The following is a 115,343-nucleotide window of genomic DNA, read 5'->3' on the forward strand; positions in this document are numbered from 1 at the left end:
GTCAATTGGATTTGATTCCTCAGAGGACTCAGTGTATCCTCCAACGTGACCTGCTTCGCTATCCACAGCAGTATGGTAATCGATATCAATAGCTGATGAATCCGTTTCTTCTATTGTTTCAATGTATCCATCAACATATCCACCTCCACCATCTATAGCTGTGTGGTAATCAATGTCAAGAGTTGATGAATCATATTCCTCTTCAACAGTAGTTACTAAATTCTTATCATATTGACCTGTAAGAGTTTCTTTAATTGTATCTTCTTTATATTCAAATTTATTATTTTGAATAATCGGACCATTTTTCTCATTTCCGTTCGCTTTATTACTGTATAAAACTAAACCATTATCCCAAGTTAAGGTATATCCTCTATCATAATAATACTTATAAAGTTGCTCTGGATGTCCTACCATTTGTGTTCTAAAATCAACTTCATCAGTACCATTTAAATACTCTCCATCATAGTGAACAACATAAGTTTTATCTAGATTTTCTATATTCAATGAATAGCTTCCATTATTTTGTAAATTCAAATTCCCACTCATATTACTTGTGACTTCTTTAAATTTAGAAGTATCTGTCGTATTTGCATATACACTCTTCGCTATGTCTTCATTATTACCCAAGTATTCAAATATCCTAACTTTTGGTTGATTTCCATTCTGATTACTACCTTTCATTAAAGTTCCAGTAACAGTCACACTTGTCGTTTTACCATTATTAGGTTTAATAAATGCAACATGCGAAAATCTATTATTCGCTTTATTAAATGTCTCAATCGATCCATTTAAATTGGCATAATAATTCCCAATACCATCTTTATATTTAACATCTAATTCCTTTGAAGTTTGTTCTTCATTTAGTGTTGAAGTTATAGTTTGATTTCCATTAGTTTGTACAGTTTTAGGATCAATAAATAAATTAATTTCTAGTTCAGCCGTTACATCAACCTTATCTTCAATATCATTTGTAAATGTATATCTAATCTTTCCACCTTCTAAAACTTCACCTGTCGCCATTACGACTGAACCATTTTTAATTTCTGGTACTTTTCTAGCAGTTGATACGCCATGCGTATTTACATTATTTGATAAAGTAAAGTCAAAGTAGTCACCTTGATGTAAACCATTCTCAAATTTCAACTTATATTTTAGTACCGCTCGTTGTCCTGCATGAGGTTCTACTTTATTTGTATTGTTATGCCCCTCAATAGAACCAATTTCTACTGTAACTTTACTTGTTACATCTGTACCCGTTTCCACTTTCGCGTTACTAGCTTCCTTAGCTTCCGCTACATCTGCTGATCTTGTCACACGTGGCTTACTTTCTGATGCCGTTCTTGGCTGTGCCACTTCAACTTGTGTTTCTGCGACTTGATTTTGTGTAGCCTTTTTAGGTGTTAAATCTACTTGTCTTTGATCTCCGCTATTGTCTTGAGATTGTGTTGTTTCCTTAACTTGAGGTTTCGCTTCTTCCTTAACTACCTCTTCTTTAACTGTTTCTATATTTGCTGGTTGTGCAGTTTGTGGTGCTTGTACTGCTTTTGGTGCTTCTTCAGTTGTTACTTGTGTTGCGTTTGACGGTTGTTCTGTTACTGTTGCGTTATATGATTGAGTTTCTTCTATATGATTAACGTTAGTTGCAGTTGTTTGTGTTTCACTTGTTTTATTATCAGTAGCTGAATTCCCATTTTCTTCTACTGTAGTTGTCTTTTGTTCTGATGCTGCAGCTTCTTTGTCTTGTCCCATCCCAACAACGATCATTGTTCCTAAGAATACTGATGCTGCTCCCAATTTATGTTTTCTAATGCCGTACCTAAGATTGTTTTTCACTATAATATCTCCCTTTAAATGCAAAATTCATTAATTTTTTAAACTTAATAAATGCAAGTCTATATTGTTCGGTTTTTAAAAGCAATACAAAAAAGCGAGTTAATGAAAAGTTAAGATTGTCATTAATTTTATGTTAATTGATAATTTTATTATTTGAAATATACCTATAAATTGTATTCAAGTCATCAGAAACCCTTGTCACACAAGGCTTGTATTTTTTATACTTATTTTTTAAATTAAATTCATCATTATCTAATTTAAAACAATATACTAAACGTTTCATAATTATCGCCTGTACAATACGCACAAAAACATGTCTTGAAACGCCTTTCATTACTCTAAAATACCCAATATACTTTTTATATCGTTCGGATTCTGAGTATTTCAGACGATTTTCTGCATAAAAATAAACGTGTTTCAAGGCAATATATTGCAATTACCTAAAAACACGTTTACTTAATATTTAGTTAAACAAATAAGCTAATGAATAAAATGAAGATGATACCTGAAACGGAAATAATCGTTTCTAATAATGACCATGTTAAGAATGTTTCTTTTACAGTTAAACCAAAATATTCTTTAAACATCCAAAATCCTGCGTCATTTACATGAGACAAAATCACACTACCTGCACCTATCGCAAGTACAACTAATGCAACATTTACATCTGATGATTGTAATAATGGTAAGACAATACCTGTAGTTGAAATCGCAGCTACTGTAGCCGAACCTAATGCGATACGTAGCACAGCTGCAACAATCCATGCTAGTAAAATCGGAGACATCTCTGTACCTTCAAACATTTTAGCAATTGTATTTCCGACACCGCCGTCAATTAATACTTGTTTAAATGTACCGCCACCGCCAATAATCAATAACATCATTCCGATTGGATAAATCGCATTCGTCACTGATTCCATAATATGATTCATCTTACGCTTTCTCATTAATCCCATCGTAACGATTGCAAATAATACTGCTATTAGCATGGCTGTCCCTGCTGTTCCTATCATATAAATGATAGATTCAAATAGATTTGTAGGTTTGTCATGCCCAGTTACAAGTTGCGTTATCGTAGACACTAACATTAATATGACTGGTAATGTTGCTGTTAATAAACTCATACCAAATCCTGGCATCTCTTGATCCGTAAATTCTTTTTGTGCACCTAACGCTGAAATATCGCCTTCTCGTGTATACGCAGACGGAATCATTTTTTGTGCAACTTTGTTAAATATAGGCCCTGCAATGAGTGTAACTGGAATGGCAATAATCATACCATACAGTAATACATCTCCAACATTTGCCTTTAATTCTTTTGCGATGACTACCGGTCCTGGATGTGGTGGTAAAAAGCCATGTGTCACTGATAAAGCTGTTACCATAGGTAGTCCTAGTTTTAACACTGAAACATTTGCGCGTTTTGCTACTGTAAATACTAATGGAATCAGTAAGACTAAACCTACTTCAAAGAACAATGCAATACCGACGATAAATGCTGCAACAAGCATTGCCCATTGTACATGTTTTTGACCAAATTTTTGAATCAACGTGTCTGCGATTCGAGTTGCACCACCACCATCAGCAAGCAATTTCCCAAGTATGGCACCTAAACCGAATATCAGTGCAATGTGGCCGAGCGTACTGCCCATTCCTTTCTCAATCGTCTCCATAATTTTAGTCAATGGTATACCTAGCATTAACGCTGTAATCATCGATGTGATAATTAATGAAATAAATGTATTTAATTTAAACCCAATAATTAATACTAATAAAATAACGATACCTAAAACAACACTGATTAACGGCCATATTTCGTTAAACATGACATTCCCCTCTTTCTCTTTTCAATAGAATGTAACACCGTCGTCGCGCACGTATTCCACATAATATATAGTAGTCATGGCACAACAACTTTATCTAAGATGCTTGAGTGACGTATTTATTGTGTTTTATTTTCAGCGATATGTTGGCGTTGAAAATCTGCAATTTGTTCATAATTCTCTGTTAAAGAACGACTTAAATTGATAAAAATGGATACGATCTCTTGGTAAACAGTGACATTTTCTTCAATCGGCGTATGATTGTTTGTGGCACCGACCATCGATGAAACGATTGAAAAATCTTCAATGTCACCTACAGCTTTAAGTCCGAGCACGCAGGCACCTAAGCATGAACTTTCATAACTTTCAGGAACCACTAACTCTGTGTCAAATATATCTGACATCATTTGACGCCATACTTCACTTTTCGCAAAACCACCTGTTGCTTTTATCATCTTAGGTGTTTCATTCATTACTTCAATAAGCGCAAGATAGACGGTATACAAATTGTAAAGAACACCTTCTAATGCAGCGCGAATCATATGTTCTTTTTTATGAGATAAAGTTAAACCGAAGAATGAACCTCTTGCATTTGCGTTCCAAAGCGGCGCACGTTCTCCTGCTAAATAGGGATGGAATATTAAACCATCTGCACCTGGTTTAACACGCTTTGCAATTTGAGTTAAGACATCATAAGGATCAACACCGAGACGTTTCGCAGTTTCGACTTCACTCGCTAGCAACTCGTCGCGCAACCATCTCAATACGACACCACCATTATTTACAGGACCTCCGATGACGTAGTGGTCCTCTGTTAAGACATAACAAAATATTCTACCTTTGTAATCAGTACGCGGTTTATCTATCACAGTACGAATCGCCCCAGATGTACCGATTGTGACAGCAACTTCTCCTTTACCAACACTATTGACACCTAAATTAGAAAGGACCCCATCACTCGCACCAATAACAAACGGTGTATCTTTATTAAGCCCCATTAATGTTGCATAACGTTCTTTCATACCTTTCATCACATACGTTGTTGGAACTAATTCCGGCAACATTTCCTTGGAAATACCCAGCAGTTCTAATGCCTCAACATCCCAATCTAATGTTTCTAAATTAAACATCCCTGTTGCGGAAGCCATTGAATAATCAATGATATATGTATCAAATAAATGATAGAAAATGTATGTTTTAATATCTGCAAACTTAGCAGTACGTTGAAATACATCTTGCCATTCATGTTTCATCCAAAAAATCTTCGCTAATGGCGACATAGGATGAATCGGTGTGCCTGTTCGCTGGTAAATCGCATTGCCATCATGCACTTCATTTATTACTGTTGCATATTTTGCAGCGCGGTTATCTGCCCAAGTAATATTATTTGTTAATCTTTGATGTTGCTGATCCATCGCAATCAAGCTATGCATTTGCGCACTAAATGACACAAACTTAATGTCGTCTTTATTAACTTTGGATTCTCTCATAACATATTTAATAGTCATTAGTACTGCATCAAATAATTCATCTGGGTTTTCTTCTGAGACATCAACGTTTGGTGTGTGTAAATCATAGCCTATTTGATGTTTCATGATAAAAGTTCCATTTTCATCATATAAGACTGACTTGGTACTCGTCGTTCCAATGTCGACACCAATCATATATTTCATGATAAATCCTTCTTTCTTTCATTTTAATTCAACCAAAATCCTTCAATATCTTTACCAACATCGTCGAAATTTAAATGAAACGCTTCTTTCAAAATTTGACTGTCGTATTGTTCCACTGCATCAATAAACACTTGATGATTATGATGTATGCGTTCAAAATCTTGCGGGTTCTGTTGCATACGTTGTCGCATGGATGTTAAAACGAGTGCCATCATTACTGGTTTTAAATGACTCCAAAATGAGTTTAAATATTGATGATTAGATGCTTTGATTAATGTTTCATGAAATTCAAAGTCATGCTTCGTAAATGATTCTGCATCCTCAAATTTTACTGCCACTTTCATCATTTCAAGTTGTTTCTTCATTTCTTTTACGATAGGTAGTCGCTCTTGATTTTTAACTCTTGAAAATGCAAATGACTCTAACATCAGTCGCAAATCATACATTTCTTTCTTTTCTTGTTCCCCAAACGGCAACACATGTGCACCCATTCTTTCTAATTGGATGAGTTGATTTTGTTGCAATAATTTAAATGCATCTCGAATTGGCGAACGACTCACATTAAATTGCTTTGCCATTTGATTTTCAGTGAGTAACGTACCTTCAGCTATGTGACCATTCACAATGCCTAAGCGTAATTCTGCCGCGATACCTTCTCCAGTTGTCATACCTTCCAACCATTTCTCTGGATATCCATACATCATCAAAGTCACTCCTTCATTACACGACATACTTGTATACAAGTATGTTAATATAGTTATTATGAGTTTGCAAGCGCTTTCTTTACGAGCACTAAAATAGTGACCACCCCTTTTCGATTTAAATTTAAAGGAAATGGTCACTATCACACGAATGATTTAATTGTTATGTTGTATGTGGGATATTTCTAATTGTTCTGTACTCATATGCGCTTTAGGTACTTCAATGCAATAATGCGTTTCATGACAGTTTGGACATTCGAATCGACGTGTTGTCGCTGTATGTTTCGCTTTGATAACTGCCCACAAAGATGGTGAGAATATATGCTGGCAGTTAGGACATAAATAGGCAACCTTTTGTTGGTAATAAAAAGTAACACCAATGCCATAACCAATCATAAATGGTAAAGCAATTAAAAACGGCCATTTATTTTTCATCAAAATTGCACTTATAATGCTAGAATATTGAATTATTCCTATAATACCAGCACTAATCCAAATGTTACGACGAATACTTTTCATTTCAGCTGATTTACTCATGACATGCTCTATGTCTTTTAAGTGTGTGATTGGAGACGTCGACGCTTCATTTACGTAATATTGAACATTTTTAATTTTGTTTAATACCGCTTGTTGCTGTTTAACTTGTTGGTTAATTTCTTGTTGTTTCATAGTTAGTAAAGTATTGAGCGTCTTCAAAGTACCTTCACCTTTTAGCAACATATCTATATCGCTTAACGCACAACCTAAATCTTTAAGCAATAAGATTAACTCTAATGTTTGTCGCTGTTGTTCTGTATACACACGACGCTTTCCTTCTGTAAATCCTTGTGGTTTCAAAATACCTTTGCGATCATAATATTGAATCGTTCGTGTTGTCACATTGCATAATTTTGCGAGTTCTCCAGTCGAATAGTTAGACATAGATTCCACCTCCTATAATTACCATAGTTGATGACCCGACGTCACGAGCAAGTACAATTTCCACATTTTAAAGAAATTTATTATACTAGGCGTCTTATTTTTATGATTTCGTACCATGTTGATTTACAAACTCACTCAAACTAAGTAACACACCTACTAAACATCTACTCTGTTATTTCAGAATGAATTTGTTGTAATTTATCTTCAACTTCAGTAATCTCTGTCGCACATTCTTTCAGTAAATCTCGATACTTTTCCGTCTCTGCATTGTTTTTATAACGTATTTTATGTTCTAAACTTGCCCACATATCCATACCTATCGTTCTAATTTGAATTTCAACAGGCAATACCTCAACGCGTTCTGCTAAAAAGACTGGAATAGATACAACGATATGTAAACTGCGGTAACCATTTTCTTTAGGGTGCTGAATATAATCTTTACGTTTTATCAATTGTACGTCTTCTTGTTTAAGCAACATCTCTTCAATCAAATAAATATCATCTAAGTAATTACATACTACGCGAATTCCGGCAATATCCAGTATATGTTCTTTGGCAGTTTCTGCGCTAATCTGTAATCCTTTACGATTAAGCTTTTCTATTAAACTACGCATTTCTTTCACACGTCGCTCCATATGATGTATAGGATTGTGTTTATAAATGTGATTGAAATTGTCATCTAAAATACTCAGTTTAGTGCTTATTTCCTTTAGTGCTGACGAATAAATATGATCTAACTCTACGAAACCTAATAACGTATCAAATGCTTCATCACCATTTTCAAATTTACTTAAACTATTTTTAAAATCATGTCGCAAATCCTCTAAATATAGTGATGGTTTTCGATCTACATACATTTTTATACTAACCTCCGATATATAATCATCTTTATTGTACCTAACATTTTATTAAGATAATACTAATACACTATCGAACTTTGGGCTGATACTGAAACAGCACAAAGAAACTCAAACAATTCGAATTATGTATCAAAACCTTCAATTACAGGAAGTGATTTTAAAATGATTTAACGCAAAAAAACACCTGTTACCGTTATATAGGTACAAGTGCTTAATTGATAGAGATGTTATACGTCTTTAAATGATTCCACAACTTTTGGATGTGGACCATCCATAAGCGGTTCTCTTTGTCGAACGCCACCACTTTGGTTGCCAATTGATTCGCTATCAAAGTACGATTTATCTTGATTTGATTGTTCTTGAATATGTTCTTCATTATCAGTTGTTGCATATTCACTATCCACCTCTGTTTTTTCCATTGTTGCTGTATGGAATTGTACGAAGTTCTCTTCTTCTAATGCTTTGATTTCTTCTTTCGATAACGCTCGATACCAATCTTTCGCTTTTTTCGCCGCAATAGGAACAACATCTTTTTCAAGATATCCTTCTTTTAACATTGCATTCGCAATTTCTATCGCTTTTTGCCGTTTAATTACTTCAAATTCTTTCCATTTTTCGGGGTAACCTTTCATTGTAAAGGGCATTCCCTTAACCTCCAATATGTTATAATTCATGTTATATACCACCATAATTATAAAATGAAACATATTAAACACAATTTTTTAGACTCCCGTCATAATAACTTCAGACAAACGTTAGTCTGACCTGATAAATATTTAATTTTAAACGTTCTTGTCTCTCTCACGAAAACCATTGTGTTGAATATTCATCATTGCTGATTGAATATAATTATACTGTGGTAAATCTGGTAATATCTTTATTTCTAATTCTGTATTTAATTCGAAATGCTTAGCGATGTTTTCAAATATTGCTAAATACTCGCCCATTAATTGTTCATTTATTGTAAGTCTATCTTCATTAGCCATGGCTCTATTTAACATAAAGCTAATTTCTTCTAATGCGAATAAGCTAGGATAATAATTTTGAATCAATGTCTTATCACTAAATAATTCACCATTAGCTGCATTATAAACTTGCGTCATGTTATTTAATTTCACAGATAGGTTCATAGCCGTGTTTTTCTGATACACATCATCTTTATATTGATTTTCAGAAAATAAATAATGAAAGAGCGTTGCTTCTTTACGAACAACTTCAGCCATTACATTAGGAAGCAATGCGGATGCGGTACGTTGTCCAAGGACAAATAAACCTATGATTGCAATCACAATACCCATTGCAACGTCAATAACTCTTGGAAACGCAATGTTAATTGTTAAATTCTGTGATGCTAATCCGTTCATTAAAATAACTTGTATTGTAATAAAAACTACTGCAATCGCATAATTTGCTCCCACCAATGCTTCAGTAAACAATGCTGCAATGCCCATTAAAATTACTGCAACAGGTGTTGGTATTGAAAACAACAATATGACTGAAAGTACTAACACACCTAAAATAGTACCTAAACCTCGTGCCATACCTCTCTCGATTGCATGTATAGTTGATGTTCCTAGTAATATTGTATGTGCAGATAACGGTATCCAGTATGCTTTTTCAAAATCAAACATTAACGCAATAAATATCGCTATCATCATAATCGCTGTATATCTCAATGTATTTCTAAAAACAATAGAGTCTAATGTTAAATTTTGATAAATGCGTTTACTATATAAAGGTTTTCGCATGTCTGCTTCATACGCAATACGCGCTTCATTTGCATGCACCATTTCATCAATTTTCAATATATGGTTGAATAAATTTTGAAATTCCTCTGTTACTGTCACTTCTTTTCGCCAATATCTTACATTTTCCTCACTATTATCTAGTTGTGCAATGATATGATCCATCATTTCAATTAACTCATCTGGCAATGGTCGAATTTGTTTAGCGTTCAACTCTAACAGTTCAGAATAAATCCCTTGGGCAGATGTGTGTAATAATAATAATTTTTGGAAACGTCTACTTAATTTATCGTTACTTGAAGTAGAAGTGATTAATAATTTATCAGATGCTTTAAAACTATCCACCGCTGTTTTTGCTACTTGTAAAAAAGCAGATTTATCATTATAAGTGTGTAACAACTTAGATATGAGTTTAAAATCATTTTGAATTGCTTGTTCTTCAGCTTTGTTTTTAGAAAATACGATCGTGATTAACACCATCATAGTGGCAAGTATACCGCCTACTAAAATCGCAAAGCCTCTATATAATGCTTCTTCGGGAGCTATAGGTAAGTTAATGGGTAGACTGAATGTCACAATGAAGAATGTCGATGACGGTCCAGCTATTTTTAAGGCAGTAAATATATAAAATGGTATAACCGTAACAATTAATAATGTCATTCCAAAAACGAGTGGCGTTTTGGCTGTTAGCGTACCAAGCATCATACATATTGCAAACGCTAAATTACAAATTATTACAGTTCGCAGCTTAGATCGCGACGGACCTTTAAAAACATAAATATGGGCTAGTGTTCCGGTTGCAACTAATAATCCAAATTGGAAATTACCACATAAGTAACCGATTATTGCAGGAATAATCATTAACAGTCCCTGTCTTACACCTTTATAAAAGTCTAAGTTAAGTCGATTGATTTTTATGAGTGATGTCAAAAAGATGTCATTTCGACTTCTCCTTTCCTTGTCAAAATATTTCCATAATCTTTTTATTAGCATAGTTAAAATGAATTTGTTGCTATAAATTTTAATTACGCAACATATGTCATTATAACACCTTATGCTCAATTATCTAAATTTAAAAACTTTTAAAGTCCAATTAAAATTAATTTCTAATGTTATTTAACATCGTTGAACCTTTGGTCGCCCACCTTTGCGCTAGTTAAAATTTATATGTACTTTTACAAGCGTTACCTGACTAATGTTTTAAAACCTTATTTCTTTACATATATCATTTCAATAACTTCATTTTCATCTTAAACCATATCTGTTTTAAAAAGTTTCAATTTCAACGCAAAAAAAGCAATAAGCCCCAACTATGTGAAAGCTTACTGCTTGTTTAAATTATTTTTCTATTGCTTTATCATCACTAACAATTAAAGGTTGATCTGGTTTCACATAGAACCACATAATCACAGCGATTACTGCTGGAACGATTAACAATTGGAATGTCATTGTCCAACCCAAATGTTCTACGAATAGACCTGCTAATAGCGGACTGATTAATGCACCTATATTACCCCATAAGTTCATCCACCCTGATACTGTACCAGAGAAGTTACGTCCTAAGTCAGTTGCTGCAGCCCAACTCATACCCATTGAAATACCGATACCACCAAGACCTAGTGATAACCAGAAAATACTTACATATAAATTTCCTGTGCGTACAGCAAAGATAATTGAAACTGCAAACACAATAAATCCTGCAATTGCAATTACACCTCTAGCTACGAATTTTGAACGACCTAATCCTAATACACGGTCAGAAATTGCACCTGCTGATAAGATTAAGAAGAACATTAATAACCAAGGTAATGAACTAATGCTCATTTCTTTAAAGTTAACGTGGAATACTTCTGTTAAATACGTCGGTAACCAAATTAAGAATAATGTAATGATAAATTGTACAACAAAGTATTGAATTGCAATTGCATAGAAGCTAAAACGTTTAAAGAAATCATTCCATGGTGGTGATGACTTTTCAGTAGCTACGATATCACGATTTTCCATAATGAAACGTTTCTCCGCTTCATTAACCATTCTATGTTGCTCAGGTAAGTCTTTGGCAATAATCGCCCATAATACAGCCATTAAAATACCTACTGCACCAAAAATGTAAAATACTGCTTGCCAGTTAAATGCGTTAACAATAGCAATTGTAACTATTGGTGCTAATACAGGTCCGAAATATGATCCTGCTAATAATGCACTTGATGCTCTACCTTTTTCATTTTTAGAGAACCAAAATGAATTAAACACAGCATTAGAAGGGTACATTGGCGCCTCACCTACACCAAATAAGAATCTCACTAAATAAATTAAACCGTGGTTCTTAATCATACCCGTTAAGATTGTAAATGCACTCCACCAAACTAATGCAATTGTAATCATCTTACGTGGACCGAATTTTTCAGCCAACATCCCCGATGGTACTTGCATTAATGCATAACCTAGAGAGAAGAATGATGCCAATAAACCAAATTGTGGTTTTGTCATCCCTAAATCATCCATCATTTGCTTAGCGATATATGAAATGTTTGCTCTATCCATATACGCAATAACCCCAATAAAGAAGAACGCAAGCGCGAACATCCACCTTACGTTAGTTCGTTTTTCCTTCATAACTATTCCTACTTCCCTAATTAATTTTTTAAAACTTACCCTGAAACGTTAAAATTTTCGGACATCTGGCATGTCCACCCCTACTTTGTCACAAAATTGTACCAAAGTTATTTTTTATAATATTATCAGACATGGAAAGCGTTTACAATAGAATCTATAAAAATTTTATTAAATTCCGCTTAACTTTTGCTATTAAAACGATATAAAGGAACTTTTAGTTACATAGTAGCCTATCGTTTGTTAATTAAAAATACTGCAATCCTAGTGTTTTAAAACGTATATTGCAGGCTTTCTTACATATTCGACATTCATTTTAAATTGCATATAACTACATTAACCATTCATTGTGCAGCGCCTGTTGTTTAGATGATCATTTATTGACTTTTTGCTCTTATAGCAAGCAATTTTTTGATTTATTGCTTATAATACATTTTAAGACAAATGTTTGTTTCAACATCGCATGCGACATCATTAATTATTCATTTAAATTTATCCAGTTTCTATTTGTCTGCAATTGCTGAAAATTAAAGGAGCTTATTTTTAATAATGGAACAAATTATCACTGAATTTATTAGCCGTTTTGGGTATGCAGCCATTTTTATATTAATTTTATTAGAAAATGTACTACCTATCGTACCATCGGAAATTATTCTGACATTTGCTGGTCTTATGTCTGTTAAATCACATTTATCAATTTTAACTTTATTTATTATTGCAACTATCGCATCGTTTATAGGGCTGTTAATTTTATATTATATCTGCCGTTTGATTTCAGAAGAACGTCTATATCGTTTTATTGATCGACACGGTAAGTGGATTAAATTGAAAAGTAAGGATTTAAAGCGAGCAAATGATTGGTTTAAAAAGTATGGCGTATGGGCTGTATTTATCTGTCGTTTCATACCTGTATTACGTGTATTGATTACCATTCCAGCTGGTGTAAACCGCATGAATGTTGTGACATTTACCGTTATTTCATTAATAGGTACTACAATCTGGAATTTCGGTTTAATTTTACTAGGACGCACTTTGAGCGATAGCTTTGGTATGTTGATGACTGGTCTTCATACATATTCACGTATTATGTATGTTGTCATCATTATCGCAGTCATTTACTTTGCTATACGTTACATTGGCAAACGTAAGAGAGTAAAATAATATTGTTGTTAGCATAAAGGCATGAATTTTAAATTTCTATAAACAAAAAGCAGTGAATCATTCCATCTATTGAAATGATTCACTGCTTTTTTAAGTTTATTTGGCATACTTTAGCTGAAAGTCAACTATCTTTATATAAAGAAATATTACTATTAACATGATAGTTATAGTTGTGAAGTAAAAGGCTACCAACGGCTGAGAAATGATACCAATTAATAATGCACCGACAGTCATTCCAATATATCTCACAAAATTAAATACACCTAGCACTTTCCCTTTTATATGTTCAAACCTTTTAGAAATTATAGTAGACAGCAAAGCTGGCACAATACCAACACAAGTACCTAATATAAATATAATTACTGATAATATAATTACATTTGATTCGTTTAACCATCCAAACAATAACGTAAATATAGCAAATCCAGTTATAGTAACACGAAGTATCATTATTTCATTATATTTTTTTGAAAATCGCTTATAAAATAAACTTCCTAATATAACACTAACAGTAATAGGTAAAAACAAAACTCCTGATATTCCAACGCCTATATCATAGGTATTATTTAATAATGTTGGTAAATAAACTAATATTGAAAAGTACGTAAAAAATATTAAAAATCCCAATGTCACTAAAGTAATAAACACTTTATCGGTCAAATATTTTTCTTCAATTTTTTCAGTTAATTTTACAATCCCTTTTTCAACATTTGGAATATCAATAAAAAAGATAATCAAAAATAATACGATAGATATAACGAGCAAAAAACTAAAAATACCAATATAATCCCATCTTGCACCTAAAGTACTCCCTAAGATTGGTGCCAAAGCTGGTGCACATGATAAAAATATTTGATAGTTCGCCATAGCTTGAGCTCTACCATTATCTGTACTTAGTTTGGCTAATAAAGTTAAAGTCACGAGAGGAATAATTCCGCAACCAATTGCTTGAAATAACCTTGATATAGCAAATAATATAAAGTTATGTGTCACTGCACAAATAAAGCTAGATATGATTACTATTCCCAATCCCGTTAAAAGTACTTTTTTCGAATCACGAGAATCTATACTTCTACCAAGTACAATTTGCATAACTGCAACGATAAATATAAAACCGCCAACTGTCGCATTTATCCAAAATAGTGGTACTTGAAAATCGTCATATAGTCTCGGAATAATAGGCGTGTATATGTTTTGAATCAATGATGCGAAAAATGCTAAAAATCCTAGAATATATAATCTGATATTACTATTAATCATTTAAACCATCTTCTTTTTTTAATTCTTCTATACTACGGTTTAAAAACTCTATAATAACTGCCATTTCATCATCATCAAAGACTTTAAGTACCTCTTCATATTTTTTTACCGATTTTTCATGTAATTCATCATGTATATAAGATAATTTTTTTCCTTTTTGTGTTAATGAATAATTAACTTCTCTTTTGTTAAATTCATTGTGCGATTCAACTACTAAGTCTTTCGCTAAAAGTTTTTTTATCGATTTAGTAATTGCTGGTTTTGATACATTTAACATTTCAGACAAAAATTTATTATTCACTTTATCATTATTATCAATCAACTCTATGATATGAAATTGTGTTAGAGATAAATCTAGTTCCTCATTTTCCTTTTTATACTGTCTTCTTTTATCGGCATTTTCTCTTTCTATAATAAATTGTTGTAATTTTAAAATAACTTCTCTCTTCATATCCACTATTATTCCTCCTCTTCATTAGTTAACCGGTTAACTATATTATTGTTGTCACTCCCATTTTTGTCAAATATTGTTGTAATTAACATATATTTACTTAGTTATGCACCATTTATTCCGCATTTCACAAATCCACCTATAATACAAACTATCATTTTAAATAAGCAGAATTTACCCTGTCTTCCACACAAATTGTTTTCGACACTTTAATGTGCCTACTATCCAAAAAAGTTACTCATAACAAATTGCGCATTTTAATAAATGTAGCAATGCCATTTGCATGCTGCAAAAATACTCGTATTCATATTTATGTTTTATATTATTAAAGTTTTTTAAATCCATATTTTTATAACACTTGCTATGTGATAAAATTAATTTTATATATAAAATCTTAAGATTCAGATTATTTAATAGCAAAGGAGATAGTGATATGGATGTTTTAACAATAGAACATTTAACAAAGAAGATAGGCAACAAAACGATTCTCGAAGATGTATCATTTAAGCTGAAACGCGGACAAATAGTTGGTCTCGTTGGAGCGAATGGTGCAGGTAAAACAACTTTAATGAAAGTTATATTAGGTTACTCTAGTTTCCAAAGCGGGAATTTTAATGTTATTAACAGCAAGGACAGCAAAAGCAATATCGGCGCATTGATTGAAAATCCAGGAATATATCCTTTTATGTCTGGATATGAAAACTTGAAGTTATTGAATGAATCAAAAAACACTCAAGATATCGATAAAATTGTCTCACAACTTCATATGGATGAATACATTCATAAAAAAGCTAAAACGTATTCTCTTGGTATGAAACAAAAATTAGGAATTGCTATAGCATTTTTAAATAAACCTCAATTCATTATCTTAGATGAACCAATGAATGGCTTAGATCCAAAAGCTGTGCGAGATGTACGTGAATTGATTGTCCAAAAAGCGCAAGAAGGTGTTACTTTCTTAATTTCGAGTCATATTTTAAGTGAATTAGTTAAAATCACAAACTCTATCCTTATTATTAACAAAGGTAAAATTGTTACAGAAACATCGGAAGAAGAACTTAAACAATTTAAAGATAATGATTTAGAAAATGTATTACTAGAAATCATAGAAAGGGAGGACCAAGCATAAAATGGGAACTTTAATTAAACAAGAATGTTTCAAATTATTTAAAAAGAAATCAACTTTTATCGCACCTATTGTCTTTATTCTACTAATGGTTGCTCAAGGTTATATTGCTACAAAATACAATGAAATTTTTACGCCACAGGAATCTTTCACATCTGCTTATAATGGTTTTTCATGGTTTGCATTTTTATTAATTATTCAAGCAAGTACAATCATTTCAATGGAATTTCATTACGGTACGATTAAAAATTTACTCTATCGTGAATATTCAAGAACAACTATGATTGTTAGCAAAATCATCACATTATTTATTATTTCTTTAATTTATTTTGTTATTACAATTATTGCTTCAATTGTTATTGGGTCTTTATTCTTTAATGATTTAAATATATTTGAAAGTAGCGGTAATCAATTATCTTTATTGAATCAATTATTATTAGTTAGTTTAGGCACATTTGTTGGCGTTTGGTTAGTTTTAAGCTTAACGTTGCTATTATCATCTGCAACAAATTCAACGGGAGTAGCCATTGCTGTAGGTATTGTTTTTTATTTTGCAAGTTCTATTTTAGCAGTTATTCAAACGGCACTTTTAGAAAAAATAGACTGGCTAAAGTGGAATCCTATTAATATGATGAATATTATGCTTCAAACAGTTGAAAAAGGCTTTAGTAAGTCGACAAAATTAGAACTTCATGAATTGTTTATTGGTAATATTGCTTATATTTCTATTTTCTTAATACTTGTAGTATTTATTTTCAAGAAGAAAAATATTTAGTAACTTAAAGTATTAAATGTCTAAATACACACATATTCCATCGTAATTCAAAATCATTTTCAAATCCCTTCACCCAAATAATGGTGCGGGGATTTTTTCATCCAAATTTTGGAAATTCCACATTTTACATATCGTAATTTTTTAGGAAACTAGTGAATATAACAAATCCCTCCTCTCATTTTTAAAATAGATATATCACTTCCCCACTTTTACTTAACTAAACTGCAACGGTTCCTAATACCAAAATCCTGCCCTCTATTTTTATCAATTCAAGCATACTTATTGAAAAATGTTAACGTTTTCTTGATAATCATTGTAAGCGCATTTATTTTATAAACTAACGTTTGAAATATACTACAGGAGTGACACGTAATGACTCAAATTACTGAAAAAGAATTAAAAAAGAAGTATTTAGATTTACTATCCCAAAATTTTGATACTCCAGAAAAACTTGCAACTGAAATTATCAATTTAGAATCAATTTTAGAATTACCTAAAGGTACGGAACATTTCGTCAGCGATTTACATGGTGAATATGAAGCTTTCCAACACGTATTACGCAACGGTTCTGGGAACGTGCGAGCGAAAATCAATGATATTTTCAAAGAGAGACTTTCAACTAAGGAGCTTAATGACTTAACTGCTCTTGTCTACTATCCAGAAGACAAATTAAAATTGATTAAAAGTGATTTCCAAAATTGCGGTCAACTTAATGTCTGGTATATCACAACAATCGAACATTTAATTGAGTTAATTAAATATTGTTCTTCAAAATATACGCGTTCAAAACTGCGTAAAGCATTGCCAAAACAATACGTTTATATTATTGAGGAACTACTGTATAAAAGTAATGAATATCAAAATAAAAAATCATATTACGAAACACTTGTTAACCAAGTAATTGAACTTAAACAGGCAGATGATTTAATTATTGGACTCGCTTATTCCGTACAACGCTTAGTCGTCGATCATTTACACGTTGTCGGTGATATTTATGATCGTGGACCACAACCAGATAAAATTATGGATACACTGATTAATTATCATTCCCTAGATATTCAATGGGGTAATCATGATGTGCTTTGGGTTGGAGCCTATGCTGGGTCAAAAGTATGCTTAGCAAACTTACTTCGAATTTGTGCACGTTATGATAATTTAGATATTATCGAAGACGCTTATGGCATTAATTTAAGACCACTGCTTACTTTAGCTGAAAAATACTATGACGCAGATAATCCTGCTTTTAAGCCTAAAAAAAGACCTGACAAACACGAACGTTTAACTCAACGTGAAGAAAGTCAAATTACTAAAATTCATCAAGCTATTGCGATGATTCAATTCAAGTTAGAAATACCAATTATTAAACGTCGTCCAAATTTCGAAATGGAAGAACGTCTTGTGCTTGAAAAGGTTAATTATGATACAAATGAAATTACAGTTTATGGTAATACATACCCATTGAAAGACACATGTTTCCAAACTGTCAATCGTGATAATCCAGCAGAATTACTACCTGAAGAAGAAGAAGTCATGAATAAACTATTATTGTCATTCCAACAATCTGAAAAATTACGTCGTCATATGTCTTTCTTGATGCGTAAAGGCTCTCTTTACTTACCATATAATGGCAATTTACTCATTCATGGTTGTATTCCAGTTGATGAAAATGGTGAGATGGAATCATTTGAAATTGATGGTCATACTTACAGCGGCCAAGAATTATTAGATGTGTTTGAGTATCATGTCCGTAAATCATTTGATGAAAAAGAAAATACTGATGACTTATCGACGGATTTAGTTTGGTATTTATGGACTGGGAAATATTCGTCACTATTTGGTAAACGTGCCATGACTACGTTTGAGCGATACTTTATTGCAGATAAAGCTTCTCATAAAGAAGAAAAGAATCCGTACTATCATCTTCGTGAAGATGTGAATATGGTTCGTAAAATGCTCAGTGATTTCGGATTAAATCCAGATGAAGGACGCATTATTAATGGTCACACACCAGTGAAAGAAATCAATGGCGAAGATCCTATCAAGGCTGATGGAAAGATGCTTGTCATTGATGGTGGCTTTTCAAAAGCTTATCAGTCAACAACTGGCATTGCAGGCTATACACTATTGTATAATTCATTCGGTATGCAACTCGTTGCACACCAACAATTTAACGCTAAAGAAAAAATACTTTCCGAAGGTATCGATGAACTTTCTATAAAGCGCGTCGTAGATAAAGAATTACAACGTAAGAAGATTCGTGATACCAATATTGGTAAAGATCTTCAAGCTCAAATAGATATTTTGAAAATGTTAATGCATGATCGTTACTTAGACTAAAGACGACATTTGATGCATGTATCGTGCACTTATTTAGTGGTACTGTGTTTACGCATTGGCTACGCAAACACGATGATAAATAGGCGACCTAGCTACACCGAAAAAAATCCCCTCACTATTGCGAGTAGTGAGGGGATTGGTGTATCTATGCTAATTCCTGTTAACTGTATTATAACAACTTTACAGCAAAAAAATGCAAAATCAACTAATAAATTAATGAAATGACCGACACCCTCGCTTCTACTCCAATTTAACAAAATACTATATTAGTACTATATTTTTCATTAACATGTATGTTACATTTTCTATATTACTTAAAATTACGAAGGGACATTTTTAAATCATGCGTATCTTAAAAGAGTCCATTATTGTGGCATTTGCCTTTGTTGGTGTTGTCGTTGGTGCCGGCTTTGCTACTGGTCAAGAAATTTTCCAGTTTTTCACAAGTCATGGCGCATATAGCATTTCAGGCATTATTGTAACAGGACTATTGATTACTTTAGGTGGAATGGTTGTCATGCATACAGGTCATCATCTAAAGTCCAGAAATCATTCTGATTCAATTAACTATTTCTTATACCCCTCTATTGCAAGAGGTTTTGATATTATTTTAACAATGTTTATGTTGTCTTTAGCTATTATTATGACTGCAGGTGGTGCGTCAACCATTCATCAAAGTTTCAACTTACCGTATTGGCTGAGCGCACTCATATTAGTCGCCTTTATTTTAGCAACACTGTTTCTAAAATTCGATCGTTTAATTGCTGTGCTTGGCGGTGTTACCCCATTTTTAATTGCGATTGTCATTATGATTGCGGTCTACTATTTCACAACAAGTCATCTTGATTTTACTGCCGCTAATAATGATGCTCAGATTCATAAGCAGAAATCATTATCACCTGGATGGTGGTTTGATGCGATTAACTATGCAAGCTTGCAAATTGCTGCTGCCTTCAGCTTCTTATCAGTGATGGGTAGTAAAGTTAAATATCGTGACTCAACGTTATACGGGGGCTTGATTGGCGGTTTAATCATTACATTTTTACTCATGATGATTAATCTAGGTTTAATTTCTCAATTCGATAAAATTAAACACGTAGATCTACCTACATTAAAATTAGCGACACAAATGTCTCCGTCAATTGGTATTATTATGTCTGTCATTATGATACTTGTCATCTACAATACTGTTGTTGGATTAATGTATGCATTTGCGTCACGTTTCAGCGTTCCATTCAGCAGACGTTACTTCATCATTATTATTACAATGGCTGTCATCACTTATATTAGTACATTTATCGGTTTCATTTCATTAATTGGAAAAGTATTCCCTATTATGGGATTGTTCGGTTTCATCTTACTCATACCTGTACTCTATAAAGGTTTAATTAAGCGTATTACCGGCAAATCTCATATCGATTAAAATATCTATACTATTGTAAAATTTAGTACAGCACTTCAAAATCAAAAAAGCGGGCAGATGAAAAGTAAAAATCTTTTCCATCTGTCCGCTTCTTAATAGAACTGTTATTTCCCAAGTATTTGTTGACCAGCCGTTAATCCAGTTTCTGTAATTTCATGGCCCTTCACCCAAACTTCTTCGACTTGTGCCCCACGTGTATTAAACAAGTTAATGACTTGTTCACTTGCAGCTAATGGCACAATTGGATCATGTTTCCCCATAGAAAGCAACACACTGACATCTGATAAATCCTTTGTTGACGTTACTTCAACTGGGTATAACGGTGCATATAACAATGCTTTTTTAAATGATGCTTCTGAACGCAACATTAAGTTAATCGCTATATTTGATCCATTTGAAAATCCAACAAGTACTGCTTTTTCAATATCAAAATCATAACGTTCAGCAGCTTCTTTAATGAACGTCAACAATTCTTGTCCACGAAATGCCAAATCTTCTTCATCATAAACACCTTCACCAAGACGTTTGAAATAACGGTTCATCCCATTTTCTGAAACTTGTCCTCTAATACTTAACAAGTGATAATTTTCATTCAATGCTTCGCCTAACGGTAATAAATCGAACTCATCACCACCTGTACCATGCAATAATATTAGTGTTGGCGCACCATTTTGTCCTTCTCTAAAAATATGTTCCATCACAAATCCTCCTCATTCCAATTAACCATGTTGACGCTTCGTATTAAAAGGTCTAACTTCCGATTCAATATATTCTCTTTTATTTTCTAAAAATGGTGGTAAGGATAACCCTTCGCCTAATGTTTCATAAGGTTCATCTTCCATAAATCCTGGTCCATCTGTTGAAATTTCTATTAAAATATGCCCCACACGTGCATATAATGCTTCAAAATAGAAACGATTAACGATGCCTGAGTTATTAATACCTACCTCTTTATATTTCGTTGCCCACGCTTCTATTGCATCATGATCTTTCACACGAAATGACACATGATGTACCTCACCATAACCTTGACGTGCTGCTGGCCCTTTATCATCTTTTATTAAGATTACCTGGCCACCATTGCCTCCTTCGCCAACTTCAAGTAATGCGACATTATCTTCATGCGCAATAGTTGTCATACCGTAAACAGTCTCTAAAATATTTTTAAAGTCGTCAAAATAACTTACTTTAATTTCAATGGGGCCTAATCCATAAATCGCTTTATCTACTGGAACCGGTCCATTCTTCCAAGGTACACCAGGTGCTACCCCTTCATTTAACTCATCTGAAATTAATTGATACACTTGGCCATCGACTTCTTCAAATGGCAACACTTTTTTACCAAATAATTCTTGAATACCTTCGTGTTTAACACCAAACTCATCAAAGCGCTGTTCATAATATGTTAATGCGTCATCGTTAGGCACTCTAAAAGACGGTCTTGTAATGGAATTTGTTCCTGCCTGCCCTTTTGTAATATTTGGAAAATCAAAGAACGTCATGTCTGTACCTGCCGAACCTACATCATCTGCAAAAAAAGTATGATACGTATAAATATCATCTTGATTGACTGTCTTTTTAACTAAACGCATGCCTAGTACTTCTGTAAAAAATTTATAATTACGTTCTGCATCATCTGTCATTGCAGTAACATGGTGAATACCTAGTAATTCATGATTATTTATCATTTTATATACCCTCTTTATATTTTTAGCGCATTTATCTCGAAATCGAGATACTTTAATGTAAATTTTTAGTGCACGCCTTACACTTCTGTAGATTGTGCACTTAGTTTCTTAAACGCTTGTTGTAAGATTGTTAATTCATCCTTTGTTAACACATCAAACGCTTTTGTTAATGTCTCAGCATGCTTAGGGAAAATATCTGCCATTTGACTTTGACCTTTTTCAGTTAAACAAGCCATATATACACGTTTATCATCTTTATCCTTTTCACGTGTAATCCAACCTTTGTCCTCTAATTGACTTACAACATATGAAATGCTGCTACTTGCAATTAATACGCGGTCTCTAATACGTTGAATTGGTTGCGGACCTTTATTATAAAGCAACTCGAGCACTGCAAATTCAGTAATATTTAAGCCATATCGCTTTACGTCTTCTTTTGTAATTTGCTCTAATGTGTCTAACGCCCTATTCATTCCGACAAAAACATTGAGAGATTGTTTCGTTCGATCCATATGATCACCAACTTTTTTATTTTATTTCGATTTCGAGATAAATTATATAGCTGAATAGATTTAATGTCAAGATACGTGTTTTCATCTTCATTTCAAACTGTGCTTAATAAAAACGACTACATAGATGTGGCAATGTCGTCACATGACTGTCATGCACCTTTGACTTCGTTTAAGTTAAAATAGAATAGGGAAATACTATAATCAATCATGATAGGAGTTGATATGTATGAGTAACCTTGAAATCAAACAAGGCGAGAACAAATTCTATATTGGTGATGATGAAAATAATGCTTTAGCTGAAATCACATACCGTTTTGTGGATAATAATGAAATTAACATTGATCATACAGGCGTATCTGATGAACTTGGTGGTCAAGGTGTTGGCAAAAAACTACTTAAAGCAGTTGTTGAACACGCTCGAGAAAATAATTTGAAAATTATTGCCTCATGTTCATTTGCCAAACATATGTTAGAAAAAGAAGATTCATATCAAGATGTATATCTTGGTTAAATAAATTTTGCGATGGTGCAACTGTACCATCGCTTTTTTGTTCGCATCAATATAAAATTGCAAAACGACTAGTTATTTTGCATTTCAAACTTTATGCTATCAATTCATTTTCTTTTCTGGTATACTTTTTATACTAACTTATAGAAAAATAGAAAAAGAGGCGATGCATAATGGCATTTCACGATAAAACAGCAACACAAGTGACAAACATTGTACTGAACGTAAGAGACTTAGACTTAATGACAACATTTTACAAAAACATTTTAGGACTATCCGTTAAAAGTTCTGACGATAATACAACCGTATTATCTGTTGGGACTGGTGGCCATACTCTAACGTTACATTTATTAGAAGACGGCCGTCAGACTTCCCCACGTGAAGCAGGGCTTTTTCATATAGCATTTTTATTACCAACTACTGAGGATCTAGCTAACTTCTTATATTTCGTGGCACAAAAAAATATGGGCATCGGCGCTGGTGATCATTTAGTAAGTGAAGCTTTATATTTCAACGACCCCGAAGGTAATGGTATTGAAGTCTATCGCGATAGACCTTCATCTTCATGGGAATGGCAAAATGGCAAAGTTAAAATGGATACTTTAGAAGTTGATAGCCAAACCTTATTAACACATCGTACTGATGAAGGTTGGCAAGGAATGCCAGCAAAAGGCATGATTGGACACTTACATTTAAAAACACATGATTTAGACGCAGCATATCAATGTTACATTGAACAATTAGGATTCCAACATGTGTCTGATTTTCCACGTGCGCTATTTATGTCAACGAATCATTATCACCATCATATTGCTGCTAATACTTGGCAATCCAATCAAGCAAGACAAAACAATTCACAAAGTTATGGATTAACACATGTTGATATTTATCAACCCGACGCCTCAACACATACATTTACGGCACCAGAAGGGTTTGACATCACAGTTCATTCAAATACTGACCTTGTTCCAGAAAAATAATCATCCATACTTTATTAATACAATTTTTTCACGCAAAAGCCTGCGATTCATTTATGTAATCGCAGGCTTTTTTATTGCTAACTTTTTAATTTTATATATTTAGACATACGGTATTCTATTTATTCTTTTGGTCCAACCCATTCAATAACATCTTCATAAGCTTGGCGTGTTTTATTTTTCGGTGGCTCTTGTTGTCTGTAGCCAAATGCGACCATCACTGATAAACCAAATTGCTCAGTATCTAAGATCCCTTTATTTGCTAAAATGTCTGTCACTGTATCCAGACTAAAACCTTCCATCGGACATGAATCAATACCTAACAATGCGGCTGTCGTCATCATATTGCCTAATGCAATATACGTTTGTTTACTTGACCAGTCATACAAGGCTTGATCATTATCAGAAATATGGAAATCTGCTTGGAATGCATCGAATTTTTGTTCAACAGCTGGAATCGTTTGTGCCTCATATTTTTTAATATCTCTTAACATATGTTGTACATACGGTGATCTTGACGTTACATTTTTACGCGCAAAAATTAGCACAAAATGGCTCGCTGTATCTAATTGTTTTGCTGCGCCCCAACTGTGCGCTTTTAATTCATCACGTAACGCTTGATCTTGAATCACGACAAACTTCCAAGGTTCTAACCCAAGAGAACTTGGAGACAATCTACCTGACTCTAATATTGTTTCAAAATCTTCTTTCGAAACTTTCTTTTGTGGATCGAATTGCTTAGTCGCATGTCTGAAATGAAATGCATCCATAATTGTTTGATTCATATTGCTCATTGAACATAGCCTCCCATTTTTATATTTATTGCTATACAAATTATACTTCATGTTTTAAAAAGACTAAAGTAATCCGTTTGCAATTCACTATAACTTGTGCACATGTTATAAGTTTTCTGCAATAAAACACACTTTTGAATTTTGGGAAATTTAGTGTTATAATATATTTGTGATATTTTTCACAATTAAATTGTGGCGTGATTTTAATGTGCATAATCTTTAATTTCACTCATTTACTTTTCAATCTTTTAAAAGCGAGGTTTTTAATAATGACAAAAATTATGTTCTTTGGTACGCGTGATTATGAGAAAGAGATGGCATTAAATTGGGGGAAAAAGAATAATGTCGAAGTAACTACTTCTAAAGAGCTATTATCAAGTGCTACAGTCGATCAATTAAAAGATTACGATGGCGTAACTACAATGCAATTTGGTAAGTTAGAAAATGACGTTTATCCTAAATTAGAATCTTACGGTATTAAACAAATTGCACAACGTACTGCTGGATTTGATATGTATGATTTAGATTTAGCTAAAAAACACAATATTGTGATATCTAACGTTCCTAGTTATTCACCTGAAACAATTGCAGAGTATTCTGTTTCTATCGCCCTACAATTAGTGCGTCGCTTCCCAGATATTGAACGCCGTGTACAAGCACATGATTTTACTTGGCAAGCAGAAATCATGTCTAAACCAGTTAAAAATATGACTGTTGCAATTATTGGTACGGGTCGTATCGGTGCTGCTACAGCTAAAATATATGCAGGATTTGGTGCTACAATTACAGCTTATGACGCCTATCCTAATAAAGATTTAGACTTTTTAACTTATAAAGATAGTGTTAAAGAAGCTATTAAAGATGCCGATATTATTTCTTTACATGTTCCAGCGAACAAAGAAAGCTATCATTTATTCGATAAAGCAATGTTTGATCATGTGAAAAAAGGTGCAATCTTAGTTAACGCAGCACGTGGTGCAGTCATCAATACACCTGATTTAATCGCTGCAGTGAACGATGGTACTTTGTTAGGTGCTGCGATTGATACTTATGAAAATGAAGCAGCATACTTCACAAATGACTGGACTAATAAAGACATTGACGATAAAACATTATTAGAGTTAATCGAACATGAAAGAATTTTAGTAACACCACATATTGCTTTCTTCTCTGATGAAGCAGTACAAAACCTTGTTGAAGGTGGTTTAAACGCAGCATTATCTGTCATTAACACTGGTACATGTGAAACACGTTTAAATTAATATATATATTTAAAAGCAAAGGCGCGCCATGTGCCTTTGCTTTTTATTTTGTATATCTGTATCAAAATCGATTTGATTAAAATCCGCTTTATTTTATCATCTATTCAAATGATTTTAGTGCGCTTATTTTACTATGGCATTATTGCCTAACCTGTTTGAGATATATTAATATTTGATGATTCGTATTCAAAGTTTTCATTTAACATGTATTTAGTATCATGATAGCTGCTTCATTGATGATATACTACCTACTTTTTCAACACTTCTTGTTCGATAATCGTTAATACACCCTGCTTATCATTACTTGGAGCGACAGCAGAGGCAATATTGAACAATTCTTCATCATGACTATTTTCCATCACATAACTATGCTTAGCGAACGCTAACATATCTTTATCATTATTCGCATCTCCGAAGGCCATGAGCTCTGAAGGAGACATTTCCCATTTATCTAACAATCGTTTTAATGCCTGCCCTTTAGTCATGTTTGGCATAATAATATCAATGCTATCGTGCCCACTTGAGACAAGTTTAATATCATTGCTGAATTGCGTTGCTACTTCTTCGTCAACATTCGGATGCGTCTCACGATTAATATTAAATGCTATTTTGACATAATCATCCTCAGGTAATTGCTGTAGACTGTCAATTTCTTTTAACTGATGATAATAAAATCTCGTATCTTCTTTAAACGCTTCAGAAGTATGTTTTAAAATATACGCGCTTTTCAAACCACAGATGACGAGTTGATCAATACTTTGCTTCATATTTAAGTAATCGACAACCTGTTGAAACACCTGACGATTAAAGCTTTTATAATTATATAACTCATTGCCATTATAAATAACTGCACCATTTTCAGAAATAAAATACATATCTCTATCCCCGAAAATAGACTTCAACTTCGCATATTGATTGCCACTCGCAGCAATAAATGTAATATCTCTATTTCTAAGTTCAGTAAAAATCGCTTCAAATCTAAGTTTATCATATGTCTTTTTTGAATCTAAAAACGTCCCGTCCATATCTACCGCAATAGCCTTAACCATGATTATCCTCCTCATTGCTCTTTTAGTCGTCTTCATTATATCCATCTCATGACAAGCAATGAAGTTTGTCATACCACAATGAACCTATATTCACATTTTGAAATTGCTTTCATATATGCAAAACACATTACACTGGATATAGCATTCAGAGGCGAACATAAATTTCAGAATATTGTAAAAATATAACGATATATTTATCATTTAGACAAAATATAGTGTGATATACTAATTTATAACATCTATACATAATGTGAAAGAATTTTTAAAAATACAATTAAATATCGGTGTAATAAATCCCTTTATACATAGGAGTTGTATACATGAAACTAAATAACTATTCTTTAAAAGTTAAAAACAAACAACTAGTTGACAATTGTGATTTAAATTTCTATCTTGGTCAGATCAATCACATTGTTGGTAAAAATGGTGTAGGAAAATCTTTATTAGCTAAAGATTTCTTACTAAATAATAGTGGAAATATCCCTAAGTCCATTTCTCAAAATGTAACCTTAATATCAAGTTCATCAAATATTCCTAATGATATAACAAAAGATTTTTTATTATCATTGTTAAAATCAAAATTTGAAAACAATCGACAAACATTCGATAAGATTTATAACATACTAAACATCGAAGCAATACCGTCTAACGTACTACTAAAAAACTTGAGTGATGGTCAAAAACAAAAGCTTAAATTATTAAGTTTCTTATTGGAAGATCATGATTTAATCATATTAGATGAAGTTACAAACGCTTTAGACAAGAAAACAGTTAATGAAATTTATGAATTTTTAAATGATTTTATTCAAAGCCATCAAACTAAAACTATTATCAATATTACACATAATTTATCCGATTTAAGTGCTTTGCCGGGTAAATACTTTATTTTTAAAGACCTTCAAATAGAAGAGTACCAATCAAAAGAAGAAGTCATAAATGATTACATTAATTTATAATTGAGGTGTCCACTTTGAAATTAGAATTTAAAAAAAGTATTTCCAATAAAATTATTTACACGCTTGTTGTGCTATTCACATTCCTTTTCTTACTTGGGTATTTTTTACCAATAGGTATAGACAAAGTTAAAAGTTTAAGCTATAGCCAGTTTTTCTTCAGTTCATATACTGTTGCAACGCAATTAGGGTTCTTACTATTTTCATTTGTTATTGCATATTTTATTAATAAAGAGTATTCGAATAAAAATATCCTGTTTTATAAATTGATTGGCGATAATATCTTTACCTTCTTCTATAAAAAGGTAGCAGTGTTATTTTTTGAATGTTTAGTGTTCATAATTCTAAGTATCACTATTATTTCAATTATATATTCGGATTTCTCACATTACTTACTATTAATAATCTTATTTTCACTCGTTATCTTACAATATATCTTAGTTGTTGGAACGATTAGTATGGTTTCACCTAACATTTTAATCAGCTTAGGTATCAGCATTGTATATTGGATTGGTTCAGTCATCTTAGTTGCCATTAATAAAAATATATTTGGTATCGTTGCTCCATTTGAGGCGAGCAATACGATGTATCGTGCCGTAGAAAAAATATTGAATAACGAGTCAACATTTATGTGTCCTACTGAAATTATAAATATAGTATCATTCTTCGTTCTTCTATTTATAGTTAATACTATTGTCTTATTACTAAGTAGAAAGAGATGGTTGAAAATCGGTATGTAGTATAAAAAAGGAGCGGTATACATTGCCGCTTCTTTTTATTATGTATTTTTACAATCTCCACCAATGACACGTCGTCATTGCTACCTCATACCAAACAAAAAACAGTCTCGCAATCAAGACTGTTTTCCACTCAATATATTCATCCATTAGCGTAATAGATTATTTGACTTCTGTAGCTACAAAGATTTTACGTTTTTCCCAAACGCCTGTCTTTTCATTGTAATCATCACAAGTAATTAATGTTAATTGTTTATCTTTACCTTTTTGTTCATCTAGAACTCCTACATCTGTAGGCTTAACATCTCTTATACTTGTCATTTTATACTTACGTGTTTCATTACCAACTTTAAAGTACACCATACTACCTTTTTTGGCTGCTTTAAGATTTGTAAATTGATAGTTCGGACGGTCAATGAAAGTGTGTCCTGCAATTGAAATATTTTGATCATCTAGTGATTCATTTTCTTCTGCAAAGCTTACACCTCTATTTAATTGTTCAGGTGTTGCTGGTCCTGGATATACTGGTTCTTTAATATCAGCATCTGGAATTTCAATATAGCCTGCCACTTTCGATTTATCTTTCGGAATTTGAGGTTTAGCTTGCTGCTTTTTATCTTTACTCGCCTGTTCTTTTACATTTTTATCATATTGTTCAATCTTTTCATCTTTATCTTTATCGTGAAGATAATTATCGATATGTGGTTTAGCAAACAAATATGCTGCCACTAGGATAAGTACCACACCAGCGATTGTCATTAATCGATTTGTCCATTTTTTCATACGTTAAGGCTCCTTTTATACATTTCACAATGCCTGTTAACATTTCATATAGTATACCATTAATTTCAAAATGACTCATAGCAATTCATTTTATACTATAAAATTTACATGTATACTTTTACGTTAGATTTCATTACACATATTTGCATTCAAATAACGAAACGCTTTTAATAATTACTAAGGGGGAATTGATATGATTAGATACGCTAAAAAAGAGGATTTAAACGCTATATTAGCGATATACAATGATGCCATTATCAATACTACAGCTGTTTATACTTATGAACCACAAACCATAGACGAACGTGTCGCATGGTTTGAAACGAAACAACGTAAGCATGAGCCTATCTTTGTATTTGAGGAAAATGGAAGTGTCTTAGGGTTTGCGACGTTCGGTTCATTTAGACCTTGGCCAGCATACCTATATACAATCGAACATTCTATTTATGTCGATGCTTCAGCTAGAGGAAAAGGTATTGCTAGTCAATTACTACACCATTTAATTGTGGAAGCAAAAGCTAAAGGTTATCGTGCGCTAGTTGCAGGCATTGATGCTTCCAACAAAGCGAGTATTCAGTTGCATCAAAAGTTTGCTTTTAAGCATGCCGGCACACTGACCAATGTAGGTTTTAAATTTAATAGATGGTTAGATTTAGCATTTTACGAATTAGATTTACAAGACTAGTAATGTTTGAATCACATAATATAAACAAGACAACCATGTTAATTCCCTTAACATAACAAGCCAACATATAAAATTTTAAACTTCTCAGGGGAGTGGGACAGAAATGATAAAGAGCCACTAATGATTTATTATGTAGTGGTTCTTACACATTAGCCACAGCTAATGTGTACTTAAAAATAGGAATACATGAGTAAAACTCATGCATAAGAAATACTAATTTCTATAGAAAAAGTATTTCTTTATCGTCGTCCCACCCCAACTCGCACATTATTGTAAGCTGACTTTTCGTCAGCTTCTGTGTTGGGGCCCAAAAAGCTTGTTACAAGCGCATTTTCGTTCAGTCAACTACTGCCAATATAACTTTGTAGAGCATATTACATTGATTTACATTGTCCCTTTTATTTATTCTTTTCAAATACTATCCCCATAGCTTTGATTTAACGCTTTTTCTCAATAACAAAACGAATATAGTAGAACATGAAAACGATAATCATGCTGAGCGATAAAGATTTAAATAATAGATTGACCCACGTTCCCTCAGTCGTATATCCATATGTAATCGTTGTGTTAATGATGAATGCTATAAAGATGATTGATAGTCTTAGCATATCATCACTCCTTTTAAGTTATTTTAGATATACGGGGGCGCTTTTGCAATCACTATTTTGATTAGTATGCATTTTCCATAAATCTTTCAACTTCTTCAGAGATAATTAAGAAGCATCTATCTGGTACTAATGATCCAGACAGATGCTTCTTTTTTATCAATATTTTATTGTTATCTCATTAATTATTTTTAACCATATCTTCAGCTGTGCCAAAGATTTTACGTTTAATTGCTTCGCCAGTTGGTGTGCCTGCTAGTCCACCCAATCCAGTTTCACGTAATGATGCAGGAAGGTTACGACCAACCTTATCCATTGCTTCAATAACTTCATCAACAGGGATTCTACTTTCAATACCTGCTAATGCTAAATCTGCTGAAATTAAAGCGTTACCCGAACCAATTGCATTTCTCATAACACAAGGAATTTCAACAAGTCCGGCTACTGGATCACAAACTAAACCTAATAAATTACTTATCGCTAATGCCATAGCGTGCCCGGATGCTTCTGGTGATCCTCCGAATATAGCTACTGCTGCAGCTGCGGCCATTGCAGATGCTGAACCAACTTCAGCTTGGCAGCCACCTGTTGCACCAGCTACACTTGCATTGTTTGCTACGACACGCCCAAACAATGCTGAAGTGAATAAGAAATCAATCATTTGCTCTTCTGTTAAATCATGTGTTTTTTCTAATTTAAAAAGTGCACCGGGAATGGTACCCGAGGAACCAGCTGTTGGCGTTGCACAAATAATACCCATCGCAGCATTGACTTCATTTGTTGCAATGGCACCTTTGACTGCGTCAATCATTTCATATCCAGACAAAGCATGATGTGTTTCATTATAATCACGTAGTTTAGCAGCATCATGACCAGTGTAGCCCGTTACACTTTCAACCCCATCACCTGTCGTCCCTTTGATTACTGCGTCTCGCATGACATCTAAATTTTGTTTCATTTGCGCTCGCACTTCATCACGTGATTTACCGCTTAATTCCATTTCTTCTTTAACCATGATATCCGCAAATGACATATTATTTTCTACGGCATAATCTATAGTCTCTCTAATTGAATCAAACATGTTTATTCCCCCTCTAATTTATATAGGAAACGTTTACGTCACTGTATTTCTCTTTAATTGTATTTAATGTTGATTCTGAGATTGCTTTATTTAATGGTATTACAACCAAGCATTTATCTTCATCTATCTTAATAAATTCATCTTTACAGTCTAATTTCATATCGTTGATATCATTGATGAAATGATTTACTTGTGCTTTAGTCATATTTCCGTCAACAACTAAAATTGGTAATCCATGATTTAAATCTACTTCTAGTCCATTTATATGAATACCTTTAATTTTAATTGTACCACCACCGATTGAAATACCGATAATTTCAATGTAGCGACCATCATTACGAGATGATTTGATATAAGCACAGTTTGGATGTTGACCAATACTATCGCCTTCTTCTTCGATGATATCTATTTTAATACCATCATCAGCTGCAATTTCTAATGAAGATTTAATTCGGTTATCAAATGTTGAATATCCCATTGCTCCACCCACAATAGCGACATCTGTACCATGTCCTTGGTGTGTTTGAGCAAATGATTCATAATAATGTATTTCAATATTTTTAGGAATATCTCCCAATATTGCGCGTGCTGAATTCCCAATCTTTACTGCACCAGCCGTATGAGAACTTGAAGGGCCCATCATAACTGGTCCGATAATATCGAAAGCACTTTGATAATCATAGCTCTTTGCCATAATTAAACACTCTCCTTAATATGATTCTTTTTGCTCGGCATTTTAAAGTTGATATTCATTAAATTAAACTTATTAATTAGTGTTCCAATAATATAGGCTAAGACAATGCTGACAATAATCACTGTTGCGATTGTTACAATTGATGTCACTGCATTATTAAAGCCAAACAATACGATGGCGCCTGCAATTGGTGTTGCCATACCTTTGACACCTATTACTAGTCCGCTAAATGTCACGATACATGCGTTGACGACCCCAATCAGTGCATTTGTACCATATAGTTGTACTGGATATTGCGCTATTAAATCAATTTGCGTCAATGGCTCAATACAAACTGCAAATGCTTTTGACGGTCCACCAATGTTTAATTTTCGGAATAAAATAAGGTTAACAAATGAGCTACCTGTACATGTTAGTGCTCCAATAGCCATAGGAACACCTGTCAGTCCTAATAAACTTGTTAATACCATTGAACTTAGCGGTGTCATACCTGTAACAGGAATCACTAGTCCTAAAATGACCGCTAATGCATATGGATTGTTATCACCTACCGCAGTGACAGCACTACCTATTTGTTTTAATGTTGCTAGCACACCAGGTGTAATGATTGATGCAAGTCCGAAAGCAATTGCTGGTGCAAATAAGATCACCACAATTAAGTCCAAGCCTTCTGGAACTTTCTTTTCAATCCATTTAATTAAAAAAGCTACGCCATAAGCTGCGATGAATGCTGGTAATAATTTAAAGTCATGTAATACTAAACCAACAATGACCGCAAATACTGGTGCAACGCCTAAGTTTAAGCACGTTAGAATACCTACTGCGATACCGCTTAAACTTCCTGCTAAATCCCCAATATCTTGTAGAAATTTAATATCAAATACGCCACCAATAGCATAACTTAAGAATGCTTGTGGTAGAAATGTCGCACAAGCTGCACCGGATAATGCTTGTAGTCCTTGTTTACCGTACGGTGCATACTTTAAAAATAGCGTCATGATCACTAAAACCAAGACTAATGTGCCTACACCTAACAGAATATCCATTTCCCAAAAACCTCTCTCTATGTTTATTTTATTTTCAGACCATAAACATCGTACACCCTTAAGAAAACGTTTTCAACTTTTATCTGTTATCAAATCAAATATTTAAGTGAAATATTTCATATTTGTGAAAGATTTTTAAAATGGATTGTTTCAAAAACTACTTATGTTGTCGTTAATATTTACTAATTAACTTTTTACTCTATATTTCAAACAGTTGTGTGACAGTTTTTTGATAACTTTTTTACATCTGAAAGTAAGTAATATTTCTAAAAACTTTTAATATTTATACACTTTATCTTTCGAGCTATTTATTTTTTGTTTTTGTGCTGTGTTTATAAAACCGCACACTATATTCAAAAATAACTTATTACACATATATTTGCAATAAGATAATTAAAGTAGGATATTATTTTTAGTTTTCTGATAGGAATGATGATAGTCTATAGGTTGAATCTTTACTTTTTTTTAAAGCTAAATTTACATCAACTTAACAATGGTTGGTTATACTGAAGATGAAAATATTTAGTATAACTTAGTGGAGGCGATAAAGGTGCAATTGAGTCATTCCGTTAAAGTTGCAATTTCTATCTATTTAGCACTTATCTTTATAACGTTCACTTCTTATTTAGTCATTATTTTATATACGAGTATGACTGGACATGATGTATCACATTTCGTGTTAGATAGTCAGCATTCTCATCATGGATCTCTTACGCAAAAACATTTGAGTCTTCCTGAAATCTCATTTAAATAGTTTATCCTCTGTGTTTCAACATTCATTTCCCATATCGATTCATTTATCTATCATCTAGACCACTACATCTTAGATGATTTTTTTATTTTCTCATTTCACTCTTTCTTAAAAGTCGATATAATGAATTAAATCATTATCATACACCGACATATTTTATGTTGTTGGTGTTAAGTTTTAAAGGGGTGAGATACTTGGCGAATAATCATTCAGCTTTGCGTTTAAAAGGAATTATACTTGCCATTGTCGGTGCTTGTTTATGGGGATTAGGTGGTACTGTTTCTGATTTCTTGTTCAAATATAAGAATATTAATGTCGATTGGTACGTCACTGCTCGACTTGTAGTCAGTGGTGTTTTCTTACTTATTATGTACAAAATGATGCAACCCAAACGTTCAATATTTAGCGTATTCCAAGATCGACGTATGTTAGGCAAATTACTTATCTTCAGTATACTGGGCATGTTAGTAGTACAATATGCTTATATGGCATCTATTAATACAGGTAATGCTGCGATTGCAACATTACTACAATACATTGCGCCAGTTTATATTATTATTTGGTTTGTCATAAGAGGCGTTGCAAAACTAACATTATTTGATGTGCTTGCTATTATCATGACACTATTAGGAACATTTTTATTATTAACAAATGGTTCATTTTCTAATTTAGTCGTCAATCCTGCAAGTTTATTCTGGGGTATTTTAGCTGGTGTAGCACTCGCTTTTTACACAATTTATCCTTCAGACCTACTTAACCGCTTCGGTTCGATTCTAATTGTCGGGTGGGCAATGCTTATTTCTGGTGTTGCGATGAATTTACGCCATCCAATTTGGCACATTGATATCACTAAATGGGACATATCAATTATATTATTTTTAATCTTTGGTATTATCGGTGGTACCGCACTCGCATTTTATTTCTTTATCGACAGTTTACAATACATATCAGCGAAAGAAACAACATTATTCGGAACTGTTGAACCTGTCGTAGCCGTTATCGCAAGCAGTCTATGGTTACATGTGGCATTCAAACCATTTCAAATCGTAGGCATCATTCTTATTATGATTTTAATTTTATTACTATCACTTAAAAGACAACCTGAAACATTAGATGAATAAGAAAACTCTGATAATCACTTTAGCAAGTAACTATTATTTAACAACGTAGTTACCTTATAGGTGATATCAGAGTTTTTTATTTTAGTTAATAATATTTTTCACTTGGTATAAAAAGCGTCGTCGCTCTGGTATCGGAAATACTGGATAAATATGGAATTGGTAATATCCAGGTATAAAGTCATGTTCGATACCTTTCGCACTCAACAATTGCGATAAGTTCAAAGCATCTGGGTACAGTACTTCTTTTGTACCAACAGTTAATGTAATACGACCTAAACCATCTAAGTCACCATTAATTGGTGATACTTTGTAGTTATCTAAAGGTGTGTCCCCTGCCCATTGTTCAGCTAAGAACACACTGCCATCCACACCTACCATTGGGTCTTTCTTTAAGTAGTCAGGAATTTCAGGATGCTGCATCGTTGCATCTAAAACTGGTGAAATTAATACAATATGTCCTGGTTGCACAATATGTTTTTCTTTTAACAATTGAGCAAATGATAAAGCAATTTGACCGCCCGCAGAGTCACCCATTACAACGATTTGTTTAGAATCTGCTACTTGATTCAATAAATCATGGTACAACTTTTCAAAAAGCACATACGTCGCTTGATAATCTTGATGCGGAATCTTCGGATATACTGGCATGATGACTTTAGCATTGAGTGTTTCTGCAAGTTCATCAATAAATTCGAAATGAATTTTGAGTGGGTCTTGGAACCATGCGCCTCCATGTGCATATAATACAACGCGTTGATGCTTATCTTGTTTATCGTTAACGGTATAAACGGTTGAACCGAAGTGCTTATCCACTTTTACTGGCATCTTAAACTGATAATTGGTTCCCTCATATTCGCCTGCTGTCTGTGGCGCCATTTTTTCTAATGCTTTCATCGCTTCTTCTTTATACATAAAACGACGCTTAGCTCTAGATAATCGTATACCTTGTTCTAACATATAACTTTTCACACTGCGTTTTTCTTTAATTCTAATATGTGCGTATGCTGCAACTAAAAATCCAAACGCAAGTGTAGACCATTTTTTACGCATTTGTCGTCACTCCTCTTTGATGATTTCTACTATAGTTCTACTGTACCATGCTGATTCTAATTACTACCAATATTTACTGGGAAATAAGTTATGATGTCTACATAATCTTAGCAATGCTAATCATTTGCGATATTAATGCTCATCGACATCGTTATTTACACTATCATTCATTTGCTTAAGATGATGTTCAAAACGTTGCATATCGATAAAACGCCCTTGACGATGCATTTCTTTTCCATTCATAAAAATTAAATCCACAGGTACAGTGAAAATATTTAATTCTCCAGCAATAGCTTCCACCTGACTTTGATTAATCACAGCTAATGGCACATTGGGATATGATTGCATCAAGTCTTCAATTTGTGGTAAAACGGCATGACACACGCTACACTGATCGCGCATGACATGTACAACTGCTAACGGATATTGATGAATAAATTCACGGAATGCTTCGACACTATTTAATTGCTTAACCATTTCGAACACCTTCTTACTTTTTATATTTTAAAATGAAGTCATTATTTTGTTGCTAAAATGTCTTGAAACACTTGTGGCACAGAGGTTATCTTCTTATCACTCAATCTGTAAAAACCGCCTGTCTGTGTACCAATACAATGCACGCCATGTGCGGACACAATTTCAAACTGAAACACCCATTTCATCTTGCTTGCTTTAACTAAGTAAATACGACCTACTGGTTTGTCATGTATTGTGACAGGTACTTTATACTCTGCTTCCGTTTTCATAAGTATAGGTGAAATGCCTTGATTGATCATTGTTGAGTAATTCATGTGCTGATTAATAAACGCTGTTCTCAAATCTTCGAACCATCTAATATAAACGATATTACTAACGACACCCATCGCATCAATGTCGTAACCATTCACTTCGATTTCTTTCTCTGCAACTAATAGACCTTCTGTTGTCATAATGACAAATCTCCTTATCTTACAAATAGATTTAAAATCATGTTAATTTATTTTTATTACTTTCATGATAAAAATACAAGCAATTGAACTTTATTACGGAAAATCAAACTTTTCAATGAGACTATTAATTTGGCTAGTCGCGAAGATGCATTTTTCTAAAATGTGACAAAAACATAAGCAATGTTTTCTATATCTAACACTAATATTTAACTTATTATCATCAACACACCTGCTATACATCATTGCGCACTAAAAAGGCAGTAGCTTCATTTTAAGCTACTGCCTTTTGTAACGTATTCTCTTTCAACTCGCTACTTCGCATACGCACTACGAATGACTAAAAGTTCATTCATTTGATATGCTGTTTCATTTTTAATCATTATTTGACTGTCATAATTAGCTTACCTGGATCAGCATCTTGTACATCTTCAATGACAAGTTCTTTATTTTCAAGATTTGTAATAATCATTGGTGTAACGATGCTTGGTGCGTGTGCTTTCAAGTATGCTAAATTCACTTTCATTAATGGTTGACCTTGTGTTACTTTTTCATCAACGTTAATCAGACTTTCGAATCCTTCACCATTCAGTTTCACTGTATCGATACCAATATGAATAAGTACTTCGACGCCACTTTCAGATTCTAATCCTATCGCATGTTTCGTAGGGAAGATTGTTTTCACTGTACCATCAAACGGTGCTACAATTTCACCTTTTTCAGGGATAAAGCCAACACCATCACCCATCATTTTACCAGCGAATACTTGATCAGGTACTTCTGATAATGGAATGATTTGACCGATACCTGGTGCATAGATGTCTGTTGTTCCAAGTGCTTCTACGTGAACTGGTTCATCTGACATTTCTTCAGTCACTGTCGTTTCACTTGGTTTCGTAATTTCACCACTCATAATCTTGGCCATATCATGTTTAATTTGATCTGATTTTGGACCAAAGATAGCTTGCATATTGTTTCCAACTTCTAATACACCTGATGCGCCTAAAGCTTTAATACCTGCTACATCTACTTTTGATTTATCAACCACTTCTACGCGTAGACGTGTAATACATGCATCTAAATGTTTAATGTTTTCTTTTCCACCCATTGCATCTAAGACATCAAATGGTAATTTTGCGACACTAGAGTTACGAATTTCAGTTTCTTCATCTTCACGACCTGGTGTTTTCAATTTAAACTTACGAATTGCAAAGTCGAATAAGAAGTAATACACGATAGCATATACAATACCGACTGGAATAACTAATAATGCGTGTGAACGATCCCAGTTTAATAAACCATATAAAATATAATCTATGAAACCACCTGAGAATGTCATACCAATTTTAACGCCTAATAAATGCATTACTAAGAATGATGTACCAGCTAATAATACGTGAATTCCATAAAGTACTGGTGCTACAAATAAGAATGAAAATTCTAATGGCTCAGTGATACCAGTTAAAAATGCAGTTAATCCTGCTGATAACATTAAACCACCCACGACTTTTTTACGTTCTGGTCGTGCATTTTTATAAATAGCAAATGCCGCCGCTGGTAAACCAAACATCATAAATGGATATTTACCAGTAGTAAATGCACCAGCAGTAAATGGTACGCCATCTTTCAATTGTGCCATCCAAATACGTTGGTCACCACGAACCAATTCACCTGCGTGATTTGTATAACTTCCGAATTCAAACCAGAACGGTGAATAGAAAATATGATGTAAACCAAATGGAATTAATGAGCGTTCAATAATACCGAATATAAACGTTGTTAATGTTAAATTTTTATTTAATAAGAAATTCGATAAACTATTTAATCCATCTTGAATTGGTGGCCACGCAAAGCTTAAAAGCACACCTGTTGCGATTGCTACGACCGATGTCACAATCGGTACAAATCGTTTACCTGCAAAGAATCCTAAAAATGGTGGTAGTGTAATATTATAAAATTTGTTGTAACACCATGCGGCTAAAGCACCCATGATAATACCACCAAACACACCCGTTTGTAACGTTGGAATACCTAATACTAAAGCATGTGCTGGTTCTTTCGCTGCTTGACTTAATTCTTTTGCCCCTTTGGCATATGAGAAAATGTCATCAATTGTAATGTGCAACACTTTCCCCATTGTTGCATTCATAATTAAGTAACCTACTAGCGCTGCTAATGCTGCAACACCGTCTCCTCCTGCTAATCCAAGTGCTGTACCAACTGCAAATAATAATGGCAAGTTATCAAATACAACTTGTCCTGCTGCTTCCATGACCGACGAAATCATTACAATGATATCGTTTTTTAACCATGGTGCAATTTCTACTAATTGTTCGTTGTGCATTGCGTTACCAAACGCTAATAAAATACCAGCTGCTGGTAAAATCGCAACAGGTAACATTAATGCTTTACCGATACGTTGCAATTGTCCAAACAATTTCTTAAACATATAAACATCCCCTATCTCAATTTCCGCTTCCATGTACAAAAAAAGCAGGCATGAACAAACAAGACTATTCTCATAGTGCGGTTGTTTGCTCATGCCTGCATTACCAGTAACACGCAAGTGATATCTAATTCATAGCTATTATACATATTTGTAAAAGCGTTTTCAACAACTTTTTCACAATTTTATCATCAATTCAGTACGATCATTTGTGATAAATAAACAAAACGGCAATTCCCATTTTGTTGAAATAGAAATTACCGTTTTTATAGTTCAATTCAATTGTGATAACCTTTAAATCAGTTATAAGAAACGTTTTGCTGCCACTGAAATTGGTGGAATTTGATCTAAATCTAAATGTTTATCTTCAGTAATTGATCTAAATGCCCACTTACCATAACCAAGCGCTTCTTCATTTACAATTTTACCTGGTAATGGCGCAGCATTAGGATCAACATATACATCTACAATCGTTGGTACATCTTGTGCTAATGCCTCTTCGACTATAGCATCTACTTCGCTAGCACTCTTAATTGTATAACCTTTACCACCTGCTGCCTCAGCAAATTTTGCATGATCCATATCAGAAAAATCAACTGCATATTCTAATTCACCAGCTGCTTGTTGTTCATATTTAATAAATGCTAACTGTTTGTTATTAAGTACAAATACAGTTAAAGGTAAATCATATTGTACTGCTGTAGCGAAGTCTTGCATTACCATTTGGAATGCACCGTCACCAGCAATTGCGATGGCTTGTCTATTTGGATATGCAATTTTTGATGCAATTGCACCTGGAAGACCGCAACCCATTGTACCTAACCAACTTGAAATGATGAACTTGTTATTTACACCAAGGTTTAAGTATCGAGTTGACCAAACTGTTGCTGTACCTACATCTGCTGAAATCACTGCATCATCTTTAATAAATTTATTGATTGATGCCATTAATCGTTCTGGACGTAATGGTTTACTATTATTATTTTTATCTTGTTCCATCCATTTATCCCAAACCGCTTTACGTTCTAACGTTTTGTTTAAGAATGGTCTTTCAGCAACATGTTTAATATTTTCAGTTAACTGATGCAACGCAATTTTACTATCTCCAACAATTCCTACATTAATATTGAAACGATGTCCGATATTTTTAGGATTTGTGTCAATTTGAATGGCTTTAATATTTTTCTTAGGTAAGTAATCCACATATGGATAGTTTGTACCAACCATAATTAATAAATCCGCTTCCTGCATTGTTTGATAAGATGTTTTGGTACCGATTTTACCTAAGTTACCGATACTATATGGATGATCATCCGGCAAGATTGTTTTAGCTGGTAATGAATGAATGACAGGAATTTTAGCCATTTCAATAAATTCACGTAGCTCATCTTTCGCATGTTTCGCACCTACACCAATTAACATGACAGGCTTTTTACTTTTATTAATTAGTTTAACCGCTTTTTTGATGTCTTTATATTTTGGTGATACTACTGTTGGTCTTGATGTATCTACTGGTTTATTCGTTGTATCTTTAATTTTTTCAGTTAATAAGTCGTTAGGACAAATAACAACAGCTACACCTTTTTGTTCATATGCCGTACGAATTGCTTCGTTAACGATTTCAAACACATTGTCACCTTTTTCAATTTGGTGATTATAAACGGCTACATCTTCACATAATTTTTGTAAATTTGTTTCTTGGAATGCTTTCGTTCCAAGTGCTGTACTATTCGTTTGTCCAGATAATATTAATTGCGGTACATTATCCATTTTGGCATCATACATACCATTTAATAAATGAATTAAACCAGGGCCACCGATACTTAATGCCACACCGATTTTACCAGTTAATTTTGTGTAACCAGCAGCCGCTAAGCTTGCTACTTCTTCATGACGTACATGATAAAATTTAAATTGATCTCTCACTGTACGTAAACTATCGACTACTGCGTCGATTGAGTCTCCTGGAATACCATACAAGTGATCTATATCCCATGCTTGTAATGCTTTAACTAATGCTTCATTTGCTTTTATTTTTGCCATTATTACTAATAGCCTCCCTTTCTGTCTATCATTTTAAATATCTAAATTAATAGAATAATAAAATTAGAACAGGTATTAACACTGAACTAATAACTGCAGTTAAAATCATCCCAATTGAACTAAATGCACCGGATTCAATATCCATTTCTAGTGCTTTAGCTGTGCCAAATGCATGTGACGCATTCCCATACGTTAATCCTTTGGCGATAGAAGATTCAAATCTTCCAAATCTTAATAACATCGAACCTAAAATACTACCGATTAAACCCGTTGTGATAATAAAAAGTACGGTCATCGTATCTGTACCACCTAGTTCATGTGACACTTCGATACCTACTGCGGCTGTTATAGATCGGGGCAATAACGTTACAATGACGTCTTTAGAATAGCCAAATGCTTTAAGTGTTAAGAACACTAACATGAAATTCAGCATGACGCCAGTTAATACACTTGCAAAAATGATAGAGACATTGTCTTTAATTTTCTCTCTATTTTTATAAAGTGGGTACGCTAAACATACGACCGTTGCGTTTAAAATATGGTTGATCCAACTGCCACCTTTCATATACCCGTTATAACTAATTCCAAAGATAAGTAAGACAAAAATAATTCCTAAAGATGCAATTAATGCTGGATTCAAAAATGGGTTCGGATATTTTTGTTGTAACCTTTTAGCGAAATAATATAAAACGACAGTCAACAAAATCATTAATAAGGCTTGCACGTAATCATTCATAAGCGTCTACACCTTTACGATGTTTATGTTTAACAGACATTTTTTCAGCAATATAACCTGAAGATAATGCAACGATACATGTTCCTATGATAATGACTGCGAAAAAGAGTATATAATTTAGCGTAATTTCGGAAGCAACATCCATAATACCTACAACTGACGGTATGAAGAAAAAGACCATCGTCTTTAATAAAAAGTTTGCACCGTCTTCTACCCAAGTTAGCGGTACAATCTTAAATTGTAATAGTAAATAAAATAAAAATAGACCAACAATACTGCCGGCTAAGGGAAGATGAAAAATCTTTTGAATTTCTGTGCCAATATAAGTAATCACAATGATGATTCCTAGTTGTAGTAGTAGTTTGATTATTAATTGGACTTTGTGCATGGCGCCATCCCTTTCTAAATATGTCTAAATTGTTACAATAACTATTATAAAGATGGCGTACACAATATAAAAATACTCTTTTTTTATAGTTTGTATTACTATTTTCTATGGAAACGCTCTCTAAATTTCACTTCATTTTCACAAAAAAACACTCATTATTTCAATGACCCACGTAATGATGCGCCTTAAATAATGAGTGCTTTATTAATATGTTAGCCTAAACGGTCTTTCAAAAATTCTATCCATTTCGTTGTGGCATGACTTAATTGTTTATCCTTCTTCCAAACAACACCTAATTCCCAATGTACATGAGCATCTTCAATGCGTAGCAGCTTCACATCTCCATTTAGTTGCTCTGAAATTGATGTTGGTAAAATACTAATACCTAATTCATTCGTAACTAAATCTTCTATAACATGCCATTGTGAAATTTGCGCTACAGTATTCGGAACAAAGCCAACGTTTTTAGCATTTTCAATAATTTTATCATTCAAGTAAAAGTCTTTATTAAATAAAATGAAGTCTTCACCTGCTAAATCTTCGAGTTTAACAGTTTCATATTTTGCGAGTCGATGCTCTCTGCTCACGATAAGTCGCAAATCTTCCTTATCTAGGGTAGTATAATCGAAAATATGATGATCGACTGGCAAAGTGGTCACGCCTATATCTACTTCATCATTGATAATTTGCTGTTCAATTGTTTTACCGCCATTTTCTATCAAATTATATGTAACATTTGGATATTGTTGATGGAATGCACCAAGAATATTGATAAGAATCTTCATATTCATGACTGCCGACATGCCCATGTTTATATGTCCTGTTTCCAGTCCATTCAAGCGTTCCATTTCAGATGGTAAATAATCATACAGTGCAACAATTTCTTTACTTTTCTCATAAAAAATTTGACCTGCATCGGTAAGAATTAAATGTCTTTTACTTCTATCAAATAAGGGCGTGCCCATTTCATTTTCAATATCTTTAATTGCTTTACTAATTGTAGGTTGTGCAATATATAATGATTTGGAAGCATTAGTCATGCCTCCTTGCTTAACGACTTCAATAAAATATTTCATATGTTTGATATCCACTAACATCATCCTAACTATTTCAACACGTTTATTTCATTATACACAACTTCTTAAACATTCAATAAATTTAGATTTATAAAATTGCTTTATAAAAAGTTTTATGTAAAATACACATTCTTTTATGGTATTATATTAATGGCTCAAGTATATTAATCGAGGTGAGGTATTGAGCTTTTACGAATTTATGCAAAGTTTTCTTGGTGATGACACACCATTAGGTGAATTGGTTGATTGGATTAATCAAGATAGCAATTTCCCTAGAGAAGTGAAGAGCCATAGTGAAATATTGTCATATTTTCGAACAAATCCATGTCCTGAAAGCATCTCAGTACCTGTAATTAAACGGGCACTATCAGTTTTCAACCAATTCACAAATGTACAATGATACATGAATACATGGAGTCACATCATCTCATGTTAGCGCTCTGATTGCAGGGCGCTATTTTTAATGTTATTGCTACATTTAGTATATTGTGATTGCTATTTTCTTTCAGTTATAGAACCACGTACCTTTTCTTTTAAATCATTTTATATTTTCCCACTAATATCCGCTGTTAATCAATCCTGACATCCTTGTATCACTATGACAATTAATTGTTAAATACATGAATTTCTACATTTTATGAAAAAATCCATTTTTATTACAATTCAACACTTTATATGACAACTTCATTACAGTTACTTTTATTGTTGATTGCTTACATTGTTTTCTAAAAAAAATTTGTTATCATAATTAACGTTGAATAAAGAAAAAAATTAACTTGGGAGATAAAAATGGAATATAAAAAGATACTAATTCGTTTATTAATTGCTTTTGCAGTACTTTTCTCAGCAGATTTCACTTATCAATCCGTCGAACAAACGCATCAATCGCATGCCGCAGTTAATTATTATAGTAAAAACCAATGTACATGGTGGGCATTTAAACGTCGCGCACAAGTCGGTAAACCTGTTTCTAATAGATGGGGCAATGCTAAAAATTGGTATTACAATGCACGTAAATCAAAATATGCGACTGGTCGTACACCAAGAAAATTTGCTGTCATGCAATCAACTGCAGGATATTATGGACATGTCGCAGTTGTTGAACAAGTATATAAAAACGGTAGTATTAAAGTTTCAGAATACAACTTTTATCGCCCATTAAAATACAATACACGTGTACTAAGCAAAAAGGCAGCACGTAACTTTAACTATATTTACTAATCAAAAAACTTCTATCACGAACGCTTCAATTTCCTGTATGCGTGTGATAGAAGTTTTTATTTTATGAAATTATATTATTACTTCTACAAATTTCAAATTGCCGTAATTGAACGTATATTTCTTCTTCAACTATTATTTCATCTTTAGCATAATCTATATATAAAATTTTATGCTATTATTTAAATAATTCGCTATAACTTAACATACGTTTTCGATATAAACCTTGTTCTAAATCTCAATAATTTTTTGCTGTTTTCATCGTCATTAGTTAAAAAAATAATTTAACTGAGTTTTTGAGACCTGTTTAAATTGATGACTCAAAACCTTTATCCCCTTTTCACTCGGTTTAATTGCTTTAATATTTAACACAGTCTCATTGTAATTTTGCTACTAAGTTTGAAATATTTCGATTCGAATGTGAAACATCATTTATTATTACTTTCGACAGCTAGAAAAATATTGTTAAACCAAAACTATAATTACCACTTTTATATAGAACTATATATAAATTTTAACTTTGAGACAGAACTGCTAGTCAGGTTTATGAATATATTTCTTTAGTTTACTTGATATACTTATTGGTAAATCATTATTTATTTGAAGAGCATTTATAACAAAAAGTATAATCCCAGTTATAGCGATTCCATGACCATTTTTATCAGTCAAAGATTCATCAACAAAAACTTTTTGATAAATTTATATATTTGTATAATTTATTATGGTAGATATCTACACCCGTATCTATAACAGCTACAGTTATCATTGCGTCTTATCCAAATAGTTTTTAAGAAATAAATATAATTCATTAATATCATGGCTATTTGTAACGTCAGTGCTTAAGACCTTGTCAATTATTGTTTTATCTGTTTCTAAGAGCCCCTGATTTTCTGCATACATATTTTGTATATCGCTGTTAATCTCATTTAATTTTTTAAATTTTTTTCTAACCTTTTTCAAAATAAAATGCTCTTTAATTCCATCTCTTAAATACATATAAATCTCTATTATAATCTCCATAAATGTCATATCTCCTCTCTCAAAAAACATTATACTCAATATATTAAAAATAAGAAAGGTTTTTTCAGAATTTTTAGTATTTTCAGATATTTATTCTTAAGTATCTTATTATTACTTCTTTTTAACGCTAGTGGAATAATTAATAATAATTGTATTTAAATGCAATGCTGTTGTTCTTTCATACTTACAAGCAAGTCATAAGAAATGAGAAATTAAATTCTTATATGATGAATAAATGATGACTGCAGAAGAAATTGCTAAAAAAGGAGTGGAGTGAGGCATTCTACTGTTCATATTGTTAACAAATATCAAAATGATAGGAACTTGAAGAATCTAAGACTGTTAAAATCGAGACAAGAAGAAACTCGTTCCAAATTTGAATCCTATAATGAATTCGTCTCATGAAGAAGTTATTTACTTTTCATTAGACTGATTTACTAATCAAAAAACTTCTATCACGAACGCTTCAATTTCCTGTATGCGTGTGATAGAAGTTTTTATTTTTGTTCATATTAATTTATCTAAGCGCTACGATGGACTGACTTAAACTTTTCTTTAAAATCGCTATTCGCCATTTACTATTGTTGTCTAATTTCTTGTAAAATATGTTCCGCTGCTTGTGTATTTGCACGGGGTTCTTTTTTCAAAGCTTCAGCTACTTTAGCAATTTCATCACCTTTTGCCCCTACAACGATAGCTAATGATTTATATTGTAAACTCATATGACCTTGTTGAATACCTTCTGACACAAGCGCGCGACATGCTGCAAAGTTTTGCGCTAAACCAACGGCAGCAACTACATGACCTAATTCTTGTGCTGACTCTACATTTAGTAGCTCTAATGAAGCTTTAGCAATTGGTAATACTTTTGTACCACCGCCAACGATTGCCAATGTCATAGGCACTTCAATTGTACCAATCAATCGTTGACGATCTTGATCGTAACGCCATGTAGCAATACCACGATACTGTCCGTCACGACTCGCGTATGCATGCGCACTTGCTTCTGCACCACGCGTATCATTTCCTGTTGCTAAAACAACAGCATGTATGCCATTCATAACACCTTTATTATGTGTTGCTGCACGATGAATATCTACTTGGGCCAATACAGAAGCACGTTCCATTCGTTTGGCAACCTCTTCTCCAGTTCTCTCGCCCCTTGCTAAATCTTTAACATCAATTTCGCCTTGAACTTTAACAACGGACGCTGTTGCATGATTGGATAAAATACTCATTAAAATGTCGCTTTGCGGAAATTCATTTTTTAAAAATGCAGTTATGGCCTCTAAAATCGTATTAAGCATATTAGCGCCCATAGCATCTTTCGTATCAACAAATACTTTTAAAGATAGTAACTGTTGCTCAGGAAATGTATCAATCGCTATACGTTGGTAACCACCACCACGCGCTTTAATAGAAGGATATGCCTCATCCGCAATTTTATGAATTTGCTTTTCTAAAGCTTTAATGTCTGCTGATAATTTTTCAGTATCGTCAACGCCATCAAAGACGATTTGACCTATCATAATACGTTCAGAAGATACCGTTTTAAATCCGCCAGTCTGATTCACTAGCTTTGCACCATAACTAGCTGCAGCGACAACTGAAGGCTCTTCCACCATCATAGGTACAACATATGCCTTATCGTCCACAATGATATTCGGTAATAATCCAACGGGTAATGCACCTTGCGCGATGACATTTTCAATTAAACTATTGGCTACTTCTTCATCGATTAATGGATGATTCAGTAAAATGTCGAATTGTTCTTCTGATAACCATTGCTTATCAACCAATTGTTGTAACTTTTCTTTACGAGATAAATGTCGAAAATTCTTATCTAAATTTTGCATGGACGTACTCCTTTTACTTCACATAATTTTTAACATTTCAATCACTACTATTTTTACCACAAAATAACGTCATTCGTCTTAAAATTCAATTGAATAATTGTCGTTTTGACTTTAAAATAAAACAAGGTAAATTAAAACGCTTACAAGAAACGACAAATCATTTTTAAATTTAGTATATTTCTTTGTATAAAATTAGCATATTCTGATATGATACAAGTGTTGCTTTTATAAATTTGAAAGGATGTAAAACCTTATGACAATAGGTATCGATAAAATAAACTTTTACGTTCCAAAGTACTATGTAGACATGGCTAAATTAGCAGAAGCACGCCAAGTAGACCCAAACAAATTTTTAATTGGAATTGGTCAAACTGAAATGGCTGTTAGTCCTGTAAACCAAGACATCGTTTCAATGGGCGCTAACGCTGCTAAGGACATTATAACAGACGAAGACAAAAAGAAAATTGGTATGGTAATTGTGGCAACTGAATCAGCAGTTGATGCTGCTAAAGCAGCCGCTGTTCAAATTCACAACTTATTAGGTATTCAACCTTTTGCACGCTGCTTTGAAATGAAAGAAGCTTGTTATGCTGCAACACCAGCAATTCAATTAGCTAAAGATTATTTAGCAACTAGACCGAATGAAAAAGTATTAGTTATTGCTACAGATACAGCACGTTATGAATTGAATTCAGGCGGCGAGCCAACACAAGGTGCTGGCGCAGTTGCGATGGTTATTGCACATAATCCAAGCATTTTGGCATTAAATGAAGATGCTGTTGCTTACACTGAAGACGTTTATGATTTCTGGCGTCCAACTGGACATAAATATCCATTAGTTGATGGTGCATTATCTAAAGATGCTTATATCCGCTCATTCCAACAAAGCTGGAATGAATACGCAAAACGTCAAGGTAAGTCGCTAGCTGACTTCGCATCTCTATGCTTCCATGTTCCATTTACAAAAATGGGTAAAAAGGCATTAGAGTCAATCATTGATAACGCTGATGAAACAACTCAAGAGCGTTTACGTTCAGGATATGAAGATGCTGTAGATTATAACCGTTATGTCGGTAATATTTATACTGGATCATTATATTTAAGCCTAATATCATTACTTGAAAATCGAGATTTACAAGCTGGTGAAACAATCGGTTTATTCAGTTATGGCTCAGGTTCAGTTGGTGAATTTTATAGTGCGACATTAGTTGAAGGCTACAAAGATCATTTAGATCAAGCTGCACATAAAGCATTATTAAATAACCGTACTGAAGTATCTGTTGATGCATATGAAACATTCTTCAAACGTTTTGATGACGTTGAATTTGACGAAGAACAAGATGCTGTTCATGAAGATCGTCATATTTTCTACTTATCAAATATTGAAAATAACGTTCGTGAATATCACAGACCAGAGTAGTCGGTGTATTTAAAACACATATAATAAAACCTAAAAGCAGCAGTAAGACCACTTCTAATTGAAATCGTCTTACTGCTGTTCTCTATTTATAACACTTCGTATTGAATGAATTCATTATGCCTATTTGACACATTATTGAAGTTTTCCTAATGCCTGGATCCTTTATACGTTACGGCTTCGTGCTATGTTTTGGTACATAAAGCTTTGACATATCGATATTCTCCAACTCTAACAGCTTAATTTTATTATTAATCGTTCCACCGAACCCTGTTAAGCTACCCGTTTTACCGACAACACGATGACATGGCACGATAATAGATAATGGATTACTTCCGACTGCACCTCCAACCGCTTGGGCTGACATTTTTGGCTTGTTAAGCAGCTTGCCTACTTTTTTGGCAATAGCACCATACGTTGTTAGAGTCCCATAAGGAACCTGTCTTAATTCATTCCAAACACACTGTTGAAAATGACTACCTGTTGGCTTTAAAGGTATTGTGATTTCAGGATTGTCACCTTTAAAATACGCGTCTAACCACTGTGTCGCCTCTCTAAATATCGCTAAAGACGTATTTTCTTCCCTAGTACCATCACCTTGTTGATTTTCAAACAAAACAGCGGTCAGACTTACCCCATCACTCAAAAGTTCCAATCGTCCTACAGGCGAATCATAGTAACTCTTATACTCCATAAAAATTCCCCCTTTTTCTAATCATACGCCTTAATTGTTAAATTAGAAAATATTCATGTTCACATTTTTTAAAAATAAATAAGTCGTCAATTACGTATATAAACACGTAATACCAGCTATCACTTTGCTGCAATATACAGTTACATATCTTACTACACGTGCTAACCTCTTACTTTGTAAACCAAATCTTAAATTAAAATATTGAAAATGCAATGAATCCTTAATATTTTATTAAACCTATAATTACTTATTAAAAATAACACACAATATTCATAAAGTTTTAAAAATATTCTGTTTTATCACCTACTATTAGTGGAAAAGTACAATTGCAATTGTATATAGTTTGCATAACGCTTCAAAAGTAATTTCTTTTTTGTTTAGTTCAAAAAAATTTAGAGGTGATGTTATATGAATAACGGTTTTTTCAATAGCGACTTTGATTCAATTTTTCGAAGAATGATGAAAGATATGCAAGGTTCAAATCAAGTCGGAAACAAAAAGTACTATATTAATGGTAAAGAAGTTTCACCTGAAGAACTAGCGCAACTCACACAACAAGGTGGCAATCACTCTGCTGAACAAAGTGCGCAAGCTTTTCAACAAGCAGCACAAAGACAACAAGGGCAACAAGGTGGCAACGGCAATTATTTAGAACAAATTGGTCGTAACCTTACGCAAGAAGCACGTGACGGTTTATTAGATCCAGTCATTGGTCGTGATAAAGAAATTCAAGAAACTGCTGAAGTTTTAAGTAGACGAACTAAAAACAATCCTATATTAGTTGGAGAAGCTGGTGTTGGTAAAACTGCGATTGTTGAAGGTTTAGCACAGGCAATCGTTGAAGGAAATGTACCAGCAGCAATCAAAGACAAAGAAATTATTTCTGTAGACATTTCATCATTAGAAGCTGGAACGCAATATCGTGGTGCTTTTGAAGAAAATATTCAAAAATTAATCGAAGGTGTTAAATCTTCACAAAATGCCGTACTATTCTTTGATGAAATCCATCAAATTATCGGTTCAGGTGCCACAGGAAGTGATTCAGGTAGCAAAGGGTTATCTGATATTTTGAAACCTGCATTAAGTCGTGGTGAGATTTCTATTATTGGTGCAACAACACAAGATGAATATCGAAACAATATTCTTAAAGATGCTGCATTAACGCGCAGATTTAATGAAGTGCTTGTTAATGAACCAAGCGCTAAAGATACTGTTGAAATTTTAAAAGGTATTCGCGAAAAATTCGAAGAACACCATCAAGTAAAATTACCAGATGACGTATTAAAAGCATGTGTTGACTTATCAATTCAATATATTCCACAACGATTATTACCAGATAAAGCAATCGATGTGTTAGATATTACAGCAGCACATTTATCTGCGCAAAGTCCAGCTGTCGATAAAGTTGAAACTGAAAAACGAATTTCTGAATTAGAAAATGATAAACGTAAAGCAGTAAGTGCTGAAGAATATAAAAAAGCTGACGACATTCAAAATGAAATCAAATCATTACAAGATAAATTAGAAAATAGTAATGGTGAACATACTGCTGTTGCTACAGTTCATGATATTTCAGATACTATTCAACGATTAACTGGTATTCCAGTTTCTCAAATGGATGATAACGATATTGAACGTTTAAAAAATATTTCTAATCGTTTAAGAAGTAAAATCATAGGTCAAGATCAAGCTGTAGAAATGGTTTCACGTGCAATTCGCCGTAATCGTGCTGGGTTTGATGACGGCAACCGTCCAATTGGCAGTTTCCTATTTGTTGGCCCTACTGGTGTTGGTAAAACAGAGCTTGCTAAACAATTAGCAATTGATTTATTTGGTAATAAAGATGCACTGATTCGACTTGATATGAGTGAATATAGTGACACAACAGCTGTTTCAAAAATGATTGGTACAACTGCTGGTTATGTTGGTTATGATGACAATTCAAATACGTTAACTGAAAAAGTACGCCGTAATCCATACTCAGTCATTCTATTTGATGAAATCGAAAAAGCAAATCCACAAATTTTAACATTGTTATTACAAGTAATGGATGATGGTAATTTGACTGATGGTCAAGGTAATGTCATCAACTTTAAAAATACAATTATTATTTGTACATCAAATGCTGGCTTTGGCAATGGCAATGACGCTGAAGAAAAAGATATTATGCACGAAATGAAAAAATTCTTCCGCCCTGAATTCCTTAACCGCTTCAACGGCATCGTTGAATTCTTACATTTAGATAAAGATGCATTGCAAGATATCGTCAACTTATTATTAGACGATGTACAAGTTACATTAGACAAAAAAGGTATTACGATGGACGTTTCTCAAGATGCGAAAGATTGGTTAATTGAAGAAGGCTATGATGAAGAATTAGGTGCACGTCCATTAAGACGTATTGTTGAACAGCAAGTACGTGACAAAATTACAGATTACTATTTAGATCATACAGACGTTAAACATGTGGATATAGATGTTGAGGATAACGAATTAGTCGTAAAAGGTAAATAACGACACTTTAACATATCGCGCATCAAAAATGAGCATCAGGTCGCCCTTGCCTGTGCTCATTTTTTTAATTATTTCCCTGGAAAATGATTCGCTGTGTGCTGTTCTGTTCCACAACAATCACGATTAATGTCACATGTACCACATTTTCCTTGTTTTGAACGCTTGAAAAATTTTACTAGTGTATATAAGGCATATCCGAAAATTGCTAAAAAAATTAAAATGTTAATAATGACTGACACTTTAACCACTCCTTAAACAAATAAATGTCCGACTTGATAAAAAATGAATGTTAAGACATATGCAGTGACTAGAGGATAGGCAACTGCAAGTGCCGTCCATTTCCATGAATAAGTCTCTTTACGGATTGCTGCTACTGTAGAAACACAAGGAATATACAATAGTATAAATATCATAAATGCATACGCAGATAGCGGTGTGAATTGATTTTGAATCACATTAACAAGGCCTGCATCACCTGATGAATAGATAATCGCCATCGAACTTACGATAACTTCTTTTGCTAAAAATCCTGGCACTAACGTAGCACCTGCTTGCCATGTTCCAAATCCGAGCGGTTGCACTAACATACCAAAGAAACTACCAACCATATGTAAAAAACTTTGATTGATATTCACATTGATACCATGTGGTCCTACATAACTTAATAGCCAAATGACTACTGAGCCGCCAAAAATAAATGTACCTGCTTTACGAACAAAGCCCTTAGCCTTTTCCCAAGTACTACGCCACAACGTTTTAATGGAAGGCACACGGTATGTTGGCAATTCCACAATAAAGATTGCATTATCATTTTTTAAAATCGTCTTAGTAAGTACTGTACTGACTAAAAATGCCATAATAATACCTAAAACATACAGGCTTAATACTACTAAAGATTGATTCTCTTTGAAAAAGATACCTACGAACAACGCATACACTGGCAGTCTAGCAGAGCATGACATGAATGGTGCAATTAATATCGTTGTTAAACGCTCTTTTTCATTTTCAATACTGCGCGCAGCCATAATACTCGGTACATTACAACCAAATCCGATAATCATTGGTATAAAAGACTTCCCGCTTAAACCGAACGATTCCATAATACGATCCATTAAAACCGCAATACGTGCCATATAACCCGAATCTTCTAATAAAGATATAAAGAAAAAGAGCACAACAATTTGTGGTACAAAGACTAATACTGATCCTACACCAGCAATAATGCCATCTGTAATTAAATCTTGTAAAAATGGTATAACACCAAGATAATTCATAATCGTCTTCACACTATCTGTAAATGTACCACCTATAAATGCATCGAGTTGATCCGACAAAGGTGTGCCAATCCATGTAAATGTAGTTTGAAAGATCAACCACATAATTGCTAGAAAGATAGGCATCCCTATATATTTATGTGTTAATATCTTGTCTATTCTAGAGCTGAAATATTGCTTATCTTCATCTGGATACGTTACCACGTCTTGCAATAACGTCTCAATATAATGATTGCGTATACGCTCCATCTCTCGACGAACAGATACAGCCCCTACTTGTTCAGCAACTTGATCACGTAAACTCGACAATTTATTTACAACCTCTGAATTAAGTTCGTTTGCAATTTGCATGTTATTTAATAAGAATTGAATCGCAATAAACCTAGCTTGATACTTATCATGAGATGTCTCTGTCATTATTATTTGACACATATTTTTAATTGTCTCTTCAATCTTCTCACCATAATTGATTTTAAAATGCGGTTGATACCCTTCCCCTAGATGCTTTATTTCGCCAAGTAAATATTTTGTTCCTTTGCCTGTACGTGCCACAACTGGAAAAATAGGTGTTTTTAACTTTTTCATCAATTTATGATAATCGATTTTTATCCCGCGCTTTGTAGCTACATCAATCATATTTAATCCGATGTATATTGGTTGATTAAGTTCTAACAATTGTACTGTTAATTGCATATTTCTTTTTAGTTGACTCGCATCAACAATGTTAATGATTCCTGAAAATGAATCGTTTAATAAATAGTCTGTCACTACAGTTTCATCTTTAGAAATCGGCGATAAATCATATGTACCTGGTAAATCAATTAATTGTCCTACATTTTCTTTAAGTTTCCCTACTTTTTTCTCTACCGTTACGCCACTCCAGTTGCCTATATATTCATACGAACCAGTTAAAGCGTTAAACAAAGATGTTTTACCAACATTAGGATTTCCTAAAATACAATAATTTTCCATTCGTCCGGCTCCTATTCTTCTAATGCAATAGAACAAGCATCGCAATGTCTAATACTTAACTGTTGTCCGTTTACTTCAATAATACATGGCCCTTTAAATAAACATTTTTGTTTAATCGTTATGATAGCGTCATCTGTTAACCCAAAGGCACTTAGACGATACAACATATTCTCATTAGCAATATCCATTCGCTTTATTTTATAAGCCTTATTCATTTCACCATTTTTAATGTTTAACATACTATTTCGCTCTCCTATTAGAAATAATAATCATTATCACTTAAAAATCATAACCCTTAAAATTGTAGCTCGCAATACTTTATTTAAATAATTTTCATTTTTCATGTAAAATTTGTGACATTGCAAAAATGTTTTGTATAATCACTTCCATGCAAAAAACCTCCGCTTCAAATGTCATTGATAGACATTTAAAGCGGAGGCATGTACATGTTATTTTATGATTTATTTCGTAGATTTTTTTCTAACAATTGATTGAGCTTTTCAATATTTTTATTCAACTGTTCTATATTCGTTGCTTGTTGTTTTGAATTTAGTTGATGCTTGTTTTGATAATCTATTAAAGCATCATATAAGAACAATGAACTTGCTGATTGCTGTTTCACTTCTTGGTACAATGCCATCGTTTTATCATCTAGTACTATTGAATGTGCATCATCTTGCCCATGTGCATCTTGATGTTTCGATACATTTGTTGCACCTTGTGGATATACTTTAAAGGTTGTGTCGTATGTTTCCTTACTATCTTTAGCTTCAGATTCCTGTGATTCAACCGTTTTATATTTTTCAAGTGCATGTCCTTCAATATCAACTCGTGGAATAATGCGATTCAACCATGCTGGTAAATACCACGAACCTTTTCCAAACAATTTCGTTAATGCAGGAATTAACATCATTCTGACTACGAAGGCATCAAAGAGTACACCAAACGCTAATGCCATACCCATTGATTTAATCATGACATCTTCTTGGAATACAAACGCAAAGAAGACACTAAACATAATTAATGCAGCTGCTACAATAACAGGACCGCTTTCTTTCAATCCTACTTTGATAGAATAATCATTATCCCCTGTTTTACTATATTCTTCATGAATTCGCGACATAAGGAAGACTTCATAATCCATCGCTAATCCAAATAAGATACCTATAGTAATAACCGGTAAAAATGCTAGCATTGGTCCTGTCGTTTCAATACCAAACAGACCTTTCATAAAACCATCTTGCATTACTAATGTTGTAAATCCTAATGTTGCCATTAATGACAAGACGAATCCTAAAACTGCTTTTAATGGTATTAGAATTGAACGGAAGACAATCATTAATAAGAAAAATGCTAATACAACAATGACTGAGGCAAATAAAGGTATCGCCTCATTTAACTTTTTAGACATATCAATATTAATGACACTTTGTCCCGAAATCTCCGTTTTGAACCCATATTTATCTTGTGCATCTTTATGATAATCTCGTAAATCATGCACTAAATCATTTGTACTCTCTGCATTAGGCCCTTGCTTAGGTATCACGACCATCAAAGCGTAATCATTATCTTTACTCATTTGTGGTGGCGTAACGATATCTACATTTTTCTTATCTTTAATATCTTTATATACAGACTGTAAATCTTGTTGTAATCCTTGTGGATCATCCTTTTTATCTTTCACATTTATCAACATCGGTATTTGGCCATTAAATCCTTCACCAAATTTATCCGAGATAATATCGTAAGCTTTTTTCTGTGTAGAATCTGCTGGTTTAACACCGTCATCTGGAATACCAAGTCGCATATGACTAACTGGTATTGCAGCTGCTACTAATATGATTAAACCTAGTAATACTGCCGCAAGTGCATTTCCTGTAATAAATTTAGACCATGGCGTATCAATATCTTTTTTGAATTTAGACTGTAATTTATTCACTTTAATGCGTTTATGGAAAATGCTTATTAATGCAGGTAATAAAGTTAAAGCGCTAAGTACTGCAAAAACAACACTAATTGCCGAAGCAAATCCCATTACCGCTAAGAAGTCAATGCCTACTAATGATAAACCACATACTGCAATTACAACTGTTACACCAGCAAAAACAACTGCACTACCTGCTGTTCCTATTGCAAGACCAATGCCTTTAATGTAATCTGTTTCAGTTTTCATAACTTGTCGATATCTGAATAAAATAAATAATGCATAATCGATACCAACTGCTAGTCCAATCATTACGGCTAATGTCAGTGTGACATTTGGTATATCGAATGCATAAGTTAACAAACTGATAATACCTACACCAGAGGCTAGACCAATCAATGCACTTATAATTGGTAATCCTGCAGCAATGACTGAACCGAATGTGATTAACAGTACAACAAATGCAACAATAATACCAACTAGTTCAGAATTACCGCCTACTTCTGTAGATGTCATTCCTGTACCAGTTAACTCTGTTTGTACATTATGATTGTCACGTAAGTCTTTCAAATGACTTTTAACATTATCTCTAGAGCCATCTTTTAAAGATGTTTGACTAACGTCATATGTGATATCTGCAAATGCAGTTGTTTTATCTTTACTAATTTGCTTATTTTCATAAGGATCTGATATTTTATCAATGTGCTTGTCATCTTTTTTAATATCATCTAACGTTTTCTTAATATCTTTAGTAATGTTCGGTTGCACAATACCATCATCTTTAGTCGTCTTAAAGACAACACGTATTTGTGCCTTTTCACTATCTTGATTAAAATGTTTTTCAATCTTTTTATTCGTATCTAACGACTCTAATCCTGTCATTTTAATATCATTGTCAAATTTCGGTGCATTTGTAGCAAGTGGTATCAATATTGCAGCTACAATCACTATCCATGCAATGACCGCGGACCATTTATGTTTTGCGATGAATGTCCCCATCTTATATAAAAATTTTGCCAAAGTATATTGCCTCCTTTTAAAATCAACGTTATAGTTTAAATATACAGTGTAGATTATTGTTCGATTATAGTATCTATCCCCGACCTCTTAAAGAATCAATTGGAAAATTTTGTATATTAAACTACACACAAAGGAGAAATGTAGATGAAAGAGACTGATTTACGAGTTATAAAGACAAAAAAAGCATTGTCGAGTAGCTTGCTACAATTGTTAGAACAGCAATTATTCCAAACGATTACTGTCAATCAAATTTGCGACAACGCACTCGTACACCGTACAACATTTTATAAACATTTTTATGATAAATATGATCTTCTAGAGTACTTGTTCAATCAATTGACTAAAGACTACTTTGCTAGAGATATCAGTGACCGTCTTAATCATCCATTCCAAACGATGAGTGATACGATTAATAATAAAGAGGATTTGAGAGAAATCGCAGAATTCCAAGAAGAAGACGCTGAATTTAATAAAGTATTAAAAAATGTCTGCATTAAAATTATGCATAACGATATCAAAAATAATAGAGACCGTATCGATATTGACAGCGACATCCCAGATAATCTCATATTTTATATTTATGACTCGTTGATTGAAGGTTTTATACATTGGATAAAAGATGAAAAAATTGATTGGCCTGGCGAAGATATTGATAACATTTTCCATAGATTAATCAATATTAAGATTAAATAGTAGATGAGAAACTCATGAGCGTTACCAACATTCATAATAAAAACGATAGTGTACACGTTAATGAATTCGTGTACTACTATCGTTTTTTATTTTTATCGTGCTTATCGCTATTAAAACAACTGATACACAACACATAAACTATGAAGAAAAAAATAAATCCGCTATCTAAATGACTTTGACTCAGTTGTTTAAATGACCAAATTGCTAATACAATTCCCATTATTATTGAAATAACGTATCTCACATTCTTATACCTATAATCCTTTTCTAAAAATATGGTTGCTATTACTTAATTTTTAAAGTTATAAATAAAAAGAGCCAACCGCAATGGATGGCCCTTGTTCATTATGAAGCATTAGAACATTTCTGAAACAACCTTTTGTTCTAAGAAGTGTAATAAGTAGTCTGGACTACCTGTTTTAGCGTCCGTACCTGACATTTTGAAACCACCAAATGGATGGTATCCAACAACTGCTGAAGTACAGCCTCTGTTAAGGTATAAATTGCCTACATCAAATTCGTTTACCGCTTTAATCCAATGCTCGCGATTATTTGTAATCACTGCACCAGTTAAACCGTAATCTGTATCATTTGCAACCTCAATTGCTTCATCAAAATCGTTAACTTTCACAAAGCCAACAACTGGACCAAAAATTTCTTCTTGCATGATTCTATCTTTAGATTTAAGTCCTGAAATGATTGTTGGTTCTACAAAGTAACCTTTTGAATCATCAGTGCCGCCACCTTGTTCTAATTTACCTTCTTCTTTACCAATCTCAATATAATTTTTAATCTTATCAAATTGTTTTTTATTAATAACTGGGCCCATATACGTATTGTCTACAGTATTGCCCAACGTTAATTCTTTTGTTAATTTGATTGATTTCTCTAATACTTCGTCATAAACGTCTTTATGCACAATTGCACGTGAACATGCTGAACATTTTTGACCAGAAAAACCAAATGCTGACGTTACAATAGCTTCTGCTGCCATATCTGTATCAATATTTTCATCAACTACAATGGCATCTTTACCACCCATTTCAGCGATAACACGTTTCAAGAAGTTTTGACCTTCTTGAACAACGGCACTACGTTCATAAATTCTAGTACCTGTCGCACGTGATCCTGTAAATGTAACGAAATGCGTATCTTTATGATCAACTAAGTAATCACCAATTTCTTTCGGATCACCAGGAACAAAGTTAACTACGCCTTTTGGTAATCCTGCTTCTTCTAAAATTTCCATTAATTTATAAGCGATATAAGGTGTATCCTCAGCAGGTTTCAATAACACTGTATTACCTGCCACAACTGGTGCTAAAGTTGTACCAGCCATAATCGCAAACGGGAAGTTCCACGGCGGAATTGTAACACCTGTACCAATTGATTTATAGAAATATTTATTGTGTTCACCTTCACGATCAAGTACTGGCTTACCTTGAGCCAAGTCCATCATTGAACGTGCATAGTATTCAATAAAATCAATACCTTCAGCTGCATCACCAACTGCTTCATCCCATGGCTTACCTGCTTCATAAACCATAATTGCTGCAATTTCCGCTTTTCGACGACGAATAATTGCCGAAACACGTAACATAAGCTCTGCACGATCATTTGCTGACCATGTTTTCCAAGATTTATAAGCTTCGTTTGCTGCTTTAAACGCATCTTCAACATCTTGTTTTGTTGCCTTTGATGCATTTGCAATCACTTGTGATGTGTCTGCAGGATTGATTGATTTAATTTTGTCATCTTTGAAAATCTTCTCTCCATTAATCACTAATGGTATGTCTTGACCTAATTCTTTTTCCACGTCTTTCAATGCTTTCTTAAACATATCCACATTTTCTTGGACTGAAAAATCGTAACCAGGTTCATTTTTAAATTCTACTACCATGTACACTTACCCCCTATAAATTTTGAAAGTGGTTTAACCCTTTGATTTAATGATATAACATCATTTAAACTCATTTTACTATGATTAAGGTTAGTTTTGCAATCGCTTTCATTTTTATGTTTTATCACTTATTCTCAAGTATTTTGAAATTGATTGGTTACTTTTTAAAATTTATATGGGTCGCAACTGCTACTTTATCGTTTCGTCATTTAATGTTTCGGATGGTAGGTCATTATCAATTTTACGAACGACTTTACAAGGGTTTCCAACCGCTAAGCTGTGTGGCGGAATATCTTTAGTGACAACACTACCAGCACCAATCACACTGCCTTCTCCAATCGTCACCCCTGGTAACACGGCTACATGACCGCCAAACCAAGTATTACTGCCAATATGAATGGGTCCGGCTTTTTCAAAACCTTCATTTCTATGATGGAAATTAAGTGGATGTGTCGCTGTGTAGAATCCACAATTAGGTCCTATAAAAACATTATCGCCAATTGTAATCTGTCCACCATCCATAAAGTAACAATTGGTGTTTACATAGACATTTTTTCCTAGTTTAACGTTCCAACCATAATCTGTATCAAAAGGAATCGAAATACTTACATTGTCTGTTGTTGTTTGAAATAATTGATCAATTAATTCCTTTCTTTTATTTGTAGCACTCGGTCTTGTATGATTTAATTCAAAGCAAATATCTTTCGCTCGTGCACGTTCATTGATTAAGTATTGATCAAAGTTTGCATCGTACCATTTTTCTGCTAACATTTTTTCTTTTTCAGTCATTACACCTTTCAACTCCTAATAACTTATTTACTTGTTTAAAAGTTAATCAAATAAACCTTCGCCTATGCAACTAATACGCTATAACATTATGAAATCATGACCTTATCACCCTTATCTATACAATTCTCGCATCAAATACTGCTAAAGTAGTAGATAAATTCAATACTACAGACGCATTCATTTTTTAATCTATTAACGTACAATGTGAGTAAGAGAAATATAAAGGAGTATGATAGCGATGAGAATATTAATTACAGGCACAGTTGCTATCTTAATCATTCTAGGTTTGGTCAAAACGATACAAGATTACGAAATGACAAACGACACGAGTCGTCAGTTGTCAGACAACAAAGATGATGATAAAGTCATCCATCTTAATAATTTTAAAAATTTACATGCGAAAGAATTTAACCCATCTGATTTCTTTTAAGTCACCTAAGAATTGCAAATCCAGAAGTCATTTAAGTTTTACCTTTCATTCATACATCCTTTAATATTAATTACGACTTCTTTTATATAGATGCTAAGTAGAGAGATTGTTGTGCAATGTTTGCACGGCAATCTCTCTTTTTCTTTTTAAAATTGGTAAAAGTAAAACGCAACGATTGACTTATATACCTATAGGGGGTACATTAGACGTGTAACAATGAATCACAGGGAGGCAATAATGTGGCTAATACGAAAAAAACAACATTAGATATCACTGGTATGACTTGTGCCGCATGTTCAAATCGTATCGAAAAGAAACTGAATAAACTTGATGACGTTAATGCCCAAGTGAATTTAACTACAGAGAAAGCAACTGTTGAGTATAACCCTGATCAACATGATGTCCAAGAATTTATTAATACGATTCAACATTTAGGTTACGGTGTCGCTGTAGAAACTGTCGAATTAGACATTACAGGTATGACTTGTGCTGCATGCTCAAGCCGTATTGAAAAAGTGTTAAATAAAATGGACGGCGTTCAAAATGCAACGGTCAATTTAACAACAGAGCAAGCTAAAGTTGACTATTATCCTGAAGAAACAGATGCTGATAAACTTGTCACTCGCATTCAAAAATTAGGTTATGACGCGTCTATTAAAGATAACAATAAAGATCAAACGTCACGCAAAGCTGAAGCGCTACAACATAAATTGATTAAGCTTATCATATCAGCAGTATTATCTTTACCACTATTAATGTTAATGTTTGTACATCTTTTCAATATGCATATACCAGCACTATTTACGAATCCATGGTTCCAATTTATTTTAGCTACACCTGTACAATTTATTATTGGATGGCAATTTTATGTAGGTGCTTATAAAAACTTAAGAAATGGTGGCGCCAATATGGATGTACTTGTTGCTGTTGGTACAAGTGCAGCATATTTTTACAGTATTTATGAAATGGTTCGTTGGCTAAATGGCTCAACAACGCAACCGCATTTATACTTTGAAACAAGCGCCGTACTAATTACCTTAATCTTATTCGGTAAGTATTTAGAAGCTAGAGCGAAGTCTCAAACAACCAATGCGCTTGGCGAATTATTAAGTTTACAAGCTAAAGAAGCACGCATTTTAAAAGATGGTAATGAAGTGATGATTCCTCTAAATGAAGTACATGTTGGAGATACACTTATCGTTAAACCAGGTGAAAAGATACCTGTTGATGGCAAAATTATTAAAGGTATGACTGCCATCGACGAATCTATGTTAACAGGTGAATCTATCCCTGTTGAGAAGAATGTTGATGATACTGTAATTGGTTCAACGATGAACAAAAACGGTACTATTACTATGACAGCAACAAAAGTTGGCGGGGACACTGCGTTGGCAAATATTATTAAAGTTGTCGAAGAAGCTCAAAGTTCTAAAGCGCCGATTCAACGATTGGCAGATATTATTTCTGGTTATTTCGTTCCTATCGTTGTTGGTATCGCACTATTAACATTTATCGTGTGGATTACTTTAGTTACACCAGGTACATTTGAACCTGCACTTGTTGCGAGTATTTCCGTTCTCGTCATTGCTTGTCCATGCGCATTGGGACTTGCTACACCAACTTCTATTATGGTAGGTACTGGTCGCGCTGCTGAAAATGGTATTTTATTTAAAGGTGGCGAGTTTGTTGAACGCACACATCAAATTGATACCATCGTTTTAGATAAGACGGGTACCATTACAAATGGTCGTCCAGTCGTGACAGATTATCATGGTGACAATCAAACGCTACAACTACTTGCTACTGCTGAAAAAGATTCTGAACACCCATTGGCAGAAGCCATTGTCAATTATGCAAAAGAAAAGCAATTAATATTAACTGAGACAACAACATTTAAAGCAGTACCTGGCCATGGTATTGAAGCAACGATTGATCATCACCATATATTGGTTGGTAACCGTAAATTAATGGCTGACAATGATATTAGCTTGCCTAAGCATATTTCTGATGATTTAACACATTATGAACGAGATGGTAAAACTGCTATGCTCATTGCTGTTAATTATTCATTAACTGGTATCATCGCAGTGGCAGATACTGTCAAAGATCATGCCAAAGATGCTATAAAACAATTGCATGATATGGGCATTGAAGTTGCCATGTTAACTGGCGATAATAAAAACACTGCTCAAGCCATTGCAAAACAAGTAGGCATAGATACTGTTATTGCAGATATTTTACCAGAAGAAAAAGCTGCACAAATTGCGAAACTACAGCAACAAGGTAAGAAGGTTGCGATGGTTGGTGACGGTGTAAATGATGCACCTGCATTAGTTAAAGCTGATATCGGTATCGCCATTGGTACAGGTACAGAAGTTGCCATTGAAGCAGCTGATATTACTATTCTTGGTGGCGACTTGATGCTTATTCCTAAAGCCATTTATGCAAGTAAAGCAACCATTCGTAATATTCGTCAAAATCTATTTTGGGCATTCGGCTATAATATTGCCGGTATCCCTATAGCTGCATTGGGCTTACTTGCGCCATGGGTTGCTGGTGCTGCAATGGCACTAAGTTCAGTAAGTGTTGTCACAAACGCACTTAGATTGAAAAAGATGCGATTAGAACCACGCCGTAAAGATGCCTAGATTCCTTAATAATGAAGGATTCGTTGGTGATTCTGAGATAGGCTAGTGATTGGCTCTATAATGTCGCGGTTTACAGTTGGATCTTCGCTCCAACTGCATATATAGTTACACTTTTCGCTTGGCGAATTAGTGTATCTTACCTAATAGCTCCGCCTATTAGGTTCCATCATTATTATAAATAATAAGTACACTACGGTTTACAGTTGGATCTTCGCTCCAACTGCATAAGAGCCACTAATTATTATAAATAATAAGTGGCTCTAAAAGGAGGTGAATGCTATGTCACAAGAAATTTTAAATGTTGAAGGTATGAGCTGTGGTCACTGCAAAAGTGCTGTTGAATCTGCATTAAATAATATTGACGGTGTCACTTCAGCTGACGTTAACCTTGAAAATGGTCAAGTAAGTGTTCAATATGATGACAGTAAAGTTGCTGTATCTCAAATGAAAGACGCAATTGAAGATCAAGGTTACGATGTCGTTTAATTAGGCAATATTCAACGTCATCAACACCAAATTAAAAAATCGAACTGATGAGAATCCCAACAATCCAAATTATCTCATCAGTTCGATTTTTAATTTACTCGTAACCTAGTATCTCCAGTCTGCAATACATCTAATGTTGCATCTAATGCATCGACAATTAGATTTTTAACTGCAGCTTCAGTATAAAACGCAATATGTGGTGTTAATATGACATCTTCCCTGTCAATCAACGATTCTAACAATGGATCGTTCAGTGTTTTGCCCCTTTGATCACTTGGGAAAAGTTTGCGTTCAAATTCATACGTATCAAGTGCTGCACCTTTAATCACACCATTGTCTAATGCGTCTAATAACGCCTTAGTATCTACTAAAGAACCTCTCGCACAATTGACAAATACTGCGCCCTTTTTAAAATGTTTAAATAATTCAGCATTAAATAGATAATGATTATATTTCGTTGCAGGTACATGTAATGTCACGATATCAGCACCTTCAACCGCTTCCTCAATCGTATCTTTGTAATCGACATACGTTGCAATTTTAGCATTAGGAAACGGGTCGTATGCGACCACATCACTTTGATAACCATTGGCAAATATATCGGCTACTACACGGCCAATTCGACCTGTACCAATAACAGCTACTTTTAAATCTTTAATGGATTTCGATAAAATAGTAGGTTCCCATCTAAAATCATGCTCCCGCACTTTCGTTTGAATTTGATTAAAATGACGAACCACATTAATAGCCTGGTTCACAGCAAACTCCGCAATTGAATTCGGAGAGTATGACGGCACATTTGACACAATAAAGTTATACTTGTTTGCTAACTCCAAATCATATGTATCAAATCCAGCACTACGTTGTGCGATTTGTTTAATACCTAGTTCATTTAATCGTTTATAAACATGCTCTGATAATGGTATTTGTTGTGATAGCGATAAGCCATCATAACCAGCGACACCTTCAACATTGTCATCAGTTAATGCTTCTTTAGTAATATCTACCTCAACATGATGTTTCTCTGCCCACGCCTTGATATAAGGCATATCTTCATCACGTACACTCATGATTTTAATTTTTGTCATTTTAACATCACCCTTAACTTTATTATTCATATAAATATGCTAGTTCTGTTAATCTTATTGCAGCTTCGTCTAATTTCTGGTCATCTAACGCCAATGAAATTCTCACATAACGATTACCATTCTCTCCAAATGGTTTCCCTGGAGCAACAAGTATTGACTTCTCTTGCACTAAAAATTGCTCAAATTGCTCGCTGTCATAACCAGGCGGTGTTTCCAACCATACATATATGCCACCTTTAGCATGAACAAATGGCAAATCAGCTTTTGCAAGCATGGCTTCGAATCGGTCACGACGTGTTTTAAATACATTGCTTTGTTCTTCTAAAAAATCATCATAATGATTCAAAGCATATATTGCGGCATCTTGTAATGCACCAAACATCCCAGCATTTGTGTGCGTTTGGTACTTTTTCAAAGCTTGAATCATATCTTTATTACCAACTGCAAAACCGACTCTAAAACCTGACATGTTATAACCTTTAGACAAGGAATAAATTTCAATCGCAACATCTTTCCCATTTTCCGAAGCAAGTATACTAGGATTTTTAGCGTCGAAACCGAAAGCACCATAAGCAAAATCATGCACGATTTTAGTGTCTGTACCTTTAAATTTAGCTATCGCTTCATCAAAAACTTCTTTCGTAGCTGTCGATCCAGTTGGATTATTTGGATACGTTAAATAAATGAGTTTTGTTTTATCTATTATTTGTGAATCAACTTTGGACCAATCTGGCAAATAATGTGGCGGTTCTAAATTAAGCGGGACTGGCTTGCCATCAGCTAAAAGTACACCTGCTAAATAATCCGTGTAGCCTGGATCAGGTAGTAATACATAGTCTCCTGGATTGATAACACATGTTGGTACTGCCACTAATCCATTTTTTGTACCATATAAAATGCATACTTCATCTTCTTTATCTAACGTCACATTATATTGTCTTTGATAAAAATCTACAATAGCTTGCTTGAACGCTTCTTTACCATGAAAAGCACCATATTTTTGATTTTCAGGAATAGTTAGTGCTTTTTGAAAATGATCAATAATACCTTGTGGCGTGGGCCCATCAGGGATTCCAACTGCCATATTAATTAATGGCAATGGTCCATGTTCGATTTTACGTCCCATCGTTTTCCCGAAATAACTATCAGGGATATTTGCTAATTTGTTAGAGATCATCAAATTCCTCCTCTATCATTAAACATAGCCTGGGCGACTATCATAATCCTAACAACTTGTATCACTCTCATTTAGATGGTTACAATGACATCGCCATTCACCGTTATGTTCAACAGAACTTATGACACACGTTGTATTGAATGAATTTATTTTCATTTTAGGTAGGTATAATATTATTGTCAATATTAGGAATTTTCAGATTAATATGCACTCAATCGTTATGATTTAACTGTCATGCATATCCGCATGCGCAACCAGTTAGATATGCTTATATAAAGTATAACGCCCATCAAGGTACGTATTCAAACGTGAACCTTAACAGGCGTCATTCATTGTTAAATAAAACTTCTTAAGCACATACTTATTTCACTATGCCTTTTACGTTCCCCTTATACTTTTCTCACATCTTTCTCTTAGACTACTCCCTTATACGCCCCGCTCAATATCTTTAATCATTTCATCTACAGTTATTTTCGCACTCGTTAAGACAATAGGAACGCCTGCACCTGGATGCGTACTTGCACCTGCAAAATATAAATCTTTATAATCTCGCGATACATTTTGTGGACGATAATAATTACTTTGCGCTAAAGTTGGCATTAAACCGAATGCCGAACCAAATTTCGCATGATACGTTTGCTCAAAATCATTTGGCGTAAAGATTGTTTCTGAAACAATATGCGATTTTATATCTTCAAATACTTCAATCGTTGCTAATTTACGATAAATAATTTCCTTTATTTGTTGCGTCAAAGCTTCATCTGACCAATCGATTCCGCTACCTGTTTTAAGTTCCGGCGTCGGCATTAGCACATAAATACCAGTTTTGCCTTCTGGCGCAAGTGATTTATCAGCGACCGCTGGTACATACACATAAATAGAAGGATCATATGATAAACGTCCCTCAAATATTTCTTCAATATTGCCTCTAAAGTCATCTGAAAAAATAACATTATGAAGTCTCACTTGATCTGTCACATCAATATCTATACCGATATACATTAAAAATGCTGAACAAGAGTAATCTAAGTCTGCAATTTTATGTGGTGGATACTTTTTAATAGGTGCAAAATCTGGCATTAATGATTCCGCAACACTAGGGAAATCAGCCGTACATAAAATTTTATCAAATTTTCTTATGTCACCATTCACTTTTATCGCATCGGCCCGTTTGAATTTAGGATCAATAATAATTTGCTCAATTTCAGCATTTAGTTCAATATTAACGCCTAAGTCTTTATTTAATTGCGCTAGCCCTTGAGCCATGCCATACATACCGCCTTTAATAAAATGCACACCAAACATCATTTCAATCATAGGAATAATTGAATATAGTGACGGGCCTCGTTTTGGATCAATTCCTATGTATAACGTTTGAAACGCTAAAAGCTTTTGTATCTTTTCGTTATCAATATAATGTTCAATTAGCTGATCTGCATGATTTAACGTTTTTAACTTAGCACCTTGCACAAGTGACGTCATATTATAAAAGTCACTCGGTTTGCGATACGTTCTTTCTAAGAAATAGCGACGTGCAATTTCATATTTTTTATAAACATCCGTTAAAAAGGACATAAAACCATGCGTTGAACCAGGTTCTATACTTTCTAGCATTTGCTGTAATTCAGCTAAATCTGTAGGCACCGTTATACGATCATCGTGGTCAAAATACACATCGTAAATATAACGTAATTGTCTCAATTCAATATAATCTTCATAATTTTTACCACACGCTGTAAAAACATCTTTATAAACATCTGGCATCATGACAATTGTGGGACCCATATCAAATGTAAAGCCGTCTTTCTTTAATTGATTCATACGCCCGCCTACATTATTATTTTTTTCAAATATCGTCACTTCATGACCTTGAGAAGCAATACGGGCTGCCGCTGCTAATCCTGTGACACCTGCACCAATTACTGCAATCTTCATTATTCAACCACCTATATTCTATGATATTTACTATTTATTTCATGAAACAACTTTGCCTTTTTCCTCTTATCCACAAAAACACGTTCATGTAATGTATAGTTAGCCTGTCTCACTTCGTCCAGTATTTCAATATATATACGTGCTGCTAATTCTATGATTGGTTGTGCTTCAATACTAAATACTTTGATTTGATCCATAACATCTTGAAAATCTTTTTCTGCGATAGCTGCATAATATTCCCATAAGTCAATATAATGATTATTAACACCATTTTGGTACACTTCAGCAATATCAACTTCATATTGCTTTAATCGTTGCTTACTAAAATATATCCGTTCATTGTCAAAATCTTCACCGACATCTCTTAATATATTAATCAATTGCAACGATTCACCAAGTCTTCTTGCGACATCGTATGTCTGATGTGTTTCATGATCACTTAAAATCGGCGTCAATACTTCACCTACTGTACCAGCAACACCATAACAATATCCGAATAATTCAGCGTCCGTTTCAAACATTGTAAAATGTTGATCTTTATATACAGTATCAATGAGATTATAAAAAGATTGAAAGGCGATATTTTTATGTTGTGCAACATGCTGAAGCGCCATCATGATTCTACGATCACTTTGAAAGTGATGATGTTCATATGGGTATTTTTCAATAGATTGTATATCTTCTTTTATTTGATTTAAAAATTGAATATCGCCATAAACATCTATACTGTCATCAATTTTACGACACACAGCATAAATTGCCCAAACCGCTTTTCTTTGATCTTCTGGTAACAAGTCAAAAGCGTAAGAAAAGCTTTTTGAATGTTTCTTCATGATTTTATGACAATATTTAAAATTCATATCCATCATTGTCATACTAGTCCTCCTATATTGAAATGCCATTACCTTGATTTATTGTTCTTTAGATATAGAATATTGACGACCTTTCCATTCAACTACACCATAACGATGCGTTTGTTTCCAAGATTGGATGAAAATTTTAGTAAAAAACATAAATAACAATGGATGACATACCATTAATAAATTAGAAAATTGGCCGACCCTTCGATGCAGATAAATAAATTGTGTAGTATAGCTCAAGTAAAGTGCTACCATTTTTCTTACAGACATTTGGCGATATTTTAAACTAAGACATAGCCCTAAAATACTCGCTATAGAACCAAACAACCACAACACAATTGCTGTCATGATCTTAGGCTTTGTGCCACCTGCCCCAGTTGACAAATGCTTTGTCCATCCTTCTTGTAATGACTGAAATCCTTCTTGATACATGCGAAATGCAACAAATGGAAACCCTTCATAAACTGTTACGGGCAATGATTGTGAAGTATATGCACTTCCTAAAGCAAATCCTTCAATAATATGACGGTTTGCACTTTTATGACCTCCAGTTGCATAATAATCTTCTTTATTTGTTAATGTCACCGGTCCAAATGCATGCTGGTTAGTCCGACCGTCGTCTAAGGTAGAAAATACATTCATACCAACGACTGTCATTAAATTAAATATCGCTGAAAACCCTTCGTAGAAACGCTTTGTTATATGATAAGGCTGTACGCTTAACAATCCTTTTTCACCTTGTAATTGATACTGATTAATCAACGTTTCAACAGCATCTTTCCTTAAGAAAGTTACATCAGCATCTACAAAGGCAATGCGATTCGTACATGCATGCGTCACACCTTGATAACAAGCATGTGATTTCCCATACCATTTGCCGTCAGTATCATCAACAACATCTACTACAGTCGCACCATATGAACGTGCTACACGTGCTGTTTCATCTGTCGATCCGTCATTCATAACAATGACATCTACTGGAACTTGCTGTTGTATTATCGAATGTAGTAAATGACCTATTCTTTTTTCTTCGTTTCTAGCCGGAATAATAATTGTTAATGCTTTATGATTGAAGTTCAGCGTTTTCGCCTTTAGCTGATGTCTACGATTAAATATCAATGCACCACACGCCATAGACATGGTCACTATTACTGTTAATATTCGTGATAACCATTTCATAGATATCACTTCCTATTCTTCGCTTCTCGCGCGTTTATTTTGTCTGCGACTTGTTGCCCACTTAATGTAACCATTGGCATGCCACCACCAGGATTTACTGATCCACCTACAAAGTACAAGTTTTCAAAATACTGACTTTCTTTAGGAAATTTAAATCCTTTGTTTTTCTTTTTATCTGCTACAACACCATATATTGCACCACGATTAGAACGATAATTTTTTTCAATATCCTCCGGTGTCCAAACATCTTCATAAATAATGTGTTTTCTTAAATCAGTAAGTCCCATTTTTTCTAATTTATCCAAAATTTTATCCCTAAACTTCGCATAATCTTCAGTGGTAAAAGGCTGATCTTGAATATATGGAATATGTGGTAAGACTTTGATATTTTCATAACCTACTGGCGCTTGTGTGTGATCAGTTTTATTCGTATTTACTAGATAAATGGTCGGATCATCTGGCAATACCTTTTCATGAAAAACTTGTTGATAATTGAGATAAGCATTTTCCGTAAAAAAGAAATTATGATGTGCTAATTGCGGGTATTGGCAAGCAACACCTAAATGCATCACATATCCTGAGCTTGCCGGCTCAAATTCCCTCTCTAATTTGTTTAATCGTTGAGTATCAAGGTGAATTAAATATTTATAAGTAGGTATGACTTCCATATTTGAAATAATATAATCTGCCTTTACAAACTCACCTGTATCTAATCTGACACCCGTCACACGTCTTTGATATGTTTTAATATTGTCCACACGTGCACCTGTATGAATTGTGACACCTTCTTCACGCGCTAGCTTTTCCAAGGCATTGGCTAAATGATGGATTCCACCTTCTACATACCAAAGGCCTTGCTCTTGTTGCATATGGAATAACATAGATAATACAGCTGGCGCATCGTATGATGAAGAACCTACATATTTGATAAAATAGCCTAACATTTGTCGCAAGTATGGATTCGAGATACGCTTGTCTATGGCCTGTTGCATAGTATGTACATAATCATAATTAATAAGAGCATTTAATGGCCCATGAAATTTAATAATTTGAGATAGTGTATCTAAACCATAGTTGAAATACCCTTTTTCAGTAATACGATCGATTCGTCTTGTATAATTCAAATAATTTTGCAGTTCCTCTATATCCTGTTTCGACAATATCGCATTATGCTGACCTGTTTCTTTAATACCTTCATACAAATCGATAGTCGTTCCATCTGGAAAAAAGCTACGCCATTGATGTGGCAATCGCTTGATTGTAACGTAGTCTGACATTTGCTTCTTGCTATATTCGAATAATTTTTCAAAAATATAAGGCATCGTTAAAATAGATGGACCTAAATCAAAGCCAAAGCCATCTGATTCATGACGATTCACTTTGCCTCCTATATGATTATTTTGTTCATATAATGAGACCGAATAGCCACTTTGTGCCATTCGAATTGCTGCAGAAATCCCACCTAAGCCACCACCAATAACGATGATATGTTTAGTCATGACGTTCACCTCTTCGTTTTAATATGCGTAGTAACTGCGTTAATCTCGGTCGATTATAGCGTTGCACAATAATGATTGGAACATTAGCTATCATTGCATAGAAAATATTTATATACTTTACTAAACGAGGGCCTTTATTGAATATGATGACTGGAAGTATCGATATCCAATGAATCAACTCTGCCCTCTTTGTCTCTATAATCATTTTTTCAATTTCATCAGTATTGATTGTCATTAAATGACGCTGATCATATATATTTTGATTAAGCTGATGACCATCTAAAATCTTATGTTTCCATTTTCTTACGTAAAACCATTTGTTCCAAAATTTTCCATGCTTCTCAAAGTTAAATGATTTAAATATTATGTACTTCTGACGAAAATACTTATCAGGAATTCTTGTACCTAAATTTGCTATATTTAGTTGAACAATTAACCAATACATACTACAAAAAAATGCTGTTTTAATATATTTTTTCATGGTTTTCATCTAAATTGAATCACTCTCAATCATACTGACATAGTATAAATTATCACTTTATTACTTAGTTCCCTAAAGATCAGTGAATAAACCGCTCTCATTTATATTTATATAAAACAAAAACGCCAATACTCTCATGTTAGAGAATATTGACGTCATTTGATTTACATTTGATTAATGAATGAAATTATATGAACCTGCTTGGTTTGCTGAAATTGTACGAGACGTAACCACACCAGCACCATGTCCATAGTTCATTTCTGAAACACGAACAGAACCGTTGCTGTTAACGCCTTCAACGTAAGCAACATGACCGTAATAGCCTTGTGTTGTTTGCATGATAGCACCAACTTTTGGTGTATTGTTCACTGTATAGCCAGATGATGCAGCTGCGTTAGCCCAATTACTTGCGTTACCCCATGTTGAACCAATTTTCCCACCAACACGATCAAATACATAATAAGTACATTGTCCTGAAGTATATAAGTTACTTCCTGATGCATAACCATTAGAAATTGAACGACCATTTGAAGATGGCGCTGCAGTTGTAGTCACATGAACATTATTACTTGTTGTGCTATAACTTGCACCTGAACCACCAGTATAATAGTTATTTGTTGCTGTTTGACTATTGTTTGTATAGTTATTGTATTGATATGAATGATTATAGTAGTTATTGTAAGATGCATTGTTATAACTATAAGTATTGTAGTTGTTGTAGTAGTATGTGTTGTTTTGCGTTAATTGACTTGGATTCCAATTTCCTGTCCAAGTGTAATGATAATTACCTTGTGCATCAATTGTATACGTATAGCTGTATGATTGAGCGTCATTAGAATTATATCCATTGTTATTTTGTTCTGCGGCTTGTGCATCATGTCCTGCAAATGCGATAGTGGCAAGTCCTGCTGTAGCGATTGTAGCTGTAACGATTTTTTTCATAATTAAATATCCTCCCAATAATCAAAACACTCTATACATATAGTCATTAGCGACTCAATTATTTTAAATTTTATATTTTTTATTTTTTTAGTATGCAAACAATTATAACTTTTATAGTTTTGCGACAAAACAAACTATAACAGAGATTAGGTGTCTTGCGGGCTTTGTTATCATAATGTAATCTGTTCCTAATAAAGCTTCATTGAATGTAATATACCAATTAGAATGTTTACAACACTTTTTCTGCACCGTTACTATGGGATTTGAAAATAAAAAAGCACTAAACTTTTAATGAAATACATCATTTTTGATAATAAATATCAGAAGTAATGTAATATTTCAAAAGTTTAGTGCATCAAATTATTTCTTATTTGTAGCATGTGTTTCCATCGTTTTTACAATCAAATCAGTCAGCGCTTTACTACCTGCATATTCTAAGTGAATACCGTCATATGCAAAGTATTCCGGATGACCTGCAGAAGCTTTATACCAATCGACTAGATGTACATTAGAGCGCTTTTCAGCTGCCTCATAAATTAATTTATTTATTCTACCTTCATAATCTCTAGGTACTCTAATAGAAACTAAATATATGTCTGCTTTTCCAAAACTATCCAATAGTTCATTTAATTGATCTTTCGTAAATGCCCCATTTGTACCAAGCTCTACTACAACTTTTTGACCTTTTTTAGCATAGTCTTTATATTGCGATTTCACAATTGGTGTAGCATCAACGAGTTGCCGTCCAACTTTACCATCAATTTGTGCATTTGGTATTTTCTTAGTAAAGACATTACCAATATCCACCATGACCGAGTCACCAATTAATAGTGGTGATGACTTTTTAATATCCTCTTTGCTATTCGCTGTCTGCTTATCCTCTTGCTTATCTTTTTTAACGACTTTTTTCTTCGTTGTTTTAAATTCCGTCTTCTTCTCTTTCTTCTCGGCTTCATGTTGTTTGCCAAGTGCATCAAACTGTCCACTGAGCACAACGATAGACGGAACCAATAATAGGATAACTAACACTGTTCTAGCAAATTGCCCCTTCTTTTTAGGTAAAAATGCAAAAGCTTTAAATCCTTTTTTACGTATAGGTGTTTCAATAAAGCGATACGAAATTTCAGCCATTAACGCTGTTAACAAAATTTCTATAATATAAACGTATACCGGTATTTGTCCTTGTACGTAATAACTGTTCACAAAAACAATGATAGGATAATGCCATAAGTATAAGCTATATGATCGTTTACCTATAATTAGTAAAGGTTTCATACTTAAAAATTTAGCAAATAAACTAGAAGGATGTACCGCAATTGCAATAATGAATAAAGTTGCAAATGATATAATGTAAAATCCTCCATTATAGATCCATTGATCTTGGTCTCCAACTATAAAGAACAAAGTCATTAGAACCGCAAAACCAGATATCCCTATAATATCTAATGATACGACAATCTTTTTAGAAATATCTTTTTTCAAAGCAAACGGAGGCCAAATAAATGCTAATATACAACCAAGCAATAAAGTTTGCAGTCGTGTATCTGTCCCAAAATACACACGTGAATTATCTCCAGTGATGAAATGAATCACTATCATAAGTCCTAAAGAAATCAACGATACAATAAATAGCGTTTGAATAATATTTCTCGGTTTAAATCTATGTAATAAGAACGTGATAACCAATGGGAAAAGCAAGTAAAATTGTTCTTCAATGGCTAAAGACCATAAATGTTTGAGTGGTTCAATAGCAAATTGGTTAAAATAATCTACATTCTGTGAAATGTACCACCAGTTTGAAACATAGAATATAGCTGCAATAGCATCTCGTTTCATTTGTATAATCAATTCCGGTTTAAATATCAGTGTGAACGTAAGCACGACACAGATTAAAAATAACACTGCCGGAATGAGTCGTTTCAATCGTCGCTTCCAAAACTCTAGCAAATCGATTTTTTGCGTCCGATAATACTCACTTATCAACAAACTTGTTATTAAATAACCTGAAATAACGAAGAATGTATCTACTCCTAAAAAGCCCCCACTTAACCATTGTGCATTCAAGTGATAAATAATGATTCCTATAACTGCGAATGCCCTCAATCCATCTAATCCAGGTAAGTATCGCGGGGAATACATTTTTTCTAAACGTTTAAAGTCTTTTGTATCCATGTTAATAAACGCCCCATTTATTTTTCTCTATTTTGTAGTATATCACAATATTTTTGAAAATAAAATATTGCACTGATTTTCATTAATTGATTTAACCCTTAATTAAGATAGTTTTAAATTTTTTATTAAGTAGAAAACAATTATTACAGTTGATTTCATTACTGCAAACCACATATAAATTTGTCGATTTTACTACATAACATAGATTATCATAGATTCTTGAATTTTTAGCAAAATAACTGTTATTTTCATTATATTTTTACAAAAAAAGGTTCGTTTTATATTTTATGCATCTTACTGTAACAGAATCATTAAGATATGCTATTCGAATATACTTTTTCAAAATTTATATAATGAATAAATTAACATGTATTGAAAAAAAAGCGAAATGCAGCCTATCCTCTAATGTAAACCAAACGATATATCTCGTCAGACTTTATATTTAAACGCTATGTGTCACTTTTAAAATGAATATTACTAAGATTGTCATATCAATTATTATTGCATCGAATTAATCTTTTAAATTTCTGTAATAAAACCTATTATCTACATCTAATTTAGGAAAACTACTTGGTAAATCTCCTCGCTTAATTTCACGGAAGTCATTATTAGAATAAAAATACTGTGCACTAATAAATTTATCAATTGTTCCTAAATAAATACCATCGATATTTTGTTCTTTACATGTCATTATAACTTTATCTAAAAGTTTTTTACCTATTTTTAAATTCCTATAACCTTTATCAACAAACATTTTTTTAAGTGCAGACATATTATTATCTAGTCTAATCAAACCTATAGTACCAACAATATTTTGATGATTGTTTATTGCAAGCCAAAATTGCCCTCCATTATTCAAATAGTTATGTTCGATGTTCTCCAAATCAGGTTGATCATCTCTATCAATTTTTATATTAAATTCATTTTTTTGAATCGATAAAATAAACTCGATTAGCTCTTCCTTATAAGACCTATTATATTCAATTATGTTTATAGCCATTTTTATCTCCTTTTTCATTTAATTTAATTATAAAATGTGCGTTTAGTTTGTATCTAGTGTACTCAGTACAGCCTCAAATGAAGTTTCATTCCACTTGGCACTTAATAAAGACAAGTATTTTAGCAGTAATACAATAAAGTCCAATAAATTTCCCTAACTTCAATATCCACTTTTTAAAAAATGTATTTTTAATTAATAAAAAAACTCTCCCCAATTTCTATGGGAAGAGCTATATATTTAATGTCTAAACATTACTTTTATTTATTATGAAGGAATTAGAATCCCCAAGCACCTAAACCTTGTGCTTTGTATGCTTTAACAGCTGCGTTGATTTGTTGGTCAACAGTGTTTGTTGGACCCCAACCTGGCATAGTTTGGAATAAACCTGAAGCACCTGATGGGTTGTAAGCATTTACTTGACCATTTGATTCACGAGCGATGATTGCAGCCCATGTAGAAGCTGAAACACCAGTACGTTGAGCCATGATTTGAGCTGCTGATGAACCAGTAGCACCTGCAGTATTACCATTGCTTAATCTCACTGAACTTGAAGTAGTTGAAGTGCTGTAGTTATGGTAAGTTGGAGCTGAAACAGCTTCAACGTTTGAGTTACTTGATTGTGCATTGTAGCTTACTGATTGTACATTTGAACCTTGGTTGTATGAAGTAGTGTAGTCTGCACCTGCAACGTTTGAGAAACCAGCAGTTTGACCATTAGCTGCTTCATAGCTCCATGACCATGTAGTACCATTTGAAGTGAAGTTATATTGGAAACCATCTTTTACAAAGTGGATGTCATATGCACCATCTTTGATTGGAGCTGCATTTAATTGATCTTGGTGATTATGCGCTAAGTCAACTAAGTGTGCTTGATCAACGTTTACTTCAGCAGCGTGTGCTTGATGTCCTGTACCTGCTGCGTAACCTGTTACACCTAATGCCACTGCTAATGATGATGCCATAATTGTCTTTTTCATAGTAAAAAATCCTCCAGTAATAATTGTAAGTTTATGTTTTTAGTAATTATATTTTGAATTTGAATGTCGTAGTGCAAGTTTAAATTGTCTTTTATTTCTTTCAACGGTACTCACTATATCACAAAAAACCAGCCAGTAAATTACACTTTCTTTACAAAACATTACAATATCAAGTGTTATTTGTAATGTTGAAATATGGCTGTTTTATACTGTAATGTGAAATATGTGCCCTTTAGAATCCAATCAACCCTTGAAATAGTCTTTAACACATAAGATTTTTACTATATTTAGCTCAACTATTACAGCTTTCGTAATATTACAGATTGTATTTTTGTTACATAGCTGTAATATATCTGACATGTAACTTCTCTTATTTTCGTACATTAAACGCAATTAAAAAGCAATCAACAAATATGTTTCTACACATGTATTGATTGCTATTATTGTTGTATATTCAAAGTTTTAAAACACACATCTTTTGTGAATTGTCTTATCTTTTATTAGCGCAAATAAACTGCAGCTCAATTATATTGTTCAACTTCATTCTCGCAATTCACAATAACATTAAATAATTTTTGGTCTCATATTTTCAAAAAACATACTGTTATTATCCCATGAATTTAAAAATATCATTAGTATATAAACGAAACACTTTACGATAAATGATATCTGCAAGCCAAGCTGTTACAAATGGTACAACAAAGAACGCTACTACAATTAGTAAGACACTCAACCAAGCAGAATCAACCTCCATAAATTTAAATGCATTAATCGGTCCTACCATTCCTATAAAACCAAATCCAGCTGACTCTTTCGTTCCATGAATACCTACTAATGCTGATACCAAACCTGATACAATGGCTGTCGTTAATATTGGTAACATAAGAATTGGATATTTCACCATATTAGGTATCATCATTTTAACGCCTCCAAAGAAGACGGATAACGGCACCCCTAAACGATTCACTTTACTTGTACCAATTATCAATACTGCTTCAGTCGCGGAGATACCAATTGACGCTGATCCAGCTGCTAAACCTGTAATACCTATCGCAAAGGCAATGGCCACAGTTGATAGTGGCGAAATAATAATAAGACTAAATACCATTGAAATCAAAATACTCATGACAATCGGTTGTAATTCTGTAAAACCATTAACCATATTACCGATGGCTGTTGTAATCATTTTCGTATACGGCAATATTAAAACACCAATTGCACCTGAAATACCGCCAACAACTGTTGGGAATACAATCAATGCCATACTACCTACGCGATGTTGAATAAGTAAAATGAATAACACTGCAATCGCTGCTGTAATCATTGTATTAATTAAATCACCAATACCCGTAATCATCCAAGCACCATTTTTAAACTGCGCTGCACCGCTTCCTACATATGCTGCACTTGCCACAACAGCAATTGCTAATGGCGATAGGTCAAATTTCATGGCAACCAATGCACCAATCAAAGCAGGTACTGTAAATTGAATTGCAACGACAACGCCTAATAACGTTTTAAAAATCGGATGATAATCCATAAAGTATTTAAAAATTTCTCCAAGTATCGCATTAGGAACTAAACCCGCAACAATACCTATGGCGACACCTGATAAAACTCTAAATATAAAATCTTTGGGTGTAATTGTTTTAATTGATGTCATAATATCATCCTTCCATTTATGTATATACATCTGTATGCAAATAATAAAGAGCCTTAAGTTATAAGCTGCCACTAGCTTAAATTCTAAGATGTGCATGCCGATGTTGTTATATTTAGGCTAGCAGTATCATCTATAACTCAAGACTATGAAAAATAGTATATCACAAAATTCTGAATTTTTAGATAAATAAATTGGCAATTTTTCAAACATATTGTTACAATACACTTTTATTTTATCTTCATTTTTAAAATCCATTAATACAATAGAAGAAAGACATTCAAATGCTTACCAAAAAGGTACATTATTTGTTAGGAGCGTATCAGCACTTACATATCATCAACACAATTGACAATATAATAGAAGATACTGATAATAAGTGTTAAAACAACAGATGTTAGGTAGTGAACAAATGATGGAAAGTAAATCCATAGATCCAAGAATCGTTAGAACCAAACAATTGCTTGTCGATGCTTTTCTTAAAATTTCTAGAGAAAAGAAATTATCTCAAATTACAGTTAAAGATATCACTGATATTGCTACGCTAAATCGTGCAACATTTTACGCTCATTTCGCTGATAAAGAAGACCTCCTAGACTACACATTATCTGTAACCATTTTAAAAGACTTGAATGATAATTTGAGCATTTCTAATGTCATTAATGAAAAGGTTCTGCGTAATATTTTCATTTCAATTGCGAGTTATATCAAAGATGCTGCAAAGTCTTGCGAATTAAATAGTGAAGCATTTTGCAACAAAGCACATCAACGTATTAATAATGAATTAGAAGATATTTTTGCGATTATGTTAGAAAACAGCTATCCGGAGCATCAACGAGATATCATTGTAAATAGTGCGAGTTTTTTAGCAGCTGGTATCTCAGGCTTAGCATTACATTGGTTTAACACGAGTCAAGAGACAGCCGATGTGTTTATCGATCGCAACCTTCCATTTTTAATTCATCATATAGCACATTTTTAATAAAACTTGGTATTTAGTCATGCATCTTGAAATCACTATGTGACTTAGGTTCATACTTGTACACACAATAAAATTTAACGTATTACGATTGATTAGCCGTGTCTAGGACATAAATCAACGTCCTATACTCTACAATGTCATATTAGCAGTCGTTAACTGAATGAAAATAAGCTTGTCATTAAAACATATAGATTTTAGTGACAAGCATTTTTGTTTTTGCGTACTTAAACAACACTTCAGGCAATATGTTGTTTAGGCAACAAATGATATGTGCGTGTTTATTGGCAAACGTACGACATAGTAGTATAGTATGTCTAAACAACATATGTTGCATAGTTGATATGCGTTGTTTAAATACTAAGATAGGAGGGATTGACGTGAGCGAGACAGATGAACCTCAGGGGTTTGAACGCACGCATAATATATTAAATATTAATCAGAGTAGTCTGGGTGTAGTGACATACATTACAAATAAATTAAAGTCGACGTTGAAGCAACACATAATAATTGCTCGTGGTAAAAAGCGAATCGACTATCGACTGTCGTATAACTTTTACACTACGTATTATGATAATGTAGAAATCAAGAAAATCGACTGTGAATATACCTATGCTATGCCCATTGCAATTTTAATAAGACACACGATGTCATTCGACAATGCTCATTTCTTTGCTCAGTTACGTCATCCTGTCTTATAAAACAACATTGCAGACATGTATATCAAACGACACTTCAATAACATCACTTTGCCATCGTACTACTAGTAAAATCGTGTCTCAAATCCCTTATTTTAATTCCAAAAATCTGCTGGTCAAAAGACCGAGAAACTAAAAACATTACTTAATGTGTTGATAAATTACCATATAAAAATAATCTCAAAATATATCAACACTTGATTCTAAGGAGGATATGACAATATGAAAATTTTAGATAGAATTAATGAACTTGCAAATAAAGAAAAAGTACAACCACTTACTGTAGCTGAAAAACAAGAACAACATGCATTGCGTCAAGACTACTTAAGCATGATCCGAGGACAAGTATTAACAACATTTTCCACAATAAAAGTGGTTGATCCAATCGGTCAGGATGTCACACCAGATAAAGTTTATGATCTTCGCCAACAATACGGTTATATTCAAAATTAATATTTGCTCACGAGGTATTGCACTTAAGGTGCCAACTGACCTCATAAACAAAGCCCATACTGATTGAAGACACTAATGTGTCGCACCATGGTGCACATTACGCTTCATCTCTGTATGGGCTTTTTATTTATTCTTTTGAGAATTTCATTTTAGCAGACCAAAAAATTAAAATGGTGTCCATCAAGATCTTTGAACATTGCTCCATAAAACCCTTGGCTTACTGTTGGTTCTTGAACGACTGTGCCACCCGCTTCTTTCACTTTATTCACCAACTGGTCAACTTCTTCATTTGTGTTCACACCTAGAGAAATCATCACTTCATTTGGTTCAGTATTAAGGCTTTGCTGACTTACATTTTGAAAATGCTTGTTTTCTATTAAAATTACGGTTGTTTGACCTATTTGAATGCCGACCATTTTATCTAACATTTGTGGGTTTCTATTTATTTTAAATCCTAACGCTTTATAAAACTGTGCGCTCTTTTCTAAATCTTGCACATGCAAATTAAACCACATTGATTGAATCATGATTGCACCCCATTCATTACTTATTATAGTTTTGGACTTTAAGCCAATCACTTAATGATAATCTTGTTGGATTTATTTCAGCCATTAATTCAAAGTCTACTTCATAACCTTTTTCTTCCAACCATTGCTTTTCTGCAACACCACTAACAAATTCTCCTTCTATAACAGTAGATTTACCTGTCACTTCACTAAAAATTGTTGCTGCTTCACTTAATGTAACTTCATCGGAACCAATCTCTATTGATTGATGCGTAAAGCTTTGTGGATGTGCAAAAATATACGATGCAATTTTAGCTATATCAATAGAAGAAATCATTGTGAATTTTATATTCGGATTAATAAATTCTGGTAATGTAATACGTTCATCTTCGACTTTAGCAATGCGTAAAAAATTATCCATAAAGAATGATGGTTTGATAACTGTTGCATTTATATTAGATTCCATTAATCTATTTTCTATTTTTGCTAGTACTTCAAAGTGTGGGCCAGTTCGATTTCGATTAACCCCTCCCGCAGTACTATACACAATATGTTGAATATTTTCTTGCTCAGCTATTTCAATTATCTTCATACCTTGTCTTAATTCTTCGCTAACATCATCTTTAACGATTGGCTGAATACTGTATAAGCCATACTTACCTTTCATCGCTGATTGCAAACTAACATTATCACTCAGATCACCTTCAACGATTGATAAATGCGGATGTCCTATGTCTGAAAGTTTACGATTATTCTTATTTCTAGTTAATGCACTTACATACCATCCATCCTCTAACAACTGTTTTACAACTGCATTACCTTGCTTCCCTGTTGCGCCTATTACTAAAATATCTTTCATTTTAGATCCACTCCTCTTTTTATCTTAAAAACCAATAGTCCTCTTTTTCACCTTTTAAATACGTATATGGTTCTGGTGTTTGTCCATTTCCTTTAATATTGTCGTTTATTACATCTCTGACATCCCATACTAAATGAATAAATCGTTGTAATTGATGACTAAAAATGCCTAGTGGCGCTGTCATAGCTAATACTTTTTCCACATCTTCTGTAGTGACATTCAGTTTTTCAGCAATCATTTGAACCGATAAGGTAGATGCTTCGAAATGTGCTTGCAACTCTTCAGCTGTGATGCGTCTTTGCTCTTTATTTAAAGACATTATCAACACTCTTTTCTTTTATGATATTTAATAGTTATTGCAAATTCATTGCTAACTTTCTTAACACGTTTTATAATAAACGGAGAGTTATCCGTTTGTCAATTTTAGAGAATTTTAAGTAGGTGTAATCATGCGAAAAGATGCAAAAGAGAATAGGCAACGAATTGAAGAAATAGCGCACAAACTTTTTGATGAAGAAGGCGTTGAAAACATTAGTATGAATCGTATTGCTAAAGAACTAGGTATCGGTATGGGGACATTGTATCGACATTTCAAAGATAAAAGCGATTTATGCTACTACGTCATACAAAGAGACCTTGATATTTTTATCACTCATTTTAAGCAAATTAAAGATGACTATCATTCTAATTATGAGGTTATGCAAGTGTCGTTAGATTATCTTTTACAATTTAAAATCGATAATAAGGCACTACTGCAATGTATTGAAGCAGGCAACAATAAATTACGTTTTTACCAAAGCGCATTTTATCAAGAATTATTTGATTTTTATTATGACTTATTTAAAAGCGATGACGACACTTACACGAAGTTCAAAACAGATATGCTGTTGCAATCATTATCAACTAGTGTATTTGCCTTCCAAATAGAGCATCGCCATATTTCAATTGAAGCGTACAGAAATTATTTATTAAACATTTATTTAGATGAGGTGGGACGTAATGACTAAAATTGTGTTAATCACAGGAGGCAATAAAGGGTTAGGCTATGCAAGTGCAGAGGCACTTAAAGCATTGGGTTACAAAGTTTATATAGGTTCTCGGAATGATGTAAGAGGACAACAAGCATCACAAAAATTAGGTGTTCATTATGTACAATTAGATGTTACAAGTGACTACTCAGTCAAAAATGCTTATAACATGATTGCTGAAAAAGAAGGCCGTCTTGATATCCTCATTAACAATGCAGGTATATCTGGTCAATTTTCAGCACCTTCCAAATTGACACCTCGTGACGTTGAAGAAGTATATCAAACGAATGTATTCGGTATCGTACGAATGATGAATACATTCGTCCCTCTCTTAGAAAAATCTGAACAACCTGTTGTCGTCAACGTATCAAGTGGTTTAGGTTCATTTGGAATGGTTACAAACCCCGAAACAGCTGAATCTAAAGTGAATTCATTAGCTTATTGTTCGTCTAAATCGGCAGTAACAATGCTAACGCTACAATACGCTAAAGGATTACCTAACATGCAAATCAATGCTGCTGATCCAGGCGCTACAAATACTGATTTAGTTGGTGATTTTAGTAATAATTCCAAACACGTTTCTGAAGGAATCAAGCCAATCATTCAATTAGCAACGATTGGTGCAGATGGCCCAACAGGTACATTTATTAATGGCGATGGAGAGATGCCTTGGTAGATCAATTTTATGTTACAAACATTGAAATTAGAGGTATATAAAAAATGCTTCTGCAATAGATGCAATAAACATGCAATACAATATGGAGGCGAAGTAAATGAAAAGTATTACGTTTGAAGAACATTATGTCATTGAAGATATTCAAAAAGAAACGATGAATGCGATATCAGCAGATCCTAAAGGTGTACCGATGAAAGTAATGTTAGAAGGCCTTGAAAAAAAGACAGGTTTTACAAATGCCGACGAATTATCACATCATGATGAACGTATCCAATTTATGAATAATCAAGACGTTCAAATTCAAGTCTTATCTTATGGAAATGGTTCTCCTTCAAATTTGGTTGGTCAGAAAGCCATTGAATTATGTCAAAAAGCAAATGATCAATTGGCAAACTATATTGCACAATATCCCAATCGCTTTGTAGGCTTTGCAACTTTACCTATCAATGAGCCTGAAGCCGCAGCGCGAGAATTCGAACGTTGCATCAATGATTTAGGATTCAAAGGTGCGCTCATTATGGGACGTGCACAAGATGGTTTTCTTGATCAAGACAAATATGACATTATTTTCAAAACAGCTGAAAATTTAGACGTACCGATTTATCTACATCCCGCGCCAGTTAACAGTGACATTTATCAATCATACTATAAAGGAAATTATCCTGAAGTAACTGCGGCAACATTTGCTTGTTTTGGTTATGGTTGGCACATTGATGTCGGCATTCATACAATACATCTAGTATTATCTGGTATTTTTGATCGTTATCCAAAGTTAAATATGATTATTGGACATTGGGGTGAGTTTATCCCATTCTTCTTAGAACGTATGGATGAAGCTTTATTCGCTGAACATTTGAACCACCCTGTAAGCTATTACTTTAAAAATAATTTTTATATCACACCGAGTGGCATGTTAACGAAGCCACAGTTTGATTTAGTCAAGAAAGAAGTAGGTATTGATAGAATTCTTTATGCTGCTGATTATCCATATATTGAGCCTGAAAAATTAGGTGTATTTTTAGATGAACTGGGTTTAACAGATGAAGAAAAAGAGAAAATAAGTTATACAAATGGTGCTAAATTATTAGGTTTATCACCTAACAATTAACAAATGGAGGTCATTGAATATGGAAACTTTAGAATTACAAGGCGCTAAATTACGATACCACCAAGTCGGACAAGGACCCGTGCTCATCTTTATTCCTGGTGCAAACGGTACCGGAGACATTTTTCTGCCTCTTGCAGAACAGTTAAAAGACCATTTTACTGTTGTAGCCGTTGATCGTCGTGATTATGGAGAAAGCGAGTTAACTGAACCACTCCCTGATTCCGCTTCAAACCCTGACAGTGATTATCGTGTCAAACGCGACGCACAGGACATTGCCGAACTTGCAAAGTCATTAAGTGATGAACCTGTCTATATATTAGGTTCAAGTTCAGGTTCAATCGTTGCGATGCATGTGTTAAAAGATTACCCTGAAGTCGTTAAAAAGATTGCATTTCACGAACCACCAATTAATACATTTTTACCAGACAGTACTTATTGGAAAGATAAAAATGATGACATTGTGCATCAAATTTTAACAGAAGGCTTAGAAAAAGGCATGAAAACATTTGGCGAAACATTAAATATCGCACCAATTGATGCAAAAATGATGTCTCAACCTGCTGATACTGAAGAAGGACGTATAGAACAGTACAAACGTACGATGTTCTGGTCAGAATTTGAAATTAGACAATATACGCATTCAGATATTACTTTGGATGATTTCACAAAATACAGCGATAAAATCACCCTACTAAATGGGACAGATTCTAGAGGCTCCTTCCCACAAGATGTTAACTTTTATATAAATAAAGAAACTGGCATACCTATTGTAGATATTCCAGGCGGTCACTTAGGTTATATTCAAAAACCTGAAGGCTTTGCTGATGTATTATTAAATATGTGGGGTTAATTGATTGTTCTCTAATAAAACAGCTTGGACAGTTTTCAAATTATATTTGATGGCTGACCAAGCTTATTTTTATTTACGCTTAAACGTTCAAATCAACTCGTTATTATACATGAAGGCATGTTAACCATTCTCTTCCACTGAAAACACTACTGTTCCAAACATTGATAGTCTTCTTTTGAAATACCCTTTCCGATAAGCACCAAATATTCTGGCACTTTTTTTGAAAATGCTACAGGTGTTAATTCATATTGTCCTTGTGTAAATTGAATGAGATACGTATGTGCGGTGTCTTCAAATGTCATAAACCCTTTCAACCTATAAATATGAGACGGAAGGCATGCTAAACGTTTTATAAACTCTGCTTTAGTACATTTGACTGGTGATTGCACAAATTGATGATTAATCATTTGATGTAAAGACTTATGTTTATTGTCAGAAGTTGCTGTCATTTGTCTAACTGATATTGGCAAAGTGACGCTGCCATGCATACCGACTTGTATATCGGCCTCTGGGTTAATAACTTCTAAATCTTTCAATAGTTTGCTCGTTGTTTCAACATCTGCTGAATCTATTTTATTAACAAATAAGACAGAACAATATGCTAATTGCTCATAAAATAAGCCTTGGATGTCTTTAGGGAATGATTTAATGTGTTTATACATGCTTGCGTCTATTACACCAATCATATGTGTAATTGTTGTAAACGGAGCTAAAATAGGCGTTAAACAAGCATCTAAGACAGAGACCGGTTCTGCAATCCCACTACATTCAATAAATACAATGTCTGGTTGCTCTTTTAAATATAATTGATGTAACTGTTCTGATACATCTGCTTTCATTGCACAACAGATACACCCCTCTGTCAGTTCACTTAAAGGTATGTCTTCAGATACTAAGGCACCATCAACACTCATTTTCCCAAATTCATTCATGATGACTGCTGGTTTCAGCGATTCCTTTAATGATTCAGCGAGCAAATGATTTAAGACAGTCGTTTTACCGCCACCTAAAAACCCACCTATAATAACTATTTTCATCTGCGACTCTCCTCTTATACTTCATATGAATAGCATATTCCAAGATAGATCTCCTATTGACTGACATGACTCTATATTCAGTTATAGTTCATTTTTTTTAAATAATCAGCATTACTATTTTAACAATGATGCCTACACCAATAACTAAAGACAATGATGTCACCATTTGCTTTCCAATTAATTTTAGTGCTGACTGACCACCTAAATGTTTCAAAAGCATCGTCATTGTGACCGAGCACGCTGTAAATGTTGAACTAAAAAACACAAGTAGTAGTAACTGTGTTGCTGTCATTCCTTGTAATAAGGCGCCCTGATGCAAATTAAACAAGAGCATGCCGTCTTTTCGAATCATTGAAAATAAAATCCCTGGTGACAATTCTGACGAGATGCCTAATAACGATAATATAGGTGTAAATATTTGTGATAAAACATTCAAAATTGGCGTTAGTGATAAAATACTAACAATAAGACAGATTGTGATAAAAATAGGTAGCGCTTGAACGATAAACATTTGTATATTTTGCCACATTTGTAGCAACATTTGACGTATATTTGGCATATGTAATTGCCTATCATAAGGTAGCGGAACGCTAAGTTGTTGATCATTCTTTTTCAACCATATCCTTTATGTAAGATGCCACCTAAAAGTACTAATATTAAGTACGGCATAAATAGCCATGACTTTCCAGCTACACTAAAAATAGATAATGTCGCACCTATTTGATAACTACAAGAACTACCAAAGCTTATTAAACTCATACACTGTGTCTTCGTGCAGGTATGGCATTGGTGTGCTGCTTGTGAAATAGCTGCTGCATTACATCCAAACCCTTCTAATAGTGGCACGATATCATTACCTTGTAATCCTATCCATAACATTGACGGTTCAATTGCCCATATCATCCATGATTTGAGTCCTGTTTGATCAATTATAGCAGTTGATAAACTAATCAATATTACAACCGGCAATGCCCATACGAGCGAATATGTTCCAAGTGATAGCACACCATAATCACCAAATAATATATGCTGTAATATATCGTGATTGAGCAATGTTGTTTGAGTTAAATATTCTATCCATGCTGACACATACTGATTTTGAAACCAATCTGAAAATTGATAAGCGATACCGATTGGCAATGCAAACATTAAAAATATCAACAACCAGGCTAAAAATGTCGCACTTATTTTAGGTCTTAAATGTCGTCGCTCATGTTGAAATAGTGTCAATTGTTCTATCACATGTTCACTCGCTATAGGCGAAGAAACTACACTTTCTGCCAATGAAATATCTAATTTCTGTTTTATGATTAATAATCTTAATTTCGCTTTTTCTGTTGCGGTAAGTTTATCCGCATGACTAATAACCAAATAATGAGGTTCATTAGGTATGGGCGTATAATGCCCAGTTCTCATATCATATTTCACTTCTAACATGTGCATGACACTTCACAACATGAATAATCATCTAAATACATTTGATTTTTTTGATAATTTTCAATGACATCTTGTTTAGCTGGTAAGCCTTCCCGCTGTGTTAAAAGATGTGCAAGTACTGCAAATCGCGCTCTAAATTTATAGATATAGCATAATTTGGCATTATCATTTTCAACTGTTGCACCAATCATAAAAATATTCGGATAACGTGTCGATTCATCATGTGTTGTTAATTTAATATCTTGATTTGTTGTCACAAATAATTGTTGAACGATTGGATTTTTTGTTGCATCAAAGCCAGTTGCTAGTATTGGTTCATGAGGTGTAAGCACACTTTGTCCGCTATCAAAACTGATATGATACTGTCCATTGTTAAAATCAATATCTTTAACTGTATAATGTACATTCATTTCGATGCGAGCACCTTGCTTAATGACATTACCTAGTCGCTGACGTGTATAAGGTGACAATCTAACACTAGGATCAGCATCCGGATCATTTAAACCGGTTGTGCTAGTATAAAGTGCGATGTCAGAGCCATTTTTTGCAAGTTGATATGCAGCATCAAAGCCACTTTCATTACCTCCGATAACCACATATTGCCCCTTATTAAAGTTATCAAAGTCTTCAATTTCACTATAATGAATACCATATTTAAATGGCTTTTTAGGGAAATTATAATCACCTGTTGCGACAAAGATATAATCCGCGTGATATATCTCTGTTGTCGTTGCAATCGTATAATATGCATCATCTACAGATATATTTGTGACAACTGTATTTTCAAAGATATTCAGCTCGTAATGGTTGGCAACCACTTGTAAATATTCAGCATATGTTTCTCCGGAAATATGTTCTTCATTAAATGTAAATGCTGGTGAAGTATCCATGGAAATTGCATTCATATCAGGCATGCCAAATCCATTAGACGTAAATGATGGCGTGATCGTACGGGTCGATTTCGGCCAATGTTTAAATGAATGTCCTACTGTTCCTTTTTCTAAAATAATGACATCTGTTATACCGAAATCTTTTAAGGTAATGGCCATACCTATACCTGCAGCACCGGCACCGATAATAGCCACTTTATGATGTTGCATATTAACACTCCCTCAATGATCTATTTCAAGTTATTGTTTTTGATTATAAATCGTAATAATTACGATTTATAAAGTATAGACCTATCCTTGAGAAATTTCAATATTAAAAGAAAAACTTCCGTTATTGTAGAGAATTCATCTACATTTCGGAAGTTGGTATGTGTCTTTTTTTAAAATTTAAGGCTGCTACGTTTAGTTCAAATGATTATGAATGACATTTCATGGTATCATCCAGCCTCAGTACTTGGAGATAACATTTTGGCGGTGAGACAGAAATCATATTTTTACAAAATTTATTTCGTCGTCCCACCCCAATAAAGAAAAAGTATTTCTTTATTGTTGTGTAACTTCTCCACGTTGTATTTCACTATCCAAATTTTGTTTCATATTTTCAAACAACTCTTGAAATCTAACCTCATCTTGATCAGAATAACCTTTAAAAATAACTGAATCTATATTTTCCTCGTTAAAATAATAAATTTCATCTTCTACAACACCAATCGGATATTTACATGCAGAATAGTCAAACATATACTTTTGATTTTCAATTTCTACAATTGGTCCTCTATTAATAATCATTAACTTTTGCGAACCTTCTTTTAAATAAATAATGCTTCCTATTGTTTCCATTTATTTTCCTCCTTTGTCACCGTCTCAATTTCAACATTCCTTCGCATTTCCAAGTCAATCATCTCTTCTTCCACTTTACGAATGCCATGTTGAATTTGCTGTTGCTGCTCGTATAACGCTTCCGTTGAACGTCGTTTCGCAAAATGAAATTCATCGCGGAACTGTTCCATACGACTAGCCATATTGCTACTATAATAACGCTCACCTAAATGTTGATATAATTGATCTATCGAATGATTAAGCGCATCACTTTCATCTATCAATGCTTTAACCTCTCGCTTTTCATCATATAAGTCATCCATTTGCTCATGTTTCGCTGTGATTATTTTATTGATTTCATCCAGTTTATTCGACATCATTTCACCACGTTTTAATTTTTACCAATTTCATTACCAATCATTACGTCAGTTTGGTCAAAAGCCTCACCAACTTTTTGTATATTATCGCTCGCAGTTCGTATTGCTTCAGCAACAGATTGATTCTTACTCATCAAATCATCTATCACACTATGAGCATTATTATTTCCACTTACTGTTGTACTTTCATCTTTATCCGGTTTCGACACATTATTACATGTTTCAACAGCGCTTTTAATAGATGATGATGCACTATTGGTCTTAAAAATATCACTTTGAACTGTACTCATCATTTACACCTCTCTCCATTTAAATTATTTTAAAATTATTAGAAACTGTATCAATATATGATATTCAAACATTCAATTATACTTAAATATTGTTTTATGATTATATTCAAAATTATTGTATCAATAAATATGTATCATTCCTAGAATTTTATTGAACAAAAAGTTATAAAATCACTTTTATTGTAACTCAACCTTGTTTTACATTACAGAAATTAACAATAGCGATTAAAATTTTATTTTCCAACAATAAAAACGCACAAATATTTTTATTGAGGCAGCTGTATCGCTTCTCATTGTAAAAATATCTGTGCATATTATCTATTTATCTCAATCTAACGTCTTAACTAACTTGTTGTATCTTGTAAAATCTTATCCATAGAATGCGCAACACTATCACGGTACATCTCACCAAATTTCAATAAATGGACCATCAATAAATATAAACGATAAAATTCAAGTCTATAGGATGCACCTTTTGCGAGTGGATAATGTTTATTATACGCATCATAAAATTCGCTCGTAAAACCACCAAATACCGTTGTAATACCGATATCGAATTCTCTGTCACCATATAATGGCGCTGGATCAAATAACGCCGGACGACCATCTTGTAAGAACATATAATTACCACCCCATAGGTCACCATGTAATAAAGACGGTTTACTTTGATGCTTTTCTAATTCCGCCACAATTTGACGTCGCACTTTGTCATATACTTTGATATCGTTGGCATCCCATAGCCCTCTATTTAGCAACTCATCTTTCAAATGGTCCAAGCGTTTGTCGACAAAAATGGTACACCAATCGTCTTGCCAATGATTATCAAAAGAAATATCGCCACCTTCATAAGGTAATGAGAAGCCAAATTTGCCTTCTTCTTGTTGCTGACTGTGTAATTGAGCTACGAGTTGCCCTAATTGGCGTTGACTCCCTGAAGCCCCTTCTTCTAAATACGTCATCACTAAATACGCATCACCGTTAACCTCGCCACTTGCAATTACTCTAGGTGCCGTGATACCTGCACGTTCAAATTCATTTAAACCTGCAATTTCTGCAGCATAAAATGATTCTTTACGTCCACGTTGGACAAGTAAGAAAAATGTATCCGTATCTGTTTCGACTCGATATGCTTCGTTTACATCACCACCACTCACTGGTGAAATCTCTTTAATATCTTTTAAAGGTAAATGCTCTAACCATTGTTCATTCATACAAACACCTTCCAATCTACTTACTTTATACTATAATATTGCCTAATTAGGATGATTTAATCTTAAAAACGTTATTCAAACTTGCGTCAATTTTCAAAACTTTTTAGTTTTAACTAGGAAATTATGTATGGAAATGCTAGTCTATTAAAAGAATATATTTCACATATATTAAGTTGAGGATAGTAAGCCTCAAATATAATGAAATAGGAGCATACTCATGTACAAATTAATTAAACCTTTCTTATTCAAAATCGAACCCGAAAAAGCACACGGACTAACTATCGATGCATTAAAAACGTTACAAAAGTTTCCGGTTTTATTCCCAGTCGTCGATAAACTATTTACTTATAAGAATCCAACGTTATCACAAACGATACAAGGTAATACGTACGACAATCCAATTGGCTTAGCAGCTGGTTTCGACAAATCTTGCGAAGTACCAAAAGCATTGGAACACCTTGGATTCGGTGCTTTAGAATTAGGTGGTATCACACCTAAACCTCAACCGGGTAACCCTCAACCACGCATGTTTAGATTATTAGAAGATGACGCCTTGATAAATCGAATGGGCTTCAATAATATTGGTATGAACAAAGCACTAAGTCATTTGCGTAAAAATGCTTATCAAGTACCTGTTGGTATCAATGTTGGTGTGAATAAAATGACACCTTATGAAGCGCGTTATCAAGATTATATAAAGGTTATTGATACGTTTAAACACGACGTTTCATTTTTCACAGTCAACATCAGTTCTCCAAATACTGAAAATCTTCAAAACTTCCATGATAAAGATGAATTTTCAATGTTATGCCAAGCTTTAACAGCATTTAAAAAACAACATGATGTAACAGTGCCAATTTATTTAAAACTAACGTCTGATATGGATTTCGATGGCTTAAAAGCACTATTACCAGCGATTACTGAGACATTTGACGGTATCATCTTAGCAAACACAACGCGACAACGAGATGGTTTAACTTCTGCTAATAAAGTCGAAGAAGGCGGTTTGAGTGGTCGTCCATTATTTGAACGTAATTTAAAATTGATTAAGTATGCTTATCAGCAAACAAATGGTGAATTTTTAATTATAGGTACAGGCGGCGTATTCAGTACTGAAGATGCAATCAAAATGATGCGTCACGGTGCGTCACTTATTCAAATTTATTCATCACTTGTTATTGAAGGCCCAGGTTTAACTAAGAAAATGAACAAAGGCATCGCACGTTACTTAAAAGATCATCATTTTGACAATGTCAGTGATATTATAGGACTAGATGCCTAATCCAACATAGTCAAATAATACTTTAAAACTTGCTGAATCGTCTTATTAAAATTATGATATAACTCAAGAAGATATATTTATCACCATTTTTCAAAATAATGGCTTAAATATCACATATCATTAAATATAGCGTTTTATAACGGAGGCGTTTGTTATGACTAAAGAAACAGATAATAAAAAAACAGTAGCGACTTCTGACAACAAAGACACACAGCAACAAAATCAACCTGAAGAAGATGAACGTCAAGGTTTGAATGGTTATCGTAAAACAGATCTTGATTTAGAAATCGAGCAAGAGCTACGTGAAATGATGAAAACAGGAGAAAATGAAACGAAAAATGACTATAAAAAGTTTAAAGTGTTTTCACTTATTTCAACACTTGTCATTGTCATTTTAGCAATTATAAGATTTGTTCATAAAATGATGTAATTAGAGTGAGACATTGTTTTATGTCTCAGGATCCAGTTATTCATTATATCTACAATATTTACGATTATATAAATAACCCGAGATTTTAGTATGATTCATTTCACTAAAATCTCGGGTTTCTATTTGATAATTTTTAATGGGATATGGCATGTATACGTTCTTGCCTTTTATCTCATTTCCAATGATTAATCTGGATATTGTTCTAAAAATGCTTTCGCTTCTTTATTAACTGTTTTAAAATCAATACCTTGTTGCATCGCTGCAAAGACACATCCACAATAACACTGCCTAAAGATATTATAGTCATTACACATTTCTATGGAACGCTCATAACCTTTACTTTTCTTAAAATCACTTGGCAAATAGTTCACATCGTATATTTTTTGGACATCCATACCAAGTTCATTGATTAATTGTGCGTTCTTTTTAGGTGATAATGTGATTGCACTGCCAAAATAATCATAGCCATGTTCTACAGCTGCTTTCGCTACAATATCCAAACGCATTTCAAAACAAGCGGTACAACGTAAGCCGCCTTCTTTTTCATCAGCTAATTCTTTATCCTTCACCATTTTCACAAACTTATGCGGTTCATAAGGTGCTTCAATATACTTCACATTCGCACCAGTCTTGCGATTAAAATCTTCCACAAATTGTTCTTGCACTTTAGCACGTCGTAAGTACTCATTTTTCGGATGAATATTTGAATTCGCGAAATAAATTGCAATGTCTGCATATTGTGTTAAAAACTCTAATGTATATGTACTACAAGGTGCACAACAACTATGCAATAAGATTTTAGGTCTGATTGCTTCTCTTTCCCACTGCCCGATTAATTTCTTCAACACCTTGTCATAATTAATTTTTTGATTTTTCATTTTACTGATAATAGGTTCAGCATTAATCATGATTTAACCTCCCACATTTAATCATTAACTTCTATTATATATGATTCATATTAAATGTCAGTCAAAAAAGTTAGAAATTCATTTTAATGCATTTATATTTCGAAAATCCCTTATGTATCTAAAAGCATTTTTTAAACTTGAATTTTAAAACACTAAACAACACATACGTCTCTGTGTCATTTTCATTTTTTGTATGTCATATATATGTTTACTTCATTTAAATCAATTTCATCTTATAATTTATCGTGTATTTTACAAAAGATTGACTTCAATTCATCGTAAAAGTTATACTTTTGCCATTTTTTAATGTAACATGGTGTTAGTAATAAAAATAATACATTGAGGTGTTTTACATGACAGCATTATTCCCTTATATCGCTTTTGAAAATTCAAAAGAAGCCCTTGCATATTACGAAGAAGTATTTGGTGCAACTGACGTTAAACGTTTAGAAGTTGGCGAAGAACAAGCGTCACATTTTGGTATGACTAAGGAAGAAGCGCAAGAAGCAACTATGCATGCTGAATTTGAAGTGCTTGGCGTAAAAGTGTTATGTTCTGATTCTTTTGGTCGCGCTGACAAAATTAATAATGGCATATCATTATTAATTGATTATGATGTTAACAATAAGGAAGATGCTGATAAAGTTGAAGCATTCTATGAGCAAATTAAAGATCATTCTTCAATTGAAATAGAATTACCGTTTGCTGACCAATTCTGGGGTGGCAAAATGGGCGTCTTTACCGATAAATACGGTGTTCGTTGGATGTTACATGGTCAAGACTATACTGCAATCCAACAATAATGTTATTGATAAAGATATCATTTAATAAGCTTATGTTATTTAGCAAGGCAAGCCACTCTCGATTCATGGCTTGCCTTATTTTATTGTATATTTTTAATTATCGTTGCTGGCCCTTGATTGACAATCGTATTAAAATGCCTTATTAAGTCAACTTTGTCTATACGGTTTGGATCTTCTACCCAATGTCTTATAAAAGACAATCCCGCACCTGAAACATAACTCATGAAATAAGAAAATGGTATACCATTAATTTGATCATTTTCATTTTTATAACGTTGTAAATGACACATAATTAAATCATAAAGTTTTTCGTGGATATTTGAATCTTTACCCATACGAAACATCAATTGATAAAATGCGATGTCTTTTTCTATCATTTCTATTAAAACGGTCATAATTTGATGTATGTTATCCGTGGATAACTTAACTGCTCCATTTAACTTCTCATCATGAATGAAGTCTCTTATTTCCTCCAACTGCTGGTCCTCTAATTTTTCAAGCAAATCATACTTATCATAATAATGCGTATAAAATGTACTACGGTTAACATCAGCTAAATCTGCAATTTGTTGCACAGTAATCTCTTCTAATTGGTGTTGATGTAAAAGTTCAATAAATGCATTTCTCATTGCAACTTGTGATTTTCTAATACGTCGATCTATAGTCATTTATATCAAGTCCTCCCCAATGATTATAAACGTTATGTTCATTATCCCACAAATCTCCAACATTGATGATTGGCACACAATGTTTACCTGTTTAATATAGGTGATACAAACAAACAGAAAAAGGTGATAACAATGAACCAACATTTACTAGGAAATCCAAAATTAACTGTAACTCATGTCAATGAAGTTAAAGCCGGTATTAACCACATCGTTGTCGACAGTGTTCAATATGGAAATCAAGAAATGATTATGGAAAAAGATGTCACTGTGGAAATGCGCGATGGCGAAAAATTATATATTAATATTTTCAGACCAAATAAAGATGGCAAATTCCCTGTAGTTATGTCTGCAGATACTTACGGTAAAGATAATAAGCCTAAAATCACAAATATGGGTGCCCTTTGGCCAACATTAGGTACCATTCCGACATCTAGTTTTACACCTGAAGAATCACCAGACCCAGGATTTTGGGTGCCAAATGATTATGTTGTAGTTAAAGTTGCATTACGCGGTAGTGACAAATCCAAAGGCGTCTTATCTCCATGGTCAAAAAGAGAAGCGGAAGATTATTACGAAGTGATTGAATGGGCAGCAAATCAGTCATGGAGTAATGGAAATATCGGGACAAATGGTGTTTCTTATCTTGCGGTGACTCAATGGTGGGTCGCATCATTAAATCCACCACATTTAAAAGCAATGATTCCTTGGGAAGGCTTAAATGATATGTATAGAGAAGTAGCCTTTCACGGAGGTATACCAGATACTGGCTTTTATCGTTTCTGGACTCAAGGTATTTTTGCGAGATGGACAGATAATCCAAATATCGAAGATTTGATTCAAGCACAACAAGAACATCCTCTGTTCGATGATTTTTGGAAACAGCGTCAAGTGCCATTATCACAAATTAAAACACCTCTACTAACATGTGCTAGTTGGTCTACACAAGGTTTGCACAACCGTGGCTCTTTTGAAGGATTTAAACAAGCTGCATCTGAAGAAAAATGGCTATATGTGCATGGACGTAAAGAGTGGGAAAGTTACTACGCTAGAGAAAATCTCGAACGCCAAAAATCATTCTTTGATTTTTACCTTAAAGAAGAAAATAACGATTGGAAAGATACGCCTCATGTCATTTATGAAGTTAGAGATCAATTTTATAAAGGCGAATTCAAATCAGCGTCAGCGTTCCCTTTACCTAACGCAGAATATACACCATTGTATTTGAATGCTGAAAATCACACATTGAATCATGCAAAGATTAGTAGCGCGCATGTCGCACAATATGACTCTGAAGATAAACAACAAGATGTAAGTTTTAAATATACGTTTGACAAAGATACTGAGTTAGTTGGAAACATGAACTTAAAACTATGGGTAAGCACTAAAGACTCAGATGATATGGATTTATTTGCAGGTATTAAAAAGTTAGATCGTCGTGGTAATGAAGTTAACTTCCCTGATTTTAATCATATTGAAAATGGTCAAGTAGCTACTGGTTGGTTACGCGTATCACATCGTGAATTAGATCAAGAAAAATCCTCAATCGCGCAACCTTGGCATAAACATGAAACAGAATTAAAGTTGTCACAAGATGAGATTGTACCTGTTGAAATCGAATTGTTACCTTCAGGCACGCTATTTAAACAAGGCGAAACATTGGAAGTTGTTGTAAAGGGTAGTGAAATTGTAATTGGTAATAGTACTCCTGGCATGAAAACACGTTATGAACATGAAGAAACCGTAAATAAAGGCATGCACATGATTTATACTGGTGGTAAATATGATTCACAATTAATCATTCCTATCGTTAATTGATATGCAGCAATTACGGTCGCTTTTGATTAAAAGTGACATAGTGATAGGACTGTATAACAAGAGAAAGCCACACGCTTGGAATCTTAAACCAAGGTGTGGCCCTTTTTATTATTGATGGCTATTTAATTTTATAACACTATCGTATTTTCTTTTTCATGAATCATTTCAATAATGACATTATCTTCATTCATTACTGCTACTTTAGGTGCATGGTTTTTAATTTCTTCTTCATTCAACTGTGCATAAGTCATGATTATGACTACATCGCCTACTTCAACAAGTCTTGACGCTGCACCGTTTAAACAAATTTTACCACTACCTCTTTCACCAGCTATTACGTATGTTTCAAAACGTGCACCATTATTATTATTCACGATGGCTACTTTTTCATTTGGCAAGATGTCTACCGCTTCCAATATATCTGAATCAATCGTAATGCTACCTACATAATTTAAATTTGACTCAGTCACTCTTGCTCTATGAATTTTAGCATTCATCATTGTTCTTATCACTTTATTCAGCTCCAATTATTATATTATCTATTAAACGCGCTTTTGAAAATTTAACAGCTAACGAGATAAATATGCGTCCAGTTATTTCGTGTTGTTCTACTAATTGAGGATAACTATAAACAGCAACTTCTTCAATGCGTTCACTTATATGTGATTCAAGATATTCAGTAACCCTGTCTATAATTACTTTACTTTGACGTTCACCGTCTTGATACAACGCTTGTGCTAATAGCAAACTTTTACTTAAATGTACCGCTTCTTGTCGTTCTTGCTCCGTTAAATAAACATTTCTTGAACTTTTCGCCAAACCATCTGCTTCTCGAACGATATCAATACCAATAATTTCAACGGCATGATTGAAGTCTTTTACCATTTGCTCGACAATAGCCAATTGCTGGGCATCTTTTTTACCAAAATAAGCATAATCCGGCATAACAATATTAAATAGCTTATTAACTACTGTTACCACCCCATCAAAATGCCCTGGACGCTTCGCTCCTTCTAACACATCAGCTAATGGGCCTACTTTGACATCAATACCTAATTCACCTGGATACATATCTTCTACTGCAGGATGAAAAACAATGTCCGCTCCTACTTCTGATACTAATTCTAAATCTTTATCAATTTGTCTCGGATAAGCATCGAAATCTTCGTTTGGACCAAATTGTAATGGATTAACAAATACACTCACAATTGTAATATCATTTGTACTAACTGATTCGCGTACCATCGTTAAATGTCCATCATGTAAGGCACCCATTGTTGGGATAAAACCAATCGTTGTGCCTGAGCGTTTGGCTGCTTTAACAATGTGTTGCATCTCTTTTACCGTAGTAATCAGCTTAGTCATTGTTATTAACCTCATTCATAATTTTCTTTTTATACGTATATTCTTCTGATGGAAATGCACCAGATTTAACTTCTTGATCGTATTGTTTTAAACCATCCACACCAACACTAAAATCAGCAAATTGCTTCACAAATTTCGCTTTATGTTCAACACCATAATTTAACATATCGTGATAAACCAATACTTGACCATCTGTACCTTTTCCTGCACCAATACCAATGACTGGAATTGTTAAGTGCTTGCTAATTTCTTCTGCTAAATCATTTGGAATTGCTTCAAGTACTAACGCAACTGCACCAGCTTGTTCTACATTTTTCGCGTCTAAAATAAGTTGCTCCGCTGCTTCTTTCGTTGCACCTTGTAATTTATACCCCATAACGCCAACACTTTGAGGTGTTAATCCTAAATGTGCAACAACAGGAATACCAATTGCCGTTGCTTTTTCAATAAATGGTGTAATATGCGCTCCTTCTGCTTTAATTGCATTTGCATTCGTCTCCTGATAAAGCTTTAGAGCATGATTTAAGTCTTGTGTCATAGAGATGCCTACTGCACCAATCGGCATATCAACAACTACAAATGTATTTGGTGCGCCTCTTCTTACTGCACGACCGTGATGAATCATATCTGCTAACGTCACTTGTACGGTACTTTCATAACCTAATACAGTCATACCAAGTGAATCCCCAACAAGAATCATATCAATACCCGCTGCTTCCACTTGTTTAGCACTTGGAAAATCATAAGCTGTTACCATAGAAATTTTAGTTTGCTTTTGTTTCATATCTATTAATTGACTTACTGTTTTCAATGTTATTCAACCTCTTTTTGCAGTATTATTAGAAATAGTATAATGAATCTTTTATAGAAAGGAAAGAAGAAGATGTTATCAGTTGCGATTATCGGCCCAGGCGCTGTCGGTACAACTATTGCCTATGAATTACAACAATCATTGCCTCATACAACGCTTATCGGGAGACACGCCAAAACAATAACATATTATACTGTACCACATGCACCTGCACAAGATATTGTTGTGAAAGGTTATGAAGATGTCACAAACACATTTGATGTTATTATTATTGCAGTCAAAACACATCAACTTGATGCAGTTATTCCTCATTTAACTCATCTTGCACATGAGGACACGCTCATCATTTTAGCCCAAAATGGTTATGGTCAACTCGAACATATTTCATTTAAAAACGTATGCCAAGCAGTTGTCTATATAAGTGGTCAAAAGAAAGGCGATGTTGTTACGCACTTCAGAGATTATCAATTACGTATACAAGATAATGCATTAACTCGACAATTTAGAGATTTGGTCCAAGACAGTCAAATCGACATTGTATTAGAAGCAAATATTCAACAAGCTATTTGGTATAAATTGTTAGTTAACTTGGGCATTAATTCTATCACAGCACTCGGTAGACAGACCGTTGCAATCATGCATAATCCTGAAATACGTACACTGTGTAGACAGCTATTACTAGATGGTTGTCGTGTTGCACAGGCAGAGGAGTTAAACTTTTCAGAACAAACTGTCGATACTATTATGACTATATATCAAGGTTATCCCGACGAAATGGGAACGAGCATGTATTACGACATTGCGCATCAGCAACCTCTTGAAGTCGAAGCGATTCAAGGCTTTATTTATCGACGTGCACGTGAACACATTCTTGACACCCCATATCTTGATACTATTTATAGCTTTTTACGCGCGTATCAACAAAATATGTAAGCACATATATAATATAAAAAGACCTTAACGATGCATTTAGAACCACCTGTTCCTAATATCGCTAAGGTCTTTTAATTATATTAGACTATTCAGCTTCTCTAATTTCTTCTGCCACATCTTTATAGTCTATTTTCGCTTTAACAAACGTCTCGTTATTTACCGGGAAATGTTGTTGGAATGTTTCAAAGTTTTGTATCTCAACGACAACGTCATCCACTTCAAAGTCAAGAACATGTCCACCATAAGCTCTTTCATCATCCGCAAAATGTATATGAAAACCAGCAGACCCTACGCCATGAAATAATTCTGGTGTAAAAAATCCAACAATGGCACCACGAATATCTTGTCTTTTTTCCTCAGGTTGTCTGCGTGCTGAATCAATCAAACGTGTATATGGCGGTTGCTGAGCAGGCATCATTCGTACATGCATATGTTTAAATGTGCCATAAATTTTAACAGCCGAAAATAAATTCTCACTTAACATTTCATTTTTAATTTGTGCAAATACATCATCTTGTGATAATTGTTGCAATGGAAATGTCTTACTCGCTTTAAAATTAGTAATCGATGCATACGGTACTTTCTCATCGCCTTTTAATTCTATAAATTCTTTATGCTCGTTAGCATGATATGCCTTTCCGTCTAAAAATATTACTTCGCCATCAGACCCTGTTAACGTTGCAATCCCTAAATTCCCATGTTCTAACAATTCATTAATTGTAGCTGTGCCTTCTAGTAAGCCAGCCATTAACGTACCTAATGTACCATGTTGATACAAGACATTCGTCATTCCAAAACCATCTCCCTATAGTTATTCCTCGTTGTCATGCTCTACTTCGTGATTAATGCAGAACTACTTTCCTTTATACTCAATGACGCCTCAACATTTTTATTCATGTCACTAAATTTTCACGAGTCATAATACTTTATTCAATTATTATTTTACGCAAAAGTATTGCCTCTATCAATGCTTGCTAAAAAAATGGACCTATCAGTGCCACGTGTTACTGCAACACTAATAGATCCTCTTACCATTAATATATTTCTAATTAATACTTAAAATAGGCTTAGTCTTCTAATAAATATTTAATTGAATCAAATGTATCTTCTAATGTTTTAACAGATTTATCGAACAACGCTTGTTCTTCGGCACTTAATGGCATTTCATAAATTTTAACTGCGCCATGTTGGTTAACTAATGTTGGTACACCTAGGTAAACGCCTTTGTGACCACCATATTGACCATCTAATTGTATAGAAACATTTAAGACATTATTTTCATTATTTAAAATGGCTTTTGAAATGCGCATCAATGCTAATGCAATACCATAGTATGTTGACCCTTTAGCTTGGATAATTTCATAAGCAGCGTCACGTGTATTCACATAAATTTCTTCCGCTTTAGCTTCGCTACCAGTTTGTTCTTTTAATGTGTCATATACTGAAATACCTGCTACATTTGCTTGTGACCAAACTGCAAGTTCAGTATCACCATGCTCGCCAATAATACTAGCGTCAACACTTGAAGGTGCAACACCAAGTTCTTGGCTAATTAAATATTGTAAACGTGCACTGTCCAATACAGTACCTGAACCGATAACACGCTCTGCTGGTAATCCAGTATATTCTTTTACAAATCTTGTTAAAATGTCTACAGGGTTTGCCGCGATTAAGAAATATCCATCAAAGCCACTATCCATAACACTCTTAACGATGCTCTTCATAATCTTAGTATTTTTTTCAACTAATTGTAAACGTGTTTCACCTGGCTTTTGAGGTGCACCAGCTGTAATAACAACTAAATCTGCATCTTTACAGTCTTCGTATTCACCTGCTTTCACATCAACTGGTGAAGGACTGTGGACTGTACCATGGTTTAAATCTTGAACATCTGCTTTTACTTTGTCTTTTGCAATGTCAATAATTACAAATTCATCAGCAACACCTTGCGTAACCATTGCAAAGGCATAGCTTGATCCTACAGATCCATCTCCGATTAATACAACCTTTTTACCAAATGTTTTCATAATTATGTCTCCTAACCTAATTGAATTTATTTTACACGTGACTACACGTAAAAATATCTATACTGAAATTAAAGATTAACAATTTTATTTTATTATAATATTATGCTACCAAATTACAAACATAAAACTGAGATGTAAGCGGAGTCAAATTACACTCTATCGCCAATAAATATTGATATCTCAAGCTTTAGCACGTAATTTGAAATTTGTGACAATTTTTAGCATTCTAAAATTGCGTAACGACGCTATTTAAAGGCTTTAACAAACTATTGAGCTTTCTATTTTTTTCATTTTAAAAAGGATGGCTATTCGACTTAAATGACTTACTATATAACCTCCTATTTTCCGCCTTACCCTCATCATATTTGATGCATCATTTTATAGTCAAAGAATTACATTTCATACAAACTAGCCAATCAGACATAAACATGAAATTGATTTTAAAAATATAATGTGCAAAATTGTTAGAAAATTAGCAAAAAATAGTACTTATTCATTTAATATCTGTTATAATCAGTTTTATCATTTAAAAAATCTATGGATGTTATCAAGACAAGTCATTAATACGTAACATAAAGTTGTGATTTTTCAGAATTTTTAGACAAAATATTGATTATTTGTGCTATGATATAACATATTAAAAAACACCGTATAGAATTGTTTATGAATGTTTGGGAGGAAAGTTTATGGGAAGTTTTTTCAATAAAATAGCACGAAAAGAGGATCCGGCTATCTATCAAAATAAAGATGGTCATTTAAAGCGTACACTTCGGGTGCGTGATTTCTTAGCTTTAGGTGTAGGAACAATTGTATCGACATCTATCTTTACGCTACCTGGCATTGTTGCTGCAGAACATGCAGGACCGGCCGTTGCGTTATCATTCTTACTCGCTGCTATTGTTGCTGGTTTAGTTGCATTTACTTATGCAGAAATGGCTGCCGCTATGCCATTTGCAGGTTCAGCCTATTCTTGGGTCAATGTATTATTTGGTGAATTTTTTGGATGGGTTGCCGGTTGGGCTCTATTAGCTGAATATTTTATCGCCGTAGCCTTTGTTGCATCAGGATTCTCAGCGAATTTACGCGGACTTGTGAAACCAATTGGCATCGAATTACCTGCAGCATTATCAAATCCATTTGGTACAAATGGCGGTTTTATCGATATTATTGCTGCTATCGTTATTTTATTAACTGCATTATTACTATCACGTGGTATGTCGGAAGCAGCTCGTATGGAAAATATTTTAGTTATTTTAAAAGTATTAGCTATTATTTTATTTGTCATCGTAGGTTTAACAGCAATAAATGTTAGTAACTATGTGCCATTTATTCCAGAACACAAAGTAACTGCTACAGGTGACTTTGGTGGATGGCAAGGCATATATGCTGGTGTTTCAATGATTTTCTTAGCGTATATCGGTTTCGATTCTATCGCAGCAAACTCAGCAGAAGCACTTGATCCTCAAAAGACAATGCCTAGAGGTATTCTTGGTTCTTTAAGCGTTGCTATCGTATTATTTATTGCTGTAGCACTTGTGTTAGTTGGTATGTTCCATTACTCACAATACGCAAACAATGCTGAACCTGTTGGTTGGGCTTTACGTCAAAGTGGTCATGGTGTTGTAGCAGCTATTGTTCAAGCTATCTCTGTTATCGGTATGTTTACAGCATTAATTGGTATGATGTTAGCAGGCTCACGTTTACTTTATTCATTTGGACGTGACGGCTTATTACCTTCATGGTTAAGCCACTTAAACGACAAACATTTACCTAATCGCGCACTAGTTATACTTACTATTATTGGTGTTTTAATTGGTTCTATGTTCCCATTCGCATTTTTAGCACAATTAATTTCAGCAGGTACACTTGTTGCATTTATGTTCGTTTCATTAGCAATGTATCGTTTGAGAAAGCGTGAAGGTAAAGATCTACCAATTCCTGCATTTAAATTACCTTTATATCCTGTGTTACCAGCAATTACATTTGTTTTAGTATTGCTAGTATTCTGGGGATTAGGATTCGAAGCGAAATTATACACTTTAATTTGGTTTATTGTTGGTATCATCCTATATTTAAGTTATGGACTTAGACATTCTAAGAAAAATGACGTAGCTGAATACCACCCACCAAAATAAAAAATAAAAAAAATCATTTCCCATCTGATTAACATCCAGATGTGGAAATGATTTTTTATTTTATATTAAGATAATCGCTATTACCAACCTTGTCCAGATATGTCATATTGATCTAAGTTACCTGCTTCCAAAGCAGTCAGTGCATCTTCTATAGTGTTTAACGCCGTGTCTAATTGCTCATATGTTATTACCAATGGCGGTTGGAATCGCAACACATTTCCTGCTACAGCTATAATAACTACGCCATGCTCAAAGCAGTAATTACAAATTTTAAGTGCCGCACTGGCATCACGTGTTTTGAGTTTTTTGTCGGAAACAATATCAATACCAATGCTCAGACCTTTACCTCTAACATCGCCTACACTATTGTATTTAGATACCCATTGATCCATTCGTTTCCTAACATATTCCCCTTTTTCCGCACTAGCCTGAAGAAGCGACTGATCTTCAATCATTTGAATTGTGGCTAATGCAGCTTCACAACTAACTGGATTAGCACCTGTTGTAAATAAATGTGCTGGTGCTTCTAAACAATTCATAATCTCTTTGCGTCCAACAATTGCTGACATAGGCATACCACCTGCTAAGGATTTTCCGAAAGTGATTAAATCAGGCGTAAAATTAAAATGCGAGACTGAACTCCATGTACCTGTTCTCCCAAAACCTTGTTGAATATCATCGACAGCGATTAAAATACCATGTTCACGACAAATCTTTTCTAACGCTTCAAAATACCCTGGAACTGGTTCTAAAAGTCCACCATCGCCTTGTATCGTTTCAATAACAATACATGCTACTTCGTCAGCAGGTACATACTTCGCAAACATTTCTTTTAAGGGTGCTAAATATTCTTCTACTGAATTAGCTTGTGGCTGCTCGTACATACCACGATATTTATCTGGAAACGGAATATGATAAAAACCATTCAATAACGGACCATAATGTTTGCGCATATTTAAACTAATAGCTGACATAGACAATGAGCCAAAAGTTGAACCATGATATGCATTAGTGAAACTAATGATATAAGGACGCCCTGTATATGCTCTGGCAAATTTAATGATGCCATCATTTGCGTCTGATCCGGTTAATCCGAAGGTCACTCTTTTTTCAAAATCTCCAGGTGCAATCTCACAAAGCTTCTTAGCTAAACGTACCAACGGTTCATGATACATATATGCTGGTGTATAATGAATAAATTTATCAACTTGTGCCTTTATCGCTTCTGTTACTTCTCTAGGTGCATGACCTACGTTTTGAGAACTCGCACTCGATAACAAATCGATATATGTCTTCCCCTCAATATCAACCAATGTTGCTCCATATCCATGATCAATCACTAACGGATAATATTTAATACGTCCTGATTTCGCAAAATAATGTTCATCCTCTTGAATTAATTGATGTGCTTTACTCATATACATTCCCCTCCCATTGACAGTATTAATGTGCAAGCAAAGTGGCCTCTCTTAAATCGATTATAAAATCCGATTTAAAATCCTGCTCAAATACCGTCATGCCTCTATGAATACTATCCAATATACTAATAAAATTCAGATTTGTAAATATATTCTGATAATTAAGAATTTTATATCAATCTACTTTGTTTATGCGCATAATTTTGTTCGATTAGGGAATTGTTTACTATATTCCATTTGACTCTGAGGTGATACGAATGCGTTTAAAAGTATTGTTCCATTTCATTGCTGCTATTTTCATATCATTCATGTTGCTATGGATGACCATGTTGTTTGACTTAATAAGCAATCAATCACATTTAAAAGCTTTATTATTGAATTTAGATTTTCTAATTCCTTCTGACAATACACCATATATTCTAGAAATAATATGTCACTTACTAATTGGTAGCGTCATTTATTTTGTATTTGTGTTGCTGTTTCATACTTCTAAAAGGCTTTACTATCTATGTTATATCCCTTTATTTTTCTTATTTATAGCATTGTATCCCTTTTTAGTATTTATTGCGCAACGTCCAATTTTTCAATTTAGTGTGACAGAATTAATCGGTTGGATTATTACACATATTTTCTTTATGTCATTAATGGCGTTAGTCATACCTAGAATAAAATAATATTTTTAATTAAACTGACAATTATTTTTCACATTTTATACACTTTTCAAGGTTTATGACTTGAGAAATGTTCTCATTTTTATCATACTGGAGGTGTATTGAAAAGTTAAGGAGTGGAAAGTATGAATAAAGAGCAATTAGAAAAAATGAAAAATGGAAAAGGCTTTATTGCCGCATTAGACCAAAGTGGTGGTAGTACACCAAAAGCACTTAAAGAATATGGTGTAAACGAAGATCAATATAGCAATGAAGACGAAATGTTCCAACTTGTTCACGATATGCGTACACGTGTGGTAACTTCACCTTCATTCTCACCAGATAAAATTTTGGGTGCTATTCTTTTCGAACAAACAATGGATCGCGAAGTAGAAAGCAAATACACTGCAGATTACTTAGCTGATAAAGGTGTTGTTCCGTTCTTAAAAGTAGACAAAGGTCTTGCTGAAGAGCAAAATGGTGTTCAATTAATGAAACCAATCGACAACTTAGACAATTTATTAGACCGTGCAAACGAACGTCACATTTTTGGTACAAAAATGCGTTCTAACATTTTAGAATTAAATGAGCAAGGTATCAAAGACGTTGTTGAACAACAATTTGAAGTTGCTAAACAAATTATTGCTAAAGGTTTAGTTCCAATTATCGAACCAGAAGTTAATATTAATGCAAAAGACAAAGCTGAAATTGAAAAAGTATTAAAAGCTGAACTTAAAAAAGGTTTAGATAGCTTAAATGCTGATCAATTAGTAATGTTGAAATTAACAATTCCTACTGAACCAAACTTATACAAAGAGTTAGCTGAACATCCTAATGTTGTTCGTGTCGTTGTATTATCAGGTGGTTACAGCAGAGAAAAAGCAAATGAATTACTTAAAGATAACGCTGAACTTATCGCAAGTTTCTCACGTGCATTAGCTAGTGATTTAAGAGCTGATCAATCTAAAGAAGAATTCGATAAAGCTTTAGGTGATGCTGTAGAATCAATCTACGACGCATCTGTAAACAAAAACTAATTTATACATTAAACTATTTTTTGATATAAACTACTAAAAAGGACTCATACATGTGCTTTAAAGGCATTGTGTATGAGTCTTTTTTGATTAAAGTTGATTTTGCCGTATGTATTAGATTACGTAAAAAAATCGGACAGCTGAAAAATCTTTAAGATTTCTCAGTTGTCCGATTTTAAATATAGCTATTAGAATTTAGTTTTCGTAGTAACCTAATTCTAAGTCTTTTGAAGTTTGTTTACGGATTTTTCTCATTAATTTTTCGTCTTCAATTAATGATTCACCGTATGATGGAATCATTTTCTTAATTTTAGGTGCCCATTCAGTTTTGTATTCAGGGAAGTTACGTTCTAATACTTCTAACGCAACTGAAACTGAAGTTGAAGCCCCTGGTGATTCACCTAATAATGCAATTACAGTGTGGTCTTGTGAGTTAACCACTTCTGTACCGAATTGGATGAATCCTTTACCGTGTTCAGGTGTATCTTTGATAACTTGTACACGTTTACCAGCAGTGTATAATTGCCAATCTTCATTACGTGCTTCTGGATAGAAAGTACGTAAGTGGTTCATACAACCTTCTTTTGTCATAATTACTTGGTCAAATGAGTATTTAATTAAAGGTAAGTTTTTAACTGCTGCTGCTAATAAAGTTGTAATGTTGTATGTTTTAACAGACTTGAATAAATCTAAGTTAGAACCATTTTTCAAGAATTTAGGTCCAACATTAGCAAATGGTCCAAATAATAATGTTCTTTGACCATCAATGTAACGCGTATCTAAATGAGGTACAGTCATTGGTGGTGTACCAGGTGGCTCTTTACCATAAACTTTGGCATCGTGTTGTTCAATAACTTGTGGGTTTGTACAAGCTAAGAATTGACCACTGATAGGGAATCCACCCAAATGTTTACTTTCAGGGATACCTGTTTTTTGTAATAATGGAATTGCTCCACCGCCAGCACCGATGAATACGTAGTCAGTTACTTGTTTGAATTTCTCACCAGTTAGGCGATTTTTAACAGTAACTTCCCATTGACCATTTGATAATTGTTCAAAATCAACAACTTCATGGTTAAATTGCACTGTAGCATTTGGATGTGCTTCAATGCTTTTAGCCATTTTACGTGTTAATTCACCGAAGTTTACATCTGTACCTTCGTCAATTTTACTTGCCGCCATGATACCAGGGTTATCTTCACGGCCTTTCATCATCAATGGAATCCATTTTTTCATTACTTCGATGTCTTCAGTATATTCGATATTATCGAACATAGGGAAAGCTTTCATCGCTTCGTAACGATCTTTTAAGAATTTAACATTGTTTTTACCTCTAACATAACTGATGTGTGGTAATGGATTGATAAATTCTCTTGGGTTCTCGATGCTACCGCTTTTCACTAAGTGACCCCAGAATTGTTTTGAAATCTCAAACTCTTCGTTAATCACTTTCGCTTTTTCGATGTCGATAGAACCATCAGGTTGTAAAACTGTGTAGTTCAACTCACATAATGCTGCATGACCCGTACCAGCATTATTTCTTTCGTTTGAACTTTCGATTGCAGGACGATCCAAGCGTTCGTAAACGTGGATATTCCAGTCTGGCTCAATTTCTTTTAACATTGAACCAAATGTTGTGCTAAGTACACCGGCTCCAATTAAAACGATGTCTTTACTATTAGACTTAGCCATTGGTTTCACCTCTCCAAAAATTGTAAATGTGTATCATCAATATGAAAGTTACATAAAACTGACATATTTCTTTAAAATATCAACGCCATTGATAACTTCCTGTTTTAATTGATACGCTGTAACAAAATACTATAGTTAGTGCTTACATGTATATGTTAAAGCAAGCAGTGGTAAATGTAAATTATAATTATTCATTAACTTTGCAATATATTAAATCTTTTATTCATAGAAGATAAATATCAAATCAATCATAATTATTTGACAACAAATAGCTAACGATTGTTTTAATCTACATTTGGCTTATAGCATTTTAAACCTATACTCTATTTTGATACAATATAAGTGTAAAATCAATCATAAAAAGGATATTCAATATCTGCATCCAAGAAAAACATTACAATTACCTTTAATATTGAAAATTATTTTGAATCTTGCACTTATAGGTATTGTAATTATCGTTCTAACACATACTGAGTTTCAACTTAATGCCGGTGATAGTAATGTGTTTTTATTAAACTGGGATATTCGAGGTTTAACATCTTATATTTTCTCATTCTTAATACTGGTTGCGCTTGTTTCTAAACTAATTTTAATATTTATAACTAGACGACAAAGAACATCATAAATAAACAAGCAGTCCAGTGCGTATCATCATACCTTACGCATTGGACTGCTTTGCTATGTTTATTGATTGCTATCTTTTTGTTGTTGCCATTTTTCTATTTCAGCATCTCGTAGTTCAACACGACGAATTTTACCTGAGTTTGTTTTTGGTAAGTCGTCAACGAATTCAATCTCTCTCGGATATTTATATGGTGCAACTTCATTTTTAACAAATTGTTGTAGTTCTTTAACTAACGTATCATCACCCGCAGTATGGTCCTGTAAAATAACGAATGCTTTAACAATATTTCCTCGTATATCATGAGGTTTTGCTACTACAGCACATTCTTTAACGGCTGGATGATTCGTTAACGCATCTTCAACTTCAAAAGGCCCAATCGTATAGCCTGAACTAATAATAATGTCATCTCGACGTCCTTCAAACCAGAAATAACCATCATCATCTACATGAGCTAAGTCACCAGTGATGTAGTATTTACCTGTTTGCGCTTTCGCCGTACGTTCTGGCTCTTTATAATACCCTTTGAAAAGTGCTGGCAAATCAAGTGGTACTGCAATATTCCCTTTCGTATTAGCAGGTACGCTATTCCCCTCATCATCTACTACAGTGACCGAACTACCCGGAATGCCTTTACCCATTGATCCAATCCTCTGTGGTGTATCTTTTAAAAAGCCTATAAGCAAGGTACTTTCAGTCTGGCCATATCCATCTCTTACAGTTAAATTAAAGTATTTCTTGAATTGTTCAACTACTTCTCGATTTAGTGGCTCACCTGCAGAAACGGCACTATGTAAATGCGTTAAGTCATAATCATTTAAGTTCTGTAATTTAGCCATCATACGATATTCTGTCGGTGTACAACATAAAACATTAATTTGATATTTTTGAAGCAATTCTAAGTATGTTTCAGGACTGAACCTTCCATTAAATACAAAAGCAGTTGCACCTGAACCTAATACAGATAAGAAAGGACTCCATACCCATTTTTGCCAACCTGGTGCTGCTGTTGCCCAAACTAAGTCATCTTCATTAATACATAACCAATGTTTTGGTGCCATTTGTAAATGTGCAAATCCCCATCCATGACAATGTGTAACGGCTTTAGGATTGCCAGTTGTACCAGATGTATATGACAGAATCGCCATATCATCACGCGTCGTATCTGCCATTTCTAGTTTGTTACTTGCGTTTTCTTTTTCAGCTTCAAGTGAAATCCATCCATCTTTTTGACCGGCAATAACAAATTTAGTTAACGCATCATATTCTTTAATTTTTTCAAATTCAACTGTGAATGGCTCTAGTGCAATAACTGCATTAATTTCACCATGTGTGATACGGTATTGTAAATCTTTAGTTCTTAGCATTTCAGAACATGGAATGATTGCAACACCTAATTTTAAAGCAGCAATATATAATTCATACGTCGCAATAGATCGTGGCATCATAATGAGTACTTTATCGCCTTTAGATAAACCGTGCGATGCTAAAACATTACCTACTTTATTAGACTGTTCAATGAGCTGTTGGTAAGTGACTGATATATCTTCGCCTTCAGTATTATGATATAAAATTGCCTTTTTATCTGGTATGTGGCTATATTTTTCGATTTCCGAAATAATGTTATATTTTTCAGGCGCGAATAGAGCTGACTTTTGCATAACTAACTTCCTTTCATACATCCACTTTTCCTGTGATGAACATTGTAATTTTATAAATGAATTATATACATCATACGCCTATCTTTACAGAATTTTCAATTAAATAGGGTTAAATACCAAAGTCCTCGACACTACACTTTGACATGACGTAGCATTCAAGGACTTTCAAATGATTGAGGGTTGATATCTCGGGCTAGACCATATCAGCTAATTCAATACGAATATTGTATGATAATTCACGATTAATTATTTTTACATCTGCACCTTTCGAAGTGCCACGATGCTTGTGTGTATGCTTGTACTCAGCTGAATTTTGCCAATGATAAAATGCTTGCCTATTTTCCCACAGCGTAATAATGATATAGTGTCTACCAGCTGTTCTAGGTCTTAAAAACCTTAATGCTTTAAATCCATCAACGTTTTTTAAATGCTTATTACGTCGCAAAAATTTTTGCTCGAATGTTTCTTCTTGTCCTTCGTTAATATATAAATGATTTAACACACATAATGAATCATTTGATAAATCATTTATCGCTTCTAGCACATCGTAATATGCAGTGTCATTATTTTTTTGTATTGTGAGACAATCATCCAGTTCTTCTATTACATAACTTCTATATTCATCATAAATTTTCATAATAAATGCCTTCATTTCATTTATATTTTTGGTCATATTACTTTATATCTATTACTAATTCATTCCCGTATTTATTAATTACAATCATAGTTTGGCTTCTTTTTAAAAGATAAGACTTTGTAAAAAGTATTAATATTTCATGCAAATGGGGGACAGGAGTCGCCCACTATTTTTGTGTCTTCAATTTCATGATCATTATTTAACATTAGTCATGAAAATAGCCGACAACTTCATCTGTGAAATCACCGGCCTTTTATTTTAGCTAACTTTATTTCTGATTTTACGATTTTAATTGATCATACAGAGAAAGTGATCTTTTTACAATTTCTAAAAACTCATGATCTATATTGGACATTTGATGAAAATAAGACAAAATGTTTTCTGTTAGCTTCTCTTGTTTTGGGAATGAATCATCTTCTTTAATCCAAATCGCTAATTCGCCTAATGGTGTTTTATCATCTTTAAATGTTTGTATATATTCGTAAAAGCTCATAGTATTCCTTCTCTCAATTTACTTATATAAATCCTACCACGAAAGCTTTCAAGAAAACACAATTAAATGTCTATTTAGTGAACTTTTTAAGGTTGTGCACTCTTTTAATGTCTGCCAATTAGGTCAATTAATCATCACAATGTACAATTAACTCTATTTTCAGTTCATATACTCACACACCGTTTTTGAACAACACATTAACTTCTCATTTAGATAAAACGCAAAAAAGCCTGGCACCAATACAATAGATGCCAGACTAAGAGTCTACTATATAAATTTATTTAGCGTATGGTTTTACTTCGA

The 115,343-nt window shown here is 33.7% G+C and carries 117 protein-coding genes and 1 pseudogene (2 of these 118 cut by a window edge); 37 read left to right on the forward strand and 81 right to left on the reverse strand.

Annotation, left to right across the window (positions count from 1 at the left end):
* The 10 genes from fnbA to JG553_RS09785 form a co-directional block, all read right to left on the reverse strand.
* Positions 1-1,833, reverse strand: the 5' portion of a protein-coding gene (fnbA, locus tag JG553_RS09740; RefSeq protein WP_000794582.1) for a fibronectin-binding protein FnbA. Its footprint begins 1,224 nt before the window's first position; only the first 1,833 of its 3,057 coding nucleotides appear in the window; it begins with the start codon at positions 1,831-1,833; its stop codon lies off the left edge, out of view.
* Positions 1,817-1,918, reverse strand: coding sequence for a hypothetical protein (locus tag JG553_RS09745; protein WP_001790696.1), 102 nt, complete (start codon positions 1,916-1,918; stop codon positions 1,817-1,819). The genes fnbA and JG553_RS09745 overlap by 17 nt, the downstream gene beginning before the upstream one ends.
* Positions 1,919-2,300: 382 nt before the next feature.
* Entirely contained in the window at positions 2,301-3,659 is a 1,359-nt protein-coding gene (locus JG553_RS09750; RefSeq protein WP_000481425.1) for a gluconate:H+ symporter, read from the reverse strand.
* Between the two features lie 116 nt (positions 3,660-3,775).
* On the reverse strand, positions 3,776-5,329 hold the full coding sequence (gene gntK, locus JG553_RS09755) for a gluconokinase (RefSeq protein WP_000876663.1): 1,554 nt from the start codon (positions 5,327-5,329) through the stop codon (positions 3,776-3,778).
* A gap of 23 nt (positions 5,330-5,352) precedes the next feature.
* The gene (locus JG553_RS09760; RefSeq protein WP_000990133.1) at positions 5,353-6,033 is read right to left on the reverse strand and encodes a GntR family transcriptional regulator; all 681 of its coding nucleotides are present in this window, start codon (positions 6,031-6,033) and stop codon (positions 5,353-5,355) included.
* 153 nt (positions 6,034-6,186) lie between these two features.
* Complete coding sequence (locus tag JG553_RS09765; protein ID WP_000074007.1) at positions 6,187-6,951, reverse strand: MerR family transcriptional regulator; 765 nt, start codon at positions 6,949-6,951, stop codon at positions 6,187-6,189.
* A 164-nt stretch (positions 6,952-7,115) separates the two neighbouring features.
* Positions 7,116-7,808 carry a GTP pyrophosphokinase gene (locus tag JG553_RS09770; protein WP_000289136.1) on the reverse strand — a complete coding sequence of 231 codons (693 nt, stop codon included), beginning with the start codon at positions 7,806-7,808 and terminating at the stop codon, positions 7,116-7,118.
* Between the two features lie 230 nt (positions 7,809-8,038).
* A complete protein-coding gene (locus JG553_RS09775) occupies positions 8,039-8,455 on the reverse strand; it encodes a DUF2188 domain-containing protein (RefSeq protein WP_001117054.1) in 417 nt (138 codons plus the stop codon).
* Between the two features lie 138 nt (positions 8,456-8,593).
* On the reverse strand, positions 8,594-10,417 hold the full coding sequence (locus JG553_RS09780; RefSeq protein WP_000586392.1) for an FUSC family protein: 1,824 nt from the start codon (positions 10,415-10,417) through the stop codon (positions 8,594-8,596).
* 477 nt (positions 10,418-10,894) lie between these two features.
* Positions 10,895-12,172, reverse strand: a complete 1,278-nt coding sequence (locus JG553_RS09785; RefSeq protein WP_000660709.1) for a pyruvate MFS transporter — start codon at positions 12,170-12,172, stop codon at positions 10,895-10,897.
* Between the two features lie 546 nt (positions 12,173-12,718).
* Between JG553_RS09785 and uptA the strand changes: the two genes are divergently transcribed.
* Complete coding sequence (gene uptA, locus JG553_RS09790; RefSeq protein WP_000435044.1) at positions 12,719-13,330, forward strand: undecaprenyl phosphate transporter UptA; 612 nt, start codon at positions 12,719-12,721, stop codon at positions 13,328-13,330.
* A gap of 8 nt (positions 13,331-13,338) precedes the next feature.
* Here the strand turns inward: uptA and JG553_RS09795 are convergent, their stop codons facing one another.
* Genes JG553_RS09795 through JG553_RS09805 form a run of 3 tightly spaced genes read right to left on the reverse strand, consistent with a single transcriptional unit; the run spans position 13,339 to position 15,041 of the window.
* Positions 13,339-13,437 carry a hypothetical protein gene (locus tag JG553_RS09795; protein WP_001791763.1) on the reverse strand — a complete coding sequence of 33 codons (99 nt, stop codon included), beginning with the start codon at positions 13,435-13,437 and terminating at the stop codon, positions 13,339-13,341.
* Complete coding sequence (locus tag JG553_RS09800) at positions 13,427-14,590, reverse strand: MFS transporter (protein ID WP_000610884.1); 1,164 nt, start codon at positions 14,588-14,590, stop codon at positions 13,427-13,429. The genes JG553_RS09795 and JG553_RS09800 overlap by 11 nt, the downstream gene beginning before the upstream one ends.
* Positions 14,583-15,041 carry a MarR family winged helix-turn-helix transcriptional regulator gene (locus tag JG553_RS09805; protein ID WP_001803115.1) on the reverse strand — a complete coding sequence of 153 codons (459 nt, stop codon included), beginning with the start codon at positions 15,039-15,041 and terminating at the stop codon, positions 14,583-14,585. Before JG553_RS09805 ends, JG553_RS09800 begins: the two co-directional genes overlap by 8 nt.
* Before the next feature lie 433 nt (positions 15,042-15,474).
* Between JG553_RS09805 and JG553_RS09810 the strand changes: the two genes are divergently transcribed.
* The 4 genes from JG553_RS09810 (at position 15,475) to JG553_RS09825 (ending at position 20,702) form a co-directional block, all read left to right on the forward strand.
* On the forward strand, positions 15,475-16,170 hold the full coding sequence (locus JG553_RS09810; protein WP_000382904.1) for an ABC transporter ATP-binding protein: 696 nt from the start codon (positions 15,475-15,477) through the stop codon (positions 16,168-16,170).
* A 1-nt stretch (position 16,171) separates the two neighbouring features.
* On the forward strand, positions 16,172-16,942 hold the full coding sequence (locus tag JG553_RS09815) for an ABC transporter permease (RefSeq protein WP_000536961.1): 771 nt from the start codon (positions 16,172-16,174) through the stop codon (positions 16,940-16,942).
* 372 nt (positions 16,943-17,314) lie between these two features.
* Positions 17,315-19,279: a fructose-1,6-bisphosphatase gene (locus tag JG553_RS09820; RefSeq protein ID WP_000192168.1), complete on the forward strand. Its 1,965-nt coding sequence runs from the start codon at positions 17,315-17,317 to the stop codon at positions 19,277-19,279.
* Positions 19,280-19,622: 343 nt separating this feature from the next.
* Positions 19,623-20,702, forward strand: coding sequence for a YkvI family membrane protein (locus tag JG553_RS09825; protein ID WP_001549787.1), 1,080 nt, complete (start codon positions 19,623-19,625; stop codon positions 20,700-20,702).
* A 104-nt stretch (positions 20,703-20,806) separates the two neighbouring features.
* On the opposite strand, the gene mhqD is transcribed toward JG553_RS09825, so the two are convergent.
* The 3 genes from mhqD to mhqR form a co-directional block, all read right to left on the reverse strand.
* A complete protein-coding gene (gene mhqD, locus JG553_RS09830; RefSeq protein ID WP_000400034.1) occupies positions 20,807-21,400 on the reverse strand; it encodes a methylhydroquinone degradation carboxylesterase MhqD in 594 nt (197 codons plus the stop codon).
* Between the two features lie 21 nt (positions 21,401-21,421).
* Positions 21,422-22,390 (reverse strand): ring-cleaving dioxygenase MhqE, encoded by a 969-nt coding sequence (mhqE, locus tag JG553_RS09835; RefSeq protein WP_000609348.1) that lies wholly within the window; start codon positions 22,388-22,390, stop codon positions 21,422-21,424.
* A gap of 77 nt (positions 22,391-22,467) precedes the next feature.
* Entirely contained in the window at positions 22,468-22,902 is a 435-nt protein-coding gene (mhqR, locus tag JG553_RS09840; RefSeq protein ID WP_000376235.1) for a MarR family transcriptional regulator MhqR, read from the reverse strand.
* A 226-nt stretch (positions 22,903-23,128) separates the two neighbouring features.
* Here mhqR and JG553_RS09845 point away from each other — a divergent pair, with 226 nt between their 5' ends.
* Positions 23,129-23,413, forward strand: a complete 285-nt coding sequence (locus JG553_RS09845; RefSeq protein ID WP_000067115.1) for a GNAT family N-acetyltransferase — start codon at positions 23,129-23,131, stop codon at positions 23,411-23,413.
* Between the two features lie 170 nt (positions 23,414-23,583).
* Positions 23,584-24,390: a VOC family protein gene (locus JG553_RS09850; protein ID WP_000863985.1), complete on the forward strand. Its 807-nt coding sequence runs from the start codon at positions 23,584-23,586 to the stop codon at positions 24,388-24,390.
* Positions 24,391-24,509: 119 nt separating this feature from the next.
* Here JG553_RS09850 and JG553_RS09855 read toward each other — a convergent pair whose 3' ends face one another.
* Positions 24,510-25,181, reverse strand: coding sequence for an NAD(P)H-dependent oxidoreductase (locus JG553_RS09855; protein WP_000069101.1), 672 nt, complete (start codon positions 25,179-25,181; stop codon positions 24,510-24,512).
* Positions 25,182-25,450: 269 nt separating this feature from the next.
* Here JG553_RS09855 and JG553_RS09860 point away from each other — a divergent pair, with 269 nt between their 5' ends.
* Positions 25,451-26,443 (forward strand): D-lactate dehydrogenase, encoded by a 993-nt coding sequence (locus tag JG553_RS09860; RefSeq protein ID WP_000161536.1) that lies wholly within the window; start codon positions 25,451-25,453, stop codon positions 26,441-26,443.
* A 248-nt stretch (positions 26,444-26,691) separates the two neighbouring features.
* On the opposite strand, the gene JG553_RS09865 is transcribed toward JG553_RS09860, so the two are convergent.
* The gene (locus tag JG553_RS09865) at positions 26,692-27,492 is read right to left on the reverse strand and encodes a Cof-type HAD-IIB family hydrolase (protein WP_000237517.1); all 801 of its coding nucleotides are present in this window, start codon (positions 27,490-27,492) and stop codon (positions 26,692-26,694) included.
* A gap of 320 nt (positions 27,493-27,812) precedes the next feature.
* On the opposite strand from JG553_RS09865, the gene JG553_RS09870 reads away from it, so the two are divergent.
* Together JG553_RS09870 and JG553_RS09875 are read left to right on the forward strand one after the other, a co-directional pair.
* Positions 27,813-28,448, forward strand: coding sequence for an ATP-binding cassette domain-containing protein (locus tag JG553_RS09870; RefSeq protein ID WP_000773921.1), 636 nt, complete (start codon positions 27,813-27,815; stop codon positions 28,446-28,448).
* Positions 28,449-28,453: 5 nt separating this feature from the next.
* Positions 28,454-29,185 (forward strand): peptide ABC transporter permease, encoded by a 732-nt coding sequence (locus tag JG553_RS09875; protein ID WP_001795485.1) that lies wholly within the window; start codon positions 28,454-28,456, stop codon positions 29,183-29,185.
* Positions 29,186-29,344: 159 nt separating this feature from the next.
* Here the strand turns inward: JG553_RS09875 and srtA are convergent, their stop codons facing one another.
* Positions 29,345-29,965, reverse strand: coding sequence for a class A sortase SrtA (srtA, locus tag JG553_RS09880; RefSeq protein WP_000759361.1), 621 nt, complete (start codon positions 29,963-29,965; stop codon positions 29,345-29,347).
* A 193-nt stretch (positions 29,966-30,158) separates the two neighbouring features.
* Between srtA and JG553_RS09885 the strand changes: the two genes are divergently transcribed.
* Entirely contained in the window at positions 30,159-30,650 is a 492-nt protein-coding gene (locus JG553_RS09885; protein ID WP_000621927.1) for a GNAT family N-acetyltransferase, read from the forward strand.
* A gap of 437 nt (positions 30,651-31,087) precedes the next feature.
* Here JG553_RS09885 and JG553_RS09890 read toward each other — a convergent pair whose 3' ends face one another.
* From JG553_RS09890 to JG553_RS09910, 5 genes are all read right to left on the reverse strand, one after another.
* The gene (locus tag JG553_RS09890) at positions 31,088-31,258 is read right to left on the reverse strand and encodes a hypothetical protein (RefSeq protein ID WP_001549802.1); all 171 of its coding nucleotides are present in this window, start codon (positions 31,256-31,258) and stop codon (positions 31,088-31,090) included.
* A gap of 61 nt (positions 31,259-31,319) precedes the next feature.
* Positions 31,320-31,418: a hypothetical protein gene (locus JG553_RS09895; RefSeq protein WP_001789909.1), complete on the reverse strand. Its 99-nt coding sequence runs from the start codon at positions 31,416-31,418 to the stop codon at positions 31,320-31,322.
* Between the two features lie 18 nt (positions 31,419-31,436).
* Complete coding sequence (gene sdaAA / locus JG553_RS09900; protein ID WP_000460421.1) at positions 31,437-32,336, reverse strand: L-serine ammonia-lyase, iron-sulfur-dependent, subunit alpha; 900 nt, start codon at positions 32,334-32,336, stop codon at positions 31,437-31,439.
* A gap of 13 nt (positions 32,337-32,349) precedes the next feature.
* Positions 32,350-33,030 carry an L-serine ammonia-lyase, iron-sulfur-dependent subunit beta gene (gene sdaAB / locus JG553_RS09905; RefSeq protein WP_001140234.1) on the reverse strand — a complete coding sequence of 227 codons (681 nt, stop codon included), beginning with the start codon at positions 33,028-33,030 and terminating at the stop codon, positions 32,350-32,352.
* Between the two features lie 2 nt (positions 33,031-33,032).
* Positions 33,033-34,076: a PTS sugar transporter subunit IIC gene (locus tag JG553_RS09910; RefSeq protein WP_000353634.1), complete on the reverse strand. Its 1,044-nt coding sequence runs from the start codon at positions 34,074-34,076 to the stop codon at positions 33,033-33,035.
* A gap of 550 nt (positions 34,077-34,626) precedes the next feature.
* Here JG553_RS09910 and JG553_RS09915 point away from each other — a divergent pair.
* A complete protein-coding gene (locus tag JG553_RS09915; protein ID WP_001177186.1) occupies positions 34,627-34,830 on the forward strand; it encodes a hypothetical protein in 204 nt (67 codons plus the stop codon).
* A gap of 182 nt (positions 34,831-35,012) precedes the next feature.
* Complete coding sequence (locus JG553_RS09920) at positions 35,013-35,948, forward strand: DMT family transporter (protein ID WP_011447074.1); 936 nt, start codon at positions 35,013-35,015, stop codon at positions 35,946-35,948.
* Between the two features lie 81 nt (positions 35,949-36,029).
* Here the strand turns inward: JG553_RS09920 and JG553_RS09925 are convergent, their stop codons facing one another.
* The 8 genes from JG553_RS09925 to cidR all read right to left on the reverse strand — a co-directional run bounded on the left by JG553_RS09925 (position 36,030) and on the right by cidR (position 44,628).
* Entirely contained in the window at positions 36,030-36,998 is a 969-nt protein-coding gene (locus JG553_RS09925) for an alpha/beta hydrolase fold domain-containing protein (protein WP_001228162.1), read from the reverse strand.
* Between the two features lie 132 nt (positions 36,999-37,130).
* Positions 37,131-37,475 (reverse strand): thioredoxin family protein, encoded by a 345-nt coding sequence (locus JG553_RS09930; RefSeq protein WP_000240662.1) that lies wholly within the window; start codon positions 37,473-37,475, stop codon positions 37,131-37,133.
* 41 nt (positions 37,476-37,516) lie between these two features.
* Positions 37,517-37,927: an acyl-CoA thioesterase gene (locus JG553_RS09935; RefSeq protein WP_000206033.1), complete on the reverse strand. Its 411-nt coding sequence runs from the start codon at positions 37,925-37,927 to the stop codon at positions 37,517-37,519.
* A gap of 379 nt (positions 37,928-38,306) precedes the next feature.
* Positions 38,307-40,373 (reverse strand): glucose-specific PTS transporter subunit IIBC, encoded by a 2,067-nt coding sequence (ptsG, locus tag JG553_RS09940; RefSeq protein ID WP_000473675.1) that lies wholly within the window; start codon positions 40,371-40,373, stop codon positions 38,307-38,309.
* A 300-nt stretch (positions 40,374-40,673) separates the two neighbouring features.
* Positions 40,674-42,413 carry a pyruvate oxidase gene (locus JG553_RS09945; protein ID WP_001062658.1) on the reverse strand — a complete coding sequence of 580 codons (1,740 nt, stop codon included), beginning with the start codon at positions 42,411-42,413 and terminating at the stop codon, positions 40,674-40,676.
* A gap of 46 nt (positions 42,414-42,459) precedes the next feature.
* Positions 42,460-43,149 carry an LrgB family protein gene (locus JG553_RS09950; RefSeq protein ID WP_001001019.1) on the reverse strand — a complete coding sequence of 230 codons (690 nt, stop codon included), beginning with the start codon at positions 43,147-43,149 and terminating at the stop codon, positions 42,460-42,462.
* Positions 43,142-43,537, reverse strand: coding sequence for a holin-like murein hydrolase modulator CidA (gene cidA, locus JG553_RS09955; RefSeq protein WP_000549734.1), 396 nt, complete (start codon positions 43,535-43,537; stop codon positions 43,142-43,144). The genes JG553_RS09950 and cidA overlap by 8 nt, the downstream gene beginning before the upstream one ends.
* Before the next feature lie 212 nt (positions 43,538-43,749).
* Positions 43,750-44,628: a cidABC operon transcriptional activator CidR gene (cidR, locus tag JG553_RS09960; RefSeq protein ID WP_000351761.1), complete on the reverse strand. Its 879-nt coding sequence runs from the start codon at positions 44,626-44,628 to the stop codon at positions 43,750-43,752.
* Positions 44,629-44,794: 166 nt separating this feature from the next.
* Between cidR and JG553_RS09965 the strand changes: the two genes are divergently transcribed.
* The gene (locus JG553_RS09965) at positions 44,795-45,013 is read left to right on the forward strand and encodes a sterile alpha motif-like domain-containing protein (protein WP_000011687.1); all 219 of its coding nucleotides are present in this window, start codon (positions 44,795-44,797) and stop codon (positions 45,011-45,013) included.
* A gap of 389 nt (positions 45,014-45,402) precedes the next feature.
* On the forward strand, positions 45,403-45,834 hold the full coding sequence (locus JG553_RS09970; protein ID WP_000455861.1) for a CHAP domain-containing protein: 432 nt from the start codon (positions 45,403-45,405) through the stop codon (positions 45,832-45,834).
* A 264-nt stretch (positions 45,835-46,098) separates the two neighbouring features.
* Here the strand turns inward: JG553_RS09970 and JG553_RS09975 are convergent, their stop codons facing one another.
* The 4 genes from JG553_RS09975 to JG553_RS09990 form a co-directional block, all read right to left on the reverse strand.
* On the reverse strand, positions 46,099-46,203 hold the full coding sequence (locus JG553_RS09975; protein WP_001791767.1) for a hypothetical protein: 105 nt from the start codon (positions 46,201-46,203) through the stop codon (positions 46,099-46,101).
* Between the two features lie 162 nt (positions 46,204-46,365).
* A complete protein-coding gene (locus JG553_RS09980) occupies positions 46,366-46,500 on the reverse strand; it encodes a hypothetical protein (protein ID WP_001789912.1) in 135 nt (44 codons plus the stop codon).
* A 93-nt stretch (positions 46,501-46,593) separates the two neighbouring features.
* Complete coding sequence (locus JG553_RS09985; protein WP_000402605.1) at positions 46,594-46,851, reverse strand: hypothetical protein; 258 nt, start codon at positions 46,849-46,851, stop codon at positions 46,594-46,596.
* Between the two features lie 578 nt (positions 46,852-47,429).
* A complete protein-coding gene (locus JG553_RS09990; RefSeq protein WP_001180323.1) occupies positions 47,430-48,707 on the reverse strand; it encodes a hydroxymethylglutaryl-CoA reductase, degradative in 1,278 nt (425 codons plus the stop codon).
* A gap of 253 nt (positions 48,708-48,960) precedes the next feature.
* On the opposite strand from JG553_RS09990, the gene JG553_RS09995 reads away from it, so the two are divergent.
* Complete coding sequence (locus JG553_RS09995) at positions 48,961-50,127, forward strand: hydroxymethylglutaryl-CoA synthase (RefSeq protein ID WP_000151974.1); 1,167 nt, start codon at positions 48,961-48,963, stop codon at positions 50,125-50,127.
* Positions 50,128-50,296: 169 nt separating this feature from the next.
* Here the strand turns inward: JG553_RS09995 and JG553_RS10000 are convergent, their stop codons facing one another.
* A complete protein-coding gene (locus tag JG553_RS10000; RefSeq protein ID WP_000455987.1) occupies positions 50,297-50,818 on the reverse strand; it encodes a methylated-DNA--[protein]-cysteine S-methyltransferase in 522 nt (173 codons plus the stop codon).
* A 408-nt stretch (positions 50,819-51,226) separates the two neighbouring features.
* On the opposite strand from JG553_RS10000, the gene clpL reads away from it, so the two are divergent.
* On the forward strand, positions 51,227-53,332 hold the full coding sequence (gene clpL / locus JG553_RS10005) for an ATP-dependent Clp protease ATP-binding subunit ClpL (RefSeq protein WP_001058981.1): 2,106 nt from the start codon (positions 51,227-51,229) through the stop codon (positions 53,330-53,332).
* 68 nt (positions 53,333-53,400) lie between these two features.
* Here clpL and JG553_RS10010 read toward each other — a convergent pair whose 3' ends face one another.
* From JG553_RS10010 to farE, 4 genes are all read right to left on the reverse strand, one after another.
* A complete protein-coding gene (locus JG553_RS10010) occupies positions 53,401-53,571 on the reverse strand; it encodes a FeoB-associated Cys-rich membrane protein (protein ID WP_000111118.1) in 171 nt (56 codons plus the stop codon).
* A 12-nt stretch (positions 53,572-53,583) separates the two neighbouring features.
* Positions 53,584-55,578, reverse strand: a complete 1,995-nt coding sequence (feoB, locus tag JG553_RS10015) for a ferrous iron transport protein B (protein ID WP_000432907.1) — start codon at positions 55,576-55,578, stop codon at positions 53,584-53,586.
* A gap of 11 nt (positions 55,579-55,589) precedes the next feature.
* The gene (locus tag JG553_RS10020) at positions 55,590-55,817 is read right to left on the reverse strand and encodes a FeoA family protein (protein ID WP_000932073.1); all 228 of its coding nucleotides are present in this window, start codon (positions 55,815-55,817) and stop codon (positions 55,590-55,592) included.
* Positions 55,818-56,032: 215 nt separating this feature from the next.
* Entirely contained in the window at positions 56,033-58,522 is a 2,490-nt protein-coding gene (gene farE / locus JG553_RS10025; RefSeq protein ID WP_001051429.1) for a fatty acid efflux MMPL transporter FarE, read from the reverse strand.
* A gap of 144 nt (positions 58,523-58,666) precedes the next feature.
* On the opposite strand from farE, the gene farR reads away from it, so the two are divergent.
* Complete coding sequence (gene farR, locus JG553_RS10030) at positions 58,667-59,215, forward strand: fatty acid efflux pump transcriptional regulator FarR (protein ID WP_000665238.1); 549 nt, start codon at positions 58,667-58,669, stop codon at positions 59,213-59,215.
* A 76-nt stretch (positions 59,216-59,291) separates the two neighbouring features.
* Here farR and JG553_RS10035 read toward each other — a convergent pair whose 3' ends face one another.
* From JG553_RS10035 to JG553_RS10045, 3 genes are all read right to left on the reverse strand, one after another.
* On the reverse strand, positions 59,292-59,459 hold the full coding sequence (locus JG553_RS10035) for a hypothetical protein (protein WP_001791768.1): 168 nt from the start codon (positions 59,457-59,459) through the stop codon (positions 59,292-59,294).
* A gap of 111 nt (positions 59,460-59,570) precedes the next feature.
* The gene (pruA, locus tag JG553_RS10040) at positions 59,571-61,115 is read right to left on the reverse strand and encodes an L-glutamate gamma-semialdehyde dehydrogenase (RefSeq protein WP_000259692.1); all 1,545 of its coding nucleotides are present in this window, start codon (positions 61,113-61,115) and stop codon (positions 59,571-59,573) included.
* A 189-nt stretch (positions 61,116-61,304) separates the two neighbouring features.
* Complete coding sequence (locus tag JG553_RS10045) at positions 61,305-61,904, reverse strand: sugar O-acetyltransferase (RefSeq protein WP_000136500.1); 600 nt, start codon at positions 61,902-61,904, stop codon at positions 61,305-61,307.
* 238 nt (positions 61,905-62,142) lie between these two features.
* Here JG553_RS10045 and cwrA point away from each other — a divergent pair, with 238 nt between their 5' ends.
* The 3 genes from cwrA (at position 62,143) to copZ (ending at position 65,468) form a co-directional block, all read left to right on the forward strand.
* Positions 62,143-62,334 (forward strand): cell wall inhibition responsive protein CwrA, encoded by a 192-nt coding sequence (cwrA, locus tag JG553_RS10050; protein ID WP_001221404.1) that lies wholly within the window; start codon positions 62,143-62,145, stop codon positions 62,332-62,334.
* Between the two features lie 239 nt (positions 62,335-62,573).
* On the forward strand, positions 62,574-64,982 hold the full coding sequence (locus JG553_RS10055; protein WP_000024127.1) for a heavy metal translocating P-type ATPase: 2,409 nt from the start codon (positions 62,574-62,576) through the stop codon (positions 64,980-64,982).
* Positions 64,983-65,261: 279 nt separating this feature from the next.
* Positions 65,262-65,468: a copper chaperone CopZ gene (copZ, locus tag JG553_RS10060; RefSeq protein WP_000076661.1), complete on the forward strand. Its 207-nt coding sequence runs from the start codon at positions 65,262-65,264 to the stop codon at positions 65,466-65,468.
* A gap of 89 nt (positions 65,469-65,557) precedes the next feature.
* Here copZ and JG553_RS10065 read toward each other — a convergent pair whose 3' ends face one another.
* The 13 genes from JG553_RS10065 to JG553_RS10125 all read right to left on the reverse strand — a co-directional run bounded on the left by JG553_RS10065 (position 65,558) and on the right by JG553_RS10125 (position 80,666).
* Complete coding sequence (locus JG553_RS10065; protein WP_000161358.1) at positions 65,558-66,556, reverse strand: D-lactate dehydrogenase; 999 nt, start codon at positions 66,554-66,556, stop codon at positions 65,558-65,560.
* A gap of 22 nt (positions 66,557-66,578) precedes the next feature.
* Positions 66,579-67,733, reverse strand: coding sequence for an aminotransferase class I/II-fold pyridoxal phosphate-dependent enzyme (locus JG553_RS10070; RefSeq protein WP_000625059.1), 1,155 nt, complete (start codon positions 67,731-67,733; stop codon positions 66,579-66,581).
* 426 nt (positions 67,734-68,159) lie between these two features.
* Positions 68,160-69,668 (reverse strand): phytoene desaturase family protein, encoded by a 1,509-nt coding sequence (locus JG553_RS10075; protein ID WP_000686168.1) that lies wholly within the window; start codon positions 69,666-69,668, stop codon positions 68,160-68,162.
* An 11-nt stretch (positions 69,669-69,679) separates the two neighbouring features.
* Positions 69,680-70,543: a 4,4'-diapophytoene synthase CrtM gene (gene crtM / locus JG553_RS10080; RefSeq protein ID WP_000178307.1), complete on the reverse strand. Its 864-nt coding sequence runs from the start codon at positions 70,541-70,543 to the stop codon at positions 69,680-69,682.
* 36 nt (positions 70,544-70,579) lie between these two features.
* On the reverse strand, positions 70,580-71,707 hold the full coding sequence (gene crtQ, locus JG553_RS10085; RefSeq protein ID WP_000871731.1) for a 4,4'-diaponeurosporenoate glycosyltransferase: 1,128 nt from the start codon (positions 71,705-71,707) through the stop codon (positions 70,580-70,582).
* A 5-nt stretch (positions 71,708-71,712) separates the two neighbouring features.
* Entirely contained in the window at positions 71,713-73,206 is a 1,494-nt protein-coding gene (locus tag JG553_RS10090) for a phytoene desaturase family protein (protein WP_000160456.1), read from the reverse strand.
* Positions 73,199-73,687 (reverse strand): glycosyl-4,4'-diaponeurosporenoate acyltransferase, encoded by a 489-nt coding sequence (gene crtO, locus JG553_RS10095; RefSeq protein WP_001795496.1) that lies wholly within the window; start codon positions 73,685-73,687, stop codon positions 73,199-73,201. Before crtO ends, JG553_RS10090 begins: the two co-directional genes overlap by 8 nt.
* A gap of 174 nt (positions 73,688-73,861) precedes the next feature.
* Positions 73,862-74,629: a CHAP domain-containing protein gene (locus tag JG553_RS10100; protein ID WP_000725225.1), complete on the reverse strand. Its 768-nt coding sequence runs from the start codon at positions 74,627-74,629 to the stop codon at positions 73,862-73,864.
* Positions 74,630-74,989: 360 nt separating this feature from the next.
* Positions 74,990-76,801: an acyltransferase family protein gene (locus tag JG553_RS10105; protein WP_000379821.1), complete on the reverse strand. Its 1,812-nt coding sequence runs from the start codon at positions 76,799-76,801 to the stop codon at positions 74,990-74,992.
* Between the two features lie 511 nt (positions 76,802-77,312).
* Positions 77,313-77,801, reverse strand: a complete 489-nt coding sequence (locus JG553_RS10110; protein WP_000996735.1) for a GNAT family N-acetyltransferase — start codon at positions 77,799-77,801, stop codon at positions 77,313-77,315.
* Between the two features lie 275 nt (positions 77,802-78,076).
* On the reverse strand, positions 78,077-78,778 hold the full coding sequence (isaA, locus tag JG553_RS10115) for a lytic transglycosylase IsaA (protein ID WP_000751267.1): 702 nt from the start codon (positions 78,776-78,778) through the stop codon (positions 78,077-78,079).
* A 607-nt stretch (positions 78,779-79,385) separates the two neighbouring features.
* Entirely contained in the window at positions 79,386-80,441 is a 1,056-nt protein-coding gene (locus JG553_RS10120; RefSeq protein WP_000200684.1) for a PTS sugar transporter subunit IIC, read from the reverse strand.
* 126 nt (positions 80,442-80,567) lie between these two features.
* Positions 80,568-80,666 (reverse strand): hypothetical protein, encoded by a 99-nt coding sequence (locus JG553_RS10125; protein ID WP_223223613.1) that lies wholly within the window; start codon positions 80,664-80,666, stop codon positions 80,568-80,570.
* A 184-nt stretch (positions 80,667-80,850) separates the two neighbouring features.
* On the opposite strand from JG553_RS10125, the gene JG553_RS10130 reads away from it, so the two are divergent.
* The 3 genes from JG553_RS10130 (at position 80,851) to JG553_RS10140 (ending at position 82,568) form a co-directional block, all read left to right on the forward strand.
* Positions 80,851-81,420 carry a TetR/AcrR family transcriptional regulator gene (locus tag JG553_RS10130; protein WP_011447076.1) on the forward strand — a complete coding sequence of 190 codons (570 nt, stop codon included), beginning with the start codon at positions 80,851-80,853 and terminating at the stop codon, positions 81,418-81,420.
* Between the two features lie 197 nt (positions 81,421-81,617).
* Positions 81,618-82,118 carry a hypothetical protein gene (locus JG553_RS10135; RefSeq protein WP_001795157.1) on the forward strand — a complete coding sequence of 167 codons (501 nt, stop codon included), beginning with the start codon at positions 81,618-81,620 and terminating at the stop codon, positions 82,116-82,118.
* Between the two features lie 219 nt (positions 82,119-82,337).
* Positions 82,338-82,568, forward strand: coding sequence for a DUF896 domain-containing protein (locus JG553_RS10140; protein WP_000697134.1), 231 nt, complete (start codon positions 82,338-82,340; stop codon positions 82,566-82,568).
* Between the two features lie 149 nt (positions 82,569-82,717).
* On the opposite strand, the gene JG553_RS10145 is transcribed toward JG553_RS10140, so the two are convergent.
* The 3 genes from JG553_RS10145 to JG553_RS10155 are packed head-to-tail and all read right to left on the reverse strand — an operon-like array spanning position 82,718 to position 84,252.
* Positions 82,718-83,095 (reverse strand): VOC family protein, encoded by a 378-nt coding sequence (locus tag JG553_RS10145; RefSeq protein WP_000616227.1) that lies wholly within the window; start codon positions 83,093-83,095, stop codon positions 82,718-82,720.
* A gap of 16 nt (positions 83,096-83,111) precedes the next feature.
* Entirely contained in the window at positions 83,112-83,933 is an 822-nt protein-coding gene (locus tag JG553_RS10150) for an NmrA/HSCARG family protein (protein ID WP_000651837.1), read from the reverse strand.
* A 19-nt stretch (positions 83,934-83,952) separates the two neighbouring features.
* Positions 83,953-84,252, reverse strand: coding sequence for a DUF2316 family protein (locus JG553_RS10155; protein WP_000055846.1), 300 nt, complete (start codon positions 84,250-84,252; stop codon positions 83,953-83,955).
* A gap of 130 nt (positions 84,253-84,382) precedes the next feature.
* Here JG553_RS10155 and JG553_RS10160 point away from each other — a divergent pair, with 130 nt between their 5' ends.
* The 4 genes from JG553_RS10160 to JG553_RS10175 all read left to right on the forward strand — a co-directional run bounded on the left by JG553_RS10160 (position 84,383) and on the right by JG553_RS10175 (position 87,595).
* Entirely contained in the window at positions 84,383-84,940 is a 558-nt protein-coding gene (locus JG553_RS10160; protein ID WP_001224188.1) for a TetR/AcrR family transcriptional regulator, read from the forward strand.
* Positions 84,933-85,637 (forward strand): SDR family NAD(P)-dependent oxidoreductase, encoded by a 705-nt coding sequence (locus tag JG553_RS10165; protein WP_000161829.1) that lies wholly within the window; start codon positions 84,933-84,935, stop codon positions 85,635-85,637. The genes JG553_RS10160 and JG553_RS10165 overlap by 8 nt, the downstream gene beginning before the upstream one ends.
* 97 nt (positions 85,638-85,734) lie before the next feature.
* Positions 85,735-86,745 (forward strand): amidohydrolase family protein, encoded by a 1,011-nt coding sequence (locus JG553_RS10170; protein WP_000836423.1) that lies wholly within the window; start codon positions 85,735-85,737, stop codon positions 86,743-86,745.
* A 19-nt stretch (positions 86,746-86,764) separates the two neighbouring features.
* Positions 86,765-87,595 carry an alpha/beta hydrolase gene (locus JG553_RS10175; RefSeq protein WP_000448905.1) on the forward strand — a complete coding sequence of 277 codons (831 nt, stop codon included), beginning with the start codon at positions 86,765-86,767 and terminating at the stop codon, positions 87,593-87,595.
* A gap of 146 nt (positions 87,596-87,741) precedes the next feature.
* Here JG553_RS10175 and JG553_RS10180 read toward each other — a convergent pair whose 3' ends face one another.
* The 7 genes and pseudogenes from JG553_RS10180 to JG553_RS10210 form a co-directional block, all read right to left on the reverse strand.
* Positions 87,742-88,632 carry a CobW family GTP-binding protein gene (locus JG553_RS10180; protein ID WP_000706519.1) on the reverse strand — a complete coding sequence of 297 codons (891 nt, stop codon included), beginning with the start codon at positions 88,630-88,632 and terminating at the stop codon, positions 87,742-87,744.
* Between the two features lie 97 nt (positions 88,633-88,729).
* Positions 88,730-90,069 (reverse strand): annotated as a pseudogene (locus tag JG553_RS10185) (nucleoside recognition domain-containing protein).
* Entirely contained in the window at positions 90,063-91,169 is a 1,107-nt protein-coding gene (locus tag JG553_RS10190) for an NAD(P)/FAD-dependent oxidoreductase (RefSeq protein ID WP_001163751.1), read from the reverse strand. The pseudogene JG553_RS10185 and the gene JG553_RS10190 overlap by 7 nt, the downstream one beginning before the upstream one ends.
* A 333-nt stretch (positions 91,170-91,502) precedes the next feature.
* A complete protein-coding gene (locus tag JG553_RS10195; protein WP_000447710.1) occupies positions 91,503-91,799 on the reverse strand; it encodes a DUF4176 domain-containing protein in 297 nt (98 codons plus the stop codon).
* A complete protein-coding gene (locus JG553_RS10200) occupies positions 91,787-92,155 on the reverse strand; it encodes a hypothetical protein (RefSeq protein WP_000066352.1) in 369 nt (122 codons plus the stop codon). The genes JG553_RS10195 and JG553_RS10200 overlap by 13 nt, the downstream gene beginning before the upstream one ends.
* Positions 92,156-92,169: 14 nt before the next feature.
* Positions 92,170-92,448 (reverse strand): TIGR04197 family type VII secretion effector, encoded by a 279-nt coding sequence (locus JG553_RS10205; protein ID WP_000987949.1) that lies wholly within the window; start codon positions 92,446-92,448, stop codon positions 92,170-92,172.
* 341 nt (positions 92,449-92,789) lie between these two features.
* Positions 92,790-93,656 carry a fructosamine kinase family protein gene (locus tag JG553_RS10210; protein ID WP_001005511.1) on the reverse strand — a complete coding sequence of 289 codons (867 nt, stop codon included), beginning with the start codon at positions 93,654-93,656 and terminating at the stop codon, positions 92,790-92,792.
* Between the two features lie 217 nt (positions 93,657-93,873).
* On the opposite strand from JG553_RS10210, the gene JG553_RS10215 reads away from it, so the two are divergent.
* Together JG553_RS10215 and JG553_RS10220 are read left to right on the forward strand one after the other, a co-directional pair.
* A complete protein-coding gene (locus JG553_RS10215; RefSeq protein WP_000277415.1) occupies positions 93,874-94,938 on the forward strand; it encodes a quinone-dependent dihydroorotate dehydrogenase in 1,065 nt (354 codons plus the stop codon).
* A gap of 154 nt (positions 94,939-95,092) precedes the next feature.
* The gene (locus JG553_RS10220) at positions 95,093-95,368 is read left to right on the forward strand and encodes a hypothetical protein (RefSeq protein ID WP_000159837.1); all 276 of its coding nucleotides are present in this window, start codon (positions 95,093-95,095) and stop codon (positions 95,366-95,368) included.
* A 185-nt stretch (positions 95,369-95,553) separates the two neighbouring features.
* Here the strand turns inward: JG553_RS10220 and JG553_RS10225 are convergent, their stop codons facing one another.
* Entirely contained in the window at positions 95,554-96,276 is a 723-nt protein-coding gene (locus JG553_RS10225) for an epoxyqueuosine reductase QueH (protein ID WP_000606210.1), read from the reverse strand.
* 353 nt (positions 96,277-96,629) lie between these two features.
* On the opposite strand from JG553_RS10225, the gene JG553_RS10230 reads away from it, so the two are divergent.
* Positions 96,630-97,079 carry a VOC family protein gene (locus tag JG553_RS10230; RefSeq protein ID WP_000125708.1) on the forward strand — a complete coding sequence of 150 codons (450 nt, stop codon included), beginning with the start codon at positions 96,630-96,632 and terminating at the stop codon, positions 97,077-97,079.
* A gap of 80 nt (positions 97,080-97,159) precedes the next feature.
* Here the strand turns inward: JG553_RS10230 and JG553_RS10235 are convergent, their stop codons facing one another.
* Positions 97,160-97,747, reverse strand: coding sequence for a TetR/AcrR family transcriptional regulator (locus JG553_RS10235; RefSeq protein WP_000151112.1), 588 nt, complete (start codon positions 97,745-97,747; stop codon positions 97,160-97,162).
* Positions 97,725-97,823, reverse strand: a complete 99-nt coding sequence (locus tag JG553_RS10240) for a hypothetical protein (RefSeq protein WP_001790599.1) — start codon at positions 97,821-97,823, stop codon at positions 97,725-97,727. Before JG553_RS10240 ends, JG553_RS10235 begins: the two co-directional genes overlap by 23 nt.
* A gap of 56 nt (positions 97,824-97,879) precedes the next feature.
* Here JG553_RS10240 and JG553_RS10245 point away from each other — a divergent pair, with 56 nt between their 5' ends.
* Positions 97,880-99,562, forward strand: a complete 1,683-nt coding sequence (locus tag JG553_RS10245) for a CocE/NonD family hydrolase (protein ID WP_001071591.1) — start codon at positions 97,880-97,882, stop codon at positions 99,560-99,562.
* Between the two features lie 128 nt (positions 99,563-99,690).
* On the opposite strand, the gene panD is transcribed toward JG553_RS10245, so the two are convergent.
* The 3 genes from panD to panB are packed head-to-tail and all read right to left on the reverse strand — an operon-like array spanning position 99,691 to position 101,738.
* Complete coding sequence (gene panD, locus JG553_RS10250) at positions 99,691-100,074, reverse strand: aspartate 1-decarboxylase (RefSeq protein WP_000621532.1); 384 nt, start codon at positions 100,072-100,074, stop codon at positions 99,691-99,693.
* Position 100,075: 1 nt separating this feature from the next.
* A complete protein-coding gene (gene panC, locus JG553_RS10255) occupies positions 100,076-100,927 on the reverse strand; it encodes a pantoate--beta-alanine ligase (protein ID WP_000163734.1) in 852 nt (283 codons plus the stop codon).
* On the reverse strand, positions 100,920-101,738 hold the full coding sequence (gene panB / locus JG553_RS10260; RefSeq protein WP_000860047.1) for a 3-methyl-2-oxobutanoate hydroxymethyltransferase: 819 nt from the start codon (positions 101,736-101,738) through the stop codon (positions 100,920-100,922). The genes panC and panB overlap by 8 nt, the downstream gene beginning before the upstream one ends.
* A gap of 72 nt (positions 101,739-101,810) precedes the next feature.
* Between panB and JG553_RS10265 the strand changes: the two genes are divergently transcribed.
* Complete coding sequence (locus tag JG553_RS10265) at positions 101,811-102,671, forward strand: oxidoreductase (RefSeq protein ID WP_000953565.1); 861 nt, start codon at positions 101,811-101,813, stop codon at positions 102,669-102,671.
* Between the two features lie 85 nt (positions 102,672-102,756).
* Here JG553_RS10265 and budA read toward each other — a convergent pair whose 3' ends face one another.
* Positions 102,757-103,461: an acetolactate decarboxylase gene (budA, locus tag JG553_RS10270; RefSeq protein ID WP_000186117.1), complete on the reverse strand. Its 705-nt coding sequence runs from the start codon at positions 103,459-103,461 to the stop codon at positions 102,757-102,759.
* A gap of 277 nt (positions 103,462-103,738) precedes the next feature.
* Entirely contained in the window at positions 103,739-104,698 is a 960-nt protein-coding gene (locus tag JG553_RS10275) for an L-lactate dehydrogenase (protein WP_000846637.1), read from the reverse strand.
* Between the two features lie 686 nt (positions 104,699-105,384).
* Between JG553_RS10275 and JG553_RS10280 the strand changes: the two genes are divergently transcribed.
* The gene (locus JG553_RS10280; protein WP_000534425.1) at positions 105,385-106,833 is read left to right on the forward strand and encodes an APC family permease; all 1,449 of its coding nucleotides are present in this window, start codon (positions 105,385-105,387) and stop codon (positions 106,831-106,833) included.
* Positions 106,834-106,913: 80 nt separating this feature from the next.
* Here the strand turns inward: JG553_RS10280 and JG553_RS10285 are convergent, their stop codons facing one another.
* On the reverse strand, positions 106,914-108,251 hold the full coding sequence (locus JG553_RS10285; RefSeq protein WP_000030057.1) for an aspartate aminotransferase family protein: 1,338 nt from the start codon (positions 108,249-108,251) through the stop codon (positions 106,914-106,916).
* 257 nt (positions 108,252-108,508) lie between these two features.
* Here JG553_RS10285 and JG553_RS10290 point away from each other — a divergent pair, with 257 nt between their 5' ends.
* Together JG553_RS10290 and JG553_RS10295 are read left to right on the forward strand one after the other, a co-directional pair.
* Entirely contained in the window at positions 108,509-108,925 is a 417-nt protein-coding gene (locus JG553_RS10290) for a hypothetical protein (RefSeq protein ID WP_001237629.1), read from the forward strand.
* 122 nt (positions 108,926-109,047) lie between these two features.
* Positions 109,048-109,938, forward strand: a complete 891-nt coding sequence (locus JG553_RS10295) for a fructose bisphosphate aldolase (RefSeq protein WP_001031413.1) — start codon at positions 109,048-109,050, stop codon at positions 109,936-109,938.
* A gap of 192 nt (positions 109,939-110,130) precedes the next feature.
* Here the strand turns inward: JG553_RS10295 and lqo are convergent, their stop codons facing one another.
* Positions 110,131-111,627, reverse strand: coding sequence for an L-lactate dehydrogenase (quinone) (gene lqo / locus JG553_RS10300; RefSeq protein ID WP_001130051.1), 1,497 nt, complete (start codon positions 111,625-111,627; stop codon positions 110,131-110,133).
* 295 nt (positions 111,628-111,922) lie between these two features.
* Between lqo and JG553_RS10305 the strand changes: the two genes are divergently transcribed.
* The gene (locus JG553_RS10305; protein ID WP_001791775.1) at positions 111,923-112,252 is read left to right on the forward strand and encodes a hypothetical protein; all 330 of its coding nucleotides are present in this window, start codon (positions 111,923-111,925) and stop codon (positions 112,250-112,252) included.
* 59 nt (positions 112,253-112,311) lie between these two features.
* Here the strand turns inward: JG553_RS10305 and mbcS are convergent, their stop codons facing one another.
* The 4 genes from mbcS to betA form a co-directional block, all read right to left on the reverse strand.
* On the reverse strand, positions 112,312-113,910 hold the full coding sequence (mbcS, locus tag JG553_RS10310; RefSeq protein WP_001172340.1) for an acyl-CoA synthetase MbcS: 1,599 nt from the start codon (positions 113,908-113,910) through the stop codon (positions 112,312-112,314).
* 193 nt (positions 113,911-114,103) lie between these two features.
* The gene (locus JG553_RS10315; RefSeq protein ID WP_000708242.1) at positions 114,104-114,547 is read right to left on the reverse strand and encodes an antibiotic biosynthesis monooxygenase family protein; all 444 of its coding nucleotides are present in this window, start codon (positions 114,545-114,547) and stop codon (positions 114,104-114,106) included.
* A gap of 280 nt (positions 114,548-114,827) precedes the next feature.
* Positions 114,828-115,040 carry a sterile alpha motif-like domain-containing protein gene (locus JG553_RS10320; RefSeq protein WP_000011688.1) on the reverse strand — a complete coding sequence of 71 codons (213 nt, stop codon included), beginning with the start codon at positions 115,038-115,040 and terminating at the stop codon, positions 114,828-114,830.
* Positions 115,041-115,317: 277 nt separating this feature from the next.
* Positions 115,318-115,343, reverse strand: partial view of a choline dehydrogenase gene (gene betA / locus JG553_RS10325; protein WP_202106763.1) — the end only. Its footprint extends 1,684 nt past the window's final position; 26 of the gene's 1,710 nt are visible here — the last part of the coding sequence; the start codon falls outside the window, past its right edge — the gene reads right to left on this strand; its stop codon occupies positions 115,318-115,320.

It is taken from the genome of Staphylococcus sp. T93, assembly GCF_016743875.1.
Lineage (GTDB): Bacteria > Bacillota > Bacilli > Staphylococcales > Staphylococcaceae > Staphylococcus > Staphylococcus aureus.

Bases quoted from the DNA above. Each gene is read 5' to 3' on its own strand.
- JG553_RS09750 (WP_000481425.1), bottom strand. From the start codon at position 3,659: ATGTTTAACGAAATATGGCCGTTAATCAGTGTTGTTTTAGGTATCGTT.
- gntK (WP_000876663.1), bottom strand. From the start codon at position 5,329: ATGAAATATATGATTGGTGTCGACATTGGAACGACGAGTACCAAGTCA.
- JG553_RS09760 (WP_000990133.1), bottom strand. From the start codon at position 6,033: ATGATGTATGGATATCCAGAGAAATGGTTGGAAGGTATGACAACTGGA.
- JG553_RS09765 (WP_000074007.1), bottom strand. From the start codon at position 6,951: ATGTCTAACTATTCGACTGGAGAACTCGCAAAATTATGCAATGTGACA.
- JG553_RS09770 (WP_000289136.1), bottom strand. From the start codon at position 7,808: ATGTATGTAGATCGAAAACCATCACTATATTTAGAGGATTTGCGACAT.
- JG553_RS09775 (WP_001117054.1), bottom strand. From the start codon at position 8,455: ATGCCCTTTACAATGAAAGGTTACCCCGAAAAATGGAAAGAATTTGAA.
- JG553_RS09780 (WP_000586392.1), bottom strand. From the start codon at position 10,417: ATGATTATTCCTGCAATAATCGGTTACTTATGTGGTAATTTCCAATTT.
- JG553_RS09785 (WP_000660709.1), bottom strand. From the start codon at position 12,172: ATGAAGGAAAAACGAACTAACGTAAGGTGGATGTTCGCGCTTGCGTTC.
- uptA (WP_000435044.1), top strand. From the start codon at position 12,719: ATGGAACAAATTATCACTGAATTTATTAGCCGTTTTGGGTATGCAGCC.
- JG553_RS09795 (WP_001791763.1), bottom strand. From the start codon at position 13,437: ATGCCAAATAAACTTAAAAAAGCAGTGAATCATTTCAATAGATGGAAT.
- JG553_RS09800 (WP_000610884.1), bottom strand. From the start codon at position 14,590: ATGATTAATAGTAATATCAGATTATATATTCTAGGATTTTTAGCATTT.
- JG553_RS09805 (WP_001803115.1), bottom strand. From the start codon at position 15,041: ATGAAGAGAGAAGTTATTTTAAAATTACAACAATTTATTATAGAAAGA.
- JG553_RS09810 (WP_000382904.1), top strand. From the start codon at position 15,475: ATGGATGTTTTAACAATAGAACATTTAACAAAGAAGATAGGCAACAAA.
- JG553_RS09815 (WP_000536961.1), top strand. From the start codon at position 16,172: ATGGGAACTTTAATTAAACAAGAATGTTTCAAATTATTTAAAAAGAAA.
- JG553_RS09820 (WP_000192168.1), top strand. From the start codon at position 17,315: ATGACTCAAATTACTGAAAAAGAATTAAAAAAGAAGTATTTAGATTTA.
- JG553_RS09825 (WP_001549787.1), top strand. From the start codon at position 19,623: ATGCGTATCTTAAAAGAGTCCATTATTGTGGCATTTGCCTTTGTTGGT.
- mhqD (WP_000400034.1), bottom strand. From the start codon at position 21,400: ATGGAACATATTTTTAGAGAAGGACAAAATGGTGCGCCAACACTAATA.
- mhqE (WP_000609348.1), bottom strand. From the start codon at position 22,390: ATGATAAATAATCATGAATTACTAGGTATTCACCATGTTACTGCAATG.
- mhqR (WP_000376235.1), bottom strand. From the start codon at position 22,902: ATGGATCGAACGAAACAATCTCTCAATGTTTTTGTCGGAATGAATAGG.
- JG553_RS09845 (WP_000067115.1), top strand. From the start codon at position 23,129: ATGAGTAACCTTGAAATCAAACAAGGCGAGAACAAATTCTATATTGGT.
- JG553_RS09850 (WP_000863985.1), top strand. From the start codon at position 23,584: ATGGCATTTCACGATAAAACAGCAACACAAGTGACAAACATTGTACTG.
- JG553_RS09855 (WP_000069101.1), bottom strand. From the start codon at position 25,181: ATGAGCAATATGAATCAAACAATTATGGATGCATTTCATTTCAGACAT.
- JG553_RS09860 (WP_000161536.1), top strand. From the start codon at position 25,451: ATGACAAAAATTATGTTCTTTGGTACGCGTGATTATGAGAAAGAGATG.
- JG553_RS09865 (WP_000237517.1), bottom strand. From the start codon at position 27,492: ATGGTTAAGGCTATTGCGGTAGATATGGACGGGACGTTTTTAGATTCA.
- JG553_RS09870 (WP_000773921.1), top strand. From the start codon at position 27,813: ATGAAACTAAATAACTATTCTTTAAAAGTTAAAAACAAACAACTAGTT.
- srtA (WP_000759361.1), bottom strand. From the start codon at position 29,965: ATGAAAAAATGGACAAATCGATTAATGACAATCGCTGGTGTGGTACTT.
- JG553_RS09885 (WP_000621927.1), top strand. From the start codon at position 30,159: ATGATTAGATACGCTAAAAAAGAGGATTTAAACGCTATATTAGCGATA.
- JG553_RS09890 (WP_001549802.1), bottom strand. From the start codon at position 31,258: ATGCTAAGACTATCAATCATCTTTATAGCATTCATCATTAACACAACG.
- sdaAA (WP_000460421.1), bottom strand. From the start codon at position 32,336: ATGTTTGATTCAATTAGAGAGACTATAGATTATGCCGTAGAAAATAAT.
- sdaAB (WP_001140234.1), bottom strand. From the start codon at position 33,030: ATGGCAAAGAGCTATGATTATCAAAGTGCTTTCGATATTATCGGACCA.
- JG553_RS09910 (WP_000353634.1), bottom strand. From the start codon at position 34,076: ATGGATATTCTGTTAGGTGTAGGCACATTAGTCTTGGTTTTAGTGATC.
- JG553_RS09925 (WP_001228162.1), bottom strand. From the start codon at position 36,998: ATGCGTAAAAAATGGTCTACACTTGCGTTTGGATTTTTAGTTGCAGCA.
- JG553_RS09930 (WP_000240662.1), bottom strand. From the start codon at position 37,475: ATGGTTAAGCAATTAAATAGTGTCGAAGCATTCCGTGAATTTATTCAT.
- JG553_RS09935 (WP_000206033.1), bottom strand. From the start codon at position 37,927: ATGACAACAGAAGGTCTATTAGTTGCAGAGAAAGAAATCGAAGTGAAT.
- ptsG (WP_000473675.1), bottom strand. From the start codon at position 40,373: ATGTTTAAGAAATTGTTTGGACAATTGCAACGTATCGGTAAAGCATTA.
- JG553_RS09945 (WP_001062658.1), bottom strand. From the start codon at position 42,413: ATGGCAAAAATAAAAGCAAATGAAGCATTAGTTAAAGCATTACAAGCA.
- JG553_RS09950 (WP_001001019.1), bottom strand. From the start codon at position 43,149: ATGAATGATTACGTGCAAGCCTTATTAATGATTTTGTTGACTGTCGTT.
- cidA (WP_000549734.1), bottom strand. From the start codon at position 43,537: ATGCACAAAGTCCAATTAATAATCAAACTACTACTACAACTAGGAATC.
- JG553_RS09970 (WP_000455861.1), top strand. From the start codon at position 45,403: ATGGAATATAAAAAGATACTAATTCGTTTATTAATTGCTTTTGCAGTA.
- JG553_RS09985 (WP_000402605.1), bottom strand. From the start codon at position 46,851: ATGGAGATTATAATAGAGATTTATATGTATTTAAGAGATGGAATTAAA.
- JG553_RS09990 (WP_001180323.1), bottom strand. From the start codon at position 48,707: ATGCAAAATTTAGATAAGAATTTTCGACATTTATCTCGTAAAGAAAAG.
- JG553_RS09995 (WP_000151974.1), top strand. From the start codon at position 48,961: ATGACAATAGGTATCGATAAAATAAACTTTTACGTTCCAAAGTACTAT.
- JG553_RS10000 (WP_000455987.1), bottom strand. From the start codon at position 50,818: ATGGAGTATAAGAGTTACTATGATTCGCCTGTAGGACGATTGGAACTT.
- clpL (WP_001058981.1), top strand. From the start codon at position 51,227: ATGAATAACGGTTTTTTCAATAGCGACTTTGATTCAATTTTTCGAAGA.
- feoB (WP_000432907.1), bottom strand. From the start codon at position 55,578: ATGGAAAATTATTGTATTTTAGGAAATCCTAATGTTGGTAAAACATCT.
- JG553_RS10020 (WP_000932073.1), bottom strand. From the start codon at position 55,817: ATGTTAAACATTAAAAATGGTGAAATGAATAAGGCTTATAAAATAAAG.
- farR (WP_000665238.1), top strand. From the start codon at position 58,667: ATGAAAGAGACTGATTTACGAGTTATAAAGACAAAAAAAGCATTGTCG.
- pruA (WP_000259692.1), bottom strand. From the start codon at position 61,115: ATGGTAGTAGAATTTAAAAATGAACCTGGTTACGATTTTTCAGTCCAA.
- JG553_RS10045 (WP_000136500.1), bottom strand. From the start codon at position 61,904: ATGACTGAAAAAGAAAAAATGTTAGCAGAAAAATGGTACGATGCAAAC.
- cwrA (WP_001221404.1), top strand. From the start codon at position 62,143: ATGAGAATATTAATTACAGGCACAGTTGCTATCTTAATCATTCTAGGT.
- copZ (WP_000076661.1), top strand. From the start codon at position 65,262: ATGTCACAAGAAATTTTAAATGTTGAAGGTATGAGCTGTGGTCACTGC.
- JG553_RS10065 (WP_000161358.1), bottom strand. From the start codon at position 66,556: ATGACAAAAATTAAAATCATGAGTGTACGTGATGAAGATATGCCTTAT.
- JG553_RS10070 (WP_000625059.1), bottom strand. From the start codon at position 67,733: ATGATCTCTAACAAATTAGCAAATATCCCTGATAGTTATTTCGGGAAA.
- JG553_RS10075 (WP_000686168.1), bottom strand. From the start codon at position 69,668: ATGAAGATTGCAGTAATTGGTGCAGGTGTCACAGGATTAGCAGCGGCA.
- crtM (WP_000178307.1), bottom strand. From the start codon at position 70,543: ATGACAATGATGGATATGAATTTTAAATATTGTCATAAAATCATGAAG.
- crtQ (WP_000871731.1), bottom strand. From the start codon at position 71,707: ATGAAATGGTTATCACGAATATTAACAGTAATAGTGACCATGTCTATG.
- JG553_RS10090 (WP_000160456.1), bottom strand. From the start codon at position 73,206: ATGACTAAACATATCATCGTTATTGGTGGTGGCTTAGGTGGGATTTCT.
- crtO (WP_001795496.1), bottom strand. From the start codon at position 73,687: ATGAAAAAATATATTAAAACAGCATTTTTTTGTAGTATGTATTGGTTA.
- JG553_RS10100 (WP_000725225.1), bottom strand. From the start codon at position 74,629: ATGAAAAAAATCGTTACAGCTACAATCGCTACAGCAGGACTTGCCACT.
- JG553_RS10105 (WP_000379821.1), bottom strand. From the start codon at position 76,801: ATGGATACAAAAGACTTTAAACGTTTAGAAAAAATGTATTCCCCGCGA.
- JG553_RS10110 (WP_000996735.1), bottom strand. From the start codon at position 77,801: ATGGCTATAAACATAATTGAATATAATAGGTCTTATAAGGAAGAGCTA.
- isaA (WP_000751267.1), bottom strand. From the start codon at position 78,778: ATGAAAAAGACAATTATGGCATCATCATTAGCAGTGGCATTAGGTGTA.
- JG553_RS10120 (WP_000200684.1), bottom strand. From the start codon at position 80,441: ATGACATCAATTAAAACAATTACACCCAAAGATTTTATATTTAGAGTT.
- JG553_RS10130 (WP_011447076.1), top strand. From the start codon at position 80,851: ATGATGGAAAGTAAATCCATAGATCCAAGAATCGTTAGAACCAAACAA.
- JG553_RS10140 (WP_000697134.1), top strand. From the start codon at position 82,338: ATGAAAATTTTAGATAGAATTAATGAACTTGCAAATAAAGAAAAAGTA.
- JG553_RS10145 (WP_000616227.1), bottom strand. From the start codon at position 83,095: ATGATTCAATCAATGTGGTTTAATTTGCATGTGCAAGATTTAGAAAAG.
- JG553_RS10150 (WP_000651837.1), bottom strand. From the start codon at position 83,933: ATGAAAGATATTTTAGTAATAGGCGCAACAGGGAAGCAAGGTAATGCA.
- JG553_RS10155 (WP_000055846.1), bottom strand. From the start codon at position 84,252: ATGTCTTTAAATAAAGAGCAAAGACGCATCACAGCTGAAGAGTTGCAA.
- JG553_RS10160 (WP_001224188.1), top strand. From the start codon at position 84,383: ATGCGAAAAGATGCAAAAGAGAATAGGCAACGAATTGAAGAAATAGCG.
- JG553_RS10165 (WP_000161829.1), top strand. From the start codon at position 84,933: ATGACTAAAATTGTGTTAATCACAGGAGGCAATAAAGGGTTAGGCTAT.
- JG553_RS10170 (WP_000836423.1), top strand. From the start codon at position 85,735: ATGAAAAGTATTACGTTTGAAGAACATTATGTCATTGAAGATATTCAA.
- JG553_RS10175 (WP_000448905.1), top strand. From the start codon at position 86,765: ATGGAAACTTTAGAATTACAAGGCGCTAAATTACGATACCACCAAGTC.
- JG553_RS10180 (WP_000706519.1), bottom strand. From the start codon at position 88,632: ATGAAAATAGTTATTATAGGTGGGTTTTTAGGTGGCGGTAAAACGACT.
- JG553_RS10190 (WP_001163751.1), bottom strand. From the start codon at position 91,169: ATGCAACATCATAAAGTGGCTATTATCGGTGCCGGTGCTGCAGGTATA.
- JG553_RS10195 (WP_000447710.1), bottom strand. From the start codon at position 91,799: ATGGAAACAATAGGAAGCATTATTTATTTAAAAGAAGGTTCGCAAAAG.
- JG553_RS10200 (WP_000066352.1), bottom strand. From the start codon at position 92,155: ATGTCGAATAAACTGGATGAAATCAATAAAATAATCACAGCGAAACAT.
- JG553_RS10205 (WP_000987949.1), bottom strand. From the start codon at position 92,448: ATGATGAGTACAGTTCAAAGTGATATTTTTAAGACCAATAGTGCATCA.
- JG553_RS10210 (WP_001005511.1), bottom strand. From the start codon at position 93,656: ATGAATGAACAATGGTTAGAGCATTTACCTTTAAAAGATATTAAAGAG.
- JG553_RS10215 (WP_000277415.1), top strand. From the start codon at position 93,874: ATGTACAAATTAATTAAACCTTTCTTATTCAAAATCGAACCCGAAAAA.
- JG553_RS10220 (WP_000159837.1), top strand. From the start codon at position 95,093: ATGACTAAAGAAACAGATAATAAAAAAACAGTAGCGACTTCTGACAAC.
- JG553_RS10225 (WP_000606210.1), bottom strand. From the start codon at position 96,276: ATGATTAATGCTGAACCTATTATCAGTAAAATGAAAAATCAAAAAATT.
- JG553_RS10230 (WP_000125708.1), top strand. From the start codon at position 96,630: ATGACAGCATTATTCCCTTATATCGCTTTTGAAAATTCAAAAGAAGCC.
- JG553_RS10235 (WP_000151112.1), bottom strand. From the start codon at position 97,747: ATGACTATAGATCGACGTATTAGAAAATCACAAGTTGCAATGAGAAAT.
- JG553_RS10245 (WP_001071591.1), top strand. From the start codon at position 97,880: ATGAACCAACATTTACTAGGAAATCCAAAATTAACTGTAACTCATGTC.
- panC (WP_000163734.1), bottom strand. From the start codon at position 100,927: ATGACTAAGCTGATTACTACGGTAAAAGAGATGCAACACATTGTTAAA.
- JG553_RS10265 (WP_000953565.1), top strand. From the start codon at position 101,811: ATGTTATCAGTTGCGATTATCGGCCCAGGCGCTGTCGGTACAACTATT.
- budA (WP_000186117.1), bottom strand. From the start codon at position 103,461: ATGACGAATGTCTTGTATCAACATGGTACATTAGGTACGTTAATGGCT.
- JG553_RS10275 (WP_000846637.1), bottom strand. From the start codon at position 104,698: ATGAAAACATTTGGTAAAAAGGTTGTATTAATCGGAGATGGATCTGTA.
- JG553_RS10280 (WP_000534425.1), top strand. From the start codon at position 105,385: ATGGGAAGTTTTTTCAATAAAATAGCACGAAAAGAGGATCCGGCTATC.
- JG553_RS10285 (WP_000030057.1), bottom strand. From the start codon at position 108,251: ATGAGTAAAGCACATCAATTAATTCAAGAGGATGAACATTATTTTGCG.
- JG553_RS10290 (WP_001237629.1), top strand. From the start codon at position 108,509: ATGCGTTTAAAAGTATTGTTCCATTTCATTGCTGCTATTTTCATATCA.
- JG553_RS10295 (WP_001031413.1), top strand. From the start codon at position 109,048: ATGAATAAAGAGCAATTAGAAAAAATGAAAAATGGAAAAGGCTTTATT.
- lqo (WP_001130051.1), bottom strand. From the start codon at position 111,627: ATGGCTAAGTCTAATAGTAAAGACATCGTTTTAATTGGAGCCGGTGTA.
- mbcS (WP_001172340.1), bottom strand. From the start codon at position 113,910: ATGCAAAAGTCAGCTCTATTCGCGCCTGAAAAATATAACATTATTTCG.
- JG553_RS10315 (WP_000708242.1), bottom strand. From the start codon at position 114,547: ATGAAAATTTATGATGAATATAGAAGTTATGTAATAGAAGAACTGGAT.
- JG553_RS10320 (WP_000011688.1), bottom strand. From the start codon at position 115,040: ATGAGCTTTTACGAATATATACAAACATTTAAAGATGATAAAACACCA.